The organism is Enterobacter sp. DVT3837 (genome assembly GCF_056238685.1).
Genome location: NZ_JBWDLA010000001.1, coordinates 2,187,170 through 2,301,124, shown reverse-complemented (window position 1 = coordinate 2,301,124; position 113,955 = coordinate 2,187,170). Strand labels below are relative to the sequence as shown.

Here is a 113,955-nt window from a genome sequence, read left to right as displayed (position 1 = left end):
CCGGGAAGACCGCCAGTTCGCGGGAATAACCGTGGTTCCACTCTGCCACCATCTCATGCTGGGTGTGCGGTGCGTTAACCAGCGGGTTATCTTCCAGAGTCCACTCGCCGTCCAGCACGCGATCGATCTCCATGCGGATCGCCAGCATCGCATCAATAAAGCGGTCCAGCTCGGCTTTGCTTTCGGACTCCGTTGGCTCCACCATCAGCGTACCCGCTACCGGGAACGACATAGTCGGGGCGTGGAATCCGTAGTCGATCAGACGCTTGGCGATATCCAGTTCGCTGATGCCGCTCTGCTCTTTCAGTGGACGAATATCCAGAATGCACTCGTGCGCCACGCGACCATCACGGCCGGTATAGAGCACCGGGAAAGCAGACTTCAGGCGAGTCGCAATATAGTTGGCGTTCAGGATCGCCACCTGGCTTGCCTGCTTCAGCCCTTCTGCACCCATCATGCGGATGTACATCCAGCTGATTGGCAGAATAGAGGCGCTACCAAACGGTGCCGCAGAGACCGCACCCTGACGGGTGAGCATCCCCTCGATTTGCACTACGCTGTGACCCGGAACAAACGGTGCCAGGTGCGCTTTTACGCCAATTGGCCCCATACCCGGGCCGCCACCGCCGTGCGGAATGCAGAAAGTTTTATGCAGGTTCAGGTGCGACACATCCGCGCCGATAAAGCCCGGAGAGGTAATACCGACCTGGGCGTTCATGTTCGCGCCGTCGAGGTAAACCTGGCCGCCAAACTGATGCACCACTTCGCACACTTCACGGATTGTCTCTTCGTACACGCCGTGAGTCGACGGGTAGGTCACCATGATGCAGGAGAGCTTGTCGCCAGCCTGTTCGGCTTTTGCACGCAGGTCGGCGAGGTCAATGTTACCGTTCTTATCGCAAGCCACCACCACCACTTCCATGCCCGCCATCTGGGCAGAGGCCGGGTTGGTACCGTGTGCGGAGCTTGGGATCAGGCAGATATCACGATGCCCTTCGTTACGGCTTTCGTGATAATGACGAATCGCCAGCAGACCAGCATATTCACCCTGCGCACCGGAGTTTGGCTGCATACAGAGCGCGTCATACCCCGTCAGCTTCACCAGCCAGTCGGAAAGCTGATTGATCATCAGGTGATAACCTTCCGCCTGCTCAGGTGGGCAGAACGGGTGCAGTTCAGAGAACTCAGGCCAGGTGATAGGGATCATCTCAGCAGCGGCGTTCAACTTCATGGTGCAAGAACCCAGAGGGATCATCGCCTGATTCAGCGCCAGATCTTTGCGCTCCAGAGAGTGCATATAGCGCATCATCTCGGTTTCGCTGTGATAGCGATTGAAGACCGGATGCGTCAGGATCGCATCATCACGCAGCATGCTTTGCTGGATAGAACGGCTGTCGAGGGCAACCTCTTTATCGAGCGTATCAATGTCCAGGCCGTGTGCATCACCCAGCAACACGTTAAACAGGTTCAGGATATCGTCGCGGGTGGTGCTTTCATCCAGCGTAATGCCGACCGCGTTGTGAATATCGCTGCGCAGGTTGATCTCCGCGGCATCCGCACGCGCCAGTACTGCTGCTTTGTCTGCCACTTCAACACACAGCGTGTCAAAGTAATGGGCATGACGCAGCTTGAGGCCTTTCTGTTGCAGGCCGCAGGCCAGAATATCCGCCAGGCGGTGAATACGGCTGGCAATACGTTTCAGGCCAACCGGACCGTGGAAGACCGCGTACAGGCTGGCGATGTTGGCCAGCAGAACCTGCGAGGTACAAATGTTGGAGTTCGCTTTCTCGCGGCGGATATGCTGCTCACGAGTCTGCATCGCCATGCGCAGCGCAGTGTTACCGGCAGCGTCTTTTGAGACCCCGATAATACGGCCCGGCATGGAGCGTTTGAATTCATCTTTTGCAGCGAAGAACGCCGCGTGTGGGCCACCGTAGCCCATCGGCACACCGAAGCGCTGTGCAGAGCCGAAGACAATATCCGCGCCCTGTTTGCCCGGCGCAGTCAGCAATACCAGCGCCATAAAATCAGCGGCGACGCTGACCACTACCTTGCGGGATTTTAGCTCGGCAATCAGTGCGCTGTAGTCGTGAACTTCACCGGTGGTGCCTACCTGCTGCAGCAGCACGCCGAAGACGTCCTGATGATCCAGCACTTTGTCTGCATCGTCGACAATCACGTCAAAACCGAAGGTTTCCGCACGGGTGCGAACAACGTCCAGGGTTTGCGGATGAACATCGGCGGCCACGAAGAAGCGGTTCGCATTTTTCAGCTTGCTTACGCGTTTGGCCATTGCCATGGCTTCTGCCGCGGCAGTCGCTTCATCCAGCAGAGACGCGGAAGCGATATCGAGGCCAGTCAGATCCAGCGTTACCTGCTGGAAATTCAGCAGCGCTTCCAGACGACCCTGAGACACTTCTGGCTGATAAGGTGTATAAGCGGTGTACCAGCCTGGATTTTCCAGCATATTGCGCAGGATAACCGGCGGTAACTGCACGTTGGTGTAGCCCATGCCAATGTAAGACTTGTAGCGCTTGTTCAGGCCGGCAATGGCCTTCAGCTCCGCCAGTGCGGCGAACTCCGTAGTGGCTTCCCCCACCTGAGGCGGCGTGGCAAGCTGGATATCTTTTGGCACAATCTGGCCGATCAGTGCGTTTAATGAATCCGCGCCAACTGTCTTCAGCATCTCCTGCTGTTGCTGAGCATCCGGCCCAATGTGACGTTCAATGAAGGCGCCACGGTTTTCAAGCTGGCTTAAAGTCTGTGTCATGAGCGATGGTTCCTGAAACGTGCAGTGAATTTAAGTTCCCTCTCCCACAGGGAGAGGGTTAGGGTGAGGAGAAGATGAGCACCCTCACCCCTGCCCTCTCCCGAAGGGAGAGGGGGATTAACAATTACTCGTCTTCTAGCAGTGCTTCGTACGCGGTCGCATCCAGCAGTGCAGCAACTTCCGCTTCGTCGCTGGCTTTGATCTTAAAGATCCAGCCTTCGCCGTAAGGCTCGCTGTTGACCAGCTCCGGGGAGTCGCTCAGCGCGTCGTTGACGGCAACGATTTCGCCGCTCACAGGGGCGTAGATGTCAGATGCCGCTTTTACGGACTCCGCCACAGCGCAGTCATCGCCTGCGCCTACGGTCGTGCCCACTTCTGGCAAATCAACAAACACCATGTCGCCCAGCAGCTCTTGTGCGTGCTCGGTGATCCCTACGGTGTAAGTGCCGTCTGCCTCTTTGCGCAGCCATTCGTGTTCTTTGCTGTATTTCAGTTCTGCTGGCACATTGCTCATTGAATTTCTCCTGATAAAAATGATTAGGCGACCGGCTTACCGGCGCGAACAAAAATCGGTTTGGTCACGTTGACCGGCATTTCACGGTTGCGGATTTGTACTACCGCCGTTTCGCCAATGCCTGCAGGCACGCGTGCCAGTGCAATACTGTAGCCCAGCGTCGGGGAGAAGGTACCGCTGGTGATCACGCCTTCACGAGGATTGCCATCAGCATCGGTAAAACGCACCGGCAGTTCACCACGCAGTACGCCTTTCTCGGTCATCACCAGACCCACCAGTTGTTCAGTGCCCTTCTCACGCTGAACTTCCAGTGCTTCACGGCCAATAAATTCACGGTCAGCAGGTTCCCACGCGATGGTCCAGCCCATATTGGCCGCCAGCGGAGAGACACCTTCATCCATCTCCTGACCGTAGAGGTTCATACCCGCTTCCAGACGCAGCGTATCGCGCGCGCCCAGACCCGCAGGCTTCACACCGGCTTCCACCAGCGCACGCCAGAAATCTGCGGCTTTCTCATTTGGCATCGCAATTTCGTAACCCGCTTCACCGGTATAGCCAGTGGTAGCGATAAACAAATCACCTGCCTGCACGCCGAAGAACGGCTTCATGCCTTCAGTCGCTTTACGCTGCTCGTCGCTGAACAGAGATGCGGCTTTCGCCTGGGCGTTTGGGCCCTGTACGGCAATCAACGACAGATCGTCACGAACGGTGATGTCGATGGCATAAGGTTCAGCGTGTTGGGTAATCCAGGAGAGGTCTTTTTCGCGGGTAGCGGAGTTAACAACGAGGCGGAAGAAATCTTCTGTGAAGTAATAGACGATGAGGTCGTCAATCACGCCGCCGGAGGCATTTAGCATGCCGGTATAGAGCGCTTTACCCGGCGTCTTGAGTTTGGCGACGTCGTTTGCCAGCAGATAACGCAAAAACTCCCGGGTGCGGCTACCGCGCAGATCGACAATCGTCATGTGGGACACGTCGAACATACCGGCATCGGTGCGCACCGCGTGGTGCTCATCAATCTGCGAGCCGTAGTGCAGCGGCATCATCCAGCCATGGAAGTCCACCATGCGGGCGCCGCATAACACGTGTTGTTCGTACAAAGGAGTCTGTTGAGCCATCTTGTCCTCGTTGAAAAATTCACCGTGAAACCCGGTATCAGCCTCGTTTTCAGGGGCCGACGCAAACGTTCTCTTTTACCTGAACTTACCACCGAAACCGGCGATTAACCATAAGGTAAAATGGGTCATCACATTAGCTTATGACCAAAAAACGCTGAAAAGCCTACAGAGTTATTCACTGGAAAAATGCGATTAACCCCGCACAAAATTAACAATGATCTAACAGGATTTAGCACATGGTGATATTTCCTGCGGAAATATGGGCCAAATTTCCGTAACATAAAATCAGCCAGATTAGATTATCTAATGCGAAAAATGAGGTGAAATTAGAATATTTCAAACGAGGGAATTTCCCCGGCACAGAGGCCGGGAAAATAAAATGTGACGGGGTTCTAAATTAGCGTAGCCAGTCCGGTAGGTCGTTAAGACCCATCGCCTGACGAAGAAGTTGAGGTTTAACGCCGGGAAGCGTATCAGCTAGCTTGAGGCCGATGTCGCGTAGCAGTTTTTTCGCCGGATTGGCACCGGCAAACAACTCACGGAAACCCTGCATGCCCGCCAGCATCATTGCCGCGCTGTGCTTGCGGCTACGCTCATAGCGACGCAGATACAGATGCTGACCAATGTCTTTCCCTTCACGATGCAGACGACGCAGTTCTTCAACCAGCTCTGCCGCATCCATAAAGCCAAGGTTAACGCCCTGCCCGGCCAGCGGATGAATTGTGTGTGCCGCATCCCCCATCAGCGCCAGACGGTGCGCCGCAAACTGACGCGCGTAGCGTCCGGTTAACGGAAACACCAAACGCTCGCTCTCAAGCGTGCATAACCCAAGACGGTTATCAAACGCCATACACAGTGCCTGGTTGAACGCATCGGGCGTGGCCTCCTGCATCAGCTGCGCTTTTTCTGGCACCAGGGACCAGACAATCGAGCACAGATGCGGATCGCTTAACGGCAGGAAGGCCAGAATGCCGTCATTGTGGAAGATCTGACGAGCGACACCGCCGTGCGGCTCTTCAGTGCGGATTGTCGCCACCAGAGCATGATGACGATAATCCCAGAACGTCAGCGGAATATCGGCTTTATTACGCAGCCAGGAGTTCGCACCATCAGCGCCAACGACCAGACGTGCAGTCAACATGTCGCCGCTTTGCAGGGTAATAAACGCCTCGTTTTCACCCCACGCGACCTGCTGGATTTGTGCAGGTGCCATCAGGGTAACATCGTTACATGACTGCACTTTTTGCCACAGCGCATGATGGATAACGGCATTCTCGATGATGTGACCGAGATGGCTATAGCCCATACTTTCGTCATCAAAAGCGATATGACCAAAGCTGTCTTTATCCCATACTTCCATGCCGTGATAGCAACTGACACGCTGCGCCACGATATCTGACCAGACACCAAGGCGCGTCAGCAGCTTTTCGCTGGCCGCATTAATTGCCGAGACGCGGAGTTCCGGCGGCGCATCCTGTGCGACACGCTGGGGCTGCTTTTGCTCCAGCACGGCCACGCGCAGGCCGCTGCCCTGTAAACCACAGGCCAGCGCCAGTCCAACCATTCCGCCGCCAACGATGGCGACATCAACATTTTGCACGGTGATAACTCCTTAACGCGCGACCCAACCCAGGGTCCGCTGCGCCAGCACGTCACGTGCCGGAATGAATAATTCCATCGCCATCAGCCCGAGGTTACGGCCCGCAACCAGCGGTGCCCAGCGATTGGCAAAAAGATGAACCAGGCCATCAGTGACACCAATCGTCGCCTCTTTATCCGCCTGACGTCGCTTCTGGTAATGGCTTAGCACTGAGTACGCACCGCAATCTTTTTGCTCACCCCACGCTTGCGAAAGGGTTTCTGCAAGGCTCATGACATCACGTAACCCGAGGTTAAAGCCCTGACCCGCAATCGGATGCAGCGTCTGCGCGGCATTACCCACTAGCACGACACGATGCGAGATGGATTGAGACGCTGTCGTCAGCGACAACGGATATACCGTCCGCTTGCCTGCATGAGCGATCCGCCCCAGCCGCCAGCCAAAGGCTTTTTGCAACTCAGTGCAAAAACGTTCGTCGGACCAGGACTGAATCTCTTCAGACTTACTCTGGGGATGGCACCACACCAGCGAGCAGCGTCCGTTCGACATCGGCAGCATCGCCAGCGGACCATGCTGTGTAAAACGTTCAAACGCCCTGCCGCTGTGCGCTCCGGCCGTGGAGACATTCGCGATGACCGCCACCTGCCCATAAGCCTGCTGACGCCACTCGATACCACACTGGGTGCCGAGCGAAGATCGAGAACCATCTGCGGCAACCAGAAGCTGGCCTTCAAGAACAGTGCCATTTTCCAGCGTCACGCTGACCGCTCCTTCAGTGCGACTAAAACTGGCCAAACGCGCCGGACAATGCAGCGTGACGCCTGGTGCATCCTGGAGCTGACGGAACAGACGTAATCCGACGTCGTGCAGCTCAACGACCTGCCCCAGGGCATCAATACGATAATCCTGCGCATCCAGCGTGACAAAACCCGCATGACCGCGATCGCTAACGTGAACGGTGTTGATCGCCGTCGCACAGTCGGCAATTGCCTGCCAGATACCAATTCGTGACAGTTGCTGACATGTCCCCTGCGCCAGCGCAATGGCGCGGGCATCAAAACCGGGGTGGTCTGAAGCCTCTGGAGCAACGGCTTCCACCAGATGCACCGGGAGTTTCCCCTGTGTCATGTGCGAAATAGCGAGTGCCAGCGTGGCCCCCGTCATTCCGCCGCCAACAATAATCACGCTCATTTGTGTGCCGCTGCCATCAGCGCCTCGATATCGTCAGCATTTTTGACCACGCTGGCCGTCAGGTTCTCGTTGCCGCTTTCGGTAATGACGATATCGTCTTCAATGCGGATGCCAATCCCGCGGTACTCTTCAGGCACGTCGGCATCCGGCGCGATATACAGACCCGGCTCCACGGTTAATACCATGCCCGGCTCCAGCACGCGCGAACGCTCTGCGCCATACGCCCCCACATCATGCACATCCAGCCCCAACCAGTGGCTCAGGCCGTGCATAAAATACGGTCGATGTGCATTTTCAGCAATCAGAGTGTCTACGTCCCCTTTCAGAATACCGAGCTTAACCAGGCCGGTAATCATGATGCGCACAACTTCGCCGGTCACTTCCTGGATGGAGGTCCCGGGGCGATACAACCTGAGCGCCGTTTCAAGCGATTCCAGGACGATGTCGTAAATCGCGCGCTGCGCCGGTGAGAATTTACCGTTCACCGGGAAGGTACGGGTGATGTCCCCCGCGTAGCCCTGATATTCGCAACCGGCGTCAATCAGCACCAGATCGCCGTCGCGCAGCGCGCTTTCGTTTTCGGTGTAATGCAGAATGCAGCCGTTTTCTCCGCCGCCAACGATGGTGTTGTAAGAGGGATAACGCGCGCCGTGGCGGTTAAATTCGTGGTGAATTTCGCCTTCCAGCTGGTATTCGAACATTCCGGGACGGCATTTCTCCATCGCTCGGGTGTGCGCCAGCGCGCTGATTTCACCTGCCCGACGCATCAAATTCAGTTCTTCTTCGGACTTGAACAGGCGCATCTCATGCACGACCGGACGCCAGTCTGTGAGCGTGGCGGGGGCGGACAGGTTCTGCCGCGAGCCTTTGCGCAGCTTATCCAGGGCAGTAAAGACTATTTCATCGGCATACGCGTATTCGCCCTGGGCGTGGTAAAGCACATCCAGACCATTCAACAACTGATAGAGCTGCTGATTAATTTCGCTAAACGCCAGCGCACGGTCAACGCCCAGCTTCGCCGGCGCGGCCTCCTGGCCTAAGCGGCGGCCAAACCAGATTTCGGCCGTCAGATCGCGTACGCGGTTGAAAATCACGCTGTGGTTGTGGGTGTCATTGCTTTTAATCAGCACCAGTACCGCTTCCGGCTCGTTAAAGCCGGTGAAATACCAGAAATCGCTGCTCTGGCGATAGGGATATTCGCTGTCGGCGCTGCGCGTCACTTTGGGCGCGGCAAAAATCAGCGCAGCGCTTCCCGGCTGCATTTTGGCGAGCAGCGCCTGGCGGCGGTGCGAATACTCTTGACTTGAGATAACCATGACACCCTCCTGTGCGTTATTTTTCTTAATGTAAGGTTGGTTTGCGGACTTCCGGCGCGGTCGGCTGTGAGCGCGTAAAGTTGTCGTGGCACAGCAACGCCGCCACGCGCACATACTCGATGATCTCTTCGAGAGACATTTCCAGCTCTTCCTGGTCTTCGTCTTCATCGTAACCAAGCTGTGCAATGTTACGCAGATCGTCGATCGCCTCACCGGCTTCGCCGGTCACTTTATCGAGTTTAGGCTGTGTCACACCCAGCCCCAGCAGATAGTGGTTTACCCAACCTGCCAGCGCATCAGCGCGATCAAACACGCTTACGTCATCGCCCTCAGGCAGATAAAGCTGAAAAAGGAAGCCATCATCTTCCAGTGAATCACTGATGGCGGCATGCATTTTACGCAGCGCTTCCGCCAGCTCGTGACCAAACGCCAGCCCTTCGTTCGTGAGGTCGTGGATCAGCGGCTGCCATGAGCTGTCGCTGTTTCCGCCGCACAGCATGCCACTGATCAAACCGTGCATTTCGGCAGGGGTTAAACCCACTCCCTGCTGGTTCAGTAACTGGTTTAAATCGTTGTAACCAGGCATTTCGTTCTGTATAGACATGAGCATTCGTCATCAAAGGGGGGAAGTTTCATGATATGCTACCACTTTGGACCCTGGTGATACCAGAAAAGGGCTTGTATCTTCACATCAGGGTAGCTATAGTGTCGCCCCTTCGCGGCCCCCGGGGCAGTAAGCGAAGGCAGCGCAGTCAATCAGCAGGAAGGTGGCATGTCTGCACAACCCGTCGATCTCCAGATTTTTGGCCGTTCACTGCGAGTGAATTGTCCACCTGAACAAAGGGATGCCCTGAATCAGGCTGCGGACGATTTGAATCAGCGGTTGCAAGATCTAAAAGAACGCACTAGAGTCACAAATACTGAGCAGCTGGTTTTCATCGCCGCGTTGAACATCAGCTATGAACTGACTCAGGAAAAAGCGAAGACCCGCGACTACGCGGCAAGTATGGAGCAGCGCATTAAAATGCTCCAGCAGACCATAGAACAGGCATTGCTTGATCAAGGTCGCAATCCCGAAAGACCGGGACCAAAGTTTGAATAACACTTCTCAGTTGACTATGGTAGAGTAACTGTGAAGACAAAATTTCTCTGAGATGTTCGCAAGCGGGCCAGTCCCCTGAGCCGATATTTCATACCACAAGAATGTGGCGCTCCATGGTTGGTGAGCATGCTCGGTCCGTCCGAGAAGCCTTAAAACTATGACGACACATTCACCTTGAACCAAGGGTTCAAGGGTTACAGCCTGCGGCGGCATCTCGGAGATTCCCTCTCTTTTCTTCTACCGACTACCATGACTCAATTCCCTGAAGTTTCTGCTTCACGCCAGGACATTCGTCAGTTAATTCGTCAACGCCGTCGTGCGTTAACCTCCGATCAGCAAACGCATTTTGCCCAGCAGGCTGCCGCGCGCATGATGGCGTATCCGCCTGTTGTGATGGCGCATACCGTCGCCTTGTTTCTCTCATTTGATGGCGAGCTGGATACCCAACCTCTCATTGAGCAACTCTGGCGAGCCGGGAAGAAGGTTTACCTGCCAGTGCTGCATCCGTTTAGCGAAGGTAATCTACTGTTTCTTCACTACCACCCGCACAGCGAGCTGGTCGTGAATCGTCTGAAAATCACTGAGCCAAAACTGGATGTTCGTGACGTGCTGCCGCTGTCACAGCTGGATGTGCTGATTACGCCTCTGGTGGCGTTTGATGAACAGGGCCAGCGTTTAGGGATGGGCGGCGGCTTTTACGACCGGACGCTGCAAAACTGGCAACAGTATGAGCTACAGCCGGTGGGTTACGCGCATGATTGTCAGGGCGTGGAGGCATTGCCGGTGGAAAAATGGGATGTGCCGCTGCCGGCGGTGGTGACGCCCAGTAAAACCTGGACCTGGTAGAATAAAGCCGGGTGGCGCAGCCGCCACCCGACACAACACAATCAGTACAGCAGACGCGCGCGAATCGTCCCCGGAAGCGCCTTCATGCTCTGCAGTGCTTTCTCGGCAACATCGTCATCCGCTTCAATATCAATCACCACATAACCCATCTGAGAATTTGTCTGCAGATACTGCGCGGCGATGTTGACGCTCTGCTCGGCAAAGATCTGGTTAATGGCGGTCAGCACACCTGGACGGTTTTCGTGAATGTGCAGCAAGCGACGACCACCGTGCAGCGGCAGAGACACTTCCGGGAAGTTCACCGCAGAGAGCGTAGAACCGTTGTCAGAATATTTGCTCAGTTTACCCGCCACTTCCAGACCGATGTTCTCCTGCGCTTCCTGGGTCGAGCCGCCAATGTGTGGCGTCAGGATCACGTTATCGAACTCGCACAGCGGAGAATTAAACGGATCGCTGTTGGTCGCAGGCTCCGTCGGGAAGACGTCGATGGCCGCACCCGCCAGATGCTTACGCTTCAGCGCATCCGCCAGTGCCGGGATATCGACAACCGTGCCGCGCGCGGCGTTGATCAGCAGTGAGCCCGGCTTCATCAGCGCCAGCTCTTCCGCGCCCATCATGTTTTTGGTGGAGGCATTTTCCGGCACGTGGAGGCTCACCACGTCGCTCATGTTCAGCAGATCAGACAGGTGTTGAACCTGCGTCGCGTTACCCAGAGGCAGCTTGCTTTCAATATCGTAAAAATAGACATGCATCCCGAGAGATTCAGCCAGAATCCCCAGTTGAGTACCAATGTGACCATAACCAATGATACCCAGTTTTTTACCACGGGCTTCATATGACCCCGCTGCCAGTTTATTCCAGACACCGCGGTGTGCTTTGGCGTTAGCTTCAGGGATACCGCGTAGCAGCAGCAACAACTCGCCAATCACTAACTCCGCCACGGAACGGGTGTTGGAGAACGGGGCGTTGAACACTGGAATACCGCGTTTGGCGGCTGCATTCAGATCGACCTGATTGGTGCCGATACAGAAACAGCCAATGGCAACCAGCTTTTCCGCCGCAGCAATTACATCTTCAGTCAGGTGAGTACGGGATCGCAGACCAATGAAGTGGGCATCACGGATGGCCGCTTTCAGCTCTTCGGTGTCCAGCGCGCCTTTGTGAAATTCGATGTTGGTGTAACCCGCTGCACGAAGGCTATCAAGCGCTTTCTGATGCACGCCTTCTACCAGCAGGAATTTAATCTTGTCTTTCTCCAGTGATACCTTTGCCATTTACCCGACCCTGTATTTTATCTGAACTGATGTTGTGCTGGATTTAAATCCGCTATAGCCAACATATCAAAAAAAACTATTGCAGCAATATGAACGTTTGCGTCGGCACTCTGAAGAAAAGTCATACAGGGTAAAATGACAGAGGAAAATGCTACAGAAATTTGTGAAAGCGGCAGGATCGGCAAAAGAGGCGTAAAAACGTGACACAAGTCACCGAATTTAGCTTTTCAAAAATTTTTTAGCGGGGGGAGGACTCCCCCCGTCAGATCATTTTACGATGGTTTTCACGCCGTCAGCGGTGCCGATCAGCGCCACATCCGCGCCACGGTTGGCGAATAGCCCTACGGTCACTACGCCTGGAATGCCGTTGATGGCATTTTCCAGCGCGATAGCATCAAGGATTTCCAGACCGTGAACGTCGAGGATCACGTTACCGTTATCGGTGACTACGCCCTGACGATATTCCGGACGACCGCCCAGCTTCACCAGCTGACGGGCAACCGCGCTACGGGCCATCGGGATCACTTCCACCGGCAGCGGGAAATTACCCAGAATATCGACCTGCTTGGAGGCGTCCGCGATGCAGATGAACTTGTCCGCAACGGAGGCGATGATTTTTTCACGCGTCAGCGCTGCACCACCGCCTTTGATCATCTGCATATGGCCGTTAATCTCATCCGCGCCATCAACGTAAATCCCCAGACGGTCAACTTCGTTGAGATCGAAAACGGTAATGCCGAGGCTTTTCAGCTTTTCCGTGGAAGCATCGGAGCTGGAAACCGCGCCCTCGATTTGCCCCTTCATCGTGCCCAGCGCATCGATAAAGTGTGCCGCGGTTGATCCCGTACCGACACCGACAATGGTACCCGGCTGTACATACTGGAGAGCGGCCCATCCTACTGCTTTTTTCAGTTCATCCTGCGTCATGATCGTTTTGCCTGTGGTGTGAAAACTTAGGCCGCATTATAGAACACGTGAGGTGGAATTCGTCTGTCACAAAGGGAAAATTGTGTCATAGTGCAGAATAAGCCAAATTAAGGAGCCAGCCAGAGCAATGAAACGTCCGGACTACAGAACACTACAGGCACTTGATGCAGTTATTCGTGAACGAGGTTTTGAGCGCGCGGCGCAAAAGCTTTGCATCACGCAGTCCGCCGTATCACAGCGTATCAAACAGCTTGAAAACATGTTCGGCCAGCCGCTGCTGGTACGCACCGTGCCGCCACGTCCAACCGAGCAAGGGCAAAAGCTCCTCGCCCTGCTGCGCCAGGTTGAACTGCTGGAAGATGAGTGGTTGGGTGACGAACAAACGGGCTCTACGCCACTGCTGCTCTCTCTGGCGGTCAACGCCGACAGTCTGGCAACCTGGCTGCTGCCGGCCCTGGCTCCGGTATTAGCAGATTCCCCTATCCGCCTGAATTTGCAGGTTGAAGATGAAACCCGTACCCAGGAGCGCCTGCGTCGTGGTGAAGTGGTTGGTGCGGTCAGTATTCAGCCTCAGGCGCTGCCGAGCTGTCTTGTCGATCAGTTAGGCGCTCTGGATTACCTGTTTGTCGGTTCAAAAGCCTTTGCCGAGCGCTACTTCCCTAATGGTGTAACCCGCGCCGCACTGCTCAAAGCGCCAGCAGTAGCGTTCGACCATCTGGACGATATGCATCAGGCGTTCCTGCAGCAAAACTTTGACCTGCCGCCGGGCAGCGTACCGTGTCATATCGTCAACTCGTCTGAAGCCTTCGTGCAGCTTGCGCGTCAGGGCACCACCTGCTGCATGATCCCGCATCTGCAGATTGAGAAAGAGTTGAAAAGCGGAGAGCTGATTGACCTAACGCCGGGGCTGTATCAGCGCCGGATGCTCTACTGGCACCGTTTTGCGCCGGAAAGCCGCATGATGCGCAACGTGACCGATGCGTTACTGGCTTACGGGCACAAGGTGTTGAGGCAGGATTAAAAAATAAGCCGGGTGGCGGCTTCGCCTTACCCGGCCTGCAGATTACTGAGCTGTTTTCTGCTGTGCTGCAACAGGCTCCAGCTGGAACACCACATCGACCTGATCGTCGAACTGGATCGTCGGCTGCTCGTAAGTTTCCTGAGCAGATACTGGCGCCGCATCGGCTTTCATCATCCGCACCATCGGGCTTGGCTGATAGTTAGAGATGTGGTAACGCACGCTGTAAACCGGGCCGAGCTTGCTGTTAAAGCCAGCGGCCAGCTGTTGCGCCTGATGCACCGCATCATCAATCGCCGCTTTACGCGCTTCGTCTTTGTATTTCTCCGGTTGCGCAACGCCCAACGACACAGAGCGAATTTCGTTCAGCCCCGCCTTCAGCGCGCCATCCAGTAATGCATTCAGCTTGTCCAGTTGACGCACCGTCACTTCGACAGTACGCACAGCACGGTAGCCTTTCAGAATGCTTTTGCCGTTCTGGTAGTCGTAATCGGGTTGAGTACGCAGGTTAGCGGAGTTGATATCTTTTTTACCTACACCGTTCTGCTCAAGAAAAGAGAGATATTGCGCAACACGATCGTCAGCCTGCTTCTTGGCAGATGCCGCATCTTTCGCAGCCACATTGACTTCAATCGCCAGGGTTGCAACATCCGGTACCGCATCCACACTTGCGGTGCCTGAAGTGACGATGTGCGGGCCATCTGGCAGTTCACTTGCCTGCACCGACACCGCACCTAAACTCACTAATGCCGCCAGGGCCATCACTTTAAACTTCACTGTCATTCCTCCATGTTGCGAAGAGTGCCCCAACAACAGGGCGCATGCCAGCAAGCTTAGCGGGTCTTGTTCAGTTGTCCATAAGACAATGGCTTAGTTGAACAATTCCTGGACATGGTGAATGCCCTCTTTTGCCAACTGGAAGGCGATAAACCACATCACGAGACCCACCAGCGTGTTGATGATCCGCTGCGCTTTAGCAGTGCGAAGACGAGGGGCCAGCCATGCCGCAAGTATGGCGAGACCGAAGAACCAGAGGAAAGAGGCGCTGACCGTGCCAAGCGCAAACCAACGTTTCGGCTCAACATCCAACTGTCCGCCCAGGCTCCCTAGCACCACAAAAGTATCGAGATAAACATGCGGGTTAAGCCAGGTGACCGCCAGCATGGTGACGATGATCTTCCAGCGTCCCTGCTTCATAACTTCAGCGCTTGCCAGCTCAAGGTTGCTGCTCATGGCCGTTTTCAGTGCGCCAAAACCGTACCACAGCAGGAACGCCACGCCGCCCCAGGTAACCAATGCAAGAAGCCACGGCGACTGCATCAGCAATGCACTACCGCCAAAAATCCCGGCGCAGATCAGCAGCAAATCGCTTACCGCGCACAGCAGGGCAATCATCAGATGATACTGGCGGCGAATGCCCTGGTTCATCACGAACGCATTTTGCGGGCCAAGCGGAAGGATCATGGCCGCACCTAAGGCAAGCCCTTGAAAGTAGTAGGATAACATGACGAAACTCTCACAGTGTTGTTCTGGAAGCAGACTATACTGCGCGAATCACATTAGAGGAAATTGATAATATTAATTGGGGATTAGTCGTGCTTATAAAAATAAAGCCCGGTGGCGCTAGCGCTTACCGGGCCATGGTGGTGAAGTTATTCTGCTTCTTTGACTTTTTTGACGTTTACGTCCATCTGTGGGTACGGGAAGCTGATGCCGTTAGCATCGAACTCACGTTTGATACGCTCCAGAACATCCCAGTAAACGTTTTGCAGATCGCTGCTTTTGCTCCAGATACGTACCACGAAGTTAATCGAAGAAGCACCCAGTTCGTTCAGGCGTACGGTCTGCTCTTTGTCTTTCAGAATGCGATCGTCTGAAGCAATGATATTGCTAATCAGCGACTTCACCTGATCGATATCGGAATCATATGCCACGCTGATGATCAGCTCATTTCGGCGCACAGGTTCGCGGGAAAAGTTGATGATGTTGCCTGCAATGATTTTCCCGTTTGGCACAACAACAATACGACCATCAACGGTACGCAGGGTGGTAGAGAAAATCTGTACCTGAAGTACCGTTCCGGCAATCCCACCAAGGTCAACGTACTCACCAGAACGGAATGGGCGGAAGGTGACCAGCAGTACGCCGGCGGCCAGGTTCGAGAGCGAGCCCTGTAATGCAAGGCCAATAGCCAGACCTGCGGCACCAAGCACAGCGATTACCGATGCGGTCTGTACGCCGACGCGTCCCAGCGCTGCAATTAGCGTAAAAGCGATAATACCGTAACGCACCAGTGCAGAGAGGAAATCTGCAACCGTGGCATCAATGTTTCGGGCGCGCATCACGCGGTTAACGGTGTTTGATACGATACGTGCCACGATCATCCCGACGATGAGGATGGCAATAGCCGCTACGATGTTTACGGCGTAGCTCAGCAGCAACTCCTGGTTACGCACCAGCCAGGTACCGGCGTTATTGATGCTGTCTACGACATCGAGTTGTTCCATTTATTCTTCCTTTTGTTAAACCAAAACACAAAAATCCATCCCCCATGGAGACAGGCAGGTCAGTAAAGGGTAAACAAAAAGCACCGGTTTTGCCAAACAGATCACAAAAACCTGTATAGCAGGTTCTTGAAAAAGCATAAAAAAAGGCCCGCATTTGCGGGCCTTCAGATGCTGTTAGCAGCTCAAATTACAGAACGTCAACCGCGTTCAGTTCTTTGAAAGCCTGCTCCAAACGGGTCACCATGGAAGTCTGCGCTGCGCGCAGCCATACGCGTGGATCGTAGTATTTCTTGTTCGGCTGGTCTTCGCCTTTCGGGTTGCCCAGCTGGCCCTGCAGGTAAGCTTCGTTAGTTTTGTAGTACTGCAGAATACCGTCCCAGGTAGCCCACTGGGTATCGGTATCAATGTTCATTTTCACTACACCGTAGCTTACGGAATCTTTGATTTCCTGAGCAGAAGAACCGGAACCGCCGTGGAAGACGAAGTTCAGGCTGTTGTGCGGCAGGTTGTGTTTCTTAGACACATATTCCTGAGAATCACGCAGGATAGTTGGGGTCAGAACCACGTTACCTGGTTTGTAAACGCCGTGCACGTTACCGAAGGACGCTGCAATGGTGAAGCGTGGGCTGATTTTGCTCAGCTCGGTGTAAGCGTAATCAACGTCTTCTGGCTGGGTGTACAGTGCAGAAGCGTCCATGTGGCTGTTGTCCACGCCGTCTTCTTCACCACCGGTGCAACCCAGTTCGATTTCCAGGGTCATGTCCATTTTGGCCATGCGCGCCAGGTATTTGGAGCAAATTTCGATGTTTTCGTGCAGTGACTCTTCAGACAGGTCGATCATATGAGAAGAGAACAGTGGCTTACCGGTAGCAGCGAAGTGTTTTTCACCCGCGTCCAGCAGACCGTCGATCCACGGCAGCAGTTTCTTCGCGCAGTGGTCAGTGTGCAGGATAACTGGAACACCGTAGTGTTCAGCCATCTGGTGTACGTGGTGCGCACCAGAGATAGCACCCAGGATTGCAGCACCCTGAGGAACGTCAGTTTTCACGCCTTTACCAGCGATGAACGCAGCACCGCCGTTAGAGAACTGAACGATAACCGGTGCTTTAACTTTTGCAGCGGCTTCCAGTACGGCGTTGATGGAGTCGGTACCTACGCAGTTAACTGCTGGCAGAGCGAAGTTGTTTTCTTTAGCTACCTGGAACACTTTCTGTACGTCATCACCAGTGATAACGCCAGGTTTTACGAAATCAAAAATTTTAGACATGTTGCTTAGTCCTGTATCTTCGGCCGTTAGAAAAGGTGCGAGCTCTTAAAAGCGCGCTGAAAATTGGGCAGGTTTCCCTGCCCTTGAATGGCTTACTTCTTAGCGCGCTCTTCGAGCATTGCTACTGCTGGCAGTACTTTGCCTTCCACGAATTCGAGGAATGCACCGCCACCAGTGGAGATGTAGGAGATCTTGTCAGCGATACCGAACAGGTCGATTGCCGCCAGGGTGTCACCACCGCCTGCGATAGAGAACGCTTCGCTGTCTGCAATAGCGTTAGCAACGATTTCAGTCCCTTTGCGGAAGTTCGGGAATTCGAACACGCCAACAGGACCATTCCACAGGATAGTTTTTGCGTTTTTCAGGATTTCAGCCAGTTTCTGTGCAGAAACGTCGCCCAGGTCCAGAATTTGCTCTTCGTCTTTGATGTCGTTTACAGACTTCAGGGTCGCCGTTGCAGTTTCAGAGAACTCAGTAGCAACACGAACATCTGTTGGAACTGGAATATCACAGGTGCTCAGCAGGCGTTTAGCTTCGTCAACCAGGTCTGCTTCGTACAGGGATTTACCCACGTTGTGACCTTGAGCAGCAACGAAGGTGTTCGCGATACCACCGCCAACGATCAGCTGGTCAGCAATTTTAGACAGGGAGTCCAGAACGGTCAGCTTGGTAGAAACTTTAGAACCACCAACGATAGCAACCATTGGACGAGCTGGTTCTTTCAGTGCTTTACCCAGCGCTTCCAGTTCGTCAGCCAGCAGAGGACCTGCACAGGCTACGTCTGCGAATTTACCGATACCATGGGTAGAAGCCTGCGCACGGTGAGCCGTACCGAAAGCATCCATTACGAATACGTCGCACAGTGCAGCGTATTTTTTGGACAGTGCTTCGTCGTCTTTCTTCTCGCCTTTGTTGAAGCGAACGTTTTCCAGAACAACCAGTTCACCGGCAGCAACTTCAACGCCGTCCAGGTAATCTTTCACCAGGCGAACCGGGTTGGACAGTTTGTCTTTCAGGTAATTAACAACTGGCAGCAGAGAGAACTCTTCGTTGTACTCGCCTTCGGTTGGACGACCCAGGTGGGAGGTTACCATCACTTTAGCGCCCTGCTTCAGAGCCAGTTCGATGGTTGGCAGAGATGCACGGATACGCGCGTCGCTGGTCACTTTACCCTCTTTAACCGGTACGTTCAGATCAGCACGGATGAAAACGCGTTTACCAGCCAGATCCAGATCGGTCATCTTAATTACAGACATGGTGAATCCTCTCGTTGATTCTTAAAGTTTTGCAGACGCACGATGCGTCTTACCTGAAACCTTGAGCGGCCATTGCTAACGTAGTGTCGAGCATTCGGTTAGCAAAGCCCCATTCGTTATCACACCAGACCAGCGTCTTGATAAGGTGTGCGCCACTGACGCGCGTTTGAGTGCCATCAACGATGGCGCTGTGCGGGTCGTGGTTAAAATCTACTGAGACCAACGGCAATTCCGTATAGTCAACTATACCATGAAATGCACCCTGTGCCGCTTTTTGCAGCAACATGTTGACTTCACAGGCTTTTACCGGTTTTTTCACCGTCACACTAAGGTCAATTGCAGTGACGTTAATCGTCGGAACGCGCACGGCAATCGCTTCAAAACGGTCATCAAACTGCGGGAAAATACGTGTAATCCCTGCAGCCAGTTTTGTGTCCACCGGAATGATTGACTGGCTCGCCGCGCGAGTGCGTCGTAAATCCGGATGGTAGGCGTCGATCACCTGCTGATCGTGCATGGCGGAGTGAATCGTGGTCACCGTGCCGGATTCAATGCCATATGCATCGTCTAACAGTTTAATGACCGGAATAATGCAGTTAGTGGTACAGGAGGCGTTGGAGACAATGCGATGTTCAGCTTGTAGCTCATGCTGGTTGACGCCAAACACGACGGTCGCGTCGAGATCGTTGCTGCCGGGATGAGAGAACAGGACTTTTTTCGCACCTGCTGCCAGATGGGCTTCGCCATGTTCGCGGTTGCCATACACGCCGGTACAGTCAAGCACCACATCCACACCCAATTCACGCCAGGGTAGCCCGGCAATGCTGTTCTCATGCAGCACACGAATAGCGTCATCACCTACAAAAAGCTGATCTCTTTCCTGGCGTACATCCCAGGCAAAGCGTCCGTGGCTGGTGTCATATTTCAACAAATGCGCCATGCCCGTAGCATCCGCCAGTTCATTGATTGCCACCACGGTCATTTCCGCCCGACGTCCGGATTCATACAAAGCACGAACCACATTACGTCCGATGCGACCGAAGCCATTAATCGCTACGCGTACGGTCATAGATCTCCTGCAAAGCTATCCCTGGGTTTGAGGTGGCTGAAAGAGTAATCCAGCTACGCCCGAAGGGGAATCCTTGCTGTCACAAACTGCGATTGATTGGTCAATTGTCGAACATTTAATCGACTGAAACGCTTCAGCAAGAATAAGCGAATCGGGGAATAAAAGGAATGTCTGTCCAGATGAATAAGCGAGCTATATGACTTGCGTCACATTTTAGGTGGAATAATGACAACAAAAAAGCCGGGTGGCGCGCTAACGCTAACCCGGCCTACTTTCGAGCCATTTGTAGGCCCGGTTAGCGTAGCGCCACCGGGCAAAACGGCGATTACAGCAGTTCTTTCGCTTTCGCTACAACGTTCTCAACGGTGAAGCCGAACTCTTCGAACAGCAGCTCTGCCGGTGCAGACTCACCGAAGGTGGTCATACCGACGATTGCGCCATTCAGGCCCACATATTTGAACCAGTAGTCAGCAATACCCGCTTCCACCGCCACACGAGCAGTAACCGCTTTAGGCAGTACGGACTCGCGGTATGCAGCATCCTGCTTGTCGAACGCATCGGTAGACGGCATGGAGACCACACGCGCTTTAACGCCTTCGGCAGACAGTTTGTCCCATGCCGCAACAGCCAGCTCAACTTCAGAACCGGTAGCGATGAAGATCAGTTCAGGCTGACCTGCACAATCTTTCAGAACATAACCACCGCGAGCGATGTTCGCCAGCTGCTCTGGAGTACGATCCTGCTGTGCCAGGTTCTGGCGGGAGAGGATCAGTGCGGTTGGGCCATCCTGACGCTCAACACCGTATTTCCACGCCACTGCGGATTCAACCTGGTCACATGGACGCCATGTGCTCATGTTCGGAGTCACACGCAGAGAAGCCACCTGCTCTACAGGCTGGTGAGTTGGACCATCTTCGCCCAGACCGATGGAGTCGTGGGTATAGACCATCACCTGACGCTGTTTCATCAGCGCAGCCATACGTACGGCGTTACGTGCGTACTCTACGAACATCAGGAAGGTAGAGGTATACGGCAGGAAACCACCGTGCAGGGAGATACCGTTAGCAATTGCCGTCATACCGAATTCACGTACACCATAATGGATGTAGTTACCGGCAGTATCTTCGTTGATCGCTTTAGAACCGGACCACAGGGTCAGGTTAGAAGGCGCCAGGTCAGCAGAACCGCCCAGGAATTCAGGCAACAGTGGGCCAAATGCTTCAATCGCATTTTGAGACGCTTTACGGCTGGCGATTTTAGATGGGTTCGCCTGCAGCTTAGCAATAAACTCATTCGCTTTTGCATCGAAGTCAGACGGCATATCGCCTTTCATGCGACGGGTGAATTCAGCGGCTTCCTGTGGGAAGGCTTTAGCATACGCAGCGAACTTCTCGTTCCATGCGGCTTCTTTCGCCTGACCTGCTTCTTTTGCATCCCACTGAGCATAAATGTCAGATGGGATTTCGAATGCCGGGTGTTTCCAGCCTAGCGCTTCGCGCGTCAGTGCAATTTCCGCGTCGCCCAGTGGCGCACCGTGGGAATCGTGGGTACCGGCTTTGTTCGGTGAACCGAAGCCGATAATAGTTTTGCACATCAGCAGGGATGGTTTGTCAGTGACAGCGCGCGCTTCTTCTACTGCACGTTTAATCGAGTCAGCATCGTGGCCATCAACACCACGCACAACGTGCCAGCCATAGGCTTCAAAACGTTTAGCGGTGTCATCGGTGAACCAGCCCTCAACGTGACCGTCAATGGAGATACCATTGTCGTCGTAGAACGCAACCAGTTTGCCCAGTTTCAGGGTACCCGCGAGGGAGCACACTTCGTGAGAAATGCCTTCCATCATGCAGCCATCACCCATGAACGCGTAGGTGAAGTGGTCTACGATGTCGTGGCCAGGACGGTTGAACTGCGCCGCCAGGGTCTTCTCAGCAATCGCCATACCCACAGCGTTCGCAATACCCTGGCCCAGTGGACCGGTCGTGGTTTCAACACCAGCGGTGTAACCCACTTCCGGGTGACCTGGAGTTTTGGAGTGCAGCTGACGGAAGTTTTTCAGCTCTTCAATTGGCAGATCGTAGCCAGTGAGGTGCAGCAGGCTATAGATCAGCATAGAGCCGTGGCCGTTGGACAGCACGAAACGGTCGCGGTCAGCCCATGCCGGGTTCTGCGGGTTGTGGTTCAGGAAATCACGCCACAGGACTTCGGCGATATCAGCCATACCCATAGGGGCCCCTGGGTGGCCGGATTTGGCTTTCTGTACTGCGTCCATGCTCAGCGCACGAATAGCATTAGCAAGCTCTTTACGTGAGGACATTTTAACTCCAGATCGGACTGTTAAAGGCCATGCCCTTGACGACAGCGCGTTTTGGGCTACGCCGGAAAAAAGTGCCAACAATGTAACCCAAGCGGCATGCCATGTACATGGAGCATTCTTTTGCAGCTTAAGAAATCTCTGGATCATGCTCGCATGTTGCGCAATCTGCTCGCCCGGCCCCGTAGATATTCCTTATACTTAGCGCGACCCCGGCTTCGTTGCCGGTGTACTTTTCGGATTTTATTCAGATTAACGAGTACGGAAGCAACCTCATGAAAATGCGTGCAATAGTGCTGGCCCTGGGAACAACGCTCCTGCTGAGCGGCTGTCAGAATATGGATTCTAACGGCCTGATGACCTCAGGCGCAGAAGCTTTTCAGGCTTATTCCCTGAGCGACGCGCAGGTAAAAGCGCTGAGCGACCAGGCCTGTAAAGATATGGACGGAAAAGCCACACTTGCCCCAGCTAACAGTACCTACACGCAGCGTCTGAATAAGATTGCTTCCGCGCTGGGCGATAACATCAATGGCCAGCCGGTAAACTACAAGGTTTACATGGCCAAAGACGTGAACGCTTTCGCGATGGCGAACGGTTGTATCCGCGTCTATAGCGGGCTGATGGATATGATGACCGACAACGAAGTTGAAGCGGTGATCGGCCATGAAATGGGCCACGTTGCACTCGGTCACGTGAAGAAAGGGATGCAGGTTGCCTTAGGCACCAACGCCATTCGCGCAGCAGCGGCTTCAGCGGGCGGTATTGTTGGAAGCCTGTCGCAGTCGCAGCTTGGCGATGTCGGAGAGAAGCTGGTTAATTCTCAGTTCTCCCAGCGTCAGGAGTCCGAAGCGGATGACTACTCCTACGATCTGTTGCGCAAACGCGGCATTAATCCATCAGGTTTAGCCACCAGCTTCGAAAAACTGGCCAAACTGGAAGCAGGACGTCAAAGCTCAATGTTTGATGATCACCCAGCCTCAGAAGAACGCGCGCAGCATATTCGCGACCGTATGGCCGCAGACGGAATTAAATAATTTCAGAAGGAGGCTGTTGTGCCTCCTTTTCAAAAGCACAAAAAAGCCCTCACCAGCTGGTGAGGGCTTTTACTTAACCGCTAAACTTACTCGCCTTTTTTCGCCGCCTGGATGTAAAGCATTTCCAGTGCCAGCGTCGCCGCAGCCAGAGCGGTAATTTCGGACTGATCGTAAGCCGGAGCCACTTCCACCACGTCCATCCCGACAATGTTCAGATCTTTCAGACCACGAACCAGTTTGATAGCACGGTCAGAAGTCAGGCCGCCGATCACCGGAGTACCGGTACCTGGTGCAAACGCCGGATCCAGACAATCGATATCGAAGGTCAGGTAGACCGGCATATCGCCCACAATCTGCTTCACCTGCGCGATGATGTCGTCAACACCGCGATCGTTCACCTGGCAGGCGTCCAGTACGGTAAAGCCGTTATCTTTATCGAACTCAGTACGAATACCGATCTGCACGGAGTGGTTTGGATCGATAAGGCCTTCGTTTGGCGCGGTGAAGAACATGGTGCCGTGGTCAAACTCGCAGCCGTTCGCATAAGTGTCGGTATGTGCATCAAAGTGCACCAGCGCCATTTTACCGAAGTGCTTGGCATGGGCGCGCAGCAGCGGCAGGGTCACGAAGTGGTCACCACCGAAGGAGAGCATGCGCTTACCGGCAGCCAGCAGCTTCTCGGCGTGCGCCTGGAGTTTTTCGCTCATCTCACGCGCGTCGCCGAAGGCATACACCAGGTCACCGCAGTCCACCACGTTCAGGCGCTCGCGCATGTCGAAGTTCCACGGGAAGCGATTGTGCTCCCAGGCCAGGTTAGTCGATACCTGACGGATCGCCGCCGGGCCATGACGGCCACCGGCACGACCGGAGGTTGCCATATCAAATGGCACGCCAGTGATAACCCAGTCGGCATCGCTGTCGTACGGCTGGAAGTTCATCGGAAGGCGTAAAAAACCAAACGCGTTAGATACCAGAGAGTTATCGTACTGATGACCTAAAGTGCTCATGTCCTGACCTCTTTTAAAGTCGATTCATTAAAAACAGATGAAAAAAAATCCCCTCCGCGTCGTTAAACCCGACGAGGAAGGGATTGATTCGTAAATAGCATATTGGGGCGAATTATCGCCGCTAATTCATACGGGTTCAAGAGAGTATAGGGCATTGTGCGGTCTGATGCCCTCACCCCGCCCCTCTCCCATAGGGAAAGGGAGATTTACCTTACTCGTCTTCCAGGTAGGTGTACCCGTACAGACCCGCTTCAAACTCTTCCAGGAACTGCTGCTGCAATGTTTCGTCAAGACCGGTATTTTTCACCTGGTCGCGGAACTGGGTGAGCAACGTTTTCGGATCCAGCTGAACGTATTCCAGCATGTCCGCCACTGTATCCCCTTCGTCAGACAGCTCCACTTCCACGCTGCCATCCGGGAAGACAAACACGTCAACCGCTTCGGTATCACCGAACAGGTTGTGCATGTTACCGAGGATCTCCTGGTATGCCCCGACCATGAAGAAGCCCAGCATTGGCGGGTTCTCAGGGTCGTATTCCGGCATTGGCATGGTGGTCGCAATACCATCGCCATCCACGTAGTGGTCGATAGCGCCGTCGGAATCACAGGTGATGTCGAGCAGCACCGCTCGACGTTCCGGAGCATGGTTCAACCCTTCCAGCGGCAGAACCGGGAACAGCTGATCGATACCCCATGCATCCGGCATCGACTGGAACAGGGAGAAGTTGACGTAAATCTTGTCCGCCATACGTTCCTGCAGCTCGTCGATAATCGGACGGTGTGCGCGGTTGCTCGGGTCGAGCTGTTTCTGCACTTCATGACACATGTTCAGATAGAGCTGTTCGGCCCACGCGCGCTCCTGCAGGCTAAAGTTACCTGAAGAGTAGCCAACGTGAATATCGTGCAGATCCATCTGGCTGTCGTGCAGCCACTCGCGCAGGGAACGGCGCGTGCCCGGTTCGTGCATCTCCTGCCAGGTTTCCCACATATTTTGCAGGGAACGAGGCGCATCATCCTGCGGCGGCGTGGCTTCAGAAATTTCGCTACGCTCTACGCCGATAATATTGGACACCAGCACAGTATGGTGCGCGGTTACTGCACGGCCGGATTCAGTGATCACCGTCGGATGCGGCAAACCGTGTTCTTCACACGCATCGCCAATCGCCCAGATGATGTTGTTAGCATATTCGTTCAGGCCGTAGTTCACAGAGCAGTCAGACTGAGAACGCGTGCCTTCATAGTCCACGCCCAGGCCGCCGCCCACGTCGAAGCACTGAATATTCACGCCAAGCTTGTGCAGCTCAACGTAGAAACGCGCCGACTCACGTACGCCTGTCGCGATGTCGCGAATGTTGGCCATCTGCGAACCGAGGTGGAAGTGCAGCAGCTGAATGCTGTCCAGACGACCGCGCTCGCGCAGGATCTCCACCAGTTGCAGTACCTGGTTCGCCGCCAGGCCGAACTTGGATTTTTCGCCACCGGAGGACTGCCATTTACCAGACCCCTGAGAGGCCAGACGCGCACGCACACCGAGGCGTGGGATCACGTTCAGACGCTCGGCTTCTTCCAGCACAATAGCGATTTCGGTCATCTTCTCGATAACCAGATAGACCTTATGACCCATCTTTTCGCCAATCAGCGCCAGACGAATATATTCACGGTCTTTATAGCCGTTGCAGACGATAACCGAACGGGTCATGCCCGCATGCGCCAGCACGGCCATCAGTTCTGCTTTTGAACCAGCTTCCAGGCCCAGCGGTTCGCCGGAGTGGATTAGCGATTCAATCACGCGGCGGTGCTGGTTCACCTTGATCGGGTAAACCAGGAAATAGTCGCCTTTATAACCGTAGGATTCACGCGCACGTTTGAACGCGGCGTTAATCGAACGCAGGCGGTGTTGCAGGATCTGCGGGAAGCAGAACAGTGCAGGCAAACGCTGACCCTGAGCTTCGCGGGCTTTCACCAGTTTGGCGAGATCCACGCGCGCTTCAGGGACGTCAGGGTCCGGGCAAACGCTGATGTGGCCCAGTTCGTTGACGTCGTAGTAGTTATTGCCCCACCAGGCAATATTGTAAGTGCGCAGCATCTTGCTGGCTTCCTGGGAGCTCATCGCAACCTCCTGCATAGAACGTAGTACACCCTGTTCGCCCGCTGACGAAGGCGAAAAAGAAGACATGTCGTCAGACATAGCGAACCTCAACTCTTTGTATTAAGTGTAAAACAGTTGACTACTATCGCAGCGTTATACGGCGATAACAACCCATAAACGGCTCCGTTTCCCAGCAGAGTATGCTGAAATCCAGACCGTGCGACCGGTTTCTTATTCATATCATTGTAAAACACGTATCCGAACTCTGTATGACAAGGTTCGGCGAAACCACGAGAAAACTCTTGTATTAACAAGAGCGCCCTTGTTCAGTTTTCACAAAGCGTGACCGGCCCTGGAATCCTGAGAAGCGCCGAGATGGGTATAACATCGGCAGGTTTGCAGACTAGAAATGCGGGTTGCGGGAATCAAATGCGCGCCAGAACGGCTGCGCTGAATTAGCGGAAAACGATGGTTCATTATCTCGTATCACCTCCACGGCCGCCTCTGCTGAAACGGACCACAAGCCAAAGCTAAAAGTTCACTGCTTAACCCGGCTGGAAGTGGCGACACGATGAGTTCATCGAGCGCTTTTTTGTATGAGCCGCGCGCCGCGTTTTATACCGAGAACAGGGGTAAAAAGCAAAAGATAAATGTGCGTGTTGCCAGGGCCGTCAGGAATTATTGCCAGCCGTAATTTCAACTGAGTGAGAGGTTAGTCAAAAAAAACTGGAAATCGGGTGAAGAAGTGACCTAAAATAGACGTCCAGATGTTAATCCATCTATACTGATTAACACTCATACTGCCAGTGTCAAAAACCTGCAGGCCTTGGTAGAATTATCTCCTTTGGCTAATCCACACAGCAGCTTGAGCTAACCAAATTCCTCTTAGGTGAAATAAAACATGGCAAAACACCTGTTTACGTCCGAGTCCGTATCAGAAGGACATCCTGATAAAATTGCTGACCAAATCTCCGATGCAGTGCTGGACGCGATCCTGACCCAGGATCCTAAAGCGCGCGTAGCGTGTGAAACCTATGTCAAAACCGGCATGGTTCTGGTTGGCGGTGAGATCACCACCAGCGCATGGGTTGATATCGAAGAGATCACCCGTAACACGGTGCGTGAGATCGGCTATGTGCATTCTGATATGGGCTTTGATGCCAACTCCTGTGCGGTACTGAGCGCAATTGGTAAACAGTCTCCAGACATCAACCAGGGCGTTGATCGTGCCGATCCACTGGAACAGGGCGCGGGCGACCAGGGCCTGATGTTCGGCTATGCAACCAACGAAACCGACGTGCTGATGCCAGCACCTGTGACCTACGCACACCGTCTGGTGCAGCGTCAGGCTGAAGTGCGTAAAAACGGCACCCTGCCGTGGCTGCGCCCGGATGCAAAAAGCCAGGTGACCTTCCAGTATGACGACGGCAAAATCGTCGGGATTGACGCGGTGGTTCTGTCTACCCAGCATTCCGAAGATATCGATCAGAAATCCTTGCAAGAAGCAGTGATGGAAGAGATCATCAAGCCGGTTCTGCCGACAGAATGGCTGAGCTCTGCAACCAAATTCTTCATCAACCCAACCGGACGCTTTGTTATCGGCGGCCCAATGGGTGACTGCGGTCTGACCGGTCGTAAAATCATCGTTGATACCTACGGCGGCATGGCGCGTCACGGTGGCGGTGCGTTCTCTGGTAAAGATCCATCAAAAGTTGACCGCTCTGCGGCGTATGCTGCACGTTATGTTGCGAAAAACATCGTTGCTGCAGGTCTGGCCGATCGTTGCGAGATTCAGGTGTCCTACGCTATTGGCGTCGCTGAACCAACCTCCATCATGGTTGAAACCTTCGGTACTGAGAAAGTCCCTTCAGAACAGCTGACGCTGCTGGTGCGCGAGTTCTTCGACCTGCGTCCATACGGCCTGATCCAGATGCTGGATCTGCTGCACCCAATCTACAAAGAAACCGCGGCATACGGTCACTTTGGTCGTGAACATTTCCCATGGGAAAAAACCGACAAAGCCGCTCTGCTGCGTGAAGCTGCCGGTCTGAAATAATCGACTGACAGTTGTTGTTTAAAAGGCCAGCCTTCGTGCTGGCCTTTTGCATTTTAGAGATAATGGAATCGATTACACCACACTGGATATATCCTGATTTCAGAAAAATCTCTTTGCATGATCGCCTTTCTTCTGCTGTTACATCTCATTTCAGTTAAGTCTGAAATGTCGTCTTTCGCGATGCACCTCACCAAATTTTCCTCTATATTTTCAAAGCGTTAATTTTTTTGACGGTTACAAGCTAGTGTAACCGATTACACCATTGTGATTTGTCTCACATATTTTTGCGGGTCGCTCACCTACCCTTAATATCAATAAAACTGATAACCCAACTGGAGGGCATAATGCCTGACAATAAAAAACAGGGGCGTACGTCCAACAAGGCGATGACTTTCTTCGTCTGCTTCCTCGCAGCCCTGGCAGGATTACTCTTTGGCCTGGATATCGGCGTGATTGCCGGCGCGCTCCCCTTCATCACCGATGAGTTTCAAATAAGTGCCCACACTCAGGAATGGGTGGTGAGCTCCATGATGTTCGGTGCAGCGGTTGGTGCGGTTGGCAGCGGCTGGCTCTCGTTCAAACTGGGCCGTAAAAAAAGCCTGATGATCGGCGCTATTCTGTTTGTGGCCGGTTCACTGTTCTCGGCGGCGGCGCCAAACGTAGAGGTGCTGTTGGTCTCCCGCGTGCTGCTGGGCCTCGCCGTGGGCGTTGCCTCTTATACCGCCCCGCTTTACCTGTCAGAAATCGCCCCTGAGAAAATCCGTGGCAGTATGATTTCCATGTACCAGCTGATGATCACCATCGGTATTTTGGGGGCCTACCTTTCCGATACCGCATTTAGCTACAGCGGCGCATGGCGCTGGATGCTCGGCGTGATCATCATCCCGGCAATTCTGTTGCTGATTGGTGTTTTCTTCCTGCCGGACAGCCCGCGCTGGTTTGCCGCCAAACGCCGCTTCGTTGATGCAGAACGCGTGCTGCTGCGCCTGCGTGATACCAGCGCAGAAGCGAAAAACGAGCTGGAAGAGATCCGCGAAAGCCTGAAGGTGAAACAGTCCGGCTGGGCGCTGTTTAAAGAGAACAGTAACTTCCGTCGCGCCGTATTCCTGGGCGTGTTATTGCAAGTGATGCAGCAGTTCACCGGGATGAACGTCATCATGTACTACGCGCCAAAAATCTTTGAACTGGCGGGTTACACCAACACCACCGAGCAGATGTGGGGTACCGTCATCGTGGGTCTGACCAACGTGCTGGCGACCTTTATCGCCATCGGCCTGGTTGATCGCTGGGGACGTAAGCCAACGCTGACGCTGGGCTTCCTGGTGATGGCGGCCGGTATGGGCGTCCTCGGTACAATGATGCATGTGGGTATTCACTCACCAACAGCCCAGTACTTCGCGGTAGGCATGCTGCTAATGTTTATCGTCGGGTTTGCGATGAGTGCCGGCCCGCTGATCTGGGTGCTGTGCTCCGAAATCCAGCCACTGAAAGGGCGTGATTTTGGTATCACCTGCTCAACTGCGACCAACTGGGTGGCAAACATGATTGTCGGTGCAACCTTCCTGACCATGCTCAACAGTCTGGGGAATGCCAACACATTCTGGGTCTACTCTGGTCTGAACCTGCTCTTTATTGTTCTGACTATCTGGCTGGTTCCAGAAACTAAACACGTTTCGCTGGAACATATAGAACGTAACCTGATGAAAGGTCGTCCGCTGCGCGAAATCGGCGCCCACGACTAATCCCCTCACGGGGAGGTGCCCCTTGCACCTCCCCGCTTCGCGTTTTATGCTCTGCCCCTATGAAAGCACCCCGTCTCCCCATTGCCATCCAGCAAGCCGTTATGCGCAGCCTGCGGGAAAAACTCGCCCAGGCGAACCTGAAGCTCGGCCGCAATTATCCTGAACCCAAACTCGTCTACCAGCAGCGTGGAACCGCAGCAGGCACAGCGTGGCTGGAGTCTTACGAGATCCGCCTAAACCCGGTGTTAATGATGGAAAACCAGCAGGCGTTCATCGAGGAAGTGGTTCCGCACGAGCTGGCCCATCTTCTGGTGTGGAAACACTTTGGCCGCGTCGCGCCCCACGGAAAAGAGTGGAAATGGATGATGGAAGCCGTGCTCGGTGTTCCGGCTCGCAGAACCCATCAGTTCGAGCTGGAATCAGTACGCCGCAATACCTTCCCTTACCGCTGCCAGTGTCAGCAGCATCAGCTCACCGTTCGCCGTCACAATCGCGTGGTGCGCGGCGAGGCAACCTACCGCTGCGTCAAATGCGGCGAGCCGCTGATCGCGGAATAATCAGCTGAACTTTCAGGAACTTTCCTGATCTGACTGATTGCATACAGGAACAACATTCGTTACGTTGCGGGCTCGTTTTGACACGGAGTGTAAGATGTCCCGTAATTTCTCTCTCGCGGTCGCTTTTCTGGCGACGGCGCTCTCAGGCCATGCTCTGGCCGACGGTATCAACAGTTTTTCCCAGGCCAAGGCAGCAGGTGTGAAGGTGAACGCCGATGTACCGGGCGATTTCTACTGCGGCTGTAAAATTAACTGGCAGGGTAAAAAAGGGATCGTTGACCTGGAGTCCTGCGGCTATAAAGTGCGTAAAAACGAGAATCGCGCCAGCCGCATCGAATGGGAACATGTTGTGCCGGCATGGCAGTTTGGCCACCAGCGTCAGTGCTGGCAGGATGGCGGACGTAAAAACTGCGCCAGCGACCCGGTTTATCGCCAGATGGAAAGCGATATGCATAACCTGCAACCCGCTGTGGGTGAAGTGAACGGCGACCGCGGCAATTTTATGTACAGCCAGTGGAACGGTGGCGAAGGCCAGTACGGACAGTGCGGTATGAAGGTTGATTTTAAAGAGAAAGTCGCCGAGCCACCTGCCCGGGCGCGCGGCAGTATCGCCCGCACCTACTTCTATATGCGTGACCGTTACGACCTCAACCTTTCGCGCCAGCAAACCCAGCTGTTCAATGCATGGGACAAGCAATACCCGGTGACGGAGTGGGAATGCCAGCGTGATGAGCGTATCGCTAAAGTCCAGGGGAATCATAACCCTTATGTCCAGCGGGCTTGCCAGGCGCAAAAGAGCTAACCTACACTAGCGGCAATTCGCTTACATCGCATGACTAATGGAATTTCTGACTATGCGCATCCCTCGCATCTACCACCCTGAACTGATTACCGCAGGCCGCGAAATCGCCCTGTCTGATGAAGCCGCCAACCACGTTGGTCGCGTGCTGCGCATGGGTGCAGGCCAGGCCATACAGCTATTTGACGGCTCTAATCAGGTTTTCGACGCCGAAATCACGCGAGCGGATAAGAAAAGTGTCCACGTAAATGTGCTGCGTGGCGAAGTGGATGACCGTGAATCGCCGCTGCATATTCATTTAGGCCAGGTAATGTCGCGCGGTGAAAAGATGGAATTTACCATCCAGAAATCGATTGAACTGGGTGTAAGCCTCATTACGCCACTTTTTTCTGAGCGCTGTGGCGTTAAACTGGATGCGGAACGTCTGAACAAAAAGATCCAGCAGTGGCAGAAAATCGCTATTGCGGCCTGTGAACAGAGTGGCCGCAACCGTATTCCGGAGATCCGCCCGGCGATGGATCTGGAGGACTGGTGTGCAGAAGAGGACAGTGGGCTGAAGCTCAATCTTCATCCGCGCGCCAGCGCCAGCATCAATACGCTGCCGCTGCCCGTTGAGCGCGTACGCCTGTTGATTGGCCCGGAAGGTGGCCTGTCGGCCGACGAAATTGCGATGACGGCACGTTACCAGTTTACTGATATTCTGTTGGGACCTCGCGTTCTGCGCACTGAGACAACGGCACTCACGGCCATTACCGCGCTACAGGTACGGTTTGGCGATCTGGGTTGAAGCATTAACGGAGAAGAACATGATCAAGCTCGGCATCGTGATGGACCCCATCGCAAACATCAATATCAAGAAAGATTCCAGCTTCGCAATGCTGCTGGAAGCGCAGCGTCGTGGCTATGAACTCCACTACATGGAGATGAACGATCTTTACCTGATCAACGGTGAAGCCCGCGCGCGCACCCGTATCGTTAACGTCGAGCAGAACTACGACAAATGGTATGAATTCGGCACCGAGCAGGATATTGCGCTTGCCGATCTGAACGTCATCCTAATGCGTAAAGATCCGCCGTTCGACACCGAATACATCTACTGTACCTACATCCTTGAGCGTGCCGAAGAGAAAGGCACTCTGATCGTCAACAAACCGCAGAGCCTGCGCGACTGTAACGAGAAACTCTACACCGCCTGGTTCTCTGACCTGACGCCGGAAACCCTGGTGACCCGCAGCAAGGCGCAGCTGAAGGAATTCTGGCAGAAGCACGGCGATATCATCATGAAACCGCTGGATGGGATGGGTGGTGCGTCAATCTTCCGCGTGAAAGAAAGCGACCCGAATATTGGCGTGATTGCCGAAACGCTGACCGAACTCGGCACCCGTTACTGCATGGCCCAGAACTACCTTCCGGCCATTAAAGATGGGGATAAACGTGTTCTGGTCGTGGATGGCGAACCGGTTCCTTACTGCCTTGCACGTATTCCGCAGGGTGGAGAAACCCGTGGCAACCTGGCGGCAGGTGGCCGCGGCGAGCCGCGTCCGTTGACCGAAAGCGACTGGGAAATTGCCCGCCGTGTCGGCCCGACGCTTAAAGCCAAAGGTCTGATTTTTGTGGGTCTGGATATCATTGGCGACCGCCTGACCGAAGTGAACGTTACCAGCCCGACCTGCATTCGTGAAATCGAAGCGGAATTCCCGATTTCGATTACCGGAATGCTGATGGACGCGATCGAGAAACGTATCCAGAAATAACTTACTAATACTATTAGTGACAGCCCCACAGTTTGTCCGCATACTGGGTGCTGTCGCTTTTTAAACCAGGAAACAGTACCTCTGACAATGAATTTACAGCATCACTTTCTTATTGCCATGCCTGCTCTCCAGGATCCGATTTTTCGCCGCGCCGTGGTTTATATTTGCGAATACAACGAAGACGGTGCGATGGGTATCATCATCAACAAACCGCTGGAAAACCTCCAGGTTGAGGGGATTCTGGAAAAGCTGAAAATTTCGGCTGAAGCCCGCCTGCCGGAAATCCGGCTTGATAAACCGGTGATGCTGGGCGGACCGCTTGCAGAAGATCGTGGTTTTATCCTGCACACGCCGCCTGAGTTCTCTTCCAGTATTCGAATCTCTGATAATACCGTCATCACAACCTCACGCGACGTGCTAGAAACGCTGGGAACTGCAGAGCAGCCTTCTGAAGTACTGGTGGCGCTGGGCTACTCGTCATGGGAAAAAGGTCAGCTTGAGCAAGAGCTTCTCGATAACGCCTGGCTTACGGCACCTGCGGACATGAATATCCTGTTTAAAACCCCTATCGCCGATCGCTGGCGTGAGGCGGCGAAACTGATTGGCATTGATATTCTGACCATGCCTGGCGTAGCGGGGCATGCCTGATGAGTGGAACACTTCTGGCCTTCGATTTTGGTACGAAAAGCATCGGTGTCGCCGTGGGTCAGCGCATCACGGGCACTGCCCGTCCGCTAACGGCTCTGAAGGCCAACGACGGCACGCCTGACTGGAATCTGATTGAGCGTCTGCTCAAAGAGTGGCAGCCGGATGATGTTATCGTTGGACTACCGCTGAATATGGATGGTACAGAGCAGCCACTGACCGCCAGAGCGCGGAAGTTTGCCAATAAAATCCATGGCCGCTTTGGCGTCTCCGTGAAGCTTCACGACGAGCGTCTTAGCACTGTCGAAGCGCGTGCGGGTCTGTTTGAGCACGGGGGTTTCCGGGCGCTCAACAAAGGCAGCGTAGACTCTGCTTCTGCCGTCATCATTCTCGAAAGCTATTTCGAACAGGGCTACTGAGCACAGGGAGCCTGAAGTCGCCCCTGTGCCCGCCTCTCTGCCAGGCTCTGGTCAAAGTTCTGCATCCCCGTTTGTTGACCGGTTTGAATGATGCCGGGCAGTTGCCATGTTTTTCCTTCACGAATGAGATTCGCCGCGGCAGCGGTATTCACCAGTAGCTCATACAGCGCCACGCGACCGCCCTGTAGATCGGGGAGTAGCTTTTGCGCCAGCACCGCCCGCAGGCTGCCGGCCAGTTGATTACGCACCGGATCTTTTTCCTGAGCCGGGAACGTATCGACCAGCCGTTCAATCGCCTGGGATGCACCGCGCGTATGCAATGTTGCCAGCACCAGATGCCCGGTTTCAGCCGCCGTCAGCGCCAGGCGGATCGTTTCGCTGTCGCGCAGTTCCCCCAGCAGAATAATGTCAGGATCCTCGCGTAACGCGCTACGTAGCGCCTCGGCGAATGACGGACTGTGTTGGCCAATCTCTCGCTGCTGTATCAGGCAGCGTTCACTCTGGTACATAAACTCCACCGGATCTTCGAGCGTCAGGATATGGCCGTCAGTATTGCGGTTGAGAAAATCGACCATCGCCGCCAGCGTGGTGGATTTGCCGCTGCCGGTCGCCCCCGTGACCAGAATCAATCCGTTGTCGTTCGTTAGCAGTTCCGGCACAGCCCGTGGTACTCCCAGCGAAGAGAGTTGCGGACAGCTTCGCGGCAACAGCCGTAGCGTCACAGAGACCCCCTTCATCTGTTTAAAGGCACTGCCGCGTAAACGCTGGCCTCCTGCAATGGTTACGGCAAAATCCACCTGCCCGTTTGCCCACCAGGCTCCTTGCTGCTCATCGTTGAGCCATGCTTTTAGCAATGACTCGACATCAGGGGGCGGAAACGGTGCCGGTTCAAGACGGCCTAATCTGCGCCATCGGGGTGGTGAATCACTGCACAGGTGTAGATCGGAGACGTTATGCTTTACACTAAGGGCCACAATTTCTTCCACATCCATAGACTACTCCTCGGAAAATGAACGACATTGCGCATAACCTGGCACAGGTCCGGGACAAAATCTCAGCTGCAGCAACACGTTGCGGCCGTGCTTCAGAAGAAATTACGTTACTTGCAGTCAGCAAAACTAAGCCTGCGAGCGCCATCGCAGAAGCAATTGATGCTGGCCAGCGGGCGTTTGGCGAAAACTATGTGCAGGAAGGCGTGGATAAAATTCGCGACTTCCAGGAACAGGGGGTTACGGATCTGCAATGGCACTTTATTGGTCCACTGCAGTCGAACAAAAGCCGACTGGTCGCGGAACACTTCGACTGGTGTCATACCATTGACCGTCTGCGCATCGCTACCCGCCTGAACGAGCAGCGTCCGGCTGAAATGTCCGCTCTTAATGTGCTGATTCAGGTCAACATCAGTGACGAAAACAGCAAGTCCGGCATTACTCTGGACGAACTGGATGCGCTGGCGGCTGAAGTCGCCGCATTGCCGCGTTTAACCCTGCGTGGGCTGATGGCAATACCGGCGCCTGAGTCAAGTTATGAAAGGCAGTTTGCCGTGGCACAGCAAATGGCTGTAGCATTTGAGGCGCTTAAATCGCGCTATCAAACGGTAGACACGCTTTCTCTGGGCATGTCGGATGATATGGAAGCCGCCATCGCGGCAGGCAGCACTATGGTGCGCATCGGTACGGCAATTTTCGGTGCGCGCGACTACTCAAAATAATAAGGAAACCTGAGGAACGCCATGAAGACGTTGACTTTCCTGCTCTCAACGGTCATTGAGCTGTATACGATGGCGCTTTTGCTGCGCGTCTGGATGCAGTGGGCCCGTGTTGATTTTTACAACCCATTCTCGCAGTTTGTCGTGAAAATCACGCAGCCTGTTGTCGGACCGCTGCGTCGTATTATCCCGGCAATGGGTCCCATCGACAGCGCTTCTGTGCTGGTGGCGTTTATTCTGAGCATTATCAAAGCGATTGTGCTGTTTATGGTCATCACCTTCCAGCCGATTATCTGGATTGCAGCGGTATTGATTCTGATTAAAACCGTCGGTCTGCTGATCTTCTGGGTGCTGCTGGTCATGGCAATCATGAGCTGGGTGAGCCAGGGTCGTAGCCCGGTGGAGTACGCGCTGATGCAACTGGCCGAACCTCTGCTGCGCCCGATCCGTAACCTGCTTCCGTCTATGGGCGGCATCGATTTTTCCCCAATGATCCTGGTTCTGCTGCTCTACGTGATCAACATGGGCATCGCAGAGCTGTTACAGTCCACGGGCGATATGCTGCTGCCGGGGCTGTGGATGGCGCTATGAGCGCAGTAAGCACCTGCGCTGACGGGCTGGTTTTGCGGCTGTATATTCAGCCGAAAGCCAGCCGCGACAGTATTGTTGGACTGCATGGCGACGAGTTAAAAGTCGCCATCACTGCCCCACCCGTTGACGGCCAGGCGAACGCGCATTTGACCAAATATCTGGCAAAACAGTTTCGCGTGGCTAAAAGCCAGGTCATCATCGAAAAAGGCGAACTTGGGCGGCATAAACAGGTAAAAATCCTCAACCCGCAATCTATCCCGACGGAAGTCGCGGCTCTGACAGAACAGGACTAAACCATGCAGAAAGTTGTTCTCGCGACCGGTAATGCCGGTAAAGTACGCGAGCTGGCCTCGCTATTAAATGATTTTGGGCTGGATGTGGTTGCCCAGACCGAACTCGGTGTTGATTCCGCCGAAGAGACAGGCCTGACGTTTATCGAAAACGCGATCCTGAAAGCGCGCCATGCCTCGCAGATAACGGGCCTGCCCGCAATTGCCGATGATTCCGGTCTTGCCGTGGATTTTCTCGGTGGCGCGCCGGGGATCTACTCCGCGCGCTATTCTGGCGTAGATGCAACCGACCAGCAGAATCTGGAAAAGCTGCTTGTTGCACTGAAAGATGTGCCTGCCGAACAGCGTACCGCGCAGTTCCACTGTGTGCTGGTGTATATGCGTCATGCGGAAGACCCAACCCCCATCGTCTGCCACGGTAGCTGGCCGGGTGTGATTACCCGTGAAGCAGCAGGCAATGGCGGCTTTGGTTATGACCCGATTTTCTTTGTCCCGTCTGAGGGTAAAACCGCGGCGGAACTGACCCGTGAAGAGAAAAGCGCGATATCCCACCGTGGACGCGCACTGAAACTGTTACTGGAAGCGTTACGTAATGGCTAATTTGCCACCTCTGAGTCTTTATATTCACATCCCGTGGTGCGTGCAGAAATGTCCGTACTGCGATTTCAACTCGCACGCGCTGAAAGGTGAAGTGCCACACGATGACTACGTTGCACATCTGCTGGCCGACCTGGATACCGATGTACCTTACGCACAGGGACGTGAAGTTAAGACCATTTTTATTGGTGGCGGTACACCGAGCCTGCTGTCAGGTCCGGCGATGCAAACGCTGCTGGACGGCGTGCGTGCTCGCCTGAACCTGGCAGCTGATGCTGAAATCACGATGGAAGCCAACCCCGGCACTGTTGAGGCTGACCGTTTTGTCGATTATCAACGTGCGGGCGTTAACCGTATCTCCATCGGCGTGCAGAGCTTTAGCGAACCGAAGTTAAAACGTCTGGGGCGCATTCACGGCCCGGAAGAGGCGAAGCGTGCGGCAAAGCTGGCGACAGGCCTGGGCCTGCGCAGCTTTAACCTTGATTTGATGCACGGCCTGCCGGACCAGTCGCTGGACGAGGCGCTGGACGATTTACGCCAGGCGATTGAGCTGAACCCACCGCACCTGTCGTGGTACCAGCTCACCATTGAGCCGAACACGCTGTTTGGTTCCCGCCCGCCGGTACTGCCGGATGACGACGCGCTGTGGGATATCTTCGAGCAGGGCCATCAGCTTCTGACCGCTGCGGGCTACCAGCAGTATGAAACGTCCGCGTACGCGAAGCCGGGCTACCAGTGTCAGCACAACCTGAACTACTGGCGTTTCGGTGATTACCTGGGGATTGGCTGCGGCGCTCACGGTAAAGTGACGTTCCCGGACGGGCGTATTCTGCGCACGGCCAAGACTCGCCACCCGCGTGGGTATATGGAAGGCCGCTACCTGGAGCGTCAGCATGACGTCGAGGCGGCGGATAAGCCGTTTGAGTTCTTTATGAACCGCTTCCGTCTGCTGGAAGCCGCGCCACGTAAAGAGTTCGAACTCTACACCGGCCTGCCGGAAGCGGTGATTCGTCCGCAGATTGACGAAGCGCTGGCGCAGGGGTATCTGACCGAGTGTGATGAATACTGGCAAATCACCGAGCACGGCAAACTGTTCTTAAACTCTCTTCTTGAGCTGTTCCTCGCTGAAGATCCCTGAAGGCTGATTCAGGATTTTGCATCCCGTTCTGCCAGCTGAGGGAAAGGCTGGCATGTCATTCGATTCTGGAACAACGAACTCTGGAATGACGAAGAGGCGGTGTTAGAAAAGATCCCTGGAACACTGCAAATGCTGCAACCCTCACCCCGGGCTGTACACCCTGAAAGGGAGAGGGTGAGGGGAAATTACTTCAACGTCCCCACCAGCGCCTTTCTGCTGTCTTCCAGCGACACCACGCGTTTACACACGTCTTTGCCGAACTGCTGGAAATCATCTTCCTGGTTCTTCCACTCGTTCTGAATTGAGGTCTGCAGGCCGCCCAGACTGCCCAGCACGCCCTGAAGCGGGTTACCGCCGCCCTTCAGCACCGCTTTAGCACCCATCTCGTTGATACTGTCCTGCAGAATGCCGCCCATCGCCTGGTTCACCAGTTGCTGCCCGTCAGCACGGACCTGATCAATCGCTTTGTAGTGGAACGTCAGGCCATCGGTGCGATGCTCAATAATACGGTTCATCTGCTCTTTCAGCTGTTTATCGAGCTTTGTCAGGCGGGAGCGCATATTACTGCTCTCACCCACTTCTTTGGTAATGATCTTGTCCAGCGCAACGCGACTTTTCTCAACGCGCGTCAGAGCGCCCTGGTCAATCCACGGCAGCGCGGTACGCAAATCGGACTGGTAGTCTTTCGCCTGCTCACGCTGCGCGGCAGTCAGGTTGTACACCTTGCCATTAAACGTCACGTTACCATCCGGCGTAATCACCAGATCGCCATTTTCGCCTTTGACCTGCACGGTTTGCGGGCTTAACACCACGTCATCACGCGGGGTGACGCTACATTTGTAATCCGCATGGGCGGTGAATCCGGTTGCCATCAAAGCAACAGCCAGCAACGTTTTGCGCATCTTAAACACTCCCTCAGACAAAATGGGCCAGCTAATGCTGGCCCTTGACTTCTTTATTAGTCCCACCAAACGTCGAAAAGTTCGCTGACGCGGACATCTTCCAGTTTGTGGTCCTCAAGCCATTTGCGTACCAGAGCCTGATGTTCTTCGGTGCATTTACCCACTTCCTGGGTGCAGATCAGACCTTCCCATGCCAGGTAGCCGCTACCGTCGAAGGCCAGTTTGTTAGGTTCGATCACGTCATTGATGAACGCATCTACGTCCTGATCGATCTGTTCTACACTGGTGCCTTCCGGGAAACGCCACGCAACGGAGAAACCCACTTCCTGGAATTCTTCGATGTGCATTTTTTTACGCAGACGACGGCTACGATTCTTTGCCATTATTTCACCCTCTCGAACATTAAGTCCCATACACCGTGGCCAAGACGATGGCCACGCTGTTCAAATTTCGTTACCGGACGCGAATCCGGACGCGGTACATAGTCATTGCTTTCAGACTGGTTTTTATACCCGTCCAGCGAAGACATTACTTCCAGCATATGTTCCGCATAAGGTTCCCAGTCGGTCGCCATGTGGAAAACACCGCCCAGTTTTAACTTACTTTTCAGCAGCTCCGCAAACGGAGCCTGAACGATACGGCGTTTATTATGACGTGCTTTGTGCCATGGGTCAGGGAAAAAGAGCTGAACCATGTTCAAAGAATTGTCAGGAATCATTTTGTGCAGCACTTCCACCGCGTCGTGACACATCACGCGCAGGTTCTCAACGCCCTCTTCATGAGCCGTTGCCAGGCATGCACCTACGCCAGGCGAGTGTACTTCAATGCCGAGGAAGTTCTGCTCAGGGCGGGCTTTGGCCATGGCCACCAGCGAGGTCCCCATACCAAAACCAATCTCAAGCGTCACAGGCGCTTCGCGGCCAAACAGCTCGGCAAAATCGACAGGCTGTTCTGTGAACTCAACGCCCATCACCGGCCAGTAGTTGTCCAGCGCATGTTGCTGCCCTTTAGTCAGGCGACCCTGACGGCGGACAAAGCTGCGAATACGGCGCAGCGGGCGACCGTTTTCATCAAATTCCGGTGAAATGACGTCGTTTTTCATAAAAGAGTTGTCTGCTTGTGAGAATGTTCGGGAAACGGGCATTATCCAAAGTTAAGGCTTCTATGCAAGCATGGGAAAGATCCGGTTTACAGCAGATTGACGCTGTGCTGCAATCTGCGTCCCTGATTATGCGAATCGATGACCATGCAAGCCTCTCAATTTTCAGCCCAGGTGCTGGACTGGTACGACAAATACGGGCGTAAAACCCTGCCCTGGCAAATTGAAAAAACGCCTTACAAAGTATGGCTCTCCGAGGTGATGTTGCAACAAACGCAGGTCGCCACGGTGATTCCTTATTTTGAGCGTTTTATGGCGCGTTTCCCGACGGTGACCGATCTGGCCAATGCGCCGCTGGACGAAGTGCTACACCTGTGGACGGGGCTTGGCTATTACGCCCGCGCACGCAACCTTCACAAGGCCGCACAGCAGGTCGCGACGCGCCACAACGGACAATTTCCGGAAACTTTCGACGAGGTGGCAGATTTGCCTGGCGTCGGACGATCAACCGCAGGTGCCATTCTCTCGTTGTCACTCGGCAAACATTTCCCGATCCTCGACGGTAACGTAAAACGCGTACTGGCACGCTGCTATGCCGTCGATGGCTGGCCAGGGAAGAAGGACGTTGAAAAACGGCTCTGGGAGATCAGTGAAGACGTGACCCCAGCCAAAGGCGTTGAGCGTTTTAACCAGGCGATGATGGATCTCGGCGCAATGGTCTGCACGCGCTCGAAACCGAAATGCGAACTCTGCCCGGTCAATAATCACTGCGTGGCGTATGCCAACCATTCATGGGCGCAGTATCCGGGCAAGAAACCTAAGCAGACGCTGCCGGAGCGCACGGGCTATATGTTGTTGATGCAACACGGCGACGAAGTCTTCCTCGCCCAGCGTCCACCGAGCGGTTTGTGGGGTGGTCTGTACTGTTTCCCACAGTTTGAAGATGAAGATTTGCTGCGCGAATGGCTTAAAAAGCGCGGGATTGCTGCCGATAATCTGACGCAACTGACCGCGTTTCGCCACACCTTTAGCCATTTCCATCTGGATATTGTTCCGATGTGGCTTCCCGTGTCCTCATTCACCTCATGCATGGATGAAGGCACTGCTCTCTGGTATAACTTAGCGCAACCGCCATCAGTCGGGCTGGCGGCTCCCGTGGAGCGCCTGTTACAGCAATTACGTGCCGGTGCAATGGTTTAGCATCGGCTAAAAAAGAGGAATGAGTATGGCCAGAACGATTTTTTGTACTTTCCTGCAGCGTGACGCTGAAGGCCTGGACTTCCAGCTTTATCCGGGCGATCTGGGTAAGCGCATTTATAACGAAATATCCAAAGAAGCCTGGGGACAGTGGCAGAAAAAACAGACCATGCTGATCAACGAGAAAAAACTCAGCATGATGAACCCGGAACACCGCAAGCTGCTGGAACAGGAGATGGTGAGCTTCCTGTTTGAAGGCAAAGACGTACACATCGAAGGCTATACGCCGCCGGAAAAATAACAGCGCGCGGGGATACCCCCGCCGTTAAAGCAAACACAACACGCACTCCCGGAATGATGAAAAAACTTTTAGCGCTAGCCCTTGTTGCGCCGTTGCTTGTCTCGTGTTCGTCAAAAAAAGGCGAAGATTACAACGAAGCCTGGATCAAGGACACCAACGGTTTTGACATTTTGATGGGGCAGTTTGCCCACAACATCGAGAACATATGGGGATTTAACGAAGTTCTTATTGCCGGACCTAAGGACTACGTTAAGTACACCGACGCTTATCTGACCCGTAGCCACATCAACTTTGATGAAGGTACGATCACGATAGAGACCATCGCAGGTACGGATCCGGCGGCACGGTTACGGCAGGCAATTATCAAAACCCTGCTGATGGGTGACGATCCAGGCTCTATCGATCTCTACTCCGATGCCGACGATATTACGATCTCGAAAGAGCCGTTCCTGTACGGTCAGGTGGTCGATCAGACCGGACAGCCAATCCGCTGGGAAGGTCGCGCCACAAAATTTGCTGACTATTTGCTGCAGACCCGTCTGAAAAGCCGCTCAAACGGCCTGAAGATTATCTACAGCGTCACCATCAACCTCGTCCCGAACCACCTCGACAAGCGTGCGCATAAGTACCTGGGAATGGTGCGTCAGGCCTCACGTAAATATGGTGTGGATGAGTCGCTGATCCTGGCGATCATGCAAACGGAATCTTCTTTTAACCCATACGCGGTAAGTCGTTCCGATGCTCTGGGGCTGATGCAGGTTGTGCAACACAGCGCCGGTAAAGATGTCTTCCGTGCTCAGGGGAAATCCGGCACACCAAGCCGCGGTTATCTGTTCGACCCACAGAGCAACATTGATACCGGCACAGCTTACCTGGCCATGCTCAACAATGTGTACCTGGGCGGAATTGATAACCCGACGTCACGTCGTTATGCGGTGATTACTGCGTATAACGGCGGTGCGGGCAGCGTGTTGCGCGTGTTCTCGAATGACAAAGTGCAGGCCGCGAACATCATCAACAGCATGGCGCCGGGGGATGTCTACTCAACCCTCACCACTCGCCACCCGTCTGCGGAATCCCGCCGCTATCTGTATAAGGTGAATACGGCACAGAAAAACTACCGCCGCCGTTGATCAACACACCTTCTCCTAAACGGAGAAGGTGTTCTGTTTCCCCCGCCCATACGAAAATGTTATTTGCATCACAATCCAAACTGCAAATTAATGTGGATTGCATTTTTTTGCGGGAGGTAACAAAACATATCGTTGCCAACTGATAGAATTGCATCAAATAACAACCCTGAATGTTCCCATAACAACATATCTCCCGCTCACTTGTGAGGAAAGTAACATGAACCTTAAGCTGCAGCTTAAAATATTGTCGTTTCTGCAGTTCTGCCTGTGGGGTAGCTGGCTGACTACGCTCGGCTCCTATATGTTTGTGACGCTCAAGTTCGATGGCGCGTCAATCGGTGCCGTATACAGCTCGCTCGGTATTGCGGCTGTTTTCATGCCAACGCTGCTGGGTATCGTGGCGGATAAGTGGTTAAGTGCGAAATGGCTGTACATGCTTTGCCATCTGGTAGGCGCGGGGACGCTGTTTATGGCAGCCCAGGTAACCACGCCGGGGGCGATGTTCATGGTGATCCTGCTTAACTCGCTGGCCTACATGCCAACGCTTGGGCTGATCAACACCATCTCCTACTACCGGCTGAAATCCAATGATATGGATATCGTGACCGATTTCCCGCCAATCCGTATCTGGGGCACCATCGGCTTTATCATGGCGATGTGGGGCGTGAGCTTCGCAGGCTTCGAACTGAGCCATATGCAGCTCTATATCGGTGCAGCGCTCTCCGTGGTGCTGGCGATCTTCACCCTGACGCTGCCGCATATTCCGGTCTCAAACCAGCAGAAAAACCAGAGCTGGAGTACCATGCTCGGCCTGGACGCGTTCGCGCTGTTCAAAAACAAACGCATGGCGATCTTCTTTATCTTCTCCATGCTGCTGGGAGCTGAGCTGCAGATCACCAACATGTTTGGCAACACCTTCCTGCACAGCTTCGATAACAACCCGCTGTTCTCTGGCAGCTTTATCGTTGAACATGCGTCAGTGATGATGTCCATCTCTCAGATCTCTGAGACGCTGTTCATCCTGACCATCCCGTTCTTCCTGAGCCGCTACGGCATCAAGAACGTGATGCTTATCAGTATCGCGGCGTGGATGTTGCGCTTCGGTCTGTTCGCCTATGGCGACCCAAGCCCGTTCGGTACCGTGCTGCTGGTTCTGTCGATGATTGTTTACGGCTGTGCCTTCGACTTCTTCAACATCTCCGGTTCGGTGTTTGTGGAAAAAGAAGTGAAGCCTGAAATCCGCGCCAGTGCGCAGGGCATGTTCCTGATGATGACCAACGGCTTCGGCTGTATTCTGGGCGGTGTGGTGAGCGGTAAAGTGGTTGAGATGTATACCACTAACGGCATCACCAACTGGCAGCCAGTGTGGCTCATCTTCGCAGCATATTCGCTGGTGCTGTTCTTCGCGTTCATCGCTCTGTTCAAGTACAAGCACGTCCGCGAAGCGCACGGTACACAGCCGATAGCGCATTAATCGTTATCCCCTCTCCTTTCAGGAGAGGGGTAATTTCGACAACACCCATCCCACCGATAATAAATCCGCGCTGCCGCCCGGACTCAGATTGCGTTCAATCAATGCCTTATCCATTCGAAGCAACGCCTCGCGATCCCAGCCGTTCACCAGTAATTCGCGCGCATAGCCCTGCACATAGCGCAGCCCCTCAATGCCGCCACGCGACACCAGATTGCTGTCCTGATTGACTGCCATCAGGCGTAACAGAAGGCCGTGAAGTGAATGTCCGTTCCATTGCGCCAGCGCTTTACGCACCGTAGCAAAGCCGCTTTCTGCCTCACCGCGCGCGCCGGTTAAGCCATACTGCTTAAACTGACGCTCTCCCGCCGTCGCCTGTCCGCTGCGGGCGAGCAGCTCCCGCGACACCATCCCACTGCAGATGTTACTGACCTCACAGCAGAGGCTTTCTGGGGAGACATTTTTCACACGTCCGGCGGCATAGCACAGTAAACCCAGGGCAAAAATCCCGCCTTTGTGCGTGTTCACCCCGTTCGTCGCGGCGTACATCGCCTGCTCGCAGGCCATTCCCATCGGGCGAATAATCCGTAACTGTTCATCTGCGGGCCTATCTGCATGCGCGTTACCGAGTTCTGCAAAGCGCGAAAACCACGGCGTAATCGCCGTAATACTGCGGACAAACAGCGCGTGGTTCATATCGCGATGGGAACCGTTATTGAGTTTGTCCACCAGCCCCGGCTTGGGCGTCAGTTCCAGCTCCTGCCACAACGCGGCTTCGGCAAGCGCAGGCACGTCAGCCTGGCGCGGTTTAGTCGCGAGCAAACCAGTCATCGATCATCTTCTCCACGCGAGAAACCACCTGTTCAACGGGATGGTTACGCGAACGGGAACAGGCGTGGGCCGGTTCATCGCAAATCAGACAGCGCCTGAGATTGGTTCCCAGCGACTGGCGCCCAACATGGCCGTGCTGAGGGCAGATCACGTCCAGATCCCACAGCCTGCCAAGCGGGTGCGTTTGCTCCAGCTCCGCACAGTGCGCTTTGATTTCCACCGCCGGATGGGCCACACACCAAAGCGCTTCGGGCCCGGTTGGCAACCACAGCACCTGGCGGTCGAGCACCTGCCAGCGGTTTTCCCACAGCAGTTGATCGCACATCTGTAATGCCACGCCCATGGTATTGCGATAGCGCAGGCTGTCTTTGATTTCTCCTGGCGTAACCAACGTGAGGGAAATCACCGGTTGTTGATAGTGCGTAAGCCAGTCAGCCTGACGCGCTGCGCGGCACTCTTTCGCCGCCAGCAGTTCGTCCAGGCTGACACCCGCCCGCACGGGTGTCGCTAAAGTCATAACTACTCCTTCACCTGTCGAACGGTGTCGATCACGCTGCCATCACGGTAGCGGATCACCCCGACGATCTTGTCGGTAAATTCAATCGGTTTGGGCACGCCCGTCAGGGAAATCGCCCGTTCGTAAAGCGCGTTGATATCCACAACCTTCAGCCCGGCGTCCAGCAGCCGCTTGCGGATCTCCGGGCGCGCCGGGTTGACCGCAATGCCGTGATCGGTAACCAGCACGTCGATGCTTTCGCCCGGCGTGAGGCGCGTGGTGACTCGCTTCACGACCGTCGGAATGCGGCTGCGCAGCAGTGGCGCGACCACAATGGTCAGGTTCGCTGCGGCGGCCACGTCGCAGTGCCCGCCGGAGGCGCCGCGCATCACGCCGTCGGAACCGGTGATAACGTTGACGTTGAAATCAACGTCGATCTCCAGCGCACTGAGGATCACCACGTCGAGCTGGTCGCAGCTTGCCGCCTTACTGCCCGGGTTGGCATAAACGTTGGTGGAGATTTCCACGTGGTTCGGGTTGCGCGCCAGCGATGCTGCTGCCTGGCCGTCAAAGCACTGGGTGTCCAGCAGCTTTTCGATCAGCCCTTTTTCGTGCAGATCCACCAGGCTGCCGGTGATGCCGCCGAGCGCAAAACGTGCCTTCACGCCGCTGCGCTCCATCTTCTCTTCCATAAAGCGCGTGCAGGCGGTGGCCGCCGCGCCGGAGCCGGTCTGCATCGAGAAGCCTGGTTTGAAGTAGCCGGAGTGTTCAATCACATCGGCCGCATAACGGGCAATCATCAGCTCGCGCGGATTGCTGGTGACGCGCGCCGCGCCGACGCTAATTTTCGCCGGATCGCCCACGCTCTCGACCTGCACAATGTAGTCCACCTGGTCCTGCACCAGACTGGCGGGCATATTGGGGAACGGCACTAGCTCTTCGGTCAGCAGTACTACCTTGCTGGCAAAGTGCGCGTCCACCATGGCGTAGCCCAGCGAGCCGCAGCTCGATTTGCCGTGCGTGCCGTTGGCATTGCCGAACTCATCGCTGCATGGCACGCCAAGGAACGCCACGTCGATGTTCAGTTCGCCGTCCTGCAACAGCTTCACGCGCCCACCGTGGGAGTGAATTTGCACCGGCTCGTCCATCAGGCCGTGAGAGATGGCATCTGCCAGCCTGCCGCGCATCCCGGAGGTGTAAATCCGGGTGATCACGCCGCGTTCAATATGTTCAATCAACGCATCGTTGCAGGTCATCAGTGAGCTGGAGGCCAGGGTCAGGTTTTTGAAACCCATCTTCGCCAACAGTGCCACGACGTTATTGATCACTCGGTCGCCTTCGCGAAACGCATGGTGAAACGAAATGGTCATCCCGTCCTGCAAGCCGCTACGTAACACGGCCTCTTCAACAGAAGCACACAGTTTACGGGTATGTTTTTCTTCTGGATTGTTCAGCCACGGCGTCGCGCTGTGGGCGGTATCAAAGGGTTTTAAGTCCCGCAGATGGGGAAAATTCACATGGAGCAGTTCTGTCTGATTCATTATCTCATCCTTAACGACGCACGCCGGAAGCCGCCGCGCGCTCCAGCACCACCTGCGCGTGGTTAATAATCGGTGCATCCACCATTTTGCCGTTGAGCGACACCACGCCCAGCCCGTTGCGCTCGCCCTCTTCTGCCGCTTCAATTACCCGCTTCGCGTGATCCACCTCTTCCTGCGTCGGGGCATAAGCGTTATGCAGCAGGTCGATCTGGCGCGGGTTAATCAGCGATTTGCCGTTAAAGCCCATCTTGCGGATCAGATCGACCTCGCGCAGGAACCCGGCCTCGTCGTTAACGTCTGACCACACCACGTCGAAGGCGTCGATGCCTGCCGCACGAGCGGCGTGCAGCACGGCACAGCGGGCGTAGAACAGCTCGGTGCCGTCACCGCGCTCGGTCTGCATATCCATCACGTAGTCAAAGGCGGCCAGCGCGATACCGATCAAGCGCGGAGAGCTGCGGGCAATTGCCACGGCGTTAATCACACCAATGGCTGACTCTATGGCCGCCATCACACGGGTAGAACCGACCTCGCGCCCGCATTCTTGCTCAATGCGTTCCAGGTGGCCTTCCAGTTCGTAGATGTCATCCGGGGTATCGGTTTTCGGCAGACGGATCACGTCCACGCCAGCCCGCACGGCGGCTTCCAGATCCAGCAAGCCAAACGGCGTGCTCAGCGGGTTAATGCGCACCACGGTTTCGATATCCTGGTACATCGGGTGCTGCAACGCATGGAACACCAGCATACGGGCGGTGTCTTTCTCGCGCAGAGCGACGGCGTCTTCAAGGTCAAACATGATGGAGTCAGGACGGTAGATAAACGCGGTTGAGAGCATGGCGGCGTTAGCACCAGGCAGGAACAGCATGCTGCGACGGAGTTTGCTCATTTCAGCGTCCCCCAGTTGATAGCTTGTTCATCCGCAGCACGCAGGAGTGCGCTCTGCAGGCGGGCGCGGATCACACAGTCCAGCGCCCCTTTATCTTCAATAATGATTAATCCCTGGTGCACGTCCATAGCGCGCAATGTGTCGTTGACCACCTGGCGGATCTGCTCGCCAAACTGCTTAATCACTTCACTGTGGATGACAACCTCAAGCTCGCCGTGAGCGGGAGCGATTTTCACCATCAGGTCGCTGGACTCCTGCGTTCCGGCCAGCGCCTCCCTAACAATTTTCATGATAAATTCCTGGTAATTAAGCGACTTCCGCACTCGCACGGTAATGCGTTTCGAGATGTGCGAAGGTGGATTCCGGAACAATCTCCCGGATCCGGGAAAACTGCTGTGTCTTGAGTAAGCGGCGTACTTCTGACGCCGAAATAGCGTTACCGGTGGCCTTGATGCGCGGTATCTCCACCACCTCGATATGCGTGGCCAGCAGGTCGTGCAGCGTCTGGTTGTACTGACGGGTGATGTCGCAAAATGGCTCCGAGCCGATGAAGCGATGGGTAATCCCCAGTGCCGGAGCGATGAAGTCACGGAAGATCAGCACGTCGATTTCGCTCCACGCCTGCTGCACTTTGCCGGTCTCCTTCAGGAAGTAGGCCGGGAAGGTGGCACGGGAGATGATGTACTGCGAGCCTTCATGCACCAATACGTTCGTCAGATGCGCGACACCCGCCCGCACCATCTCGATGCGTGCGCTGAAGGGGAAGAACGAGGCGTCTTCGCGCACCACGAACAGATGCAGGGCGTCGCACTGCTGCGCCGCCTGCTCCACCAGATGACGATGGCCGAGGGTGAACGGATTGGCGTTCATTACGATCGCGCCAATGTTCTCCCCGCACTTGCGCTTCGCGCGCAGAGATCGGCAGTAGCGTTCGATCCCCTGCGGGGTGTTCTCCATCAGTACGGCGTTGTTGCCGCTCTGGGCAATCGGCCAGAAGCCGCTGCGGGCAAAGCGCTCCCTGTTGCACGGGCGGGTGCAGAGGAAGAGGTGAAAATGGCCGCGCTCCAGCGCCGCATTTTGCACCTCTGCCAGCAGGCGCGCGCTGAGGTTCTCGCCACGAAGCTGCTCGTTTACGGCCACACACTTGATGACGTTAGCAGCGAGCCCGGCGCAACCCACCAACTGCGAGCCGGACCAGGCTTCGACAAACAGCTCAATGTCGTTGTCCAGGCCAAGGCCGCTGTCTGCCAGCAGGTAACGGATCTGGCTTAAGCGTTCCGGGTGTTTCGCCACGAGGGTGTGGCGAAAATCAATGGGTTGCGATTGCATACTGCCGCCTTACTTAGTGTGCTACCGCAAGCCCGGTGGCTGGCGCTTCCATGATCACATTGCTCAGATGACCGATATGCTCGATCTCTACCTCAATGCGATCGCCCTCTTTCATAAACAGCGGCGGGTTACGCTTTTTACCCACCCCGCCCGGGGATCCGGTGATGATCACGTCGCCTGGGCTGAGGCGGGTAAAGGTGCTGATGTACTCGATCAGCTCCGCCACCTTGTGGATCATGCTGCTGGTATTGTCCTCCTGCACCATACGGCCGTTCAGCCAGGTGCGGATCGCCAGCTGATGCGGGTCCGGGATCTCATCGGCCGTCGCCATCCATGGGCCAAACGCTCCGGTCTGACGCCAGTTTTTCCCGGCGGTGAACCAGGTGTGCTGCCAGTCGCGGGCGGAACCGTCCATGTAGCAGCTGTAACCTGCAACGTGGCGTAGCGCGTCGTCACGGCTGATGTTCTCCCCGCCTTTGCCGATGATCACCGCCAGCTCGCCTTCATAGTCAAATTCGCTGGAATGGCGCGGTTTCAGTACCGGCTCGTTGTGGCCGGTCTGGGAATCCGGGAAGCGTACAAACAGCGTCGGGGCCGGGTTATGCTGGTCAAACTCCTTGCGCTTATCGGCGTAGTTCATGCCCACGCAGAGGATTTTTTCCGGTTGCTCAATCACCGGTAAGAAGGTGATGGCATTCAGAGGTACATCCACGGCATCGTTCAGATAACGGGTGACCTGCGCCAGCCCGTTGCCCTGCAACAGCGCTTTAAGGTCGCTGTAGCGGTCGCCCAGACGGCGACCTAAATCAATTACACCTTCGGCCTGCACGATGCCGTAGCTGCGTTTTCCCTGGAATAAAAAGCTTGCGAGTTTCATTGTTCTTTCCTGAAAACTTAAACGAGGAAGTTGCCCAGAATCAGCAGTGAGATAGAGACGTTAATCGCGCCGCCGATACGGGTTGCAATCTGGGCGAATGGCATCAGGCTCATACGGTTGCCTGCGGTCAGGATCGCCACGTCGCCGGTACCGCCCTGGCCGCTCTGGCAGCAGGAGACGATGGCGACATCAATCGGATGCATACCAATCTTTTTACCGACGAAGAAACCGGTCGCCACCAGTGCAGAAACAGTGCTGACGATGACTAACAGGTTGCTCACGGTGAACGCGGCCACCAGCTCATGCCACGGGGTGATCGCCACGCCAACGGCGAAGAGAATCGGGTAAGTCACTGAGGTCTGGAAGAATTTGTAGACCACCTGAGAACCTTCCAGCAGACGCGGGGAAGCACCGTTGCACAGCTTCACCAGTACCGCCATAAACAGCATGCCAACCGGTGCGGGCAGACCAATCAGTTTGTGACCGAGCATCCCCAGCATGTAGAGCAGTACCGCCAGCAGCGCGCCAGAAGCAATCGTGGTGACATCCGCTTTACCGGAGAAGGCAGGTTGAGAGACGGAGGTATCCGCATTGGCGCGGTTTGGCATCAGTTGGCCTTCACCGGTCAGGTGTGGGTAGCGTTTACCCAGTTGGTTAAGGCAGCCGGAGATAATGATCGCCGTCAGACCACCGAGCATCACCATCGGCAAAACGCGACCGAGCGCCACGCCCTGGTCCATATGCAACAGGGTGGCATAACCGATAGAGAGCGGGATCGCCCCTTCCCCAACGCCGCCCGCCATAATCGGTAGAATGATAAAGAAGAAGATCTGGAATGGCTCAAGACCCAGCGCCAGACCGACCCCCATCCCCACCAGCATGCCGACGATTTCGCCGCACAGCATCGGGAAGAAGATGCGCAGGAAGCCCTGAATCAGTACCGTGCGGTTCATACTCATGATGCTGCCGACAATGATGCAGCAGATGTAGAGATAGAGAATGTTGGTGGATTTGTAGAACTTGGTCGTGGACTCGACCACCACATCCGGCAGCAGGCCGTAATAGACCAGCGCGGAAGGGATAAAGGTGGCGCAAATCGCCGCCGCGCCCAGCTTGCCGACAATCGGCAGGCGTTTGCCAAACTCGCCGCAGGCAAAGCCAAAGAAAGCCAGCGTCGCCACCATCACCACGATATCACTCGGCAGTTTCCCGCCCAGACAATCAATCGCAATCAGTGCGCCCGCCAGAACGAACAGTGGCAGAGGAATAATCCCGATTTTCCAGGTATCCATAATATGCCACCAGCGCTCTTTGAGCGAAGGTCGCTGAATTTCAATCGGGTCGTGGGTAACAGAGAAAGAATCGTCAGTTGTGCTCATAATAAGCCCCTTGGTTATTTTGTGCATTCAGCTTAGAGTCACAAAGGCTTACTTTATGTGAGGAATGGCATATTAAAAGCGAAGTTTTAATGGCAGCTATGGTTTTAATGGTTTCTTTTATTTAATGTGATTAACACCTTATTTATTGTCGTGGTTTTTATGGTTTCTTTTCCTAACTGAACAAACAAATAACATTTATTTGCGCGCTCTGAAGCGCATAAGTCTTCCGGATAAATCTTTTACAGCCCCTGCTGTGCAAGGGATCACAAGTTTTCGGCAAAGCGGTCATCCACTCGAGAAAAGATGATATATTGGCTTTCTTTGTTGCTACCTCGCGTGATAGTTATGAAAGTATCTTTCCAGATCAAGCTGTTTATTTCGCTGGTTGCCTTTTTCTCAGTACTTTTTGCGTTACTGGGCGGATATTATTATGTCGACGTCGGTAAACAGCTTTATCAGGAAATGAGTGCGCGAGCCAAAATACAGGCAGAAGAAATTGCGATTATTCCTACATTACGTGATGAAGTTGAACAAAAAGATATCAAAAGCATTCACGACTTTATGCAGAAAATAGCTTCACACAGTGATGCCAGCTTTATTGTGATTGGAGATAATAAGGGACAGCACCTTTTTCATTCCGTTTTTGCTGACAGAGTTGGTACTACGCTGGTTGGCGGAGACAACGAAGCCGTTTTGCAGGGAAAAAGTACCACTACCATCCGTAAAGGAGGGTTGGGCATTTCGTTACGCAGTAAAGCCCCCATTTTCAACGATGCCGGACAGGTGGTGGGCATTGTTTCGGTAGGCTATCTCACCAGCTACCTTGATACCGTTACCGTCAGTAAAGTCGTCAATATCCTGATTGCCGCCGTGCTGTTGCTGATAGCCCTCTTCATCTTCTCCTGGTTCTTTACCCGCAGCATTAAGAAGCAGATTTTCTCCCTCGAACCGCGAGAGATCGGCCTGCTGGTGCGCCAGCAAAAGGCGATGATGGAGTCTATTTATGAAGGGGTGATTGCCATTGACGATCGGCGGCGCATTGAAGTGATCAACCAAGCAGCGCGCAAGCTGCTGGGTCTGAGCCAGCCGGCCCGCGAGCTGCGCGGACAGCTGATAAGCCAGGTGATCGATCCGGTCCCGTTCTTCGACACGCAGACGATGCTGGCGAAAGATACCCACGACGAGATTTGCCGTTTTAACGATCTCACGGTGATTGCCAGCCGGGTCCACATCATGCTTGAGGGGTCGCTGCAGGGTTGGGTGATCACCTTCCGCGATCGCAATGAAATAGACTCGCTTAGCGCCCAGCTCAGCCAGGTAAAACGCTATGTAGATAACCTGCGCATCATGCGCCACGAGCAGTTAAACCGGATGACGACCTTGTCCGGCCTGCTGCATATGGGACGCTATGAAGAGGCGATTGGCTACATTCAGGCGCAGTCTGAACACGCCCAGGAGTTGCTGGACTTTATCTCCTCTCGCTTCAGCTCTCCTACTCTGTGCGGCCTGCTGCTGGGGAAAGCCGCCCGCGCGCGGGAGAAAGGTGTTGAACTGAGTTTCGACCCGGCCTGTCGACTGGACAGACCGTTCCTGCCCCTTGGGGAACAAGAGCTGATTTCAATTATTGGTAACCTGCTGGATAACGCCATTGAAGCGACGCAGCGGTCGCCACTGCCCCACGCGCCGGTGGAGGTACTGATTAAGCTCAGCGAACAGGAGCTGATTATTGAAGTGGCGGACCAGGGTGTGGGCATTCAACCGGAGATCCGTGACAGGATATTTGAACGCGGTATCACCACCAAAACGCGCGGCGATCATGGGATTGGCCTGTATCTGATCGAAAGCTATGTTACGCAGGCTGGCGGCGCGATAGAAGTTGCCGATAATACCCCGCGTGGCGCCATTTTCTCCTTGTTTATCCCGGCCACGGGAACCGCCCGGCAACTGGAAAACACCGACTATGCGACATGAACTTATCGACGTACTGATTGTGGAAGACGAGAACGAGCTGGCGCAGCTGCACGCGGAGCTGATAGGCAAGCATCCGCGTCTGAGGCTGGTGGGCATTGCCTCGTCGCTGGCTGCAGCCCAGGCGGAGCTTGAAAGCAAACAGCCGCAGCTCGTGCTGCTGGATAACTATCTGCCTGATGGCAAAGGTATCTCGCTGATCAATAACCCTATGCTCGCCCGTGCCAACTGCTCGGTGATTTTCATCACCGCCGCCAGCGATATGGACACCTGCAGCCAGGCTATTCGTAATGGCGCGTTCGACTACATCCTCAAACCCGTCTCCTGGAAGCGGCTCAGCCAGTCGCTGGAGCGGTTTGTCCAATTCGCCGAGCAACAGCGCGTCTGGAAGATTGTCGACCAGCAAAACGTCGATTCGCTGTATCAGCTACAGGCGAAAAACTACCGCCAGGACAACGGTAGCAAAGGCATTGAGGAAAATACGCTGGCGCGGGTGCAGGCGCTGTTTAACGAGCAGGCCACACACTGTTTTTCAGTCGATGAGGTGGTACAGGAAACCGGGTTAAGTAAAACTACTACCCGGCGCTATCTGGAGCACTGTGTGGAAGCGGGGTTTCTGACGGTGGAGATGCTGTACGGCAAGATTGGGCATCCGAGGAGGATGTACAGGCGTAGTGCCGTTTGATGAAATGTTCCCTCTCCCACAGGGAGAGGGTTAGGGTGAGGGCAACAGCCTGCACTATCTCAACACATACCCATACAGCCGCTTGATCCCATCGGCATCCTTCTCGCTGTACACACCCTGAAGTTCCGGCGAGAAGCCCGGCAGCAGGTTGATACCCTCCTCCAGCGCCAGGAAGTAACGCTGTACCGCCCCGCCCCAGATTTCACCCGGTACCACGCACAGTACGCCTGGCGGGTATGGCAGCGCCCCCTCGGCAGCAATGCGTCCTTCCGCATCTCGTATGCGCACCAGCTCTACGTTACCGCGAATATACGCCTGGTTGGCATCCTGCGGATTCATCACCACCTCCGGCAGGCTCTCCTTGCGGAACATCGCCTTCTGCAAATCCTTCACGTCGAAGCTGACGTAGAGATCGTGCATCTCCTGACACAGCTGGCGGAGGGTATAATCCCGATAGCGCACCGGGTATTTCTGGAAGATTGTCGGCAGCACGTCAGCCAGCGGCGTATCGTCTTCGATATGCTGTTCAAACTGCCCCAGCATCGCCACCAGCTGCGCCAGCTTCTCGCTGCTTTCGGCGGGCGTCAGCAGGAACAGGATCGAGTTGAGATCGCATTTCTCCGGCACGATGCCGTTTTCACGCAGGTAGTGTGCCAGAATCGTCGCCGGGATCCCGAAATCCGTGTACTCCCCCGTTTCGGCATCAATGCCCGGCGTGGTCAGCAGCAGCTTGCACGGGTCGACAAAGTACTGCTCGCTGGCATACCCCTCAAACCCGTGCCATTTGGCACCCGGCTCAAAGCTGAAGAAGCGCAGCTCACTGGCAATGGCATGCGTCGGATGATCCTGCCACGGCCGCCCCGCCACCACTGGTGGGATAAACGGTTTGATCATATGACAGTTGGCAATGATTGCCTTGCGCGCTTCAATACCCAGCTCGACGCACTCCGCCCACAGCCTGCGTCCGCTTTCCCCTTCGTGGATCTTGGCATTCACATCCAGCGCTGCGAACAGCGGATAAAATGGACTGGTGGAGGCATGCAGCATAAACGCATTGTTCAGCCGCTTGTGCGGACAGAAACGAGCCTGACCGCGGATATGGTTATCCTTTTTATGGATCTGAGAGGTTTGCGAGAACCCGGCCTGCTGTTTATGCACCGACTGGGTCACGAAAATGCCCGGATCGTTCTCGTTCAGCTCCAGTAACAGCGGGGATGTTTCCGCCATCATCGGAATAAATTGCTCATAGCCCACCCAGGCTGAGTCAAAAAGGATGTAGTCACACAGATGACCGATCTTGTCGATCACCTGGCGGGCGTTGTAGATCGTCCCATCGTAGGTGCCAAGCTGAATGATCGCCAGGCGGAACGGACGCACCTCGTCGGCTTTCTCCGGAGCCGCCTCGCGGATCAGGTCCCGCAAATAAGCGTCATTAAAGCAGTGCTCGTCAATCCCGCCAATAAAACCAAACGGGTTACGTGCAGCCTCCAGATAAACCGGCGTGGCCCCCGCCTGGATCAGCGCCCCGTGGTGGTTAGATTTATGGTTGTTGCGATCAAAAAGCACCAGGTCGCCGCGGGTCAACAGCGCGTTGGTCACGACCTTGTTGGCCGCCGACGTACCGTTCAGCACAAAGTAGGTTTTATCCGCGTTGAACACTTTTGCCGCGAACTTTTGCGCGTGCTTAGCGGACCCTTCGTGGATCAAAAGATCGCCCAGTTTCACATCAGCATTGCACATATCGGCGCGGAACACGTTCTCCCCGAAGAAATCATAGAACTGCCGCCCTGCTGGGTGTTTTTTGAAAAATGCACCGTGCTGGTGTCCCGGGCAGGCAAAGGTGCTGTTGCCCATTTCCACATACTGGCTCAGGGTGTCGAAAAAGGGTGGCAACAGATTCTCTTCATAACGGCTGGCAGCAGTTTCCAGTTCCAGAAACTCCTGAGCTTTTCCCGAGATAACCGCGGTGGCGCCGTCAGGTACATCCGTTGGCTCCTGAGAGAAAATAAACACCGGTAGCTGAAAGCCCGTGCGTTTCAGCAGTGCAAGAATGCCGCTGCGACTTTCAGCTGTTGTGATGACGACTGCCGCCACATCGGTGAAATCAGTATTGTCCAGCGTCACCTTTTCACGGTGCGTAGACACAGAAGAGAGCAGCTCGCGGCTGACGGCGATTTTCATGGTTTTCATAAGCGCAGTTACCCTCACCGAGTGGTGAGACAGGGAGGAGAAAATTCGCGCAATAATGTCACCTTTTATTTTCAGGTGCAAGAAAGAATCATTATGCATTAAACCACCCAAAGCCAAGCGTAATGCAGCACTAACATGTCATAATCATGCAATACCAATGATTAAGTAACAGGAGTTAAGCGTGGTTATCGGGCCATTTATCAATGCGGGAGCCGTATTGCTGGGCGGTGTTCTCGGCGCAGTGTTGAGTCAGCGGTTGCCGGAGCGTATTCGCTCATCTATGCCTTCTATATTCGGTCTGGCGTCGTTAGGGATTGGCATTCTGCTGGTGATCAAATGCGCCAACCTGCCGGTGATGGTGCTGGCGACCCTGCTCGGCGCGCTGATTGGCGAATTCTGCTATCTGGAAAAAGGCATTAACAGTGCGGTGAGTAGAGCCAAAAACCTGATTTCCCGACCAGGCGGCAAAGCGAAACACGGCACGCACGAGTCGTTTATTCAGAACTATGTAGCAATCATTATTCTGTTTTGCGCCAGCGGTACGGGGATTTTTGGTTCGATGCAGGAAGGGATGACTGGCGACCCGAGCATATTGATTGCGAAAGCGTTTCTCGATTTCTTCACCGCCACCATTTTCGCCACTACCCTTGGCGTCGCCGTTGCGGTGATTTGCGTCCCGATGCTGATAATCCAGCTGGCGCTCGCCACCTGCGCCACATTGATTCTCCCGCTGACAACGCCGGCGATGATGGCCGATTTCACTGCCGTTGGCGGACTGCTCCTGCTGGCAACCGGGTTGCGCATCTGCGGAATTAAGATGTTTGCCGTGGTGAATATGCTGCCTGCACTATTGATCGCCATGCCGCTCTCTGCGCTCTGGACGCACCTTTTCGCTTAAGTTTGCGGCGAAATGGTGAGAGATTGCGCAGTCTGTAACGAAAACAACAAATTTCGTTGACGACCGGGGGCAGATCGGGTTTAATGCGCCCCGTTGCCCGGATAGCTCAGTCGGTAGAGCAGGGGATTGAAAATCCCCGTGTCCTTGGTTCGATTCCGAGTCCGGGCACCACTATTCATAAAGCCTCGCTGAAAAGCGGGGCTTTTTCCTTTCTTAGCTACGGTAGATTTCTGGTCGTTGCAACACGTTATTTGTTTGCTGGATTTCTCGCCATTTTCGCAGATGTTCGTTACTTTTAGACACCTCAACACCCTCTGATATGCCTTCCCTCACCTCACAGCTACGGTCTTTCTACGGTCCTTTACGGTTCCTTTCTCTAGGATTATTCATAATGAAGCAGAGAATACGGGGGAAATGGGGGATTTCATAATTTACTTTATTTAACAACAAATTACCTGCCATCACCCCCGGGGGAAGACAGGGGAGACTCCTCTTCAGGCAAGGGGGTGAACTCAGCGCCATCAACTCCCCTTGTCAGTCGGGGGTATCCACCATCTCCTCCACCTGTAATATTCGCATTTAAACCTTTCATTTCTTAACATTGCCTGAATCCCCCGCCCTCCACGTCATCATAGAATAATTTATCAGGGGTGATAGTAATTGAGCTAAACGTATTGGAACTTAGACCTTAGGATCAAATCTGAGCAAAAAGTGGAAGTAAAAAATGATTCTGACCACTGATGGCCTATTTCAAACATCGCTGAAAGTTAATCAACGAGAAACAGGCCAAAGGGATGAAAATTGATCCAAATACTGGTGTAGAAAAAAGGTATATTAGGATAGTTTCCTGACGCTCTCGACCGAATATGAATTAAAGGTAACATCATGGATACACACACACCCTACAACTGCAATGACATAGCCAGACTTGCATTGGCTATGCACGGCCACAGCTATTTCTTCTCACTCCGCCGCCATCTCAACATTAACTTTAGCCGGGACTTGAACGGAAGCGGAACACAGGGTTTATTCATCAAAAAACAAAACGTTGATATTGATTTAATTAAGGTAATTTTTGATTATACCGACAACAAAAACGATGATTTCCTCTATGAGGCTGATCTCATCAAAGATCAACGTAAGGACTATGAACCCACAGTTAACAGAGGTAAACACCGGTTCGTTGCCAAACAAATCGAGCTAAATATCGACTGGAACGGTAATGAAATCCAGCAGTGGAGAGCGGATATCGAATGGATTTGCCCCTATATTTCCAGACACCTGTTATCACTTAACCCATTACTGGCCTGCTGCCGCAGATATTCCCGTGGCGAGCGATAACCCAGTGCACTATGCGGATGCCATTCGTTATAATGCTCGAACGCCTCTGCAAGGTTCTTTGCTGCCGTTAACCCGTCTGGTTTAGGCATGATACTGATGTAGTCACGCTTTATCGTTTTCACGAAGCTCTCTGCTATGCCGTTACTCTCCGGACTCCGCACCGCCGTGTTCTTCGGTTCAAGCCCCAACATCCGGGCAAACTGCCGTGTTTCATTAGCCCGGTAGCATGAACCATTATCCGTCAGCCACTCTACTGGAGACGCCGGAAGCTCGTTGCCGAAGCGGCGTTCCACCGCTCCCAGCATTACGTCCTGTACTGTTTCACTGTCGAAGCCGCCCGTAGTGACTGCCCAGTGCAGTGCCTCACGGTCACAGCAGTCCAGCGCGAACGTGACTCGCAGTTTTTCTCCGTTATCACAGCGGAACTCGAACCCGTCAGAGCACCATCGTTGATTGCTTTCTTTCACGGCCACTTTGCCAGTATGTGCCCGTTTCGATGGCGGTACAGCGGTTTTTCGCTCAAGCAACAGCGCATTCTGGCGCATGATCCGGTAAACACGTTTGGCATTGATCGCAGGCATACCATCAAGTTCGGCCTGTCTGCGAAGCAGCGCCCATACCCGACGATAACCATACGTGGGCAGCTCTCCGATAACATGGTGTATACGGAGAAGCACATCCGTATCATCTGAGTGACGGCTGCGGCGACCATCTTTCCAGTCATCGGTTCGTCTGAGAATTACGTGCAACTGCGCACGCGACACCCGGAGACAACGGCTGACTAAGCTTACTCCCCATCCCCGGGCAATAAGGGCGCGTGCGCTATCCACTTTTTTGCACGCCCGTATTCAACGGCTTCTTTAAGGAGTTCATTTTCCATCGTTTTTTTGCCGAGCAGGCGCTGGAGTTCTTTAATCTGCTTCATGGCAGCAGCAAGTTCAGAGGCAGGAACGACCTGCTCTCCTGCGGCCACAGCAGTAAGACTTCCCTCCTGGTATTGCTTGCGCCAGAGAAATAACTGGCTGGCTGCCACACCGTGTTGCCGGGCAACAAGGGAGACCGTCATTCCCGGTTCAAAACTCTGCTGAACAATAGCGATCTTTTCCTGTGTAGTACGCCGTCTGCGTTTCTCCGGTCCTAAGACATCAATCATCTGCTCTCCAATGACTAGTCTAAAAACTAGTATTAAGATTATCACTTATTTAAGTGATATTGGTTGTCTGGAGATTCAGGGGGCCAGTCTATCGAACGACTAACGAGATCGCACGATAATCTTGAGGACTGGTTAAAAAACGGCTCGGAGATGCTGGTATGTTGCGCCTCTGGATTTTTTTGTCGTCTCCCCACAATCCTTACTTTGAACGACCTTAAGCAGTATGTTGCAATGGGAGTAACTCTAGAAGACCTTAAAACTCGGCTCAAGTGCTCGAAATGTGGTAAACGTGGGTCCAAAGTCACAGTATTTTGATTAATTATCTAAGCAAGACTCGCCATGTCGTCCATAACGACATCGTTAAAAAGAGTGGACTTCAACATGTCAAATTTTAGCAAAGCATGCTCTTTGCCCTTATCACATGTAATTATATCCGACTGAAACACATATTATTTCTGTGAACTCTTCCCCAACGGCAATCTTTCCCCTTAAGACCAGAATCAGACCGTAAAGCCTGTTCTTTCTGCATTTCCCGTCTTAATTCATACCATGTGGCACCAGCATTCCCTTAGCCACACCAGAAAATCAACTCAACCATAAAAAGCGCCGTGCCGGGGATGGGTCAACCCTGACGTTCTTTACACCAGTCACAGGAGGTTATATGTCCACCCCCAAACGCTTCCGTTTTACTAATCAGCTCATTAAATCCCTGCCCCCTAACACATCCGATGCACGCAGTACCGATGCCGAATACAGCGACACCGAGATTTCCGGCCTCAAGTGTCTGGTCAGCAGAAGAGAAGGTCGTAAAAAGTTTTTGCTACGCTACCTTTATCATGGACGAAAACGCGCCATCGCCATTGGTCACTGGCCTGAAGTGGACGTCAATCTTGCTCGTCAGATTGCCATAGAACACAAACGTTCCCTTGCCACCGGCACTGACCCTAAGCAGGAGCGTGAAAACAAGAGAATGGAGCTGACGTTCGATGAACTCTTTAATCAGCATTATCTGCCATGGGCAAAATCCGCTAAACGCAGTTGGGGAAAGGATGTTCAGCGCTACCGCGATCATATCCGTCCCGCCATTGGTCAGAGGCTGCTGAGCGATATCACACCAGCGAGCATTCTGCGCCTTCAGCAGACGTTAAGTACTTCCCTGTCAGCGGCTACCTGTAACCGTGTCATCGTACTCATTAAAGCCGTCTTTACATGGGCCGGAAGGCAAAGCATGACCTCTGTTCATCCGGCAAGGGTGGTACAGCTACTCAGGGAGAACAACGCCCGACAGCGTTATTTTACCGAGGACGAAATTCGTCGTATTTTTCTCTCCGCCGATAACGATACCAGCCCTGTAGCTGCCCGCTATGTCAAACTGCTGTTACTGACCGGCCTTCGTCGTGATGAGCTGCGTCTGGCTAAGTGGGAGCATGTTGACCCGGTTAAACGCACCCTGTGGCTCCCTGAAACCAAGAATGGCTATGGACGGATTGTTCACCTTAACTCACTGGCGATGGACGTAATCAGAACGCTGCCAACGCAGCGGGGAAATCCGTGGTTGTTTATAGGCAAAAAACCGGGGATGCCGCTGAGTAACCCGGTTAAGGCCTTTCAGCGTATCGTTCGTCGGGCGGGGATTTTCGACAAAGAAGTATGTATTCATACCTGTCGCCATTCGGTTGCCGCCCTCATCGTGTCCTACGGCGGAACACTGTATGACGTTCAGGCTCAACTGGGGCACCGCAGCAGTCAGTCTTCACAACGGTATGCGCATCTTCATCCTCAGCGCTTACAGAACACCAGTCAGTTACTGGCGGAAAGGATAACGGCTCAGCTACCGTCCTTGTGATAACAGAAAAGCAGAGGCAAGTGCCCCTGCTTTTTTTTACTGTTCAGCCATCAGTCAGAACGGGATGGCCCCATATTCTTCATCCGGCACCCGGTGATCATCAAATCTGTTATAGAGTTCACGTGCTCGTTCACGCGCGACGTTAACGGGCATACGTGGAAATGTGCCGAGGGGTTCATAATAGCAGGCCCCTTGAAGCGTATAACGAGCCAGGAATTTAATCTTACCGTTGGCAATGACGGCCCGGAGCGCCGGCTCACTGCCATCGAAGATTTCACGAGAAATGTCGTGATACAGGCACTCCGCCAGTGTGTTAACCAGAGCGTAATCATTGAATGAGGTTTTTTCTTCATTTTCGCTGCTGATAGCGTGAGGAAAACCGTCATAGTACTGGTCTGATTCAAAAATCATACATCACCTTCTATTCGTTGTTATTCAGTCAAAATGGTTTTATTCAGGGTTAAAATTCGGTCATCACATTGCATTTCAGAAACGCTTTTTTGACCTGGTAGTAAGACTGCGCCATCGTCTTCAGCGCTCTTTTTTTATAGTGTCCGGCACTTTCGCCAAGCAGATAACCGGAACGCTCTAACGGTCTGGCCACATCAACGGTCTTAAGTCCCTTTTCAGAACAGAGCTTTTCAAACACCGATTCATAAATCAGGAAGTCGCCGGTTTTGTAATGGACGAATCCCCACATATCTCCCGGGCATCGGGCATGTTCGTCACGCAGGGTGATAAAGTGCCTGCTGCTTTTTGTCACCAGCGTCAGCTGAAGCTCCTCCAGCATGTTACGCACCGGGTTATACTGATTCTGGTTATCATCCAGCCAGCGTCGTGCAGCGGATATAACGGATTTAGCCACCGCATCGCTTTCGAAAGGTAAAAGGCCATATTTCAGCGCCTTCTCTCCTGCCAGCCATACCAGCGCAAATCTTTTCAGTCCGCGCCGCTGAACGCGGGTAATATCACGCCCCTCATCCCTCAGGGCCTCTTCCAGTGCGTTACAGCAATCATCTGTCTGTTCCTGGAGCCAGGATGAAAACTCTGCGTAGGTGCGAAGACCGCCAGCCGTATTTTTCCCGGATAACAGTTTGCCGATAAATGCAGGCCCGGCATGACCATAAGCCTCTGCCAGCCCCGTCTTCAGTGCATCTGCACGGGCACGTGTTTCTGATACCGGTTCATCCGGTTTTTGAGCATCCTCAGGCAACAGTTCCATACTGATGGCCCTGTGCTCCTGCCCTCCCTGTAACACGGCTTTCTGTTCAGCCAGCTTTTCGGAGATTGACATCTCACCGGTGGAGAGAATAAACATGCGCCATTTAAACGGCTCATCTGCCGTCAGGCCACGGTTCAGGCGCTCTTTTGCCGTACCTGACGTAATGTTGTAAAGCAGTGAGGAAAGTTGTTTATGATTACTCGCACCCAGTTCATCGACGCAGGCGACCAGACCGGAATAGTCAGCGAGAAGGCGCTCCATCGCGTTAGGCGTGGTATTCCAGCGAATAATATTTACATTCCCCCCACTGCCCGGCTCGCTGCCATCACCATGGACCGATGCAGCCAGCATCAGGAGAAGCGTTTTACCGGTGGTGGATACGCCGTGAAAATGAAACATGCCCACATCCATACCGGCAGGAACCAGAAGCATCGAAGCAAAGGACGCACTCAGCGCAAAGGTCTGCGCCCAGCCATGGACATTTTCCCGGATGAGGTTAATCCACTCCTCCAGAGCCCCACCTTTGTGCAGTCCGGGACGCACGCGGAATCCCGGCAGCAGATAATCAAACCCGGTCAGAGAGGTCACAACGGGCTCATGACCATGTAAAAAGGCCATATCCTCCGAAACGAATCCCATCGCATCTGCCATCAGATAGACAGGCAGCGGTAAACTCCGGCAGCGCTGAAGAAAACGGTCAAAAAGGGCAAACTGCTGTGGAGAGGAGCCAACACAAAATCCACGATCTGCCAGTTTGCCTACTACCTGAGCACCGCTCTGAACAATATCCTCAAAGCGCACCAGGGCCTTAACATACTTACCCAGCCCGTTACCGGTCATCAGGCGAATCCCAAGACTGGACTCCTTATCTTTCCCGCAAAACAGGGCGACAGGCACAACTGGCGTACCGCAAACCAGCACAGGTTTCTGTCCACCGATGTAGAAAAGGCCATCAGCCGTATTCACATAATGCCGTGGCAGCCCATCACTAATACCGAGTGAAGCGATATCATCTTCACCGACTTCAGTCTTTTCAGCACGCCTGATAATTGCCTCCGATATTTTGGTGAAATTTTTATCGCGGTCAGCAAAAGCGCGAATACGCTTAATCCCGGAAACCTTAGGAACATTAGTTGTCACTTTTTTATTCATGTGTATTACCATCAAATTACGCCACCGTCAGAAAACGGGTGCATCAGAACCATAGTTAAAAACCATACCGTTGAGTGAAGGTTGTTACCCCATCGCCCGGTTAACGACTTCGTGGTAACGCGCCGGGGAAGCGTGCAAGTAAAGCTCCGTTACTTTGATAGTGCTGTGACCCAATAAGTCTTTGACGGTGTGAATGTCGGCCCCGCTCTCAATGAGCTTTGTCGCAAAGGTATGACGCATCTCATGGATGGTGAACGGTGGAATACCCGCAGCCTCACAAAGCCGTTTTTGCAGGCGACGCGGCTCAGAAACCGGATTGTCGGTCCCCTTGCCCGGAAATACCCAGCCTTCATCACCCAGATGCTGACGCTGTTCTGTCAGAAGAACGAAAGCCTTATCACATACCGGTACGCGGCGGAGTTTGCCGTTTTTGGTGTGGCGAAGGGTGATAACTTTGCGGCTCCAGTCCACATCTTCAAGACGAAGGTGACGGGTTTCCCCCAGACGCAGCCCCGTCAGGGCAAGGAACATGAGCAGAGCAAGGCCTTCATGATCGGGTTTACCATTACGCCAGCACTCACAGACATCCATCCAGCACTGAAGCTGGGAGTCATCCATGGCGCGTCTATCTGACGTCACTTCAGGCAGCGCTTTGATATAAAGCGCCGGAGAGCGGCTGATATATCCCATGCGGATAGCCCAGGTAAACACCGCTTTAATGAGTGCCAGATGGCGGTTGCGGGTGGCAGGCTTGAGATCGAGATCATGCAGATAGGCCACAATGTCCGCCTCCGTCATATCGGCGATTTTTTTATCGCCAAGACGAGGGAGTAGATACTTGTGAATTTTAGACAGGTCTGTCCTTGCTGAACGCTTAATACCTTTGTTCAGAACCTCTTCAACGTATGTTTTCAGCAGGCCATTAAAGTCCATTTTTTTAATCTTACGGTAATCTTTACCGTGCTTTTTAGCGCTCTCTTTCAGGCCGGTGATAATTTCAGACGCAATTTCACGAGCCTCTGCAACAGATAATTCAGGATATCGTCCAATACGCTTGTAGATATTTTCGCCACAGATACTTTTGCGAACGATAAAAGTGGCTCCATCAGGGCTAGCAGGAGAGGCAATTATCTTTAGCCCCGTCAGTTTACTATCACTGGCTTCGACTGTCCGGCCCTCATGCAATGCACGGGCACAGCTTTCCGCAATCACGGATTTAGTTAATGGCTGATTCGCCTTTTTTGTGGAGGGATATAACTTCATATCGCGTTCATCTCTTCAAAATCATAAGAAACAAATTACAAGAGACGCTGGCCAGCGATGTTCCAATACTATCCATGATTAATTGCTACAGCAAATTGCCACCACAGCATAATATACCGAGAGCAACTACAAAAACCCTCAAACAGCAGAACAAAAAAATTAAATGATAATTAATACCACAAGCAACTTATCCATTAAAATCAGATAGTTAATTTATTTTCCGTATAAATTCCCTGAAGTTCGGGGGGGAAACCATTGTGAGATCTTTTTCGCCCTGAAGAACCTTGCCAAAACGGATCGTGTTCGTTTTCCGAAAATAAGGCCTTCAGAATATTCATCTTTTTTACCAGCCCCCGGTAAAAGTCATCCGGCGAATCAATCTCCGTAATGGTAACAGCATGGAAAATATATTATTTCATTGAATATCAAAAATATAAGGAGAAAGCCATGTTCAAACTCACTACCCCCACCAGTATCCCCCTTCTCAAACTGCCCGCCTCCGCGCTGGAAGCCCTCAGCAATGAAATCCTTGGCCCCGTCGATGATATCGACCTGTTTACCGCCTTCTGGAACGAAACGGAAACCCTGCTCTGGCATCTCAACCATGATGACACGCTGCCCGAAGACCCGCTGCTGGCAGTTGCACTGGCTAACCCGGAATACGTCACCGCACTTGATGATGGCTGGTATCTGCTTCTCGGTATCGTCTGTGATAACGGACAGGGTATCTATCTGGTATTCCCAGAAACGACCATTATCACTCAACTCCAGAACCTGATTGAGGCGCTGAACCATGAGTAAGAAAAAAATCGCTACCGAAGCCGCCGTCATCGAAAGCTATACCGTGTTCTACAGCGGGGAAGCAGAGAAAATCAGCCCCCATAGCAAGGGACTGCTGACGTATGAGCTGGGTAAAGAGGGTGAAACCGGAAGCCTTGCCCTGCGCTTAACCGCCAATGGCGAAGGAGGCCTGTTCTCCCGTGAATGGGTAGCGCTTGATGCGATTCACGCCATTCTGGAACAGCAGCAGGACAGCTTTCCATCCCGTGTATTTCGCCCACTGTTTGGTCAGGGCAGCACCAATAACGCAGGTTTTCTTGCTGCTGTGCTCAGAAGTCCGGATATCTGCCTTATCGAAGCGGACAGCAGCAGACTCTTTATGCACCGCTGCTACGCCGACTGGCAGCACCGTCTGACGCAGCTTGCCGCAATCAGCCAGGACTAATCCCCCGCTTTTTCTGTGTTCCATACCCCTTAAAAAGGAAATTCACTATGTCATCACCCGCTATATTGCAGGGCGGCTATGTGCTGCCGCTCTCCCGGTCGTTCACTCAACTGCTTCTGGGTATCGTTGCGCAAAAACCGCCTCATCGTCACCCCATCACCGGATTAACCATTAACTTCCGTGACCCTGAATACTCACCGGAAAAGGGCGGCTGGCATCCGGTCGAAATACGCCTCATCCCTGCCGGAGAAGACTGGCAGCTCGATTACGTCACCGATTTTCACTATGCAGGACATCCATGGCCTGAGCTTGAAAAAGATGTCGATGTGAGCTGGACGCAACAATACACGTGGCTTTCCCGTTGTGGCGATATCTCTCATGTCGACGCCCGTGAGTTCTGGTCGCTATGGGAAAGTAACTTTATGGCTTACCACGATATGGGGGTTTTCACGGTCCGTACGTTGTGGGAAAGCTGAGTGTTCACTACGTTTCCCCCGCATCCCCCCTCTCCCCCGTAGTAAGGAATTGATTGTTATGTACCGGCTTCTGCTGCTGAACTTCGTGGATTCATTTATCGATAACTGCATTCTCTCCTGCGTCGATGAACCGGCTTACGGTGGTATCGTGCAGTGCGAACTGCTTTTTGGCCTTGCCGCACACAGCGGTATCTATGTGGGTAACGGCGATATTGTTCATCTTGATGGCGATGGAACCGTTATCAAAAGTAAGGCTAAAGGGTTTCTTGACCGGCTCGATGGCTGGAACTCCGCTATCTCGGTGTATACCGACTGTATGGATTTGACGCCTCAGGGTTGTGCGCGGGCCGCTGAACGGGCAAAGGCGGCAGTGGGTCAGCGCTATCCTTATAGCCTGCTCGACTTTAACTGCCACCGGTTTACTGCCCGCTGCGTTACCGGCGATTCGTGCCCTGATATCTGGCTTGCCAGACACCTCGATTCTTTTCAGAAAGGGGACCGATGGCGCGTATGGCAACGATGAAAGCCAGCCGTTGCAGGCAACGTGTCACCGGACAGGGAGAACGGCTTATCCGGCTGACCATGGTGCTGTTTTACGGTCAGACAATATCTGTTCGCTACATCATCCGGCAGTTTGACGTGTCTCCCCGGACCGCAAGACGGGACCTCGCTCAACTGGCCTTTGTGCTGGAATCTGCTGGACCTCACCGCTGGCGACTGGCTCCCTCGCTGAAACCCTGACTTTTTTCTCTGTCGGACATCTCCTGACCACTCCGTATGGCAGGCTGTCTCCGCTTTTCAATCCATAAGGGAACATGATGAAAATTTTAAAACTGTTAACCGCCGCAATTCTGCTTTCCGCCTTCAGCCACAGCGCGTTCGCCGACGAGCAGGCTGACGCTCAGATGATTACCAATTCGACCTTCTGTGCGATGTACTCCACCCGCCTGACCCAGACCAGTGACAGCGGCCTTCAGGTAAAAGGCGTCAATCTCAATGCCCGCATCAACGGACCGGTATTCAACAGGGTACTTCAGGTGATGAACAAAACCTATGGCAGAACCTGGCTCGAATCAAATGCCCGTAACGGCAGCATGACCGCCATGCAGCTTTCGCAGTCGGAGCTGCTTTATAACCCGGAATATGCCCGGCAGTGCGATGCCTTTGCGGATAAAGTGGAAAAGGAATGGCGCGGAAAGTAATCCCGACGCGTTATACCTCCATCCGGTGAACAGAAACCTGCTTTCGGGCAGGTTTTTTTTACTTTTTTATTTTTCAGGCGGACAAACCCTGTCCGGGGGCTTCCTTAAACTGTCAGGTCCAATATCTGCAATGAGGTGAAATATGGCTACCTACCGACACGACCCCGACCTTGAGTTTCTGCGCCACTGTCATCGTGACGATCTGGATTTACTGGTTTCAGTGCTTATCTACGATCCGAAAGACGGACTGGCACGCATCACGGAAACGCTGACCTATGATCCTCAGTATAAAAAACACAAGCCCAACCACCCGCGCTACTGGGATGCCATTGCCGCCGAGGTTCAGACGTTTGGGGCGAACAGCTTTGCCACGCTGCTCCGCTGGGGTAAAGGGGTGCTGTACCGGGAAATTCTTACCGATGCCTGCGATAAAATGAAGGTGAACTACAACAGCAAATCCAGTGTTGAAACCATTGAAATGAATCTGCTGATGAAGATTCTGGAGAAAAGTCTTGAGAAGATGACGCCCGACCAGCTAAAGACTGTGGCGGAAGAATTGCAGACAGGCTACAGCAATCCCACACCGGAGCTGCTGACCATGGCAATCCAGGCGGGGATAAAAACATCCGGATTTGCGGCCTATCAGATGGCGCTTGTTGTCACAAATGGCGTAGCAAAAGCCCTGTTAGGCAGAGGGCTGACCGTTGCAGGAAATGCCATGCTGACACGGACTATGGGCGCTTTTGCCGGTCCCGTGGGCTGGGTGCTCAGTTCTCTCTGGCTACTGATAGATTTAGCCGGTCCCGCATACCGGGTGACGCTACCATCCTGCATTTTTATTGCCTACATGCGCCAGAAGCATCTTTATTCACCTGAGAATACTGACGTTTAGCACTTACATTTAAGGTATTCAGACTTTAAAAAACTTCAGAGGGCGGACAAATCCTGTCCGCTACTGCTGGCATTATTTCCCGGCTAAATTCGGAAATGATGTATGACGCTGATAACACAAGAAAACGAACATGACAGACTGGCAACCCGCCTTTCCATCATCCTGAGCCGTTTGTTTCAGGGTGAAAAGCTGCATATCGGGACGCTGGCAGAAGAATTTGGGGTGACGACGCGCACGCTGCGGCGGGATTTTAACGTCCGCCTCACCTATCTTGATATTGAACAGAACAACGGCGTATATCAGCTCGCTTCGCATTACTTTCGTCGCCGCACGGAACGGGATATGAAGATACTGGCGAGGTTGCTGCATCTTGACCGTCTGTTACCCGCGATGGACGCCAAACTGCTGAGCCTTCTGCTTGACGGGGAGCACCCTTCACCCTACCGGATTATGCTCCCGGAGCCGCGCCAGAAACCCACGCTCTTTGGTGATTTCAGCAGACTGACGCTCGCCATACTCAACCAGACCCAGGTGCGTATCAGAACCGACGAAAACGTCAGCCATACCGTTCATCCCTATCGTCTGCTTTGCAGCCATGCGGAGTGGTTTCTTGCCGGATGTACGTCATCGGGCGTGTTCGTTATTTCCCTGTCCCGAATCAGGCTGGTTGAGGTATTACCGGATACAACGTTTGAGATCGATAACACACTCATTTCGCTGATTGAACAGTCTGACTTTATGGAAGCCTTACCCCACATGAACATTATTCATCAGATAATGCATTACGGGAGTAAACAGACGAATAATCGTAATTAAAATCACAACATATTATTAGTGATGATTAAATCACATTAACATGATAAGTGAGAAAGTTATGATTATCGATAAAGAATACGCACTTGTAGATGCAACAGCAAGACTTAACACTGACCTGAGGGATTATGAATATGAAATAAACAACGCCGCCATCATAACATTTGGCAATGACCTCATTGAGGTAATCGTATATCAGTTCAGCTTTGTCATCAGCATCAGGGCAGAGGGTGAAAAAATAAAGCACGGCCTACTTGTTAACTTCGGTAAAAATATAGCAAGACAGGTTTCATCACTTTGTGCATCCGCAATGCGAGTCTACCCGAATGAAAAACACAAACCGAGCCGTCAGCTTTTCCATTGCATAAATTAGTTTGTGCAAAGACTGTACTACCGACACGCAATAAATTAAAATAGGCCAGCTAATATAACATATGAGGTTTATGATGGCTGGCCAGTATGAAAAAGCAATAACGATAAAACAAGCGATAGATTCAATTAATTTACGCCACTATCTTCTGCCTGCAATTCAGAGGAAGTTCGTCTGGAGCAGCAGTCAAATATGTTTGCTGTTTGATTCCATCATGCGAGACTACCCGATAAACTCTTTCATGATGTGGGATATCCGTAGTGCCAGTATTAAAAATGATTACAAATTTTATGAGTTCCTGAAAGAATACTGTCAGCGGTTTAATGAAGAAAACCCATATGTACCAACAAATGCGGGATTTCATGATTTTAAGGCGGTGATTGATGGTCAGCAGCGTCTCACATCTTTATATATTGGACTGTGTGGAACGTATGCGTATAAAAAGCCCCGGGAGTGGTGGCCTTCGGCACAGGATGATCGCATCCTGCCGCCCAGAAAGCTTTACGTCGATTTAACAGCGCCACTTGACTCAGACGATGAGCCCATGATGAAGTACAACTTCAGGTTCCTCACCGACAAGGAATACACTGATTCACTTACCGATAACAAACATCACTGGTTCTGCCTTCACGAAATATTCAAATACGAGCAAATTGATTCTCCGGATGATATCTTATTTAAAGTTGTCGTACCAGAACTCGAAAAAAGAGGACTCATTTCCAGTGAATTCTCCAGAAAAACCCTGCTTAAACTTTATACCAAGATAAGAACTGAGAATCTTATCCACTACTTCAATGAGAGCAGCCAGGACATTGATCATGTGTTGGATGTTTTCATCCGCACGAATAGCGGGGGGACAAAACTTGAGTTCTCCGACTTACTGATGTCAATAGCTGTAGCACACTGGCAGGGTGATTTCAGAAGAGAACTGGATGAACTAACAAAAAACATTCATCAGAATAATGAAATGGGGTTTTATATTGAAAGAGACTGGTTCTTAAAAACCAGCCTGATGCTTATTGACTCTGACGTCCGGTTCAAAGTAAAAAACTTCACTTCAGAGGAGGTCGGTAAGATACAACAACAATGGTCTGAAATAAAATCCTGTATCAAGGAGACTTTTGTTCTTATCAGGCGATTCGGCATCAATCCACAGTCTTTGATATCTAAAAATGCAGTCATTCCTGTGGTCTACTGGCTTTACAAAAAGCAAACCAATGGACACCCATTATATACAACGATTAATCTCCTGAATAAAAACCACAATGAACGCTCAGTAATTAGCCAGTGGTTTTACATGGTACTTCTGAAAGGGATCTTTGGAAGCCAGGCAGATGCGCTACTCACGAGCATCAGAGACGTAATGAAGAATAGTCTTTCAGATGTTCATTTTCCTCTTGAGAAGATTATTGACAGGTACAAAGGCTCGAATAAGGACCTCAGATTTGACAACGAATACATCGAAAGCCTTCTCAATATCAGATATGGCGAAGGTCGCTGCCGCGCACTATTGCATCTTCTGTTCCCTGAAATGAATCCGACCGAGGTGTTTCATATTGATCACCTTCATCCAAGAAATCATTTTTCAAATAAATATCTTGAAAAATTAGATTATATTGCGAATTCACCGGAGAAACTCAGCTTTTACGAAAATCCGGAACACTGGGACACCATACCTAATCTTCATTTACTGAATCACTCTCAGAATATAAGTAAACAGGATACATCCCTGAAACAATGGCTATCTCACTCATCAAACAACTATACTCCATCAATGCTGTTAGTTTCAGATGAAAATATTGAGTTCAGTCGCTTCCAGGAATTCTACAATGAGCGAAGAAACGCCCTAAAGCAAAGACTACTGAATCGGGTATTTCTTACAACAAAAATAGATTCATCACCATCCACAATAGATACGGATGAAGAAATTCTCACCGACTGAACGTTCAGCCCCGATAGTATCGGGGCTTCAGTATTTATCGTCAGCGCAACGTTTCTACTGGCCTGACTGAAAGAACGTTGGCTACACAACCGGGCAAACGAACTCTCAGTGCAACGCATGACATACAAAACCTGTCATCAATATGAAATTGCGATAAAATCGGGCCAATAACAGTACTTAAGAATCATACAACAGGATACAAGATGACAAGCCTTCAGCAGCGTGCAGAGCTACACCGTCAAATCTGGGCCATAGCCAATGATGTCAGGGGCTCAGTGGATGGATGGGATTTTAAACAGTATGTACTCGGTGCACTTTTCTATCGCTTCATCAGTGAGAATTTTTCCAGCTACATGGAAGCAGGGGACGAGAGCATACATTATGCAGCACTTGATGACAGCATCATTACCGATGACATCAAAGACGATGCCATCAGGACTAAAGGCTACTTCATTTACCCGAGTCAGCTGTTCTGCAACGTTGCCGCTAAGGCGAACACCAACGACAGGCTGAATGCTGATTTAAACAGTATCTTCGTCGCTATTGAAAGCTCTGCCTACGGCTACCCGTCCGAGGCCGACATCAAAGGCCTGTTCGCCGATTTCGATACGACCAGCAATCGACTGGGGAACACAGTCAAAGACAAAAACACCCGTCTTGCCGCCGTTCTCAAAGGCGTTGAGGGGCTAAAACTGGGGAATTTTAACGAGCACCAGATTGACCTGTTTGGTGATGCCTACGAGTTCCTGATTTCTAACTATGCGGCAAATGCCGGTAAGTCTGGCGGGGAGTTCTTCACACCACAGCACGTCTCTAAGCTAATTGCTCAGCTTGCGATGCACGGTCAGACTCACGTCAACAAAATCTATGACCCTGCCGCAGGCTCTGGCTCACTACTGCTTCAGGCGAAGAAGCACTTTGATAACCATATCATTGAAGAAGGTTTTTATGGTCAGGAGATAAATCATACAACCTTTAACCTGGCGCGTATGAATATGTTCCTGCACAACATCAACTACGACAAATTTGATATCAGACTGGGGAATACCCTGACTGAGCCTCACTTTGGCGATGAAAAACCGTTCGATGCGATTGTCTCTAACCCGCCGTACTCGGTTAAGTGGATTGGCAGTGACGACCCGACCCTGATTAACGATGAGCGTTTTGCCCCGGCTGGCGTTCTGGCCCCCAAATCCAAAGCTGACTTCGCCTTTGTATTACATGCGCTGAACTATCTTTCTGCCAAAGGTCGTGCTGCGATTGTCTGCTTCCCGGGCATTTTTTACCGTGGCGGCGCGGAGCAGAAAATCCGTCAGTATCTGGTTGACAATAACTATGTCGAAACCGTGATTTCACTCGCACCGAATCTGTTCTTTGGCACCACCATTGCCGTCAATATTCTGGTGCTGTCTAAGCATAAAACGGATACCAAAGTTCAGTTTATTGATGCCAGCGAATTGTTCAAAAAAGAGACTAACAACAACATTCTGACCGATGCTCATATCGAACAGATTATGCAAGTATTTGCCAGCAAGGAAGATGTTGCCCATCTGGCGAAATCTGTCGCGTTTGAGACCGTTGTCGCTAATGACTATAACCTGTCGGTGAGCTGCTATGTGGAAGCGAAAGATAACCGCGAAATTATCAATATTGCTGAGCTAAATGCAGAGCTTAAAACTACGGTCAGCAAAATCGACCAGTTGCGCAAAGATATTGATGCGATTGTGGCTGAAATTGAAGGCTGCGAGGTGCAGAAATGAGCGAGATGAGTTATCTGGAAAAATTGCTGGATGGGGTTGAAGTTAAGAGGTTGCCATTGGGGGAACTAGGTGAATTAGTTCGTGGAAATGGATTGCCTAAGTCTGATTTTACCGAATCAGGGGTTCCTGCCATACACTATGGTCAGATATATACTTTTTACGGATTATCTACTGAAACAACAAAGTCATTTGTTTCTCAGGAAACGGCGAAGAAGCTTAAAAAGGTTAACTCTGGTGATGTTGTTATTACTAACACAAGCGAAAACTTTACTGATGTTGGTAAAGCGCTTGTTTATCTAGGTAAAGAACAAGCTGTTACTGGTGGTCATGCCACTATTTTCAAACCAAATAGCACTATTATTGGAAAATACTTTGCTTATTTCACGCAAACGGATTCTTTTGCAAATGAGAAAAGGAAATACTCTAAAGGTACTAAAGTAATTGATGTATCTGCATCTGATATGGCGAAAATTACTATCCCAATCCCCTGCCCGAATAATCCGGAAAAATCCCTTGCCATCCAGTCTGAAATCGTTCGGATTCTGGACAAATTTACTGCACTTACCGCTGAGCTTACCGCTGAGCTTACCGCTGAGCTTACCGCACGGAAAAAACAGTATAACTACTATCGCGACCAGTTGTTGAGTTTTGATGAGGAGCAGGAAAAACCTATTTATCTGGAAAAATTGCTGGATGGGGTTGAGGTTGAGTGGAAATCTCTTGGTGAGGTTGCTGAAATTTATGGTGGATTAACAGGAAAGACCAAGGCTGATTTTGAAAAAGGTAATGCCAGGTATATTTCATACAAAAAAATTTTTGGTAGCTTAGATATAAAAAATATGCCAACTGATTATGTCCATGTTCGTGAAGACGAACGACAGCATGAAGTCAGATATGGTGATATTTTGTTTACCGGCTCATCCGAAATAGCTGAAGAAGCAGGCATCTCATGCGCAGTCACATCACAATTTGATGAGCCTGTATACCTAAACAGTTTCTCTTTTGGCGTTAGATTTAATAATAAAATTAAATTAACCCCCGAGTTCTTAAAATACCTTTTCAGAACAAACAAGATGCGTAAAGAAATAAGCAAAACGGCGAGTGGCGTCACACGCTTTAACATTTCAAAGGCTCGATTTAAAAAGATTCTAATCCCCATTCTCTGTCCTAACAACCCTGAAAAATCCCTTGCCATCCAGTCTGAAATCGTTCGGATTCTGGATAAATTCGACACCCTGACAAACTCCATCACCGAAGGTCTCCCGCGTGAAATCGAGTTACGCCAGAAACAATACGAGTACTACCGTGATTTACTGTTCAGTTTCCCGAAACCTGAAACTGTCAGTAATTAATTGACCATTGCTACCGACCGGGCCACCTTAACACCCGGTCTGTATATAGACTATTTTTTACGCGCCGGAAGTCACTCTTAACGCCCTTCCGGCCCTTGCCAGGCGGCACAAAGGATGCGCTATGACTCATCAAACACACACCATTGCTGAATCCAATAACTTTATCGTCCTTGATAAGTACATCAAAGCTGAGCAAACAGGCGACAGCTACCAGAGCGAATCGGACCTGGAACGGGAACTGATTCAGGACCTGCGGAATCAGGGTTATGAGTTTATCTCCGTTAAGTCACCGACTGCGATGCTGGCGAATGTGCGGGACCAACTTCAGCGTCTTAATGGTGTGGTGTTTAACGAAAGTGAATGGCGGCGCTTCACAGAGCAGTATCTGGACAGCCCCAGTGACAGCAGCCTGGACAAAACCCGTAAAATCCATATCGACTATATCTGTGATTTTACGTTTGATGATGGTCGTCTGGAAAACATCTATCTGATAGATAAAAAGAACCTGCTGCGCAATAAGGTGCAGGTCATTCAGCAGTTTGAGCAGACCGGCTCACACGCTAACCGCTATGATGTCACAATTCTGGTCAACGGCCTGCCGCTGGTGCAAATCGAACTCAAAAAGCGCGGCGTGGCGATTCGTGAAGCCTTTAACCAGATACACCGTTACAGCAAGGAAAGCTTTAACAGCGATAACTCCCTGTTTAAATACCTGCAACTCTTCGTGATTTCCAACGGGACTGATACCCGGTACTTTGCCAGTACCACTAAGCGGGATAAAAACAGCTTTGATTTCACCATGAACTGGGCGAAATCAGATAACACCCTGATAAAGGACCTGAAGGACTTTACCGCCACTTTCTTCCAGAAGCATACTCTGCTGAATGTTCTGTTTAATTACAGCGTGTTTGACAGCAGCCAGACGCTGCTCGTCATGCGCCCCTATCAGATTGCCGCCACTGAGCGAATTCTCTGGAAAATTAACAGCTCATTTAAAGCGAAGAACTGGTCAAAACCAGAAAGCGGCGGGTTTATCTGGCATACCACTGGGTCAGGTAAAACCCTGACCAGCTTTAAGGCCGCACGACTGGCAACCGAGCTGGACTTTATTGATAAAGTCTTCTTCGTGGTCGACAGGAAAGACCTCGATTACCAGACCATGAAGGAGTATCAGCGCTTCTCTCCGGACAGTGTCAATGGTTCGGATAATACAGCAGGCCTCAGAAGAAACCTGGATAAGGACGATAACAAAATTATCGTCACAACCATTCAGAAACTCAATAACCTGATGAAAGCCGAAGCTGACCTGCCCGTCTATCAGCAGCAGGTGGTGTTTATCTTTGATGAGTGTCACCGCAGCCAGTTTGGTGAGGCCCAGAAAAACCTCAAAAAGAAATTCAGGCGCTTTTATCAGTTTGGTTTTACCGGTACGCCTATTTTCCCGGAAAATGCACTGGGGGCAGAAACCACCGCCAGCGTCTTCGGGCGTGAATTACATTCTTACGTAATTACTGATGCGATTCGTGATGAAAAAGTACTGAAGTTTAAGGTGGACTATAACGATGTCCGCCCACAGTTTAAGTCCCTTGAAACGGAAACAGACGAGAAAAAACTCAGCGCGGCTGAAAACCAGCAGGCCTTTCTGCACCCACTGCGTATCCAGGAAATAACGCAATACATTCTCAATAACTTCCGCCAGAAAACGCATCGTACCTTCCCGGGAGCAAAAGGCTTCAATGCCATGTTAGCAGTGAGCAGCGTGGACGCGGCAAAAGCTTATTACACGACATTTAAAATGCTACAGGAAGAAGCTGAGAAGAAATCTGGCAGCTATAAACGTCTTCGTGTGGCAACCATCTTTTCTTTTGCTGCTAATGAAGAGCAAAGCGCCATTGGTGATATTACCGACGAAAGTTTTGATACCAGTGCAATGAACAGCAGCGCGAAGGAATTCCTGGATTCAGCCATTGATGACTATAACAACCACTTTAAAACCAATTTCAGCACCGACAGTAACGGTTTCCAGAACTACTACCGCGATTTAGCTCAACGAGTGAAAAATCAGGATATTGACCTTCTCATCGTGGTGGGAATGTTCTTGACTGGCTTTGATGCTCCGACGCTCAATACTCTGTTCGTTGACAAAAACCTGCGTTATCACGGTCTGATGCAGGCATTCTCACGCACCAACCGTATCTATGATGCAACCAAAACCTTCGGCAATATCGTGACTTTCAGGGACCTGGAGCGTCCGACCATTGATGCCATCACACTTTTCGGCGACAAAAACACCAAGAATGTGGTGCTGGAAAAAAGCTACGAAGAGTACATGCAGGGCTTTACCGATGCGGCAACCGGTGAGGCTAAACGAGGTTTTATGGCTGTTGTTTCGGAGCTGGAGCAGCGCTTCCCTGACCCTGCCAGTATCGACAGTGAAAAAGAGAAAAAAGCCTTCGTCAAACTGTTTGGTGAATATCTGCGGGCAGAAAACATCCTTCAAAACTATGATGAATTTGCCACGCTGAAAGCCCTGCAGAAGGTTGATATTAGTGACCCGGAAGCGGTAGAAACCTTTAAAGCAGAGCACTATGTGGATGATGAAAAATTTGCTGAATTACAAACCATTCGTCTCCCGGCAGAACGTAAAGTTCAGGACTATCGCTCAGCATACAATGATATCAGGGACTGGCAGCGACGCGAAAAAGCATCAAACGACAGGGATAAATCAACCACAGACTGGGATGATGTGGTGTTTGAAATTGACCTGCTCAAGTCGCAGGAGATTAACCTGGACTACATCCTTGGTCTGATTTTCGACCACAACAGAGAGAAAAAAGGTAAAGAAGCCCTGACTGAAGAGGTCAGACGCTTAATCCGCTCAAGTCTGGGCAACCGTGCCAAAGAAGGTCTGATTGTTGACTTTATTCAGCAAACTAACCTTGATGACATGCCCGACAAAGCTAGTATCATTGATGCATTCTTTACCTATGCTCAGCGTGAACAGCAGAGGGAAGCGGAAGCGTTGATTAAGGAAGAAAACCTCAATGAAGAAGCTGCAAGGCGCTATATCCGCACATCACTAAAACGGGAGTATGCCACCGAAAATGGGACGGAGCTAAATGAGACGCTACCAAAGCTCAGTCCGCTGAATCCTCAGTACAAAACGAAAAAGCAGACTGTATTCCAGAAAATTGGGGCGTTTATCGAAAAATTTAAAGGGGTTGGAGGACACCTCTAGTTGCCAGATAAAAGAACAATGCGCCACCGCAATTTATAGGTAAGATTGTATCTTTTAAACTGCGTCAGACCTGTACGATCGATGAAGCGCTGGTTAATGTTAATGCTAACTGGATGAATTTTTAACGCATATTCAAACAATTAGCATCCAGAACTTACAGAAACCAGTGCTTGATTTTGGATGGTAAAGTACTGAATGGATGTATCACAGGAGAATGCTTATGAGCGTAACTATAAAAGACGATCGACTCCGTACCATCGCTACCTTTGACGGTAAAACCCTGAAAGACGACCGACTCAGGACCATCGCAACGTTTGACGGTAAAACCCTGAAAGACGACCGGCTCAGAACCATCTCAACTTTTGACGGTAAAACCCTGAAAGACGACCGACTCCGCACCATCGCTACCTTTGATGGCAAGACCCTGAAAGACGATCGACTCCGCACCATCGCAACATTTGATGGTAAAACACTTAAAGACGATCGACTCAGAACCATCGCGACAGTTAATGGTAATGTCAGTATTGTTGTTTTGGCGTTTGCTGCTCGGCTATTTTAGGGCTAAGAGCCTATCTCAACAGAGATTAATACTTTACCCAAAAGATATAATATCAGTATCTAAAAGCCTGCACCGTCTGATTTTTAGTCATTGAATCGCGAGAACGGGAGATAATTTCTCTTCTATGGGTATAGGCTCATAATGGTAGGATTCTGGTAGCTTCGAAACGCCGTATTTAAGCAATACTTAAGTCATGAAGAACCAAACTTAAACATTTTTCTCAAGGTAAACCAGTATAAAACTGTTAGTGCTGATGGATCGTTTGGGCTCTTTTAAAGGGATTGAAAATCCCCGTGTCCTTGGTTCGATTCCGAGTCCGGGCACCAAATTCAGTATTAACGGACGTCGAAAGACGTCCGTTTTTCGTTTTAAGCCCCATCATCGCTTTCATTATCGTCGCAACCACCAGAATCATTTCATCCCGAGTTACCCGATCTTTTTCAGCAGTGCTTTCCACTTTGCTAATCATGTCTTCGACAATTCTACTTCTCCAGCAGTGCCTCCTTTCTGTTTGCCAAACCGAAGCTATCATCGCCTTTTTAAGGCGTTACAGGGGGAGATTTTTGCTCTGCAAATAACTGAGTCACCCCGTTCAAATGACGCTGAATTTGCTGTTGCGTAACCAGTGCGGCATCGCCCTGCTGGCCCTGCATCACACGTAGTTGCTCCTCCAGAGGGATCGTCTGGCTAAAGCTGTTCATCATCTGGTAGACGCTGGATTTCAGTTCGCTGACGGTGATGTATTTGCCTTTCTGTCCGTCCAGCGTATTGAGCCTGTCGGCCAACACCTGAAGTTGCTGCATGCCTTCATGCCAGCCAGTTAATGCGCTTGCAGAGAGTTTGTTTTCGGCCTGTCGTTGTTGCCACTTCTGCTGTAGTTCAGCGACTTCGGGTTAAAGCTCAGCCCCTGGCTGTTGACCTTATCCGGTACCCACTGGCTGCCCTCTTTGTGCAGTACCCCGTTGAGCTCGGTCGTCAGGAAGCGCTCAATACGTCCGCTGTCCTTGCGCAAAAACTCAGCCAGCATAGGCAGGGAGGCATCACTTTTACTCGCCGCAAACGGGAAACGTCCGTCAAAGGCGGTGTGCCAGTTCGCCACCACCGAACGGCTCCACTTGTCATTCAGACTCGCTGCCGACGGCTGAAGCACGGTCTCCCAGGCCTGGGTCAGTGGCTGCACAAACATCGTGCTGCCAAAACCGCTCCACTCTTCGCCAAGGCTTGCCGAAATCAGACTGCCGAACTGCTGGGTGTCGGTCAGATCCACGCTTTTGCCCTGGAATACGGTCTGCGCCAGGGTCTGCATCATTTCCTGTGGATCAGAGGCGCTGGCCACCTGTTGCAGACGCAGACGCACGCGGGTGATGCGGGTCAGATACGTCTGCAGACTCAGGGAATTGTCAGCCGACATGACGTTGCTGCCTTTGTTTTTACCCAGAAGCTGAAGCAGCGGGCCAAAGGTTTCATCGAGCGGCCCCTGCGGCCCTGACGCAGGCTGGTCAATCGCAGGTTTGTCTTTCCCGCCTACGAGATCTTTAGCCGATTTGATGATGGAATCCGAAAGGCCTTCGCTTTGCTGGCCGGTCTGCCCCTGCCAGGCGAGGGTATTCATCAGGGCTATCAGTGGCGACTGACGGACATCACTCATCAGCGTCAACTGGTCGGTAACGTCCGCAATGTTGTTTGCCGGATTCCAGTGCAGGCTGTTGAGGAAGCTCAGCCAGCTGCCGGCAAAGTCGGTGAAGTAACGTTGCGTCAGACGTGCTTTCAGGGCTTCAGGCGACAGGTCTGAGGAGACGGCCTTTCGGCTGTCGCTCAGCACCCAGTCAATTTCATCCCGGCGCGACGTTGCCGCCTTCTCGATGGCCTGCTGAATGCCACCTTCCCAGGCCTGGCGGGTAAACATGCCCGGCACCACTTCCTCGGTGGTGAACAGTCGCCGCGCATCGGTACCGCCGGTCATGTCTTCCAGAGACACATCGGCGAAGTTACGACGCACGGATTTGAGCATGTTCTCATACAGAGTGCTTTCGGCGTTACGCCGTCCAATTTGCTGCAACAACACCTGACGGCTTTGGCTCACCAGCTGCGTATCCGGCGTGATTTTCCACTGTGGCTGTTTTGGCAGTTCGGAAATGTAGAAGACCCACAAATCCGGTGACATGCTTTGCCACAGGCCGGTTGAAATGCCCATCCGCGTCGGCTGCACGGCTTTCATGGTCTGAGCGTAATACGCGCCATCGGCTTTATCCGGACGGGCCATCATCAGCCAGGCCTTCAGTTGGTCATAGCCCGGCTTCGCCAGCTGTGCACGCTGGTCGCTGCCGGGAGCGGAGCCAGCCAGTACGCTGAGCTTCTGCGTCAGGGCGGCATTTGCCGGGTCGCGGATCAGGCGGTTGTTCGCCACGCCGTACCAGGGCAGCATCGCGTCGAGCAGTTGCTGGTTATGGTCCAGACCGAAGCGCTGATACCATGGCGCGCCTTCCTGAATTCGGTGCTGCAGGCGGCCGGCGTCATTACGCAGCGTATGCAGAGCCGTAAGCTGATAATCAGAAACAGAGGGATGTTCCACCAGAGCATGCGCCTGCTGCGCCACAGAGACAATCTGAAGACGGTTGACCGCAAACGACAACAGCGTTCCCGCCCCCCAGACACCGATAATGGCCATCAGCGTCCAGGCCAGCGTCTGTTCCCAGGCCATACCGACACGGCGGCCACGCACGCGGGTGCAGTCATCCACAATGCCCTGACAGGTTACCGGCAGGGTCAGCGCATGGCGTTGTGATTCCGGGATATATTTCTCAGCGTCGGCAGGTGCAGCACCGGCTGTTTCTCCTGCGGTATAGGCGGGTTTATTCTCCGGCAGGCTGAACATCAGGCCTCGCAGCGGAATGCGCTGCTGAGAGGCAGCCAGCCATGGCACCAGTTGCTGAGTCCAGTGGGTGATACCGCCGTTTTTGAGATGCTGGCCAAGGCGCAGCAGGAAGTCGTGACCGTTGTTCTCAGCGACCTGACTCACCCCCTGCGTTCGCAGGGCCGGCAGCATCAACTCAAGCTGGCGGGTAATATCGTCAGGCCTGGCACGCAGTGGGAAACTGGCCCCTACCGGCTGCTCAGTGCGTTTTGCCTGCGACCAGGTGCTATCACACAGTTTCCACAGCCAGACCGGGGCGGAATAACGGATCAGTTCACTGATTTTTTCCAGTCCGCGTAAATCGTTGTCGCTGATTTGTGGGGTCAGATTAAGCGACTGCGGCATGACACGTACAATACCGTCCAGTGGACGACCGCGGCGCAGTTTACGCAGCGCGGCGTATTTTTCCTTATCGGGCTCAGCAGTCAGACGGCCGCCGTAAATCAGAACGGTACGGTTACCTTCAAGCCACTGGTTTTCCTGCAGGCCAGGTACCAGCTGCTCGATTGCCACCTCATCGCCAGTGATGAGCAACAGACGGGTTTTACGACGCCAGTAAAGGCCAATACGGGAGCGGAGATGTCCCCGGATCTTGTTACACATGGCCACCGCAGGGTGAACAGGCGCTTTATCATTTTCCCGCTTCTTTTTCTCATCATCACCGTTGGTGTTGTCAACAAGCGCATTAAACTCCTGTTTGCCGGCATTGCGTACCGCCGCCAGAAGCACTACGGATACGATAAGGGCGCAGCCTGAAATACATCCGCCGGCAATAAGCCAGTAAATTTGCTGCTGACTTCCGTCTTCAATCCCGGCTATATCCGGATGCTTCCAGACCATGAACGTCATAACGGCTAACAGCAAAAAGAAAATCAATGCGACAGCAAGATAGCGGCCTTCCGTAGTCTTCGGTGCTAAAGGTAGCTTCACGGATCCATCTCCTGTCGGGAAGCAATCGGGGTAATGAGCGTGCTCCACAGCACATTCTGTGTGGTATCACCGCAGATAATCATCTGTGGTAACTGAGTTTGTCGGGCGATTTCGGTGGCGGCAGCGATAGCCAGCCAGGGGGCCACGGCACCGGCATGTCCCATAGATGTATCGAGCGAAATGACGGCTTCGTCCTCTACAAACTGCGCAGGGTGCGCATTCTGGCACTCGATCACTTCTGCTCGCTGCTCACCTGTCAGCCCGGCAAGCCATAAATTTTTGACGATGTTTTCTTTGAGCGGGGCGTTATAGGCAGCCATGTTCATCCCCTCCCTCAGCTCACCGGTAGGAGCAGCATCTGGCCGGTGCAGCAGCGCGAGAGGTTCGAGTGTTTCCTGGGTCAAGCGGTTGCCAAGAAGCAGTGCTACACCGGCTTCAGCTGTGTTGTCAGATTCGGCAGGCTTTAACTGGAGACCCACAATCAATAGCATTGCGTTATCTTTAATACGTTCATTCAACCAACGGTCGATTACACTGAGCCCTCTCCCCTCACCATATTCAACAGGAAGAGTAATATTGTTTTTTTGCCAGGCCTCATCCCAGTAATAGCGAATACTCTCCAGAGGCAGCGATGTTGTTACATCAAAAAATACTACCAGTGGTACTTTGTCAGGGATATGTGCGAAAGGAATGCCAGCAATCAACTTCGAAAAAATATTCGTTATCACGAATTTTAGCGAGTCCTGCGGGCTAGAAGAGATTTGGCTCATCCTGGAGCTTTCATTACCATCCCGGTCGACCTGCGAAACAATAATGCTATCGTTATTTTGCATCGCAATACCAGCCAGCGGCTACCCTGAATGCTCAGAAGCGGTGGGAGAAATGTTTCATCCAGCAACCATGCACCCTGAGAGTCTTGCTGCAGACGGGCTACCGGGCAGGTCAGATAATCGCTGTTGGTCTGATGGGCAAAGCGCAGGGTCAGCTCCGGCTGCATCACAGCAATCTGACGGGAGTCTTCGCCAAAGGTATTGCGGACATCCCGCCAGCACTGGCGATAACGTACCGGACGTTCAGCCACTTCATCGGGTTTGAGGCAGTTGCCGCCGTTGGCCCGTAGCAGCGGGAGAGCCAGAACTACCACCACGTTATGCGATTCACCATCGAGCGATAGCGCCGGAGGCAGGGCGTCCGCATTTTCGGTATCAATCAACGTGCCGTCCGGGAAACGGATGTGCAAATGACGGGCCTGCAGGCGGCCCAGTTTCAGTGCATCCGGTTCGAAAGTGGCATCAATCATCCCCCAGGGCTGGGAGAGCCCCAGTCGGGCAATGCATTCCGCGGACCAGGCCGCATACGCGGCCTGTTGCTGGAAGTGCTGGGGAGAGACCATAACGCCCCTGCCCCATAACGGTTGTTCCGTTCTCATTGGCTTCCTGCCTTAGCTTATGATTTCGCCTTCGGCATCTGGGAAACCAGTGACAGGTTGACGTCCATCCCTTCCACCTGGAAGTGCGGGATAGCAAACAGCTTCACGCGGAAGAAGCCCGGGTTATCCTCGATGTCTTCTACCACCACTTTCGCATCGCGCAGCGGATGTGACGCCTGCAGCTCATCGCCCGGATCGGTCATTTCCGTCACCAGACCGCGAACCCAGGTGTTGAGCTCAAGTTCCAGCAAACGACGATCCTTAGTGGTGCCGATGTTTTCGCGCTGAATCAGCTTAAGGTAGTGCGCAATACGCGACAGCAGGAAAATGTACGGCAGACGGGCGTTGATGCGGCTGTTGGCGGTAGCATCAGCGGTGTCGTACAGCGCCGGTTTCTGGGTAGAGTTCGCAGAGAAGAAGCACGCATAGTCGCGGTTGCGATAGTAGGACAAGGGAATGAACCCCAGATTCGCAAATTCAAACTCGCGGGTTTCCGGGATCATCACCTCTGACGGGATCTTGACCTGATTACCGGTGCCCAGGTCATACAGATGGATTGGCAGGTCCTGAACGGCACCACCGGCCTGCGGGCCACGAATTTGTACACACCAGCCGTTGTTGATGAAGCTGCGAACCATGTTGGATGCAAAGGCAAACGAGGCGTTGGTCCACAGGTATTTGTCGTGATCCGGCCCCTTCACTTCTTCCACGTAGTTGAAGCTCCGCACCGGCACGGTATCCGGGCCATACGGCAGACGTCCCAGCACGCGTGGCATCACCAGGCCGATATAACGGGAATCATCCGTCTCGCGGAACGATTTCCACTTGATGTACTCCGCACGGTCGAAGTAGTTACCAATGTCTTTGATGGCCGCGACATCTTCCATGGTATCTTTCAGGAAGAATTTCGGACCTGCAGAGCCGATAAACGGCATATGCGCGGCAGCTGAGACTTTCGAGATGTTACGCAACAGGGCAACGTCCTGTGCAGACGCGTCAAATTCGTATGCGGAAATCAGTGCAGCAATAGGCTCTCCACCCGGCGTATCATACTCATCAATGTATGTCTGTTTATATAATCCGCTCTGGATAATTTCCGGGCTGTCTTCGAAGTCCTGACGCAAATCTTCTTTAGACATATCAAGCAGTTCGACTTTCACGTTCTGGCGGAAATCGGTTTTGTCGACAAGGGATTTAACGCCGCGCCACAGACTTTCTACCGCCTGAAAGTCTTCATGGTGCATGACAGCGTCAAGCTGACGGCTAATCTGGTAGTCCAGTTCTGCGATATGATGGTCAATCAGGTTTTTGTCGAGTTTTTCAACTTTTGAGCCCGATTTTGTCAGGCACTCCAGGAACACCTGCATCCCCGCCGTTAAGCGCTCATCCGCAGTCGCATCCGACATCGCCTGCGCGTCCTGCCAGATATCCAGTGCACTCAGTTCAGACACCGGATTCAGATTGATTTTCTCAAACAGAGACGCGTAAACCCCACCTGCTGCAGGACGTTCAAGCACCACACTCTCGCCACCAGCGGCATTCTCATTTTTTACAGACATCAACATCTTCCTTATTAATCCGTTTAAACAACGTGACCGTTATGGCTGTTTCGGAGCCAGAGCTGACAGCTCAGTTCTGAGTTCTGCGCTTAATTCCGGGTCGAGGAGAATTTTTTCCAGCTCCTTTCGGAATGCCTGGTTATCCAGCAGGTTTGCTTTTAAATCACGCAGCAAATTACGCATGGACAGCATCGCCTTCAGCTGTGGAATTTGTCGTGAGACCTGTTCCGGTGTGAAATCCTTCATGCTCTGGAATGTCAGACTGATATTGTCTTCACTGCCATCACCGGCAAGCGTGTTTTTGACGGTCAGATTTACTTTTGGGGAATATTCGGAAAGCACAGAGTCAAAGTTATTTTTGTTGAGATTAACTTTTTTACGCTCGGATAATGACGCGGACTCCTGGCCATGACTGAAATCGCCCGCCACCAGTAATTTCAGAGGAAGCTCCGTTTTCTTACTCGCGCCACCGGTATGCAGATCCAGTTTTAGATTAATACGTGCCTTGGGAATTTCGGATTGATAGGAAGAGTTAGACATAGCTGTCCCTGTTCTATGGAGTTATAAAAACGATCAATACCAGCGAGAATTTAATAAGAATGGCAAACCCAGCCAGAACATCTTCCTGGTTCACATAATCCGACGAGAATCAAAATCCCGGAGTTAAAAGCGAGCGCATTCTATTCACCAGCATGTCGACACTGTATTTTGGGTATTTCTCTGAAATAAAAAATTTCGGATAAGACCCACTAGCGGTGAGTGTAGGAACGTTCCCTACGGGACTGGAAATGAAAATATGTAACAGAAAGTTACAAATTCAAATTTAACACAAAAAGATCATCATTCTGATTTATAAGAATTTTCTTTAAGACATCCATGTAAACCCCATGGGATAAGGCTGCTTAGTAAGCGACCGATTTAACTTAGGGATGAAATCGAGCAAAATCTCACCTAACTCGTGAAATATCTGATTTTGTACTTTTTAAAAAAAATGAGAGATTGGAAGGGAATGAGTATGTTTAAAATAGCATGCACACCCAGCATGGCGTGCAACATTAATTCATTTACAAGATCATTTAACACACACGAAATTATTCACAAAAAATATATATCAGTAGTCCAATACAGAAGAGTATCGAAAAAATATAAGATAATTACCGCTGTGAGCAATGCAATCACGCTCCGGCGATGCGTTTGAATTCACCTTACTCTGACCCACCCCCATCCAATAGCCATTGTCGCCGCCACAATCGTCACTCCCGCCGCCACATGCAGCAGAAAATCCAATGGATGTACCTCCACCGGATGGCAAAATGACAGTAACGTCAGCGCCATACAGGACACCCCCGCTCCAGCGATAGCTAACGTACGTAACGGATACAACGTCCGCGTTCTGCGTAAATACGCGATCGCAATCGCGACCATTGGTGTGCTGACCGCCATCATAAACAGATAGCAATTCACCTCGTCGGGATGATGAGCCTGAATATGCGTCCGTCCGAGGCTTAACACCACGCCCCCCAGCCAGAGTGCAATCAACGGTGCGAACCCTTTCCAGCCCAACAGCTTACGCCCGGCAATACTCAGCAGAAACGCATTGCGAATGGCCAGTGTCCCCATGACAAATGCCAGAATAAGCTGAAACGCCGCCAGTATTGCGCCGGATTGCGTCCAGTCCGTTGCCACACGCTGAAATACCAGACTGCTTAACCAGCCACACGGCAGTGCCATCAGCAGCCACGCGACAACGCGTCGGTTGCTTGCCCAGGGCCGACGTATCGGACTGGCATCCTGACTGAGTTTTGCAATTAAAAGATTATGATCGGCCATGGTTCGCTCCCATCCGGCGAAGGTTGGTTAGTGCTCTGTGTAGTAACGATTTCACGGCAGCAATGCTTAAATTATGACGAGCAGCAGCCTCCGCAAGACTCATTTCCTGTAGATGGATATGCTCCACAATCTGGCGCTGACGCGAAGGAAGCTGGTCTAATATCATCGCCAACTCTTCTTCCCTTTCTTCATCTTCCGGGGTGTTGTCAGAGACCTCCTCTGCAATCTGCCCATCATCCGTTTCACGTAGCCAGTGATGGCCACGCCTGCGTAATGCGTCAACGGTTCTGGCCCGGGCGATAGCCATCAACCAGGGCAAAAAAGGACAGGCCGGATCGTAGGTATGCCGCACCCGGTGAACCGTCAACAGGACGTCCTGAATAACGTCGTCCACCAGCACGCTGTCGGAAATCTGCTTGCGAACAATCGCCCTGATCGCCGGGACGATAGCCCGCAACAACTGTGTATAAGCCTCGCGTTCGCCCGCCTGAGCGCGAGCCATTAGCGCGGGCCAGGCTTCACGCGGCGCTAAACCGCTATCCATTTTTCGCCATGGCAGTTACCTCATGCTTTTTTACCGGATGCCTGATTCAGGGCGTTAACGACAATTGAGGGCGTCAGAACCTGAGGAAGCACTTTCGGTGCGCTACCATCTGCAGGGTAAACCACGTAGAGAGGTAACCCACCCTGCCCGAAGGTGTTCATCGCATCATCAATATCGGCGTTAAATCTGGTGGAATCCGCCACCATATAAACCGTTCCCGTTTCGGCCAGGGCCTGTTTCACCGCCGCGGTTGAGAGTGACGTTCGCTCGTTCACCTGGCAGGTGATACACCACGACGCCGTAAAATCCACAAAAATGGCTTTGCCATGCCCGCGCATCTTTTCTACCGTCTGCGGTGACCACGTTACCCGCGTGATGTTTTCTGCGCTCAGCACTTCCGGCTGAGAGGACTGGGTGTGCATCACACCCGGTAGCGGGCCGATAGCCGCAATCAACAGCACCGCGGTGACCGCCAACAGCACTTTATAGGGGTGACCGGTATAACGTCTGCGCTGTGCCATACCGTACAACCACGCCGCAAAGCTCACCACCACCGCACTCGCAAGCAGAGCCGCCAACGCCGTCGTACCTGCCTGCTGTGTAAGTACCCACACCAGCCAGGCAAAGGCACCGAGCATTGGGAATGCCAGACCACGCTTAAGGATATCCATCCAGGCACCTGGTCGGGGCAAGCGTTCGGCAATAGCCGGAAAGAGTGAGATCAGCGTAAACGGTGCCGCGAACCCGAGTGCCAGCGCGAGAAAAATACCCTGCGAAACGGCCGGAGTCTGCACCAGTGCATACCCTACCGCCCCGGCCATAAAGGGCGCTGAGCACGGTGTCGCGACCACAATCGCCAGCGCACCGGTTAATGCCGAGCGGGTAAACGCGCCGCGCCCGACCGAGATTTCCCCTGCTCGTTGAAGCGATAGTCCCACCTCAAACACACCGAGCAGGTTCAGTGACGCCCCCAGAATAACCAGCGCCAGTGCAGCAATGACCAGCGGAGACTGAAGCTGGAACCCCCAGCCAACAGCCATTCCACCCGCCCGCAGCGCCAGCAGTACGCCTGCTAAGACCAGCATGGTAAAAATCACACCCAGCAGAAACCCAATCCCTTCGGTGCGCGCGCTCCGGGTATCGCCTTGATGACGTAAAATCCCTAACGCCTTAAGGGAAATGACCGGGAACACACAGGGCATAAAGTTGAGAATAATGCCGCCCACAAAGGCGGCCAGCATGGCTGTTAACATAGCAAACCCCGGCGGCTAAATTACGAGTGCGAATTTGCGTATTTTTTCACGGCATCCATGGTTTTCTGGATGTGCTCGTCAGGGTTACGATCGGTATAACTCAGCAGGATTTTGCCATCCGGCGCGATAACGAATGAGGTACGGTCAGACACCGTTTTACCGTTCATCTGCATCAACGTCTGGTATTCGGCTGCCACTTTCGCGCCAGGGTCAGCCGCAACGGCAAATTTATCGCGACACTCCAGCTTCGAGAATTCATCCACCTGATCGACATTCCCGGCAGTTACCCCCACCACGGTTGCACCCAGTTTCCTGAAGTCATCCGTCGCTTCAGCGAAAGCATGAGCCTCAAGGGTGCAGCCTTTGGTAAATGCCGCCGGGAAGAAATAGAGCACCACCGGGCCTTTCTGCAGCGCCTGCTGAAGAGAGAAGGTGAGCGGTTTGCCGCCAAGCGCCCCCTGCAAACTGAAATCCGGCGCTTTCGCACCGGCTTCAAGGGCAGCATGGGCACTAAGGGTGAAAAGGGAAAGACTCAGAACGGCGGCGGCTGACAAGGTATTCAAACGTTTCATGGGCGGCTCCATCAGAGAAAAAGGTGCTGTATGAATAATAGTTCGCACGCTAACGCCTGAAGGTTTCGCTCACGGATAAAAAAAATCCGCAAGGGTCGCTTGCGGATCTTTGCTTACGCTCTGCGGAGGCTATTCATCTTTCACCACAATCAATGGCTCAATATCGCTCTCTTTCTTCACCACCAGCGAGTCGTCGCCGCGCAGGCAGGTTCCGCCGTAGTTACCGCCCACGGTAAAGGTACAGACCTGAATGTGCTTGCCATCAACGTTTGGCAGGCACCACAGCTGCTGGTAGATGTTTTTGCGGTCGACAAACTTGCCGCTGGATTTATCAAGCAGCTCATCCTCAGGGCTGATCAGATCGATATTGCTGCCGCAGCGTCCGGCAATCGGTTTAACGGCATAGCCGGTCTGTTTCAGCAGGTCGTTAACCTCAAAATCGGTATCAAGCAGGTAACGATGATTCGGGAACAGCTGCCAGAGTACCGGGAGGATTGCCTTGTTGCCGGGAATAACCGTCCACAGCGGTTCAAACACCAGAACTTCCGGGCGCAGCAGGACGTCAATCAGGCGCACTTCGCCTTCAGGATGTCCGGTGCGGATTGGCACGGCGGCATACTCGGTTTCGCTCACCTCGCGGATCTGTTCGATCGCGGTTTCCCACGCCCAGGTCTTCCACACGCAATTCACGTGACGGCCTTCGTCGTCAATCAGCTGTCCGGCAGCATCCCAGCTCAGGGCGCCAAGCCCGTGCAGAATTTTGGTTTCAAACCCGGCCTGCAGCAGAGAACGCTGAATAAACAGCGCGTGATAATCCTCCTCGACATCGTTGTCCTGCATGATGTGCACAAACGGACGCGCGTGGCTGTGTTTCCACGCCCCGGTTAGCTCTTCCAGCAGCCCTTCCGCCGGGTTATGCCCGTTGCCGCGATAGCCGTTTTTCACCCACTCTTCGAGAATTAGTCCGCCCTCGGTGTGGCAGGACGCGGAGTCGGCGTTGTACTCGTAGACCTTAATGCCCCGCTCATCCATGCAGAAATCCATACGACCGGTAATCATATGGTGACGGCGCCACTGCCAGGAGAGGCGCAGACGTGGCCAGAGAATTTTAGGGATGTCGAAAAGTGCCAGTAAGTTGTCGTCTTTCAACACTTTGTCGGTCGCATGCAGGTACATAAGATGCAGTTCGTTAGTCGCTTTGATCAGCTCCTGCTCGGCGCTTTCGGTAATGGTGAAGTACTGGCAGGGATCTTTATTGATAAAGTGGCCGTTCGCGCGGACATATGCCTGCTGCAACGCGTCGTTTTCGTTAAGCCATTTACCGTCAAACTGACGTTTGTTTTTCAGCCGCGCGCCGCTGATTTTCAACAGCGCACCGTCGATTTCCGGCTGGGGAATGCTGTGTTCCGTGTCGTCCGTCTGGATCATCCAGCCGAGAATTTCAGTGTCGTTGAAGGTGTCATGAATGGTGTAGCACCCGTTCTCGACGCTCAAACGCAGTTCGCGCGTCCACTGCTGCCCAAGCGGCAATGGTGAGTGAATGACGTTCTGCTCCGCGATACGGACCTTATCGTCCAGAAGCTGGGTGATCACCGCTACGTGGCCGGTCTCATGAAACTCCCCACCCTTTTGCCAGATAAGCAGCGCTCCGGCTCGCGGCGCGCGTTTCGAACCGTTGGAAAAGGCCTGTAACGGCAGAATGTTATCGTTCACTACCTGGCGCAAAAAGCGCAGGGAGAAGATCTCCCACGCCATGCCGACATCGGTAAAAACGAAACCATAGTTGAGGAACAGGAAACGGCGGGCAAACTCAACACATTGCCACTTGTGGCCCATGTATTCATTGCCGATATAGCTGCGAAAATCCGCATCTTCCGGGTACTTACGCGGATCGAGACTGCCGTAATTTGAAGAGTAAATCGCCACGCCACCCGGCGCATAGCCTAATAACGTCCCGAATGGCGCGTCACTGCTTAACTTTCCTTTACGCATGTATCCAACCTAAAACAGGCAGGCGGCAATTTTTTTAAAGGGTTGTCGTCGTCTGCACGTTGTAATTAACCTGACAGAGGTGGATTTATCATACACCTGCAAGGCACATTAATTACATGTTAAACAACCAACATGCCGCGAAATGTCCTGGTGCAATCTCCTGCATGGCAGGCTCCTGCGTCTGGCAAACCGGCATGGCGTGCGGGCAGCGGCTGCAGAACTTACAGCCCGCTAGCGCGGACGTGGGGCCAGGAATGTCGCCGCGCAGGGTTGCATCTTCGAGATTGCGAATGCGCGGATCGGGCTGGGGAACCGCCGCCAGCAGCGCGCGGGTATACGGGTGAGCCGGACGCTGATACAGCTCATTCGCTGGTGCGACCTCCACCAGTTTACCGAGATACATCACTCCAATGCGGCTGGAGATATGGCGTACCATGGAGAGATCGTGGGCGATGAACAGATAGGTTAGCCCCAGCTCCTGCTGCAGATCCTGCAAAATATTCACCACCTGCGCCTGCACCGAGACGTCCAGCGCCGAGAGCGGTTCATCGCACAGCACAAATTCAGGATGCACGGACAACGCGCGGGCAATACTGATGCGCTGACGCTGCCCGCCGCTGAATTCATGCGGGAACCGTTCAAGGTGTTCGTGCTTCAGCCCCACTTTGTAGAGCAGCGTTTCCGTACGTTCCCGCTGTTCTTCCCGGCTGTAGCCGTGGATTTGCATCGGTTCGGCCACCAGCTGTCGCACGGTCATTCCGGGGTTGAGCGAGGAATAAGGATCCTGAAAAATCGCCTGCATCCGCTTACGCAGCGGCTTAAGCTCTTTTTCGCGGGCGTGGGCGATCGCCTGCCCGGCAAAGTGGATCTCGCCCGAGGTGATATCGAAAAGGCGCAGGATGGCGCGCCCGAGGGTGGATTTCCCGCAGCCGGACTCCCCCACCAGGCCAAACGTTTCGCCAGGCTGGATATCAAAGCTCACGCCATCAACCGCTTTCACGGCCACGCCTTTACGCAGCAAACCGCCGTTGAGCGGATAGTGCTTGCGCAAATCGCGCACGCTCACTAATGGCGCCTGTTGTTCACTCATGCCTGAATCTCCTTGTCGGCCCATAGCCAGCAGGCAGCACGATGCCCCTCTCCTGCGGTGTAAAATGCGGGTTGTCGTTCACACTGGGGCGTGCGTTTCGGGCAGCGTTCCGCGAACGGACAGCCCGGCGGCGGGTTAAGCAGGCCAGGCGGCGAACCTTCAATCGGCGATAAACGCTGATTCACCTCATCCGGGCGCGGCAGCGAGGCCAGCAGCCCCTGGGTGTAAGGATGCGCAGGGCGATAAAAAATATCTTCCACGCTCCCTTCCTCCATCACCAGCCCGCCGTACATCACCACCACGCGACTGCAGACCTGCGCCACCACGCCGAGATCGTGGGTGATCAGCAGAATCGCGGTTTGGGTTTGCTTTTGCAGGCTTTTCAGCAGGCGCAGGATCTGCGCCTGAATGGTGACGTCCAGCGCGGTGGTCGGCTCATCGGCTATAAGAAGCTTCGGGTTGCAGGAGAGCGCAATTGCGATCATTACCCGCTGGCGCATCCCGCCGCTGAACTCGTGCGGATACTGGTCGTATCGGCGTTCCGCCTCGGCAATACCCACCTGTTCCAGCATGGCGATCGCCGCTGCCCTGGCCGCTTTTTTGGTCAGTCCTTTATTGCGCATCAGGATCTCAGCCATCTGTTTGCCGATGGTCAGCACCGGGTTCAGGGCGGTCATCGGATCCTGGAAAATCATCGCGATCTCGTTGCCGCGAATGGCGCGCATCTGCGCGGGGGTTTTCTGCGCCAGATCCTCGTTCTGGAACCGGATACTGCCCCCGGCGATCCGTCCGTTGTTCCCCAGAAGCTGAATGATCGACTTACAGGTGACGCTTTTCCCGCAGCCCGACTCGCCAACAATGCCGACAAGTTCCCCCGGCTGCACCTGAAAGCTCACGCCGCGCACCGCATGAACCTCGCCCTCGCGGGTGCGGAACGTGGTTTGCAGGTTCTCAAGCGCTAATAAGTTACTCATCGCGATTCGCTCCTGGCTCAAAGGCGGTACGAAATACATCGCCCAGCACGTTAAAGCTGAACACCGTCAACAGGATCAGAATGCCGGGGAACATCGCCAGCCACGATGCCTCGCCAATGTAAGACTGCGCGTTGTTAAGCATGCTTCCCCACGACGCCGCAGGCGCCTGCACGCCCAGCCCCAGGAAGCTGAGCGTTGACTCCATCAAAATGGCCGAGGCGATATTGAGCGTGGCCGCCACGATAATGGTCGGCAGCACGCCGGGAATAATGTGGCGCATGATAATGCGCAGAGGATGCTCCCCCGACGCGCGGGCATACAGCACGTACTCGCGCTCTTTCACCGATAAGGTTTCAGCACGCACCAGCCGCGACATGTTCATCCACGTCAGCAGGCTGATAATCAGAATGATGTTATCCACGCCCGGCTTGAGGTAAGCATTCACCACCAGCAGCAGGAAGAAGGCCGGAATGGCCATCAGGATATCCACGGCGCGCATCATCAGGTTATCCAGCCAGCCGCCAAAATAGCCGCTCACCGTTCCCACTACCGTGCCGATAAGCGTGGAAAAGAGCATGGCGAGAAAACCGACCATCAGGGAGATTTGGCCGCCATACAGCGCGCGGGTGAAGTAGTCGCGTCCGTACTCGTCGGTGCCGAACCAGTGCGCGGCATCCGGTGGCAACGTGCGTGCGCCAAGCGCCATCCGGTCCGGATCGTACGGACTTAAGCCCGCACAGAGCGCGGCGACAACGAAAATAAAAAGCACAAACAGGGAGAACTGCGCCGGACGGTTGCGGCGCAGCTGGTGACGAACCTGCTGCCAGCGTCTGCTCATCCGGGTTACCTCAGCGTACGAATGCGGGGATCGGCGAAGCGATAAAGCACATCGGCGATCAGGTTACCGACGATCAGCATCATCGACGAGAGCATGATGATCGCCATGATCAGCGGGTAGTCCAGCGAAGCGATCGACTGGATCCCGAGCAGCCCCATCCCTGGCCAGGAGAAGACGCTTTCCGTCACATAGGCCCCCACAATCAGCTCACCGAACGACAGGCCGAACAGGGTGATCACCGGCAGCAACACGTTTTTCAGCACATGGCGGAACAGAATACTGGAGCGCGTCGCGCCGTAAGCCACTTGGGTCTGCACGTAGTCGGCCGAGAGCTGCGAGATGGTGTTGGAGCGGATGTAGCGCACGTAGCTGGAGAGGTTATAGAACGTGAGGGCAATACACGGCAGCACGCCGTGGCGCAGCAGATCCAGCCCGTTGTCCTCCATGCCGATGGTGCGCATTCCCATGCTGGGGAACCAGTTAAGCTGCACGGCAAAAACGGTGATGAGCAAAATGCCGAACCAGAAAATCGGTACCGAGATGCCGATATAGGCGAATAAATTGAGCAGATGATCCAGCCAGCGGTGCTTAAATGCCCCCGCCAGCAGGCCCAGCGGGATCGCCAGCACGATAGCCATCAGCAGCGACGACCCCATCAGCCCCAGCGTGGCCGGAATGCGTTCGCCGATCATCTCCAGCACCGGGCGGTGGTAAATCAGCGAATAGCCGAGATCGCCCTGCAGGACGTTTTTTAGCCACAGGACGTACTGCGTGACCAGGGGCTTATCCAGCCCCAGGCTCTGGCGAATACGTTCGATATCCTCCGGGGCCATACGCGGCGTGATGTACGCCGCCACCGGATCGCCGGGCGCGAGTTTGACCAGCAAAAACGCCACCAGTGAAATAAAGAACAGCATCGGCAGTAATTGCAGCAGCCGACGCGTAAGAAGTGTGTTCACGACGTGCCCTTACCAAAGCCCCGACCCGACGGCCGGGGCAATCGCTTATTTCTGATAGATTTTTGACAGATCCTGGAAGAGGTAGACTGGTTTCGGCTCTGCCTCCTGGGTGCCGCCGAAACGCTTGTCCACCGCGACGGTCGCATTGGTGTAGGCAATCGGGTAGTACGTCATGTCATTCGCCACCGTCTGCTGAATTTGCTTGTAGATATCGGCACGTTTCGCGGCGTCGGTTTCCACCGCGCCTTTATCCCACAGGGCATCAAACTGCGGATTTTTGTAGTGCGCGTAGTTATAGGCTTCGTTGCTCATGAACAGCGATTTGTAACCATCCGGCTCGGAGCCCATGATGTAGCCGCCCAGGTTCAGCTCCCATGCGGTATTGTTCATATCAAGGCTGCGCTGAGACATGGCGTTGGAGTCCAGCGGCATCAGCTCCACGCTCACCCCAATGCCCTTCAGCGCCTGCTGAATGTAGAGCGCCATGCTCTCCTGGGTTTTGTTGGTGTTCACATACGCCAGGCGCAGCTTGAGGTTATCCGGCGCGCCGGATGTTTTCAGCAGGTCTTTGGCTTTTTGCAGATCGAATTTGTACTGCTCGACGTCATCCGTCTTGTAAAGCGTATCTGGCGTCAGGAACGAGGTTGCCGGTTTGGCGTAGTCGAGCGAGGTAAACGCGGTCTGGGTCAGCTCGTCCTTGTTGATGGCATAAGCAATGGCCTGACGCAGCGCTTTGCTCTTCATCACCGGCACGTTCTGGTTGAACGTCATATAGGCCAGACGACCTTCCGGATAGACCACAAAGTCAAACTTCCCGGTATTTTTCAGGCGGTTCACATCCTGCGGGTCAACCATCTTGAGGTTGATTTCACCGTTTTGCAGCGCCAGGTTGGCGGCGTTACTGTCTTTGGCGAAACGGTAGGTCACTGAATCAAGCTTCGCTTTGCCGTTCCAGTAATCGTCAAAACGGGTCAGGGCGTAATACTGCCCGGCGCGGTACTCTTTAAATTTGAACGGCCCGGAGCCGACTGGCGCATCGTTTTTGCTGCTCTTTTCCAGATCGCCTTCACCGGCGAACACGTGCTGCGGGATCGGGTAGATCTGCACCAGGGTTCCGGTAAAGGCGGCGCTAACCTGCGGTAAGGTGAACTTAACGGTGCGGTCGTCGATCTTGCTCACTTCAACGGGCTTGCCGCCCCAGGTAAACATGCTGCGGAAGAAGCTATGCTGTTTGGCATCCAGCAGTTTATTGAACGTAAAGACCACGTCGTCCGCCGTCAGCGGCTGGCCGTCCTGCCATTTCAGGTTGGGTTTTAACGTCAGGGTATAACTCAGGTTGTCGGCGGAGGGCGTCATGCTTTCCGCCAGACCCCACTCAATGTTGCCGTTATTAAAGCTATACAGCGGGGCATAGAGCGCCTGCATGATCGTTAACGTGGTACGGTCGCTGGCATAGAGCGGATTAACGGCTAACGGGTCGCCGGAGGTTATACCAATAATCAGCGAGCCGCCCTCTTTTGGCGCATCGTTTTTTGCCGCTGCGGGCGTATTTGTCTCTTTATTTTTCGCATCATCACAGCCAGCCAGGCCTAACGCGAGCGAAACCAGCACTGCCGATAACAGAAGCTTGCGCATCTCACTAACTCCTTGCCTTATAAAGTGTTTATTACTGCATTTTTTATTTATGTTGAAGCATCATATGCAGCTTTATCGGTTTCCGCATTAATTATGAAAATGCGATTTTCGATTAAGCTTATGCCGAATTTGATATATATAAGCGCCAGAAGGAATAGCGGTTAATTGATTGCGCTCACATCGTTAAACGGTTCACAAATCTCCTGCTACACTGCCTCAACACATCACTCAAAAGGCAGACCAACATGTCAGACAACACTTATCAGCCACCGAAAGTGTGGGAATGGAAAAAGAACAACGGCGGTGCATTCGCCAACATCAACCGTCCGATTTCCGGCGCAACGCATGAGAAAGAGCTCCCTGTGGGTTCTCATCCGCTACAGCTCTACTCCCTGGGCACACCGAACGGTCAGAAAGTGACGATCATGCTCGAAGAGCTGCTGGCGCTGGGCGTGACGGGCGCCGAGTACGACGCATGGTTGATCCGCATTGGCGAAGGCGATCAGTTCTCCAGCGGGTTTGTAGAGGTGAACCCGAACTCGAAAATACCCGCGCTGCGCGATCACTCCACGACTCCGCCGACGCGCGTATTTGAATCCGGCAGCATTCTGCTTTACCTGGCAGAAAAATTTGGTCACTTCCTGCCAAAAGATCCGGCAGGCCGCACGGAAACCCTGAACTGGTTGTTCTGGCTGCAAGGGGCCGCCCCGTTCCTCGGCGGCGGGTTTGGCCACTTCTACAACTATGCTCCGGTGAAAATTGAATATGCGATTGACCGCTTCACCATGGAAGCCAAACGCCTGTTCGACGTGCTGGATAAACAGCTGGCCCGCGGCCGTTACGTGGCCGGTGAGGAATACACCATCGCGGATATGGCAATCTGGCCGTGGTTTGGCTGCGTCGCGCTGGGCAGCGTGTATAACGCCGCCGAGTTCCTGGACGCGGAGAAGTACACTCACGTGCAGCGCTGGGCGAAAGACGTGGCGAACCGCCATGCCGTTAAGCGCGGACGCATCGTTAACCGCACCAGCGGCGAGCTGAACGAGCAGCTTCACGAACGCCACGCGGCGAGTGACTTCGAGACAAATACCGAAGACAAACGTCAGGCGTGATAGCTGGCCGGGCGGGACACCGCCCGGCTGCAAGGATCCTTTCCCAGGGCATGATTAGCTTAAAGGCTGACCCTGTATTGCTGGCACTATTTGTCCGTTTTTCTCACACCAGACCGTGAGATACGACGAATTAACCGACAGCAGTCACAAAGGATCTGTTATGAAACTCATTAAAACAACGCTGGTTATCAGCGCTCTCATTTTTTCTACCTCGGGAATGGCCATCGACAAAACCGCTGCCGGCGCGGTAGCAGGCGCGGCCATTGGCGCAGCCACGGGCAAAGATCTGAAATCAACCGTTGGCGGTGCCGTCGTTGGCGCTGGCACGGGGGCGATGTTCAAAAACGGCGAAAAAGGCAAAGACGCGCGTAAAGGTGGTGCGGTAGGTGCTGCCGTGGGCGCAGGTGCCGCGGCGGTTACCGGCAAGAGCGTACTGAAAGGTGCGGCGGTTGGTGCGGGTACAGGCGCGCTGATTGGTGAAGCGACGCACTAAGGCTGTGTGCCACCTTGTGAACAGGCATGAATAATAAACCCAGCGATCGCGCTGGGTTTTTTGTTTTTTTGAATTAGATACAAGCCCGTTCGAATAACCGACGCGCGGCTGGCGTTAACCCTGACATATGCATGCAGGCATGCACCATTCCCGGCAACCGTTCACAGCGTACTGGCACCCCCGCCTCCTCAAGCCGCAGAGCATACTCTTCAGCCTCATCGCGCAAGGGATCATATTCACAACTCAGGATGGTTGCTGGCGGTAACCCCCTCAGCGAGGCCATATGCAGCGGCTCGGCATAAGGATGACGACATTCTCCCAGATAGTTCTCCCAGCAAAACACCATCGCATCACGCGTTAAATAATAACCTTCAGCAAATTCACAATAGCTTTGGGACGACATTTCGCGACTTAACGCCGGGTAGAGCAGCAACTGATGCTCAATGTGAGGTCCGCCGCGATCCCGGGCCAGCAGAGCTGTCGCGGCAGCAAGATTGCCGCCAGCACTGTCGCCGCCCACCGCCAGACGGGTCGCATCTATCCCCAAAAGCGCGGCCTGTTCACTGGCCCAGCACAGTGCCTGATAAACATCTTCTAACGGCCTTGGGAAGGGGAACTCCGGTGCCAGACGGTAATCAACGGAGAGTATTTTCCGACCAGTAGCATTGGCCAGTGCCTGACAGGGCCGATCGTACAGCGACAGCGAGCCCAGACACCATCCGCCGCCGTGAGCAAAGAGCATTGCAGGCAGAACGATTTCAGCGTTTGAGGCAGCAGGCGTATACGCGCGAAGACCGATAGCGTAACCATCATCAGCGATAACAACGTAATGTTGAATGCCGCAATCTGTTTCCTCCTCACCCTGTAGCCGCAACAAATCCACTTCGGTGGCGGCACGCAGGTCGGCTAACGACGCCGGTTGCGGCGCGCCCGATGACGCAGCCAGAAAGTCTGCAATGTTTTTATCAAGCGGCACGATCGGTGTCCTCTGAGAGAAAGGGTACGATTAGCCCAATAAACGCCTCATGACACTCTTCGGTAATAAAATGCCCGCAGTCCGCCACCGTCTCGCCACGCAAATCAAGGGCATTGCCCTGTAGGGTTATCAACGGCGCATCGCGCGTCGCATGTTCGGCCCCCACCGTTAACACCGGCATGGTTAAAGGTGTTTGCGCACGGCGCTGGTTCTGCCGGATGGTTTCCGGGATAGCGCGATAATAGTCGAAGCCCGCACGCAGCCCGCCGGGTGTTGAATAGGCGGCGATATACACCTCTGCGGCAACCCGTTCACGTCGATGAGACCAGCGGTCGAAAATATAGCTGAGATACTGTGATTCGCGCCCGCTGGTCAGGGTTTCGGGTAGATCCGCCAGTTGATTGAACATGAAGTGCCAGAGAAAGATGTTCTCTTCCGGTGCGACAAAAATCGGCGGTGGTGGTGCCAGTCCAGGGATAACCGCTTCTGTCAGCACAAGTCTTTCTATCGCCTGAGGAAAATCGCTCGCCATGGCATAACCAACCCACATGCCGATATCGTGACCCACTATGCTATAACGCGCATGGCCCAGCTGCACCATCATGGTATGCAGCATGGCACCGACACGTCCGGTATCATAGCCGTCGCGCGGTTTATCTGACTCACCAATGCCCGGAGGGTCGACCGCTATCGCCTGAAAACCCGCCGCCGCCAGCGCCTGAAGGACATAGCGCCAGGTATACCAGGTCTGCGGCCAGCCCGGTATCAGCAATACCGGTTGTCCTTTTCCCGCCACGACGCAGTGGATGCGCTGTCCGTTCACTTTCGTATAGACGTGTTCTGCCCTGAGATCCGCGTGCGCGATCTCACCGTATTGTTGTTCCATGGTGACTCCCTGTGATGTCGTAGCTTAGCGAATGCCGAGTAATGCGTTGATTTGCTGAGGGTTAACTGGCGCACCGGCGAAATCATCGAAGACTTTATCGGTGATGTGAATAATATGGTCGCGGATGAACGCAGCCCCTTCTCTGGCACCATCCAGCGGATTTTTCAGACAGCACTCCCATTCCAGGGTTGCCCAGCCGGCATAATCGTATTGAGTCAGCTTCGAGAAAATAGCCCTGAAATCCACCTGGCCGTCACCTAATGAGCGAAAACGTCCTGCACGATCGACCCACGACTGATAGCCACCATAAATACCCTGACGCCCGGTCGGATTAAATTCAGCGTCTTTGACGTGGAACATGTTGATCATGTCCTTATAAATATCAATAAACTCCAGATAGTTAAGCTGCTGTAGCACCATGTGGCTGGGGTCGAAAAGTATCCGGCAGCGGGGATGCTCTTTCACCCTTTGATAAAACATTTCAAACGTCACCCCATCATGCAGATCTTCGCTCGGGTGGATCTCATAGCAGAGGTTAATACCCTGCTCGTCACAGGCGTTAAGCACCGGCATCCAGCGCCTGGCCAGCTCGTCAAAGGCGGTTTCAATTAACCCTTCCGGGCGCTGCGGGAACGGGAACAAATAGGGCCACGCCAGCGAGCCAGAGAAGGTACCCAGATCGCTGAGTCCAAGCCTGGCAGAGGCCTTGACCGCCATCAGCAGCTGTTGCTGTGCCCATTCGCCGCGGGCCAGTGGGTTGCCGTGGACTTCCGGCGGCGCAAAGCTGTCGCATAAGCTGTCGTAAGCAGGATGTACCGCCATCAGTTGGCCGAAGATGTGGCTGGTCAGCTCACTCACCACCAGGCCATGCTCCGCCAGCATACCGGTCAGATCGTCGCAGTAGGTCTGGCTTTCTGCCGCCGTCGCCACGTCGAAGAGACGGCGATCCCATACCGGGATTTGCAGAGCGCTAAACCCCGTTTCCGCCGCCCACCGGGCTATCGCAGGCAAATTATTGAATGGGGCCGCATCATCGCTGAACTGAGCCAGATGGAGAGAGGGACCTTTGAGGGTTTTCATCGTATACTCCTATTGTTTGTCGATTGACAAACAATAGGAGTAAAGCCGGATAACCGCAAGCGAAAATTATAAATTCGTTGGTAATCCAGATGATTTAGGCGATCCTGTTTCACTGAATTCAGGACCAACCGGAGCAACAAAATGGCAGGCAGACCGCGCCAGTTCGATCGTGACCAGGCGCTTATCAAAGCGCGCAACCTGTTCTGGCGACAGGGTTATGAAGGAACCTCAATGTCGGATCTGGTGGCAGAGCTGGGGATTGCATCGGCACGAATTTACAAGGCGTTCGGTTCAAAAGAGCAGCTCTTTCGGGAAGCTATCGCCGATTACGAAAAACAGGAAGGCGGTTTTGCGGATCGGGCCTTATCCGCAGGGGGCAACGTGCGGGATACCATCCAGACGCTGTTAATGGATGCGGTTCACCTGTACTGCCATCCGGATTTGCCGCAAGGATGTATGGTGGTGGCCTCTGCAGCCAGCGTCAGTGCGGAAAATGAAACGCTCAAAACCTGGCTGGCACAGCATCGCCTGCAGCGTACGCAGCAGATCATCGATCGTCTCCACCAGGCAGTGCATAACGGTGAACTGCCGGATACGACCGATGCAGAGAGTCTGGGAGACTATTTTGCCGTCTTTTTACATGGTTTGTCGGTGCAGGCCAGAGACGGTGTTCCGGAATCTCGTTTGCAGGCGGCGGTTAAGCAAGCGCTTAGCCTGCTGCCGCATTGCTGAGTGCGAAGCATCAATGATGATCGTCGTACTGATGCTCTATCACCATCCCTTCCGCCACGCTCGCCACATGCCGCGCACGCGGGTGATAAACCGGAGCAGGCGCTGGCGCGGCATAGACCGTTTGTGACGGTGCAGGCGCGACGGCTACCGCCTGCGGAACCGTGGTGGATGACGGGACAATCACCACTTTATAACCGCTCGGGACATCCACGGTGACGCTTTGCGCCATTGCTGAATTAACCATAGCCAAGCCTGCCATGACGGCCAATACAATATAGGACTTTTTCATAGACTGTATTATTTCCGGTAAAATAAGAAAATTAATAATGTCGGGAGGAGCTTAAGGCTATATTAATTCCCATCGCCGTTACGGTGCAGAAAATGCCAAATATATTGTTACATTAACACATGAAAATAATAACGTAGGCCGGGCAAGGCGCAGCCGCCGCCCGGCAACATAAAACAATTTTAATTAATCGCGATATGACCTTCCGGCGTATTTATCCAGCGCGGCGCTTTCAGCGTATCGGCGTAATATCCCACCAGCTCACACAGCAAATCCTCTATCACGCGCGCCATCTCCTCTGGCAGGGCGCGGCCGATCAGCAACTGGGTTAAGACCTGGCAGTATTGCCCGAGCCGACAAGGGGCATTCCCGGAAGCCGTCTCGCAAATCTGATTAATACTTAATATCCCGCGCTTTTTGCCGTCCGGCCTGTTTCATCTGACGCTTGTCCTGACGGCAGTCGTGATTACTCTGGTTATTGTTCGCCACGCAGGTCTGCTTCACCTGTCGTGACGCGTCGCGGGTTTCCTGCCTGACATCACGCGACACACGCCGCTCCTGCGCCTGCTGGGTCGCACTGGCAAAAACCGAGAACAGCATCAGAAAAATGAAAGAGAGAACAGGGATAACTGACAACGATCTGTTCATAGCAACACCTCATAGAAGAGAGCCCAGAACGTCAGGGGGGTTAGCAAAAGAATAGCAGTTTCAGCGCGCGCTGAATGAGGAAGGCGTTAATAATGCAAGGCCGCACAAGGCGGCCTTGCAACGTTGCGCTATGCCGTCAGGCGGAACTTTTGCACCGAGCGCTGAAGATCTTCGGTCTGACGCTCCAGCGCTGCCGCTGCTGCGGAAACCTCTTCCACCAGCGAGGCGTTTTGCTGGGTAACGCCGTCCATCTGGGTAATGGCAATCCCGACCTGCGAAATGCCCTTGCTTTGCTCCTCAGAGGCGGAGGCGATTTGCTTCATAATGGTTGTCACTTCCGTCACGTCGCGCAAAATCGCATCCATGGTGGTGCCTGTGTCGCCCACCAGCTGCGCCCCCTGCTCTACCCGATTAACGGAATCAGCGATCAGCCCTTCAATTTCTTTTGCCGCGTTGGCGCTACGGCTTGCCAGGTTACGGACTTCACCCGCCACCACGGCGAAACCACGCCCCTGCTCACCCGCGCGCGCCGCTTCAACGGCCGCATTGAGTGCCAGAATGTTGGTCTGGAAGGCAATGCTGTTGATGACGTTAGTGATTTCAGCAATTTTCTTCGAGCTTTCAGAAATGCCGCTCATGGTGGTCACCACTTCTTCCACCAGCGAGCCGCCACGGCTGGCGGTGGTCGATGCCACATCTGCCAGTTGGCTTGCCTGACGCGCGCTTTCCGCATTCAGTTTCACGGTTGCAGTCAGTTGTTCCATGCTGGCAGCCGTCTCTTCCAGTGCGGCAGCCTGCTCTTCGGTACGGGAAGAGAGATCGTTATTACCGCTGGAGATTTCCGTCGCACCGCGCCAGATATTTTCACTGCCGGAGCGGATAGTGCTGACCGCTTCGCGCAGACTGTCCTGCATCGCGCTCAACAGAGGAACCAACTGCCCCACACAGTTGCGGCCGAAGGGTTCAATTGGCTGACTGAGATCGCCCTGGGCAATCTGGCGGAACTGCTGGCGAATGCGGTCCAGCGGTTTGACCAGCATCGCGACCAGGTAGCGGTCGGTGAAAAGCAGGATCAGCAGGCCGATAATAGTGGCGGTGATAATCACCGTACGCGTCATGCTGGTCAGGTTGTCCACCACCACGCGGGTGCTGTCGAGCGCCTTCGCGGCCGCGTTGTTAAAGTTCTCGGCAGCGGCACCAAACGCACGGCTTAGCGGCGGGGTAACGTTATTGGCCTGCTGGCGATAGCCATCCAGAGTCTCCAGCTTCGCCTGCTGCATTTGCGGCGTGATACCTTGATCAAGCAACGCCTGCCAGGTACCGATGACCTGAGCAGAAATCTGTTCGTCCATTGGTCCTGGCGAGATCGCTTTCATCTCGGCCAGTTTCTTACCCATGTTATCCAGTGCCTGTTGGGCAGAGGCCAAATCCGGCGTGCCGCCTGCGGCTTTGACTTCCATCGCACGGCTCAAACGGGTCACAAAGCGGAAATACTGATCGGTGCCCTGACTGAGTACCGTCATCTGTTTGACCAGTTGACGATCCACGTCATTGCCATCCGAAACACGCGAAAGGGACCAGGTACTGTACAGGCCAACACCCGCCCACATTAAACAAAAGATCCCGAGAATCGTCAGCATGACGAAGCGGATCGTGAAATTACGGAGCATATTCATAAGTCTTCCTTGCCGTGAGGGTGAATTCGCCCAGAGGCGAGTACTTCTCTCGTTATCGGCAGGAACCGGGGAAATTATAACGTTTTGTGATCATTTTTGATTAGCGTGGCTTCATTAGTCACACAGCTGACGTTAACCATCACCTCGCGCTTAGTTATGTCATTTGTGATGTGATAAGTTCAGAATGAAAACGTTGTTTCGAAAATTCAACGATAAAAAAGGAGACATCATGTCCTGGAACCCTGACCCCGCCCGCTATGAAAATATGCAGTACCGCTACTGCGGAAAAAGTGGCTTGCGCCTGCCAGCACTATCGCTTGGTTTGTGGCATAGCTTTGGCCACGTACACCCTCTCGAATCCCAGCGCGCGCTGCTGCGCAAAGCCTTCGATCTCGGCATTACTCATTTCGATCTCGCCAATAACTACGGCCCTCCGGCAGGCAGCGCTGAAGAGAATTTCGGCCGCCTGCTGCGTGAGGATTTTTCCGCGTATCGCGACGAACTGATTATCTCCACTAAAGCGGGTTACGACATGTGGTCGGGGCCGTATGGGTCAGGCGGTTCGCGCAAATATTTGCTTGCCAGTCTCGATCAAAGTCTGAAGCGGATGGGTCTGGAGTATGTTGATATTTTCTATTCCCATCGCGTCGATGAAAATACGCCGATGGAAGAGACTGCGGCGGCACTGGCCCATGCTGTGCTAAGCGGTAAAGCGCTGTATATCGGGATTTCATCCTATTCAACGGAGCGCACCCAGAAAATGGCTGACCTGTTGCGTGAGTGGAAAATTCCGCTGCTTATTCATCAGCCATCCTACAACCTGCTCAACCGCTGGGTAGATAACACCGGCCTGCTGGATACGCTTAAGCAAAACGGGACGGGTTGCATTGCGTTTACCCCGCTGGCGCAGGGGTTGCTTACCGGAAAATACCTGAACGGGATCCCTGAAGATTCTCGCATGCAGCGCGAGGGTAAAAAGGTACGCGGCCTGACGGAAAAAATGCTGACCGAAGCCAATCTCAACAGCCTGCGTTTGCTGAGTGAAATGGCGCATGTCCGTGGACAGACGATGGCGCAGATGGCACTGAGCTGGTTGCTCAAGGATGAACGCGTTACCTCAGTGCTGATCGGTGCAAGTCGCCCGGCCCAGATCGAAGAAAACGTTCGGGCCCTGGATAACCTGCACTTCAGCGAAGATGAGCTGGAAAGGATTGATCGACATGTTGCGGACGGGGAGTTGAACCTGTGGCAGGCATCATCGGATAAATAGGTCTTTTCGCCCCCTCAGCCCGTAGGGCGAGGGGGACACGTACTTTACTTCTTACTGATCTTATCCAGATACCCCATCACAAATGCAGACAACACAAACGTCAGATGGATAATGACGTACCACATCAGTTTGTTATCCGGGACATTTTTCGCGTCCATAAATACGCGTAACAGGTGGATAGAGGAGATTGCCACAATCGACGCGGCCACTTTATTCTTCAGCGATGAAGCATCCATTTTGCCCAGCCAGCTGAGCTTCTCTTTACGCTCGTCGATATCAAGCTGGGAGACAAAATTTTCGTAGCCAGAGAACATCACCATCACCAGCAGTCCGCCCACCAGGGTCATATCTACCAGCGACAGCAGAACCAGAATCAAATCCGCTTCGGCAATGGAAAAAATGTTCGGCAGAACATGCCAGATTTCCTGAAAGAACTTAATCGTCAGAGCGATAAGCGCCAGCGAAAGGCCAAAATAGACGGGAGCCAGTATCCAGCGAGAGGCGTACATGGCATTTTCAAAAAAGCGTTCCATAAAGTCCTGTTTGCAAAAGAAACCAGCGCCCAGTATATCTCAACGGCGCTGACTGTTTGCAATAACTCAACGGTACGTCACTCAGACGTTATCCGGGTTAACCTCCGGACGTGCGTACTCAGGCCAGACAAGCGCCACCAGCTCAGGATAGGCTTCCAGACTGAACTCACGAAAGCACTGACGCAGATTTAATACGTCGAGGTCAGAATATGATACTTTCTCACCGTTCAGACAGCGTTTTTTGATATTATCATAATATTTATACACTGCTGAATTCAGGTCGCTGCAGCGACGCTGTGCCTCAAACAGTCCGGGCGTATCATTAATTTCCGACATTTTCATGCGTTTAATTGTCGCGTGTAAAAAGTCGATATATTCATGGTTCACCCGCCAGTACCAAACAGGCGTTACTGAGTTCATCAATACAGAGAAATGATCTTCCCCTTCCTCTTTTGTCATCCGTTCAGGTTGTGGAGGTTCACTGGCGTCCTTCGACACTTTCGTTTTATTGAATTCCTGCATCAATAAAAGAACACCAGCGGTCAGTAATAGTAATGTGATGACCGTAAAAAAGATGCTGTTCATGGGTAGGCTCCATTTTTTTTGATTTTAAAATTGCCTCATGATATTGTCAACGAATCTCACGCCTTTACCAACCCCACCCTGTTGAAATTAAAGGAAATTAAAAATGCTGCCCGACTATCTCGTCCCGGCTAAGTACCACATTGCGTCTGTGGAACAGCAACCCGCGGAAGCAGAAAAAGAGGCGAGTTTCACTCAGGGAAAAAGAAAGCTCTCCGATTTCGAGCCTGACATATTAATTGGCGTTTCCCAAACAGGGAAATCCCGTAATATGTTGCTGGAAGAGCACGATCGTCATATAAAGGACCGCTTATTTCGCGCTATAAAAATTGAAGCCTTTGTCCATCTGCTGAATGACCTGCAAGCCGAAGGCGAAATAGATGCCCAGAAACTAAGTCAAATAATGGCCGAAAAAACAGAAGAAATAAATGAAGCGGGCAATGAAATTTGGCTTAATCTAATTACACGAGAAAAAAACAACCCTATATTTTACACCCTGGGGGAAGATTAACGTGAAAGAAATTAAAAATAACGACGTTTATTTGACTTTAGATGATAAAAAAAGTGATGAATTTATCTTAAAGCAAAATCTCGACGCGCTGAGAAAGACAAAAAATGACGAGATGACGCGTATAACACAAGATTTGGTATCGATCCCGGCGACGCTGGTGCGTCTGAAATGGCAGAATCGCCGTGAAATTTACCCGCTACAGGTCAAAGAAGAAATTTACGGTGCCGTGGTGAATGCCATCATCGAGCAGCGTCCAGAGCTGAAAGAGAAGGTACTGGGACGTCTTGAGGCCAATTATCAGTATCTGCTTGCCAGAGAAATCGCCACCCTGCGTCTGACGCGCAAGCTGTCAGACGGTGAGTACCGTACCTCAAACGTCACCTGCGTGGCGCTTGATGAGGACGCGCTGGCTTCTCACCCGACCGCTCCTGCATCCACTGATACAAAAAAATAATCAAACCGATATGCATAAAAAAAGCCGGCTTTCGCCAGCTCTTTTTTACTTCACGGTCGCTTTCTCTTCGCCGACCAGCCCAATCTTCAGATAACCCGCCTGATGCAGCGTGTCCATTACCTTCATCATGGTTTCATAATCGACGGTTTTATCCGCACGGAAGAAGACCGTGGTGTCCTTCTTGCCACCCGTGAGCTGATCCAGCGCCGGGATGACAGAGTCGGCCGTCACCGGGTCGTTCCCGAGGAACATGGATTTATCCGCTTTTACCGAGATATAGATTGGCTTCTCCGGGCGCGGCTGTGGCTGGCTGGAAGAGGCAGGTAGATTCACCTTCACATCCACCGTCGCCAGCGGCGCAGCCACCATGAAGATAATCAGCAGAACCAGCATAACGTCGATAAACGGCGTTACGTTGATTTCATGCATTTCGCCGTTATCGTCCAGATTTTCGTTCAGACGCATCGCCATAGCATCAACCTGCGCGCAGTTTAGACGCCGCGTGCACCGGCTTAACCGAGCTGGCATTCAAATCAAGATCGCGACTTTGCAGCAGCAGAACCTGTGCTGCAACATCACCGAGAGTGGCTTTGTAACTGCCAATCATACGCGCGAAGATGTTGTAGATAACCACAGCCGGGATTGCTGCAACCAGACCGATTGCCGTCGCCAGCAGCGCTTCCGCGATACCCGGCGCAACCACCGCAAGGTTGGTAGTTTGAGACTGCGCGATACCGATAAAGCTGTTCATGATGCCCCAGACCGTACCGAAAAGCCCGATGAACGGCGAGATCGCGCCGATCGTCGCCAGATAACCATTGCCACGGCCCATATGTCGACCTACAGCGGCAACACGACGCTCCAGACGGAAGCCGGTACGTTCTTTAATACCTTCGTTATCTTCACTGCCAGCGGAAAGTTCCAGCTCGTTCTGAGCTTCATTAACTAACAGGGTGGTCAGGCTTTTTACGTGGAAGGATGAGGTCATATCTGAAGCCTGATCCAGAGAGCGGGCTTCAGCCAGTTGCTGTTGCTCCCGCTTAAGGCGACGCTTCTGCGAAAGCAGCTCAGCACTTTTGCTGAAGAAGATAGCCCATGTGACAACGGACGCCAGAATCAGGCCGATCATCACAATCTTAACCACGATGTCAGCATGTTGATACATGCCCCAAACGGAGAGATCCGTCTGCATCAAATTATTACCCACTCTGTATCTCCAGGACGCAAATCACAAAATCTGAACGTAATAATATCAAAACATCGTCGAATTGATAGTAGTTCTCATTAGTATTTGCATGGTGCCGTAATTTTCGCTCACTTTCCTTGCGCTTACGCAGTAAAAATTTCTTATGCGATTTTTTGCTAATATTTTCTGCTTATTCGATAAGTATCCGGGTGCAGTTTTTTACAATCGTGGTAGTCTGGACGTCCAGACGTATAAAAACAGGGTTAGCGAACATGACAAAGAAGCATCTTGATACCACGCTGGTACAGGCAGGACGCAGCAAAAAATACACCCAGGGATCGGTCAATAGCGTGATTCAACGAGCCTCCTCACTGGTATTTGATACCGTTGAGGAGAAAAAAATCGCCACGCGTAACCGCGCAAAAGGCGGACTTTTTTATGGTCGTCGCGGCACGCTAACCCATTTTTCACTCCAGGAGGCCATGTGCGAACTGGAAGGCGGCGTGGGCTGTGCGCTGTTCCCGTGTGGGGCGGCAGCCGTCGCCAATACTATTCTGGCGTTTGTGGAACAAGGCGATCATATCCTGATGACCAACACCGCCTATGAACCCAGCCAGGACTTCTGCACCAAAATCCTCAGTAAGCTCGGCGTAACAACCGGTTGGTTCGACCCGCTGATCGGCGAAGGCATCGCAGAACTTATTCAGCCAAACACGCGTATCGTGTTCCTGGAATCTCCAGGGTCACTCACCATGGAAGTCCACGACGTCCCGGCTATCGTGAAAGCGGTTCGCAGCAAAGCGCCAGAAGCGATCATCATGATCGACAACACGTGGGCGGCGGGCGTGCTGTTTAAAGCACTGGAGTTTGACATTGATATCTCGATTCAGGCGGCGACCAAATACCTGATTGGCCATTCTGACGGCATGATTGGCACTGCGGTATCCAATGCACGCTGCTGGGATCAGCTGCGTGAAAATGCCTACCTGATGGGGCAAATGGTGGATGCGGATACCGCCTACATGACCAGCCGCGGGCTCCGTACGCTGAGCGTGCGCCTGCGTCAGCATCACGAAAGCAGCCTGAAAATAGCCGAATGGCTGGCGCAACACCCGCAGGTTGAGCGCGTCAACCATCCGGCGTTGCCCGGCAGCAAAGGTCATGAATACTGGCAACGGGACTTTACGGGGAGTAGCGGTTTGTTCTCATTCGTTCTTAAAAAACGGCTGAATAATGACGAACTGGCAAACTATCTGGATAATTTTACCCTCTTCAGCATGGCCTACTCCTGGGGCGGCTTTGAATCCCTGATCCTGCCAAACCAACCGGAGCAGATCGCGGCTTTGCGTCCCGGTGGTGAAGTGGACTTCAGCGGAACCCTGATCCGACTGCATATCGGTTTAGAAAATGTTGACGATTTAATCGCGGATTTAACAGCAGGGTTTGAACGTATCGTGTAGAGTGCTGGCTGAAAATGTACTCCCTGGACGTTTTTGTGAACATTGCCACCAGAAAAGTCCGCATTAGTTGCGCCCGGGATCAAACCCGAAGCGCAAATAAAGGAGTACAATAGCTCTATATCTGCTGTTCCACAGGAAAGTCCATGGCTGTTATTCAAGATATTATCGCAGCGCTCTGGCAACACGATTTTGCCGCGCTGGCGGACCCTCACGTCTTAGGTATCGTCTATTTCGTGATGTTCGCGACTCTGTTTCTGGAAAATGGATTACTGCCAGCGTCATTTTTACCCGGTGACAGTTTGCTTTTACTTGCCGGGGCGTTGATCGGCAAAGGCGTCATGGACTTCACGCCAACGATGGTGATCCTCACTTCCGCAGCCAGCCTGGGCTGCTGGCTGAGCTATTTGCAGGGCCGCTGGCTTGGGAACACGCGCGTCGTGAAAAGCTGGCTGGCCCAGTTACCGCATAAATATCATCAACGTGCGACCTGCATGTTTGATCGGCATGGCCTGCTGGCACTGCTGGCAGGGCGTTTTCTGGCGTTTGTTCGTACTCTGCTGCCAACAATGGCGGGCATTTCTGGTCTGTCGAACCGCCGCTTCCAGTTCTTTAACTGGCTGAGCGCCCTGTTGTGGGTTGGTGTGGTCACGACGCTCGGCTACGCGCTGAATATGATCCCGTTCGTGAAACACCACGAAGATCAGGTGATGACCTTCCTGATGGTGCTGCCGATTTTCCTGCTGGTGGCAGGGCTGGTAGGGACCATTGCGGTAGTGATTAAGAAAAAGTACTGCAGTGCATAAACAAAAGCCGGGTGGCGCTACCGCTTACCCGGCCTAAGCTTCCCCTTCACGCTCCCTGCATGGTTCTTATACGTGACGCATCTTCCCCCGGCGTGACGCCGAAGTAGCGCTTAAACTCCCGACTGAACTGCGACGCACTTTCATAGCCCACCCTCATCGCCGCCGCGCTGGCCTTCATGCCATCGTGGATCATCAGCATTCGCGCCTTATGCAGGCGGTAGGTTTTGAGATACTGCAGCGGTGAAGTGCTGGTCACCGACTTAAAATTATGGTGAAACGCCGAGACACTCATATTAGCTTCTGCCGCGAGCTGGTCGACGCTCAGGTTTTCCGTGTACTGACTTTCAATACGCTTGAGCACGCGGCTTATCAGGCTGAAGTGGGTCTGTCGGCTCACCAGCGCGAGTAAGGCCCCCCCACCCGGCCCCAGCAGTACATGGTAGAGAATTTCGCGGATAATCTGCTTGCCGAGAATACGTGCATCCAGCGGCCTTTCCATCACGTCCAGCAGGCGTTCAATGGCACAGAGGATCTCCTCTGATAGCGTTGCCGAGTTAATCCCACTTGACGCCATTGACGGCTGGAAAAGCTCGTCCTCGCCAATCTCCATCAGCAGCTCCTGCAACTGAAGAAGATCGACATTGACGCGAATACCCGCCAGCGGAACGGCCTCTGTCGCGAAAGTTTCACATTCAAAGGGTAAAGGTACTGTCAGCAGCAGGTATTCATTGGTGTCGTAACGGAAGACTCGTTCATTGATATAGCCAATTTTATGGCCAGAAAAGAGAAAAACGATGCCTGGTTGATACATGACCGGCGTGCGCGTCCCGGGTTGCGTACCGTAGAGCAGGCGAATGTCCGGCAGCAAATTGCTGACACCATTTTCATTATCTATCAGTCTCTTAATCTGCATTGTGAGCTGATGACAGATCGCTTCACGGTTCATATTACGTTACTCCGGGTACGGTTTCCGACGTTGATAGTGTGCGTGCTTTTCCGCGCTTTCTCCAGCGCTCTGTAGAAATGGGCAAGACATCGGCAGGAATGTGCATTGAGAGGATAGCCCCGGACAGCCACAATGTGCAGCATCAGGTAGCCTTCTGCGCCACCACGATTTTTCACCCACATAAGGGAACGAGCAATGAACAACTTTAATCTCCACACCCCAACCCGCATTCTGTTTGGTAAAGGCGCTATTGCCGAGTTGCGCGCACAGATCCCTGCTGACGCCCGCGTACTGATCA

110 protein-coding genes, 1 tRNA gene, 1 other RNA gene and 5 pseudogenes (2 of these 117 only partly in view) are annotated in these 113,955 nt (G+C 53.2%); 52 read left to right on the top strand and 65 right to left on the bottom strand.

From position 1 onward, the window contains the following. The 7 genes from gcvP to AC0XWG_RS11250 form a co-directional block, all read right to left on the bottom strand. Positions 1–2,770: the 5' portion of an aminomethyl-transferring glycine dehydrogenase gene (gcvP, locus tag AC0XWG_RS11280; protein WP_028016957.1), read on the bottom strand. It extends 104 nt beyond the left edge of the window; only the first 2,770 of its 2,874 coding nucleotides appear in the window; its start codon is at positions 2,768–2,770; its stop codon lies beyond the left edge, outside the window. A 124-nt stretch (positions 2,771–2,894) separates the two neighbouring features. Next, positions 2,895–3,284: a glycine cleavage system protein GcvH gene (gene gcvH / locus AC0XWG_RS11275; protein ID WP_049004940.1), complete on the bottom strand. Its 390-nt coding sequence runs from the start codon at positions 3,282–3,284 to the stop codon at positions 2,895–2,897. 23 nt (positions 3,285–3,307) lie between these two features. Then, the gene (gene gcvT, locus AC0XWG_RS11270; RefSeq protein WP_128347289.1) at positions 3,308–4,402 is read right to left on the bottom strand and encodes a glycine cleavage system aminomethyltransferase GcvT; all 1,095 of its coding nucleotides are present in this window, start codon (positions 4,400–4,402) and stop codon (positions 3,308–3,310) included. 397 nt (positions 4,403–4,799) lie between these two features. Beyond that, a complete protein-coding gene (ubiI, locus tag AC0XWG_RS11265) occupies positions 4,800–6,002 on the bottom strand; it encodes an FAD-dependent 2-octaprenylphenol hydroxylase (protein ID WP_475680586.1) in 1,203 nt (400 codons plus the stop codon). 12 nt (positions 6,003–6,014) lie between these two features. Next, entirely contained in the window at positions 6,015–7,193 is a 1,179-nt protein-coding gene (gene ubiH, locus AC0XWG_RS11260) for a 2-octaprenyl-6-methoxyphenyl hydroxylase (RefSeq protein ID WP_475680585.1), read from the bottom strand. Further along, a complete protein-coding gene (pepP, locus tag AC0XWG_RS11255; protein WP_475680775.1) occupies positions 7,190–8,503 on the bottom strand; it encodes a Xaa-Pro aminopeptidase in 1,314 nt (437 codons plus the stop codon). Before pepP ends, ubiH begins: the two co-directional genes overlap by 4 nt. A 31-nt stretch (positions 8,504–8,534) precedes the next feature. After that, positions 8,535–9,113, bottom strand: a complete 579-nt coding sequence (locus tag AC0XWG_RS11250; RefSeq protein ID WP_028016963.1) for a YecA/YgfB family protein — start codon at positions 9,111–9,113, stop codon at positions 8,535–8,537. 168 nt (positions 9,114–9,281) lie between these two features. Here AC0XWG_RS11250 and zapA point away from each other — a divergent pair, with 168 nt between their 5' ends. The 3 genes from zapA to AC0XWG_RS11235 all read left to right on the top strand — a co-directional run bounded on the left by zapA (position 9,282) and on the right by AC0XWG_RS11235 (position 10,457). Further along, a complete protein-coding gene (gene zapA / locus AC0XWG_RS11245; protein ID WP_006811891.1) occupies positions 9,282–9,611 on the top strand; it encodes a cell division protein ZapA in 330 nt (109 codons plus the stop codon). Between the two features lie 41 nt (positions 9,612–9,652). After that, a non-coding RNA gene (ssrS, locus tag AC0XWG_RS11240) (6S RNA) lies at positions 9,653–9,836 on the top strand. A 24-nt stretch (positions 9,837–9,860) separates the two neighbouring features. Then, the gene (locus tag AC0XWG_RS11235; RefSeq protein ID WP_128347286.1) at positions 9,861–10,457 is read left to right on the top strand and encodes a 5-formyltetrahydrofolate cyclo-ligase; all 597 of its coding nucleotides are present in this window, start codon (positions 9,861–9,863) and stop codon (positions 10,455–10,457) included. A gap of 41 nt (positions 10,458–10,498) precedes the next feature. Here AC0XWG_RS11235 and serA read toward each other — a convergent pair whose 3' ends face one another. Beyond that, entirely contained in the window at positions 10,499–11,731 is a 1,233-nt protein-coding gene (serA, locus tag AC0XWG_RS11230) for a phosphoglycerate dehydrogenase (RefSeq protein WP_028016965.1), read from the bottom strand. A gap of 267 nt (positions 11,732–11,998) precedes the next feature. After that, the gene (gene rpiA, locus AC0XWG_RS11225; protein WP_003860091.1) at positions 11,999–12,658 is read right to left on the bottom strand and encodes a ribose-5-phosphate isomerase RpiA; all 660 of its coding nucleotides are present in this window, start codon (positions 12,656–12,658) and stop codon (positions 11,999–12,001) included. Positions 12,659–12,785: 127 nt separating this feature from the next. Between rpiA and argP the strand changes: the two genes are divergently transcribed. Then, positions 12,786–13,679, top strand: coding sequence for a DNA-binding transcriptional regulator ArgP (gene argP, locus AC0XWG_RS11220; RefSeq protein ID WP_008499727.1), 894 nt, complete (start codon positions 12,786–12,788; stop codon positions 13,677–13,679). Positions 13,680–13,721: 42 nt separating this feature from the next. On the opposite strand, the gene AC0XWG_RS11215 is transcribed toward argP, so the two are convergent. From AC0XWG_RS11215 to tkt, 7 genes are all read right to left on the bottom strand, one after another. After that, the gene (locus AC0XWG_RS11215; RefSeq protein ID WP_128347285.1) at positions 13,722–14,453 is read right to left on the bottom strand and encodes an oxidative stress defense protein; all 732 of its coding nucleotides are present in this window, start codon (positions 14,451–14,453) and stop codon (positions 13,722–13,724) included. Between the two features lie 93 nt (positions 14,454–14,546). Further along, entirely contained in the window at positions 14,547–15,182 is a 636-nt protein-coding gene (gene argO, locus AC0XWG_RS11210; protein ID WP_021242063.1) for an arginine exporter ArgO, read from the bottom strand. A gap of 146 nt (positions 15,183–15,328) precedes the next feature. After that, the gene (locus AC0XWG_RS11205; protein WP_028016968.1) at positions 15,329–16,183 is read right to left on the bottom strand and encodes a small-conductance mechanosensitive channel MscS; all 855 of its coding nucleotides are present in this window, start codon (positions 16,181–16,183) and stop codon (positions 15,329–15,331) included. A 187-nt stretch (positions 16,184–16,370) separates the two neighbouring features. Further along, positions 16,371–17,450 carry a class II fructose-bisphosphate aldolase gene (gene fbaA, locus AC0XWG_RS11200; RefSeq protein WP_028016969.1) on the bottom strand — a complete coding sequence of 360 codons (1,080 nt, stop codon included), beginning with the start codon at positions 17,448–17,450 and terminating at the stop codon, positions 16,371–16,373. Positions 17,451–17,542: 92 nt separating this feature from the next. Then, entirely contained in the window at positions 17,543–18,706 is a 1,164-nt protein-coding gene (gene pgk / locus AC0XWG_RS11195) for a phosphoglycerate kinase (protein ID WP_128347284.1), read from the bottom strand. Between the two features lie 49 nt (positions 18,707–18,755). Beyond that, on the bottom strand, positions 18,756–19,775 hold the full coding sequence (gene epd / locus AC0XWG_RS11190) for an erythrose-4-phosphate dehydrogenase (protein ID WP_475680584.1): 1,020 nt from the start codon (positions 19,773–19,775) through the stop codon (positions 18,756–18,758). Between the two features lie 325 nt (positions 19,776–20,100). Next, positions 20,101–22,092, bottom strand: a complete 1,992-nt coding sequence (gene tkt / locus AC0XWG_RS11185) for a transketolase (protein ID WP_049004948.1) — start codon at positions 22,090–22,092, stop codon at positions 20,101–20,103. Positions 22,093–22,364: 272 nt separating this feature from the next. Between tkt and loiP the strand changes: the two genes are divergently transcribed. Then, entirely contained in the window at positions 22,365–23,123 is a 759-nt protein-coding gene (gene loiP / locus AC0XWG_RS11180; RefSeq protein ID WP_021242066.1) for a metalloprotease LoiP, read from the top strand. Positions 23,124–23,209: 86 nt separating this feature from the next. Here loiP and speB read toward each other — a convergent pair whose 3' ends face one another. From speB to AC0XWG_RS11160, 4 genes are all read right to left on the bottom strand, one after another. After that, on the bottom strand, positions 23,210–24,130 hold the full coding sequence (speB, locus tag AC0XWG_RS11175; protein WP_025757725.1) for an agmatinase: 921 nt from the start codon (positions 24,128–24,130) through the stop codon (positions 23,210–23,212). A 211-nt stretch (positions 24,131–24,341) separates the two neighbouring features. Beyond that, complete coding sequence (gene speA, locus AC0XWG_RS11170; RefSeq protein ID WP_028016973.1) at positions 24,342–26,318, bottom strand: biosynthetic arginine decarboxylase; 1,977 nt, start codon at positions 26,316–26,318, stop codon at positions 24,342–24,344. Between the two features lie 8 nt (positions 26,319–26,326). Then, positions 26,327–26,458, bottom strand: coding sequence for an acid stress response protein YqgB (yqgB, locus tag AC0XWG_RS11165; protein ID WP_127312443.1), 132 nt, complete (start codon positions 26,456–26,458; stop codon positions 26,327–26,329). Positions 26,459–26,552: 94 nt separating this feature from the next. Beyond that, positions 26,553–26,696: a hypothetical protein gene (locus AC0XWG_RS11160; RefSeq protein WP_418250466.1), complete on the bottom strand. Its 144-nt coding sequence runs from the start codon at positions 26,694–26,696 to the stop codon at positions 26,553–26,555. A 424-nt stretch (positions 26,697–27,120) separates the two neighbouring features. Here AC0XWG_RS11160 and metK point away from each other — a divergent pair, with 424 nt between their 5' ends. The 8 genes from metK to ruvX all read left to right on the top strand — a co-directional run bounded on the left by metK (position 27,121) and on the right by ruvX (position 34,191). Then, complete coding sequence (metK, locus tag AC0XWG_RS11155) at positions 27,121–28,275, top strand: methionine adenosyltransferase (protein ID WP_028016974.1); 1,155 nt, start codon at positions 27,121–27,123, stop codon at positions 28,273–28,275. Positions 28,276–28,619: 344 nt separating this feature from the next. Next, a complete protein-coding gene (gene galP / locus AC0XWG_RS11150; RefSeq protein WP_475680583.1) occupies positions 28,620–30,017 on the top strand; it encodes a galactose/proton symporter in 1,398 nt (465 codons plus the stop codon). 59 nt (positions 30,018–30,076) lie between these two features. After that, the gene (locus AC0XWG_RS11145) at positions 30,077–30,574 is read left to right on the top strand and encodes a SprT family zinc-dependent metalloprotease (protein ID WP_028014364.1); all 498 of its coding nucleotides are present in this window, start codon (positions 30,077–30,079) and stop codon (positions 30,572–30,574) included. Positions 30,575–30,668: 94 nt separating this feature from the next. Continuing rightward, a complete protein-coding gene (gene endA / locus AC0XWG_RS11140; RefSeq protein ID WP_134707920.1) occupies positions 30,669–31,376 on the top strand; it encodes a deoxyribonuclease I in 708 nt (235 codons plus the stop codon). A gap of 52 nt (positions 31,377–31,428) precedes the next feature. After that, positions 31,429–32,160: a 16S rRNA (uracil(1498)-N(3))-methyltransferase gene (gene rsmE, locus AC0XWG_RS11135; protein ID WP_028018379.1), complete on the top strand. Its 732-nt coding sequence runs from the start codon at positions 31,429–31,431 to the stop codon at positions 32,158–32,160. 19 nt (positions 32,161–32,179) lie between these two features. Next, positions 32,180–33,127, top strand: a complete 948-nt coding sequence (gene gshB / locus AC0XWG_RS11130) for a glutathione synthase (protein ID WP_028018380.1) — start codon at positions 32,180–32,182, stop codon at positions 33,125–33,127. Positions 33,128–33,214: 87 nt separating this feature from the next. Beyond that, positions 33,215–33,775, top strand: a complete 561-nt coding sequence (locus AC0XWG_RS11125) for a YqgE/AlgH family protein (RefSeq protein WP_028018381.1) — start codon at positions 33,215–33,217, stop codon at positions 33,773–33,775. Next, positions 33,775–34,191 carry a Holliday junction resolvase RuvX gene (gene ruvX, locus AC0XWG_RS11120; protein ID WP_006811925.1) on the top strand — a complete coding sequence of 139 codons (417 nt, stop codon included), beginning with the start codon at positions 33,775–33,777 and terminating at the stop codon, positions 34,189–34,191. Before AC0XWG_RS11125 ends, ruvX begins: the two co-directional genes overlap by 1 nt. Here the strand turns inward: ruvX and AC0XWG_RS11115 are convergent. Beyond that, positions 34,185–35,183, bottom strand: coding sequence for a type IV pilus twitching motility protein PilT (locus AC0XWG_RS11115; protein ID WP_128347280.1), 999 nt, complete (start codon positions 35,181–35,183; stop codon positions 34,185–34,187). The genes ruvX and AC0XWG_RS11115 overlap by 7 nt on opposite strands. Positions 35,184–35,200: 17 nt before the next feature. On the opposite strand from AC0XWG_RS11115, the gene AC0XWG_RS11110 reads away from it, so the two are divergent. From AC0XWG_RS11110 to AC0XWG_RS11085, 6 genes and pseudogenes are all read left to right on the top strand, one after another. Next, positions 35,201–35,902, top strand: a complete 702-nt coding sequence (locus AC0XWG_RS11110) for a YggS family pyridoxal phosphate-dependent enzyme (protein ID WP_128347279.1) — start codon at positions 35,201–35,203, stop codon at positions 35,900–35,902. Between the two features lie 21 nt (positions 35,903–35,923). Then, positions 35,924–36,490: a YggT family protein gene (locus AC0XWG_RS11105; RefSeq protein WP_028018384.1), complete on the top strand. Its 567-nt coding sequence runs from the start codon at positions 35,924–35,926 to the stop codon at positions 36,488–36,490. After that, entirely contained in the window at positions 36,487–36,783 is a 297-nt protein-coding gene (yggU, locus tag AC0XWG_RS11100; RefSeq protein WP_014885193.1) for a DUF167 family protein YggU, read from the top strand. The genes AC0XWG_RS11105 and yggU overlap by 4 nt, the downstream gene beginning before the upstream one ends. 3 nt (positions 36,784–36,786) lie before the next feature. Then, positions 36,787–37,380, top strand: a complete 594-nt coding sequence (locus AC0XWG_RS11095) for an XTP/dITP diphosphatase (protein ID WP_028018386.1) — start codon at positions 36,787–36,789, stop codon at positions 37,378–37,380. Beyond that, the gene (hemW, locus tag AC0XWG_RS11090) at positions 37,373–38,515 is read left to right on the top strand and encodes a radical SAM family heme chaperone HemW (protein WP_128347278.1); all 1,143 of its coding nucleotides are present in this window, start codon (positions 37,373–37,375) and stop codon (positions 38,513–38,515) included. The genes AC0XWG_RS11095 and hemW overlap by 8 nt, the downstream gene beginning before the upstream one ends. Positions 38,516–38,557: 42 nt before the next feature. Continuing rightward, a pseudogene (locus tag AC0XWG_RS11085) lies at positions 38,558–38,665 on the top strand (DUF559 domain-containing protein); the annotation flags it as partial. 35 nt (positions 38,666–38,700) lie between these two features. Here the strand turns inward: AC0XWG_RS11085 and AC0XWG_RS11080 are convergent. From AC0XWG_RS11080 to trmB, 3 genes are read right to left on the bottom strand one after another with little or no spacing between them, the layout of a single operon-like run. Then, on the bottom strand, positions 38,701–39,417 hold the full coding sequence (locus AC0XWG_RS11080) for a YggN family protein (RefSeq protein ID WP_028018389.1): 717 nt from the start codon (positions 39,415–39,417) through the stop codon (positions 38,701–38,703). Between the two features lie 56 nt (positions 39,418–39,473). After that, a complete protein-coding gene (locus AC0XWG_RS11075) occupies positions 39,474–39,800 on the bottom strand; it encodes a YggL family protein (RefSeq protein ID WP_014885198.1) in 327 nt (108 codons plus the stop codon). Further along, positions 39,800–40,519, bottom strand: coding sequence for a tRNA (guanosine(46)-N7)-methyltransferase TrmB (gene trmB, locus AC0XWG_RS11070; protein WP_049004955.1), 720 nt, complete (start codon positions 40,517–40,519; stop codon positions 39,800–39,802). Before trmB ends, AC0XWG_RS11075 begins: the two co-directional genes overlap by 1 nt. A gap of 144 nt (positions 40,520–40,663) precedes the next feature. On the opposite strand from trmB, the gene mutY reads away from it, so the two are divergent. The 4 genes from mutY to AC0XWG_RS11050 all read left to right on the top strand — a co-directional run bounded on the left by mutY (position 40,664) and on the right by AC0XWG_RS11050 (position 44,621). Next, positions 40,664–41,716 (top strand): A/G-specific adenine glycosylase, encoded by a 1,053-nt coding sequence (gene mutY / locus AC0XWG_RS11065; RefSeq protein WP_475680582.1) that lies wholly within the window; start codon positions 40,664–40,666, stop codon positions 41,714–41,716. Between the two features lie 25 nt (positions 41,717–41,741). After that, positions 41,742–42,014 carry an oxidative damage protection protein gene (locus AC0XWG_RS11060; RefSeq protein ID WP_166712323.1) on the top strand — a complete coding sequence of 91 codons (273 nt, stop codon included), beginning with the start codon at positions 41,742–41,744 and terminating at the stop codon, positions 42,012–42,014. A gap of 56 nt (positions 42,015–42,070) precedes the next feature. Beyond that, the gene (gene mltC, locus AC0XWG_RS11055) at positions 42,071–43,147 is read left to right on the top strand and encodes a membrane-bound lytic murein transglycosylase MltC (protein WP_028018392.1); all 1,077 of its coding nucleotides are present in this window, start codon (positions 42,071–42,073) and stop codon (positions 43,145–43,147) included. A gap of 217 nt (positions 43,148–43,364) precedes the next feature. Then, entirely contained in the window at positions 43,365–44,621 is a 1,257-nt protein-coding gene (locus AC0XWG_RS11050; protein ID WP_028018393.1) for a nucleoside permease, read from the top strand. Positions 44,622–44,639: 18 nt separating this feature from the next. Here the strand turns inward: AC0XWG_RS11050 and citG are convergent, their stop codons facing one another. From citG to AC0XWG_RS11010, 8 genes are read right to left on the bottom strand one after another with little or no spacing between them, the layout of a single operon-like run. Next, positions 44,640–45,449 (bottom strand): triphosphoribosyl-dephospho-CoA synthase CitG, encoded by an 810-nt coding sequence (citG, locus tag AC0XWG_RS11045; protein WP_475680581.1) that lies wholly within the window; start codon positions 45,447–45,449, stop codon positions 44,640–44,642. After that, the gene (gene citX / locus AC0XWG_RS11040; protein WP_128347273.1) at positions 45,427–45,966 is read right to left on the bottom strand and encodes a citrate lyase holo-[acyl-carrier protein] synthase; all 540 of its coding nucleotides are present in this window, start codon (positions 45,964–45,966) and stop codon (positions 45,427–45,429) included. The genes citG and citX overlap by 23 nt, the downstream gene beginning before the upstream one ends. Positions 45,967–45,968: 2 nt before the next feature. After that, positions 45,969–47,486 (bottom strand): citrate lyase subunit alpha, encoded by a 1,518-nt coding sequence (gene citF, locus AC0XWG_RS11035; protein ID WP_475680580.1) that lies wholly within the window; start codon positions 47,484–47,486, stop codon positions 45,969–45,971. Between the two features lie 10 nt (positions 47,487–47,496). Next, positions 47,497–48,372, bottom strand: coding sequence for a citrate (pro-3S)-lyase subunit beta (gene citE, locus AC0XWG_RS11030; protein ID WP_023306921.1), 876 nt, complete (start codon positions 48,370–48,372; stop codon positions 47,497–47,499). Beyond that, a complete protein-coding gene (gene citD / locus AC0XWG_RS11025; RefSeq protein WP_475680579.1) occupies positions 48,369–48,662 on the bottom strand; it encodes a citrate lyase acyl carrier protein in 294 nt (97 codons plus the stop codon). The genes citE and citD overlap by 4 nt, the downstream gene beginning before the upstream one ends. A 16-nt stretch (positions 48,663–48,678) precedes the next feature. Continuing rightward, positions 48,679–49,701 (bottom strand): [citrate (pro-3S)-lyase] ligase, encoded by a 1,023-nt coding sequence (gene citC, locus AC0XWG_RS11020; RefSeq protein WP_475680578.1) that lies wholly within the window; start codon positions 49,699–49,701, stop codon positions 48,679–48,681. 13 nt (positions 49,702–49,714) lie between these two features. Further along, on the bottom strand, positions 49,715–50,578 hold the full coding sequence (locus AC0XWG_RS11015; protein ID WP_475680577.1) for a fumarylacetoacetate hydrolase family protein: 864 nt from the start codon (positions 50,576–50,578) through the stop codon (positions 49,715–49,717). A 17-nt stretch (positions 50,579–50,595) separates the two neighbouring features. Then, positions 50,596–51,957 carry a 2-hydroxycarboxylate transporter family protein gene (locus AC0XWG_RS11010; protein ID WP_049004963.1) on the bottom strand — a complete coding sequence of 454 codons (1,362 nt, stop codon included), beginning with the start codon at positions 51,955–51,957 and terminating at the stop codon, positions 50,596–50,598. Positions 51,958–52,302: 345 nt separating this feature from the next. On the opposite strand from AC0XWG_RS11010, the gene AC0XWG_RS11005 reads away from it, so the two are divergent. Next, positions 52,303–53,928: an ATP-binding protein gene (locus AC0XWG_RS11005; RefSeq protein ID WP_475680576.1), complete on the top strand. Its 1,626-nt coding sequence runs from the start codon at positions 52,303–52,305 to the stop codon at positions 53,926–53,928. Continuing rightward, positions 53,918–54,610, top strand: coding sequence for a response regulator (locus AC0XWG_RS11000; RefSeq protein ID WP_128347268.1), 693 nt, complete (start codon positions 53,918–53,920; stop codon positions 54,608–54,610). Before AC0XWG_RS11005 ends, AC0XWG_RS11000 begins: the two co-directional genes overlap by 11 nt. A gap of 54 nt (positions 54,611–54,664) precedes the next feature. On the opposite strand, the gene AC0XWG_RS10995 is transcribed toward AC0XWG_RS11000, so the two are convergent. Then, positions 54,665–56,800, bottom strand: coding sequence for an ornithine decarboxylase (locus AC0XWG_RS10995; protein WP_128347267.1), 2,136 nt, complete (start codon positions 56,798–56,800; stop codon positions 54,665–54,667). A gap of 181 nt (positions 56,801–56,981) precedes the next feature. On the opposite strand from AC0XWG_RS10995, the gene AC0XWG_RS10990 reads away from it, so the two are divergent. The 3 genes from AC0XWG_RS10990 to AC0XWG_RS10980 all read left to right on the top strand — a co-directional run bounded on the left by AC0XWG_RS10990 (position 56,982) and on the right by AC0XWG_RS10980 (position 59,039). Continuing rightward, entirely contained in the window at positions 56,982–57,698 is a 717-nt protein-coding gene (locus tag AC0XWG_RS10990) for a DUF554 domain-containing protein (protein WP_028018403.1), read from the top strand. Between the two features lie 95 nt (positions 57,699–57,793). Continuing rightward, positions 57,794–57,869 (top strand) — tRNA-Phe (locus AC0XWG_RS10985). Between the two features lie 714 nt (positions 57,870–58,583). Beyond that, positions 58,584–59,039, top strand: a complete 456-nt coding sequence (locus AC0XWG_RS10980; RefSeq protein WP_113417091.1) for a hypothetical protein — start codon at positions 58,584–58,586, stop codon at positions 59,037–59,039. Here the strand turns inward: AC0XWG_RS10980 and AC0XWG_RS10975 are convergent. Beyond that, positions 58,964–60,192 (bottom strand): IS3 family transposase gene (locus tag AC0XWG_RS10975; RefSeq protein ID WP_089541817.1). Its coding sequence is split into 2 segments (ribosomal slippage): positions 58,964–59,877 and positions 59,877–60,192, totalling 1,230 coding nucleotides; the frame shifts between segments, so codons are not numbered across the junction. The genes AC0XWG_RS10980 and AC0XWG_RS10975 overlap by 76 nt on opposite strands. Positions 60,193–60,853: 661 nt before the next feature. Between AC0XWG_RS10975 and AC0XWG_RS10970 the strand changes: the two genes are divergently transcribed. After that, complete coding sequence (locus AC0XWG_RS10970) at positions 60,854–62,038, top strand: tyrosine-type recombinase/integrase (RefSeq protein ID WP_023892874.1); 1,185 nt, start codon at positions 60,854–60,856, stop codon at positions 62,036–62,038. Positions 62,039–62,092: 54 nt separating this feature from the next. Here the strand turns inward: AC0XWG_RS10970 and AC0XWG_RS10965 are convergent, their stop codons facing one another. From AC0XWG_RS10965 to AC0XWG_RS10955, 3 genes are all read right to left on the bottom strand, one after another. Then, a complete protein-coding gene (locus AC0XWG_RS10965) occupies positions 62,093–62,449 on the bottom strand; it encodes an Arm DNA-binding domain-containing protein (protein WP_029403623.1) in 357 nt (118 codons plus the stop codon). 49 nt (positions 62,450–62,498) lie between these two features. Beyond that, the gene (locus tag AC0XWG_RS10960; protein WP_113417196.1) at positions 62,499–64,412 is read right to left on the bottom strand and encodes a DUF927 domain-containing protein; all 1,914 of its coding nucleotides are present in this window, start codon (positions 64,410–64,412) and stop codon (positions 62,499–62,501) included. An 84-nt stretch (positions 64,413–64,496) separates the two neighbouring features. Further along, the gene (locus tag AC0XWG_RS10955; RefSeq protein ID WP_113417197.1) at positions 64,497–65,675 is read right to left on the bottom strand and encodes a tyrosine-type recombinase/integrase; all 1,179 of its coding nucleotides are present in this window, start codon (positions 65,673–65,675) and stop codon (positions 64,497–64,499) included. A 447-nt stretch (positions 65,676–66,122) separates the two neighbouring features. On the opposite strand from AC0XWG_RS10955, the gene AC0XWG_RS10950 reads away from it, so the two are divergent. The 14 genes from AC0XWG_RS10950 (at position 66,123) to AC0XWG_RS10885 (ending at position 79,504) form a co-directional block, all read left to right on the top strand. Then, the gene (locus tag AC0XWG_RS10950; RefSeq protein ID WP_063077949.1) at positions 66,123–66,476 is read left to right on the top strand and encodes a hypothetical protein; all 354 of its coding nucleotides are present in this window, start codon (positions 66,123–66,125) and stop codon (positions 66,474–66,476) included. Beyond that, complete coding sequence (locus tag AC0XWG_RS10945; RefSeq protein ID WP_017382949.1) at positions 66,469–66,900, top strand: hypothetical protein; 432 nt, start codon at positions 66,469–66,471, stop codon at positions 66,898–66,900. Before AC0XWG_RS10950 ends, AC0XWG_RS10945 begins: the two co-directional genes overlap by 8 nt. A 47-nt stretch (positions 66,901–66,947) precedes the next feature. Continuing rightward, a complete protein-coding gene (locus AC0XWG_RS10940) occupies positions 66,948–67,376 on the top strand; it encodes a DUF2787 family protein (RefSeq protein ID WP_026080582.1) in 429 nt (142 codons plus the stop codon). 58 nt (positions 67,377–67,434) lie between these two features. Continuing rightward, positions 67,435–67,899, top strand: coding sequence for a lecithin retinol acyltransferase family protein (locus AC0XWG_RS10935; protein WP_023337779.1), 465 nt, complete (start codon positions 67,435–67,437; stop codon positions 67,897–67,899). Further along, the gene (locus AC0XWG_RS10930; protein WP_042080396.1) at positions 67,878–68,117 is read left to right on the top strand and encodes a DeoR family transcriptional regulator; all 240 of its coding nucleotides are present in this window, start codon (positions 67,878–67,880) and stop codon (positions 68,115–68,117) included. The genes AC0XWG_RS10935 and AC0XWG_RS10930 overlap by 22 nt, the downstream gene beginning before the upstream one ends. Positions 68,118–68,194: 77 nt before the next feature. After that, complete coding sequence (locus AC0XWG_RS10925; RefSeq protein ID WP_047603609.1) at positions 68,195–68,578, top strand: hypothetical protein; 384 nt, start codon at positions 68,195–68,197, stop codon at positions 68,576–68,578. A 142-nt stretch (positions 68,579–68,720) separates the two neighbouring features. Further along, positions 68,721–69,470, top strand: a complete 750-nt coding sequence (locus AC0XWG_RS10920; RefSeq protein ID WP_029403631.1) for a YaaW family protein — start codon at positions 68,721–68,723, stop codon at positions 69,468–69,470. A 102-nt stretch (positions 69,471–69,572) separates the two neighbouring features. Beyond that, complete coding sequence (locus tag AC0XWG_RS10915) at positions 69,573–70,286, top strand: helix-turn-helix transcriptional regulator (protein WP_023205801.1); 714 nt, start codon at positions 69,573–69,575, stop codon at positions 70,284–70,286. 58 nt (positions 70,287–70,344) lie between these two features. Further along, positions 70,345–70,656 carry a hypothetical protein gene (locus tag AC0XWG_RS10910; protein ID WP_023337782.1) on the top strand — a complete coding sequence of 104 codons (312 nt, stop codon included), beginning with the start codon at positions 70,345–70,347 and terminating at the stop codon, positions 70,654–70,656. Between the two features lie 70 nt (positions 70,657–70,726). Further along, complete coding sequence (locus AC0XWG_RS10905; protein WP_232420677.1) at positions 70,727–72,595, top strand: DUF262 domain-containing protein; 1,869 nt, start codon at positions 70,727–70,729, stop codon at positions 72,593–72,595. A gap of 203 nt (positions 72,596–72,798) precedes the next feature. Then, on the top strand, positions 72,799–74,355 hold the full coding sequence (locus AC0XWG_RS10900; RefSeq protein ID WP_047603600.1) for a type I restriction-modification system subunit M: 1,557 nt from the start codon (positions 72,799–72,801) through the stop codon (positions 74,353–74,355). Continuing rightward, entirely contained in the window at positions 74,352–75,707 is a 1,356-nt protein-coding gene (locus AC0XWG_RS10895; protein ID WP_047603598.1) for a restriction endonuclease subunit S, read from the top strand. The genes AC0XWG_RS10900 and AC0XWG_RS10895 overlap by 4 nt, the downstream gene beginning before the upstream one ends. 121 nt (positions 75,708–75,828) lie before the next feature. Continuing rightward, complete coding sequence (locus tag AC0XWG_RS10890) at positions 75,829–78,945, top strand: HsdR family type I site-specific deoxyribonuclease (RefSeq protein WP_047603597.1); 3,117 nt, start codon at positions 75,829–75,831, stop codon at positions 78,943–78,945. Positions 78,946–79,165: 220 nt separating this feature from the next. Continuing rightward, positions 79,166–79,504, top strand: a complete 339-nt coding sequence (locus tag AC0XWG_RS10885; RefSeq protein WP_020838577.1) for a 5-fold beta-flower protein — start codon at positions 79,166–79,168, stop codon at positions 79,502–79,504. 539 nt (positions 79,505–80,043) lie between these two features. On the opposite strand, the pseudogene AC0XWG_RS10880 reads toward AC0XWG_RS10885, so the two are convergent. The 16 genes and pseudogenes from AC0XWG_RS10880 to AC0XWG_RS10805 all read right to left on the bottom strand — a co-directional run. Next, positions 80,044–80,334, bottom strand: a pseudogene (locus AC0XWG_RS10880) (VasL domain-containing protein); the annotation flags it as partial. 50 nt (positions 80,335–80,384) lie between these two features. Then, positions 80,385–83,348, bottom strand: a pseudogene (locus AC0XWG_RS10875) (ImcF-related family protein); the annotation flags it as partial. Beyond that, positions 83,345–84,187 (bottom strand): annotated as a pseudogene (locus tag AC0XWG_RS10870) (hypothetical protein); the annotation flags it as partial. The pseudogenes AC0XWG_RS10875 and AC0XWG_RS10870, both read right to left, overlap by 4 nt. After that, a pseudogene (gene tssK / locus AC0XWG_RS10865) lies at positions 84,148–84,777 on the bottom strand (type VI secretion system baseplate subunit TssK); the annotation flags it as partial. The pseudogenes AC0XWG_RS10870 and tssK, both read right to left, overlap by 40 nt. 17 nt (positions 84,778–84,794) lie before the next feature. Continuing rightward, positions 84,795–86,342 (bottom strand): type VI secretion system contractile sheath large subunit, encoded by a 1,548-nt coding sequence (gene tssC, locus AC0XWG_RS10860; protein WP_028019674.1) that lies wholly within the window; start codon positions 86,340–86,342, stop codon positions 84,795–84,797. 33 nt (positions 86,343–86,375) lie between these two features. After that, positions 86,376–86,876 (bottom strand): type VI secretion system contractile sheath small subunit, encoded by a 501-nt coding sequence (gene tssB, locus AC0XWG_RS10855; protein WP_028019673.1) that lies wholly within the window; start codon positions 86,874–86,876, stop codon positions 86,376–86,378. Positions 86,877–87,536: 660 nt separating this feature from the next. After that, positions 87,537–88,166, bottom strand: coding sequence for an NrsF family protein (locus AC0XWG_RS10850; protein ID WP_128347245.1), 630 nt, complete (start codon positions 88,164–88,166; stop codon positions 87,537–87,539). Further along, positions 88,153–88,710 (bottom strand): sigma-70 family RNA polymerase sigma factor, encoded by a 558-nt coding sequence (locus AC0XWG_RS10845; RefSeq protein WP_028019671.1) that lies wholly within the window; start codon positions 88,708–88,710, stop codon positions 88,153–88,155. The genes AC0XWG_RS10850 and AC0XWG_RS10845 overlap by 14 nt, the downstream gene beginning before the upstream one ends. Positions 88,711–88,730: 20 nt before the next feature. Then, positions 88,731–89,963, bottom strand: coding sequence for a protein-disulfide reductase DsbD family protein (locus AC0XWG_RS10840; protein ID WP_128347244.1), 1,233 nt, complete (start codon positions 89,961–89,963; stop codon positions 88,731–88,733). 20 nt (positions 89,964–89,983) lie between these two features. Then, positions 89,984–90,535, bottom strand: a complete 552-nt coding sequence (locus AC0XWG_RS10835; protein WP_108090458.1) for a peroxiredoxin — start codon at positions 90,533–90,535, stop codon at positions 89,984–89,986. A gap of 129 nt (positions 90,536–90,664) precedes the next feature. Further along, a complete protein-coding gene (gene gss, locus AC0XWG_RS10830; protein WP_128347242.1) occupies positions 90,665–92,527 on the bottom strand; it encodes a bifunctional glutathionylspermidine amidase/synthase in 1,863 nt (620 codons plus the stop codon). Between the two features lie 112 nt (positions 92,528–92,639). Next, complete coding sequence (locus AC0XWG_RS10825; protein WP_028019667.1) at positions 92,640–93,617, bottom strand: ABC transporter ATP-binding protein; 978 nt, start codon at positions 93,615–93,617, stop codon at positions 92,640–92,642. Further along, positions 93,614–94,591, bottom strand: coding sequence for an ABC transporter ATP-binding protein (locus AC0XWG_RS10820; RefSeq protein WP_049005035.1), 978 nt, complete (start codon positions 94,589–94,591; stop codon positions 93,614–93,616). Before AC0XWG_RS10820 ends, AC0XWG_RS10825 begins: the two co-directional genes overlap by 4 nt. After that, a complete protein-coding gene (locus AC0XWG_RS10815) occupies positions 94,584–95,429 on the bottom strand; it encodes an ABC transporter permease (protein WP_028019665.1) in 846 nt (281 codons plus the stop codon). The genes AC0XWG_RS10820 and AC0XWG_RS10815 overlap by 8 nt, the downstream gene beginning before the upstream one ends. A 5-nt stretch (positions 95,430–95,434) precedes the next feature. Next, positions 95,435–96,388 (bottom strand): ABC transporter permease, encoded by a 954-nt coding sequence (locus tag AC0XWG_RS10810; protein ID WP_028019664.1) that lies wholly within the window; start codon positions 96,386–96,388, stop codon positions 95,435–95,437. A 45-nt stretch (positions 96,389–96,433) separates the two neighbouring features. Next, positions 96,434–98,023 (bottom strand): ABC transporter substrate-binding protein, encoded by a 1,590-nt coding sequence (locus AC0XWG_RS10805; protein WP_475680575.1) that lies wholly within the window; start codon positions 98,021–98,023, stop codon positions 96,434–96,436. Between the two features lie 245 nt (positions 98,024–98,268). Here AC0XWG_RS10805 and yghU point away from each other — a divergent pair, with 245 nt between their 5' ends. Then, entirely contained in the window at positions 98,269–99,135 is an 867-nt protein-coding gene (gene yghU, locus AC0XWG_RS10800; protein WP_129324652.1) for a glutathione-dependent disulfide-bond oxidoreductase, read from the top strand. A 160-nt stretch (positions 99,136–99,295) separates the two neighbouring features. Further along, positions 99,296–99,628: a YMGG-like glycine zipper-containing protein gene (locus AC0XWG_RS10795; RefSeq protein ID WP_028019661.1), complete on the top strand. Its 333-nt coding sequence runs from the start codon at positions 99,296–99,298 to the stop codon at positions 99,626–99,628. Between the two features lie 73 nt (positions 99,629–99,701). Here the strand turns inward: AC0XWG_RS10795 and AC0XWG_RS10790 are convergent, their stop codons facing one another. From AC0XWG_RS10790 to AC0XWG_RS10780, 3 genes are read right to left on the bottom strand one after another with little or no spacing between them, the layout of a single operon-like run. Continuing rightward, positions 99,702–100,604, bottom strand: coding sequence for an alpha/beta hydrolase (locus AC0XWG_RS10790; RefSeq protein ID WP_028019660.1), 903 nt, complete (start codon positions 100,602–100,604; stop codon positions 99,702–99,704). Beyond that, positions 100,594–101,490 carry an alpha/beta fold hydrolase gene (locus AC0XWG_RS10785; protein WP_475680574.1) on the bottom strand — a complete coding sequence of 299 codons (897 nt, stop codon included), beginning with the start codon at positions 101,488–101,490 and terminating at the stop codon, positions 100,594–100,596. Before AC0XWG_RS10785 ends, AC0XWG_RS10790 begins: the two co-directional genes overlap by 11 nt. A 24-nt stretch (positions 101,491–101,514) precedes the next feature. Then, a complete protein-coding gene (locus tag AC0XWG_RS10780; protein WP_028019658.1) occupies positions 101,515–102,570 on the bottom strand; it encodes a sugar phosphate isomerase/epimerase family protein in 1,056 nt (351 codons plus the stop codon). 141 nt (positions 102,571–102,711) lie between these two features. Between AC0XWG_RS10780 and AC0XWG_RS10775 the strand changes: the two genes are divergently transcribed. Further along, positions 102,712–103,302 (top strand): TetR/AcrR family transcriptional regulator, encoded by a 591-nt coding sequence (locus tag AC0XWG_RS10775; RefSeq protein WP_023333391.1) that lies wholly within the window; start codon positions 102,712–102,714, stop codon positions 103,300–103,302. A gap of 10 nt (positions 103,303–103,312) precedes the next feature. Here the strand turns inward: AC0XWG_RS10775 and AC0XWG_RS10770 are convergent, their stop codons facing one another. From AC0XWG_RS10770 to AC0XWG_RS10755, 4 genes are all read right to left on the bottom strand, one after another. Then, positions 103,313–103,591, bottom strand: coding sequence for a hypothetical protein (locus AC0XWG_RS10770; protein WP_108090463.1), 279 nt, complete (start codon positions 103,589–103,591; stop codon positions 103,313–103,315). Between the two features lie 179 nt (positions 103,592–103,770). After that, positions 103,771–103,911 (bottom strand): hypothetical protein, encoded by a 141-nt coding sequence (locus AC0XWG_RS10765; protein WP_154231567.1) that lies wholly within the window; start codon positions 103,909–103,911, stop codon positions 103,771–103,773. Between the two features lie 70 nt (positions 103,912–103,981). Then, positions 103,982–104,236 (bottom strand): hypothetical protein, encoded by a 255-nt coding sequence (locus AC0XWG_RS10760; protein WP_475680573.1) that lies wholly within the window; start codon positions 104,234–104,236, stop codon positions 103,982–103,984. A 128-nt stretch (positions 104,237–104,364) separates the two neighbouring features. Next, entirely contained in the window at positions 104,365–105,912 is a 1,548-nt protein-coding gene (locus AC0XWG_RS10755) for a methyl-accepting chemotaxis protein (protein WP_475680572.1), read from the bottom strand. A gap of 229 nt (positions 105,913–106,141) precedes the next feature. Here AC0XWG_RS10755 and AC0XWG_RS10750 point away from each other — a divergent pair, with 229 nt between their 5' ends. Then, positions 106,142–107,182: an aldo/keto reductase gene (locus AC0XWG_RS10750; RefSeq protein WP_134707970.1), complete on the top strand. Its 1,041-nt coding sequence runs from the start codon at positions 106,142–106,144 to the stop codon at positions 107,180–107,182. Positions 107,183–107,226: 44 nt separating this feature from the next. On the opposite strand, the gene AC0XWG_RS10745 is transcribed toward AC0XWG_RS10750, so the two are convergent. Beyond that, a complete protein-coding gene (locus tag AC0XWG_RS10745) occupies positions 107,227–107,715 on the bottom strand; it encodes a TIGR00645 family protein (RefSeq protein WP_023309169.1) in 489 nt (162 codons plus the stop codon). 81 nt (positions 107,716–107,796) lie between these two features. Continuing rightward, positions 107,797–108,300: an ESA_00282 family adhesion-associated protein gene (locus AC0XWG_RS10740; protein ID WP_028019653.1), complete on the bottom strand. Its 504-nt coding sequence runs from the start codon at positions 108,298–108,300 to the stop codon at positions 107,797–107,799. Between the two features lie 103 nt (positions 108,301–108,403). Here AC0XWG_RS10740 and AC0XWG_RS10735 point away from each other — a divergent pair, with 103 nt between their 5' ends. Both AC0XWG_RS10735 and AC0XWG_RS10730 read left to right on the top strand, forming a co-directional pair. Continuing rightward, the gene (locus AC0XWG_RS10735) at positions 108,404–108,808 is read left to right on the top strand and encodes a hypothetical protein (protein ID WP_028019652.1); all 405 of its coding nucleotides are present in this window, start codon (positions 108,404–108,406) and stop codon (positions 108,806–108,808) included. Between the two features lies 1 nt (position 108,809). Then, positions 108,810–109,262 carry a hypothetical protein gene (locus AC0XWG_RS10730; protein WP_028019651.1) on the top strand — a complete coding sequence of 151 codons (453 nt, stop codon included), beginning with the start codon at positions 108,810–108,812 and terminating at the stop codon, positions 109,260–109,262. Positions 109,263–109,307: 45 nt separating this feature from the next. Here the strand turns inward: AC0XWG_RS10730 and exbD are convergent, their stop codons facing one another. Together exbD and exbB are read right to left on the bottom strand one after the other, a co-directional pair. Next, on the bottom strand, positions 109,308–109,733 hold the full coding sequence (exbD, locus tag AC0XWG_RS10725) for a TonB system transport protein ExbD (protein WP_028019650.1): 426 nt from the start codon (positions 109,731–109,733) through the stop codon (positions 109,308–109,310). Between the two features lie 4 nt (positions 109,734–109,737). Continuing rightward, positions 109,738–110,469, bottom strand: coding sequence for a tol-pal system-associated acyl-CoA thioesterase (gene exbB, locus AC0XWG_RS10720; RefSeq protein ID WP_028019649.1), 732 nt, complete (start codon positions 110,467–110,469; stop codon positions 109,738–109,740). A 251-nt stretch (positions 110,470–110,720) separates the two neighbouring features. Between exbB and metC the strand changes: the two genes are divergently transcribed. Both metC and yghB read left to right on the top strand, forming a co-directional pair. After that, positions 110,721–111,908, top strand: coding sequence for a cystathionine beta-lyase (gene metC / locus AC0XWG_RS10715; RefSeq protein ID WP_475680571.1), 1,188 nt, complete (start codon positions 110,721–110,723; stop codon positions 111,906–111,908). A 143-nt stretch (positions 111,909–112,051) separates the two neighbouring features. Continuing rightward, complete coding sequence (yghB, locus tag AC0XWG_RS10710) at positions 112,052–112,711, top strand: DedA family general envelope maintenance protein YghB (protein WP_028019647.1); 660 nt, start codon at positions 112,052–112,054, stop codon at positions 112,709–112,711. 46 nt (positions 112,712–112,757) lie between these two features. On the opposite strand, the gene AC0XWG_RS10705 is transcribed toward yghB, so the two are convergent. Beyond that, complete coding sequence (locus AC0XWG_RS10705) at positions 112,758–113,657, bottom strand: AraC family transcriptional regulator (protein WP_475680570.1); 900 nt, start codon at positions 113,655–113,657, stop codon at positions 112,758–112,760. 195 nt (positions 113,658–113,852) lie between these two features. On the opposite strand from AC0XWG_RS10705, the gene yqhD reads away from it, so the two are divergent. Beyond that, on the top strand, positions 113,853–113,955 hold the 5' end (the start) of the coding sequence (yqhD, locus tag AC0XWG_RS10700; protein ID WP_028019645.1) for an alcohol dehydrogenase. The gene runs 1,061 nt beyond the window's last position; 103 of the gene's 1,164 nt are visible here — the first part of the coding sequence; its start codon is at positions 113,853–113,855; its stop codon lies beyond the right edge, outside the window.

What these genes read in the sequence shown, in the direction of transcription:
- gcvH (WP_049004940.1), bottom strand. Translation starts at nt 3,284, where the DNA reads ATGAGCAATGTGCCAGCAGAACTGAAATACAGCAAAGAACACGAATGG.
- gcvT (WP_128347289.1), bottom strand. Translation starts at nt 4,402, where the DNA reads ATGGCTCAACAGACTCCTTTGTACGAACAACACGTGTTATGCGGCGCC.
- ubiH (WP_475680585.1), bottom strand. Translation starts at nt 7,193, where the DNA reads ATGAGCGTGATTATTGTTGGCGGCGGAATGACGGGGGCCACGCTGGCA.
- AC0XWG_RS11250 (WP_028016963.1), bottom strand. Translation starts at nt 9,113, where the DNA reads ATGTCTATACAGAACGAAATGCCTGGTTACAACGATTTAAACCAGTTA.
- zapA (WP_006811891.1), top strand. Translation starts at nt 9,282, where the DNA reads ATGTCTGCACAACCCGTCGATCTCCAGATTTTTGGCCGTTCACTGCGA.
- AC0XWG_RS11235 (WP_128347286.1), top strand. Translation starts at nt 9,861, where the DNA reads ATGACTCAATTCCCTGAAGTTTCTGCTTCACGCCAGGACATTCGTCAG.
- serA (WP_028016965.1), bottom strand. Translation starts at nt 11,731, where the DNA reads ATGGCAAAGGTATCACTGGAGAAAGACAAGATTAAATTCCTGCTGGTA.
- rpiA (WP_003860091.1), bottom strand. Translation starts at nt 12,658, where the DNA reads ATGACGCAGGATGAACTGAAAAAAGCAGTAGGATGGGCCGCTCTCCAG.
- argP (WP_008499727.1), top strand. Translation starts at nt 12,786, where the DNA reads ATGAAACGTCCGGACTACAGAACACTACAGGCACTTGATGCAGTTATT.
- argO (WP_021242063.1), bottom strand. Translation starts at nt 15,182, where the DNA reads ATGTTATCCTACTACTTTCAAGGGCTTGCCTTAGGTGCGGCCATGATC.
- AC0XWG_RS11205 (WP_028016968.1), bottom strand. Translation starts at nt 16,183, where the DNA reads ATGGAACAACTCGATGTCGTAGACAGCATCAATAACGCCGGTACCTGG.
- fbaA (WP_028016969.1), bottom strand. Translation starts at nt 17,450, where the DNA reads ATGTCTAAAATTTTTGATTTCGTAAAACCTGGCGTTATCACTGGTGAT.
- pgk (WP_128347284.1), bottom strand. Translation starts at nt 18,706, where the DNA reads ATGTCTGTAATTAAGATGACCGATCTGGATCTGGCTGGTAAACGCGTT.
- epd (WP_475680584.1), bottom strand. Translation starts at nt 19,775, where the DNA reads ATGACCGTACGCGTAGCGATTAATGGCTTCGGTCGCATCGGACGTAAT.
- tkt (WP_049004948.1), bottom strand. Translation starts at nt 22,092, where the DNA reads ATGTCCTCACGTAAAGAGCTTGCTAATGCTATTCGTGCGCTGAGCATG.
- loiP (WP_021242066.1), top strand. Translation starts at nt 22,365, where the DNA reads ATGAAAATGCGTGCAATAGTGCTGGCCCTGGGAACAACGCTCCTGCTG.
- speB (WP_025757725.1), bottom strand. Translation starts at nt 24,130, where the DNA reads ATGAGCACTTTAGGTCATCAGTACGATAACTCTCTGGTATCTAACGCG.
- speA (WP_028016973.1), bottom strand. Translation starts at nt 26,318, where the DNA reads ATGTCTGACGACATGTCTTCTTTTTCGCCTTCGTCAGCGGGCGAACAG.
- yqgB (WP_127312443.1), bottom strand. Translation starts at nt 26,458, where the DNA reads ATGAATAAGAAACCGGTCGCACGGTCTGGATTTCAGCATACTCTGCTG.
- AC0XWG_RS11160 (WP_418250466.1), bottom strand. Translation starts at nt 26,696, where the DNA reads ATGAACCATCGTTTTCCGCTAATTCAGCGCAGCCGTTCTGGCGCGCAT.
- metK (WP_028016974.1), top strand. Translation starts at nt 27,121, where the DNA reads ATGGCAAAACACCTGTTTACGTCCGAGTCCGTATCAGAAGGACATCCT.
- galP (WP_475680583.1), top strand. Translation starts at nt 28,620, where the DNA reads ATGCCTGACAATAAAAAACAGGGGCGTACGTCCAACAAGGCGATGACT.
- AC0XWG_RS11145 (WP_028014364.1), top strand. Translation starts at nt 30,077, where the DNA reads ATGAAAGCACCCCGTCTCCCCATTGCCATCCAGCAAGCCGTTATGCGC.
- endA (WP_134707920.1), top strand. Translation starts at nt 30,669, where the DNA reads ATGTCCCGTAATTTCTCTCTCGCGGTCGCTTTTCTGGCGACGGCGCTC.
- rsmE (WP_028018379.1), top strand. Translation starts at nt 31,429, where the DNA reads ATGCGCATCCCTCGCATCTACCACCCTGAACTGATTACCGCAGGCCGC.
- gshB (WP_028018380.1), top strand. Translation starts at nt 32,180, where the DNA reads ATGATCAAGCTCGGCATCGTGATGGACCCCATCGCAAACATCAATATC.
- AC0XWG_RS11125 (WP_028018381.1), top strand. Translation starts at nt 33,215, where the DNA reads ATGAATTTACAGCATCACTTTCTTATTGCCATGCCTGCTCTCCAGGAT.
- ruvX (WP_006811925.1), top strand. Translation starts at nt 33,775, where the DNA reads ATGAGTGGAACACTTCTGGCCTTCGATTTTGGTACGAAAAGCATCGGT.
- AC0XWG_RS11115 (WP_128347280.1), bottom strand. Translation starts at nt 35,183, where the DNA reads ATGGATGTGGAAGAAATTGTGGCCCTTAGTGTAAAGCATAACGTCTCC.
- AC0XWG_RS11110 (WP_128347279.1), top strand. Translation starts at nt 35,201, where the DNA reads ATGAACGACATTGCGCATAACCTGGCACAGGTCCGGGACAAAATCTCA.
- AC0XWG_RS11105 (WP_028018384.1), top strand. Translation starts at nt 35,924, where the DNA reads ATGAAGACGTTGACTTTCCTGCTCTCAACGGTCATTGAGCTGTATACG.
- yggU (WP_014885193.1), top strand. Translation starts at nt 36,487, where the DNA reads ATGAGCGCAGTAAGCACCTGCGCTGACGGGCTGGTTTTGCGGCTGTAT.
- AC0XWG_RS11095 (WP_028018386.1), top strand. Translation starts at nt 36,787, where the DNA reads ATGCAGAAAGTTGTTCTCGCGACCGGTAATGCCGGTAAAGTACGCGAG.
- hemW (WP_128347278.1), top strand. Translation starts at nt 37,373, where the DNA reads ATGGCTAATTTGCCACCTCTGAGTCTTTATATTCACATCCCGTGGTGC.
- AC0XWG_RS11080 (WP_028018389.1), bottom strand. Translation starts at nt 39,417, where the DNA reads ATGCGCAAAACGTTGCTGGCTGTTGCTTTGATGGCAACCGGATTCACC.
- AC0XWG_RS11075 (WP_014885198.1), bottom strand. Translation starts at nt 39,800, where the DNA reads ATGGCAAAGAATCGTAGCCGTCGTCTGCGTAAAAAAATGCACATCGAA.
- trmB (WP_049004955.1), bottom strand. Translation starts at nt 40,519, where the DNA reads ATGAAAAACGACGTCATTTCACCGGAATTTGATGAAAACGGTCGCCCG.
- mutY (WP_475680582.1), top strand. Translation starts at nt 40,664, where the DNA reads ATGCAAGCCTCTCAATTTTCAGCCCAGGTGCTGGACTGGTACGACAAA.
- AC0XWG_RS11060 (WP_166712323.1), top strand. Translation starts at nt 41,742, where the DNA reads ATGGCCAGAACGATTTTTTGTACTTTCCTGCAGCGTGACGCTGAAGGC.
- mltC (WP_028018392.1), top strand. Translation starts at nt 42,071, where the DNA reads ATGAAAAAACTTTTAGCGCTAGCCCTTGTTGCGCCGTTGCTTGTCTCG.
- AC0XWG_RS11050 (WP_028018393.1), top strand. Translation starts at nt 43,365, where the DNA reads ATGAACCTTAAGCTGCAGCTTAAAATATTGTCGTTTCTGCAGTTCTGC.
- citG (WP_475680581.1), bottom strand. Translation starts at nt 45,449, where the DNA reads ATGACTGGTTTGCTCGCGACTAAACCGCGCCAGGCTGACGTGCCTGCG.
- citX (WP_128347273.1), bottom strand. Translation starts at nt 45,966, where the DNA reads ATGACTTTAGCGACACCCGTGCGGGCGGGTGTCAGCCTGGACGAACTG.
- citF (WP_475680580.1), bottom strand. Translation starts at nt 47,486, where the DNA reads ATGAATCAGACAGAACTGCTCCATGTGAATTTTCCCCATCTGCGGGAC.
- citE (WP_023306921.1), bottom strand. Translation starts at nt 48,372, where the DNA reads ATGAGCAAACTCCGTCGCAGCATGCTGTTCCTGCCTGGTGCTAACGCC.
- citD (WP_475680579.1), bottom strand. Translation starts at nt 48,662, where the DNA reads ATGAAAATTGTTAGGGAGGCGCTGGCCGGAACGCAGGAGTCCAGCGAC.
- citC (WP_475680578.1), bottom strand. Translation starts at nt 49,701, where the DNA reads ATGCAATCGCAACCCATTGATTTTCGCCACACCCTCGTGGCGAAACAC.
- AC0XWG_RS11015 (WP_475680577.1), bottom strand. Translation starts at nt 50,578, where the DNA reads ATGAAACTCGCAAGCTTTTTATTCCAGGGAAAACGCAGCTACGGCATC.
- AC0XWG_RS11010 (WP_049004963.1), bottom strand. Translation starts at nt 51,957, where the DNA reads ATGAGCACAACTGACGATTCTTTCTCTGTTACCCACGACCCGATTGAA.
- AC0XWG_RS11005 (WP_475680576.1), top strand. Translation starts at nt 52,303, where the DNA reads ATGAAAGTATCTTTCCAGATCAAGCTGTTTATTTCGCTGGTTGCCTTT.
- AC0XWG_RS11000 (WP_128347268.1), top strand. Translation starts at nt 53,918, where the DNA reads ATGCGACATGAACTTATCGACGTACTGATTGTGGAAGACGAGAACGAG.
- AC0XWG_RS10995 (WP_128347267.1), bottom strand. Translation starts at nt 56,800, where the DNA reads ATGAAAACCATGAAAATCGCCGTCAGCCGCGAGCTGCTCTCTTCTGTG.
- AC0XWG_RS10980 (WP_113417091.1), top strand. Translation starts at nt 58,584, where the DNA reads ATGGATACACACACACCCTACAACTGCAATGACATAGCCAGACTTGCA.
- AC0XWG_RS10970 (WP_023892874.1), top strand. Translation starts at nt 60,854, where the DNA reads ATGTCCACCCCCAAACGCTTCCGTTTTACTAATCAGCTCATTAAATCC.
- AC0XWG_RS10965 (WP_029403623.1), bottom strand. Translation starts at nt 62,449, where the DNA reads ATGATTTTTGAATCAGACCAGTACTATGACGGTTTTCCTCACGCTATC.
- AC0XWG_RS10960 (WP_113417196.1), bottom strand. Translation starts at nt 64,412, where the DNA reads ATGAATAAAAAAGTGACAACTAATGTTCCTAAGGTTTCCGGGATTAAG.
- AC0XWG_RS10955 (WP_113417197.1), bottom strand. Translation starts at nt 65,675, where the DNA reads ATGAAGTTATATCCCTCCACAAAAAAGGCGAATCAGCCATTAACTAAA.
- AC0XWG_RS10950 (WP_063077949.1), top strand. Translation starts at nt 66,123, where the DNA reads ATGTTCAAACTCACTACCCCCACCAGTATCCCCCTTCTCAAACTGCCC.
- AC0XWG_RS10945 (WP_017382949.1), top strand. Translation starts at nt 66,469, where the DNA reads ATGAGTAAGAAAAAAATCGCTACCGAAGCCGCCGTCATCGAAAGCTAT.
- AC0XWG_RS10940 (WP_026080582.1), top strand. Translation starts at nt 66,948, where the DNA reads ATGTCATCACCCGCTATATTGCAGGGCGGCTATGTGCTGCCGCTCTCC.
- AC0XWG_RS10935 (WP_023337779.1), top strand. Translation starts at nt 67,435, where the DNA reads ATGTACCGGCTTCTGCTGCTGAACTTCGTGGATTCATTTATCGATAAC.
- AC0XWG_RS10930 (WP_042080396.1), top strand. Translation starts at nt 67,878, where the DNA reads ATGGCGCGTATGGCAACGATGAAAGCCAGCCGTTGCAGGCAACGTGTC.
- AC0XWG_RS10925 (WP_047603609.1), top strand. Translation starts at nt 68,195, where the DNA reads ATGAAAATTTTAAAACTGTTAACCGCCGCAATTCTGCTTTCCGCCTTC.
- AC0XWG_RS10920 (WP_029403631.1), top strand. Translation starts at nt 68,721, where the DNA reads ATGGCTACCTACCGACACGACCCCGACCTTGAGTTTCTGCGCCACTGT.
- AC0XWG_RS10915 (WP_023205801.1), top strand. Translation starts at nt 69,573, where the DNA reads ATGACGCTGATAACACAAGAAAACGAACATGACAGACTGGCAACCCGC.
- AC0XWG_RS10910 (WP_023337782.1), top strand. Translation starts at nt 70,345, where the DNA reads ATGATTATCGATAAAGAATACGCACTTGTAGATGCAACAGCAAGACTT.
- AC0XWG_RS10905 (WP_232420677.1), top strand. Translation starts at nt 70,727, where the DNA reads ATGATGGCTGGCCAGTATGAAAAAGCAATAACGATAAAACAAGCGATA.
- AC0XWG_RS10900 (WP_047603600.1), top strand. Translation starts at nt 72,799, where the DNA reads ATGACAAGCCTTCAGCAGCGTGCAGAGCTACACCGTCAAATCTGGGCC.
- AC0XWG_RS10895 (WP_047603598.1), top strand. Translation starts at nt 74,352, where the DNA reads ATGAGCGAGATGAGTTATCTGGAAAAATTGCTGGATGGGGTTGAAGTT.
- AC0XWG_RS10890 (WP_047603597.1), top strand. Translation starts at nt 75,829, where the DNA reads ATGACTCATCAAACACACACCATTGCTGAATCCAATAACTTTATCGTC.
- AC0XWG_RS10885 (WP_020838577.1), top strand. Translation starts at nt 79,166, where the DNA reads ATGAGCGTAACTATAAAAGACGATCGACTCCGTACCATCGCTACCTTT.
- tssC (WP_028019674.1), bottom strand. Translation starts at nt 86,342, where the DNA reads ATGTTGATGTCTGTAAAAAATGAGAATGCCGCTGGTGGCGAGAGTGTG.
- tssB (WP_028019673.1), bottom strand. Translation starts at nt 86,876, where the DNA reads ATGTCTAACTCTTCCTATCAATCCGAAATTCCCAAGGCACGTATTAAT.
- AC0XWG_RS10850 (WP_128347245.1), bottom strand. Translation starts at nt 88,166, where the DNA reads ATGGCCGATCATAATCTTTTAATTGCAAAACTCAGTCAGGATGCCAGT.
- AC0XWG_RS10845 (WP_028019671.1), bottom strand. Translation starts at nt 88,710, where the DNA reads ATGGATAGCGGTTTAGCGCCGCGTGAAGCCTGGCCCGCGCTAATGGCT.
- AC0XWG_RS10840 (WP_128347244.1), bottom strand. Translation starts at nt 89,963, where the DNA reads ATGTTAACAGCCATGCTGGCCGCCTTTGTGGGCGGCATTATTCTCAAC.
- AC0XWG_RS10835 (WP_108090458.1), bottom strand. Translation starts at nt 90,535, where the DNA reads ATGAAACGTTTGAATACCTTGTCAGCCGCCGCCGTTCTGAGTCTTTCC.
- gss (WP_128347242.1), bottom strand. Translation starts at nt 92,527, where the DNA reads ATGCGTAAAGGAAAGTTAAGCAGTGACGCGCCATTCGGGACGTTATTA.
- AC0XWG_RS10825 (WP_028019667.1), bottom strand. Translation starts at nt 93,617, where the DNA reads ATGAGTGAACAACAGGCGCCATTAGTGAGCGTGCGCGATTTGCGCAAG.
- AC0XWG_RS10820 (WP_049005035.1), bottom strand. Translation starts at nt 94,591, where the DNA reads ATGAGTAACTTATTAGCGCTTGAGAACCTGCAAACCACGTTCCGCACC.
- AC0XWG_RS10815 (WP_028019665.1), bottom strand. Translation starts at nt 95,429, where the DNA reads ATGAGCAGACGCTGGCAGCAGGTTCGTCACCAGCTGCGCCGCAACCGT.
- AC0XWG_RS10805 (WP_475680575.1), bottom strand. Translation starts at nt 98,023, where the DNA reads ATGCGCAAGCTTCTGTTATCGGCAGTGCTGGTTTCGCTCGCGTTAGGC.
- yghU (WP_129324652.1), top strand. Translation starts at nt 98,269, where the DNA reads ATGTCAGACAACACTTATCAGCCACCGAAAGTGTGGGAATGGAAAAAG.
- AC0XWG_RS10795 (WP_028019661.1), top strand. Translation starts at nt 99,296, where the DNA reads ATGAAACTCATTAAAACAACGCTGGTTATCAGCGCTCTCATTTTTTCT.
- AC0XWG_RS10785 (WP_475680574.1), bottom strand. Translation starts at nt 101,490, where the DNA reads ATGGAACAACAATACGGTGAGATCGCGCACGCGGATCTCAGGGCAGAA.
- AC0XWG_RS10780 (WP_028019658.1), bottom strand. Translation starts at nt 102,570, where the DNA reads ATGAAAACCCTCAAAGGTCCCTCTCTCCATCTGGCTCAGTTCAGCGAT.
- AC0XWG_RS10775 (WP_023333391.1), top strand. Translation starts at nt 102,712, where the DNA reads ATGGCAGGCAGACCGCGCCAGTTCGATCGTGACCAGGCGCTTATCAAA.
- AC0XWG_RS10770 (WP_108090463.1), bottom strand. Translation starts at nt 103,591, where the DNA reads ATGAAAAAGTCCTATATTGTATTGGCCGTCATGGCAGGCTTGGCTATG.
- AC0XWG_RS10760 (WP_475680573.1), bottom strand. Translation starts at nt 104,236, where the DNA reads ATGAACAGATCGTTGTCAGTTATCCCTGTTCTCTCTTTCATTTTTCTG.
- AC0XWG_RS10755 (WP_475680572.1), bottom strand. Translation starts at nt 105,912, where the DNA reads ATGAATATGCTCCGTAATTTCACGATCCGCTTCGTCATGCTGACGATT.
- AC0XWG_RS10750 (WP_134707970.1), top strand. Translation starts at nt 106,142, where the DNA reads ATGTCCTGGAACCCTGACCCCGCCCGCTATGAAAATATGCAGTACCGC.
- AC0XWG_RS10745 (WP_023309169.1), bottom strand. Translation starts at nt 107,715, where the DNA reads ATGGAACGCTTTTTTGAAAATGCCATGTACGCCTCTCGCTGGATACTG.
- AC0XWG_RS10740 (WP_028019653.1), bottom strand. Translation starts at nt 108,300, where the DNA reads ATGAACAGCATCTTTTTTACGGTCATCACATTACTATTACTGACCGCT.
- AC0XWG_RS10735 (WP_028019652.1), top strand. Translation starts at nt 108,404, where the DNA reads ATGCTGCCCGACTATCTCGTCCCGGCTAAGTACCACATTGCGTCTGTG.
- exbD (WP_028019650.1), bottom strand. Translation starts at nt 109,733, where the DNA reads ATGGCGATGCGTCTGAACGAAAATCTGGACGATAACGGCGAAATGCAT.
- metC (WP_475680571.1), top strand. Translation starts at nt 110,721, where the DNA reads ATGACAAAGAAGCATCTTGATACCACGCTGGTACAGGCAGGACGCAGC.
- yghB (WP_028019647.1), top strand. Translation starts at nt 112,052, where the DNA reads ATGGCTGTTATTCAAGATATTATCGCAGCGCTCTGGCAACACGATTTT.
- AC0XWG_RS10705 (WP_475680570.1), bottom strand. Translation starts at nt 113,657, where the DNA reads ATGAACCGTGAAGCGATCTGTCATCAGCTCACAATGCAGATTAAGAGA.